Raw genomic sequence first — 113,215 nt, 5'->3', positions numbered from 1 at the left:
CGCCCAGCGGAACATATGCAGCGAACAGGTCGCGGGCATGTCCGCTCATCTCTTTGTCGATCCGCTGGAGTCTCCGGACCAGTACCCGGATATTATAGTCCCGGTCCCGGTTGTCCCAGACATCCTTGATGACCTGCACGATCGATCGTGTCTCCTTCTCGGGAGGCTCAGCGGTGATCCCGGTTGCCTGCCGGAAATAATCAAGCAGCGTCCCGCCAAAACAATCGAAGACAACAAAGTGGGATTTATCCGGGCATCGCTCGCCCCTGCGTGTTCCCCGGCCAAGCATCTGCTCGAAGAGGATACGGGATTTCACCGGCCGCAGGAAAACAATGAACTCCAGGTCCGGGATATCGACACCGGTTGAGAGCATGTCCACCGTCACCACAACGGCAGGCATTGGCCGGTTCCTGAACTCGCGGATATGCTGGAGAGGCCGGTCAACCTTGCCTGTGATCTTCTGGACAAACGAATCACCTTTCCCGAACACGTCCCGGGCAATATCCACCAGCTGGTCTGCATGAGAGGTATGCGACAGGTCATTCACGGCAAAGATCAGGATTTTCGGGAACCTTCCGAACCGCTGCTCGTGCTCTTCTGCGTACTTCCGGATCTCGGAAAGGATCTTCCGGTTGGAATCCGGCGAGGTAATCGAACGCTCGACTTCAGTTGTATCAAACTGCCGCTCGTCCTCCATGTTGTCGAACGATTGGGCACCCGATGATGCATCGATCACCCCGACCTGCTCGCCGGCCTGCAGGAAGATCCCGTTCATCCGCACGTTCGAATCAAGCGCAACTGCATCGTAATCGACAAGGAATCCTTCCCGCACAGCCCGGGCATAATCATACTTGTACACAATCTCCCGGAAATATGCCATTGTATGAGCCGCCGGTGTTGCCGTCAGGCCGATCTTGATCGCATCGAAATGATCGAGCGTTTTACGCCACACCGATTGTTCCGCAGCGGTATATCCCCGGTGGCACTCGTCAGCAATAATGAGATCAAAGGCATGGATCGGGATATCCATCTGCTCGGCATCCTCATCGATCGGTTCATCGCTGGAACCAAAAACCGCATTACGCCCGAAGAGATTGATCGTCATCCGCTGGATCGTGCAGACATAAACAAATGCAAGACCGGGTTTTGGCTCAAGAAGATAATTCGAGGGAAGTACTTTGGGATCGAACTTCTCTTCCTCCTCAAAATCCTCCCGGAAAAACCTCTGGCTGTAGACCTCGTACGATTTGTCGAACTTCAGCCCCGGCCGTGCTTCAAAGGACGCAAACGCCTTGACTGCCTGAGCAGCAAGAGCCCGGCGATCCACAAGAAACAGGATCCTCTTGGCCACACCGGATTCCATCAGCCGGAACGTCTCGTTTACCATCGTGTAGGTCTTGCCAGTCCCGGTCGCCATCGCCACAAGCATCTGGCGCTTCCGGTCCCGGATGGCCTGCTCGATTGCCGCGTTCGCTTCGGCCTGGTAGGGGCGGATCATCGGGTGCACATTTTCCCATTCAAAAAGGTGCTGGCATGAAGACTCGAATTTATCCTTCAGCCGTTCAGCAAGTGCGTCAGGGGTATGAAAATGCGAAACCGTGCTGGACCGGTTCAAAGAGTTGCGGAGATCGTGGTACCAGATGATCTCGCCATTGGTTGAATAGATAAAAGGGACGCGGAACCCGGAATAATTGAACGGGCTGCCGGAGATCCCCTGAGCGTACCGCTCGGCCTGGGTGAGAACATTCTGCGGGCCGAGCGTGAGTTTCTTTGCCTCGATTACGGCAACGATCTTCCCGTCAAGGCAGAGTGCATAATCGGCCGGTCCATTAGTGGTTGGAAATTCCTCAAGGGCGTACCGGGAATACCGGGAGAGATCCATGCCTGCCTGATAGGGTGCAATGGTCCATCCCGCAGCTCTCAGCTGGGGATCGATCCTTTTTTTCCGCGTCACTACCTCAGGCTCTTCGCTCATGGCTGTTCAAGACCGGTGAATAATACAGGATTTTATAAATTCTGTAGCGTTATTTGTTGCGGTTCTGATTGGGAAAGTCATGAACACAGGCAACACACCCGCGGCAACTTATCTCCCGCGTAATTCAGTCCATTTCGGGGGATCGGATTGCAGGCAGATCAATCCTGCACCGATCAGGATGATGCCGAAAATAAAAAACAGGAAATTCAGCCAGGACAAGACGATCGCCACGATAAATCCGGTGATCGCGAGAAGGATTCCTGTTCTTCCGATCTTTTCCATCACGTATATTCTCCTGATGCATCAGGATAAGGATTATGGCAGAGTGACAGGACCGGCCAAGCCGCCACCAACCCCCACCGGTCCGTTTTACCCCCATTTCCCGGCCACCCCCCTAAATCCACGTCGGAGGATCTGCCAAAAACAACTTTCGCAATAGCCGCGTTCTGTTGGCCGATCCGGGCCCGGACGGGAAAAACTACATGGCAAAAAGATCCTCGATTTATGGGCCTTTGGCGGCCAATATCTGACATCGAAAGCGGGCGAATTTCGGCAAACGGGGCTCATTTCAGGCTTATTTTCCACGCGAACCCAATCCGGGCGTTTTACGGGCTTTTCCGGGAGGGGGCCGGGTCGGAAAGAGGAAATCCGGGCCTGATTTGGGCTTATTTTTTTGTAGGGGATCTTCCCTTTTGGGGCCAGGTATAGAGCTGTGGCTGGGAAGAGAAGGCCTGTTTTGGAAGAAGTTGGTTGTTCTTTTTATCGAATAATCATTCTATACATTGAATGATAATTTCGCAAACCTGACGATCCTTATCGACAAGTCGGCGGAATGCAACGTGCTCAGGAAAAAAGCACTGGGGAAGACCGCATCATTTGCATCACGCTAAAACCCGCCCGCAGGGACGCGGCAGCATGCGGATTTCAGGAGATCACGGAACAATAGGCCGGCAGGCATGCTGCCGATGTTTTTAATTCCGGCAGGGCAGTATCCAAATCCGATCCAAAAAACAACACAGGGCAGATCGGTTACTGCCGATGTCCTGCCTGTCGGCAGAGAAAGGGCATTACACAGGATAAAGAAGGTTATGCCACCTGGCACATCTTCCACGGGATGCGGATCTCAAACCGGGCGCCTTTCCCCTCTTCCCCGGTCTCTGCGATGGACATCCCGTACAGGGTCAGGCATTCCCTGACAAAGAACAGGTGGAACTTGCCGGGACCGCCTACAATCCGCTCGAAGATCTGCGGTTTATGTGCGGCTGCAATGCCGATCCCGTTATCCTCAAACCGGAGCACCGCACCGCCATCGGTTTCCTCCACGGATACGCTGATATGTTTCGTGGTTTTGCCGTGCTTGATGGCATTGCTCATGAGGTTGAAAAATACGCGCTCGATCACCGGATCGGTATAGATCCGTAACCCGTGCACGTCCGCAGACATGGTGACACCCGGCGGCGAATCCACATGGGCCCACTGGGTTTTCACGGTTTCCTGCACATCAACCCACGTCTCGCGCTCCACCCCCATCTGCTGGTAATCCTTGGTCTTGGCGATGAGATCGAGAACCTGTTTAAGCTGCTGGACCCCTTTCTGCCGGAATGCCTCGCGCTGCTCCGGGGTCTTGCTCCTGCTCATATCGGAGAATGCGATCACGCTGTTGATCTTATTCTGGATATCCTGGTACGCGATATCTGTCATCAGGTGAAGTTTGTGATTGGTAATCCGGCAGTCCTGCTCGCTTTGTTTCAGTGTTTCGTATGCGCGCCGGTTTACCGTCTGGATCTCATTGAGGTAATACCGGATAGCCACATACAGGAATACCGTGATAAAACAGATATATGCCAGATCGGCTGCGATGGATATCATGAAAAAATTCTGGTTGCCGCGGACGAAGTAATAGGTCAGGTAATCAGAAGCGGCAATCCAGCCGACACTGGCCAACAGGCAGACCCCAACGATACTGAGCGGGGCATACCGCAAAAACGATTCATAATGTTGTCTGAAAGGCTTGGCCATGTTCCCATACATTTTGAAAGAGCGGGGCAATAAGGATAGCTGCTCACTCGGACAGCTCTGTCCGCATCTTCCCATGGGGGCTGTCAACGAGAGGTTTGGGAAGGCCAAAACCCCATTCGGGCTACGCTTTTCCGGGCCCGAAATGAGCCCGGATTACCGTTCCGGTAACCTCTTTTTCCGGTTCCACAGGAAATGGTGTCCACGCCCTCGGAAAAAACGCCATTTTGCCATTATTTTTTAAATCCGGCCAAAAATATGGCCGTTTAAACCTGCAATACAGCGGGCTTTTTTTCGCCCTGATTTTCCGGATGGGCCGCAGGAGGGGGCAGGAGCAAAAAAGGGCGTTATTGCAAAGGGCGGCCGGTCTCAGGGAGGATACTCCCTAACTGCCCGGCTTTTGATTCTTCCCGGGGGCCGGCTGCGGGGAAGAAGGAAACGCATCCCCCTCCCCTCCTTTAATGAAACGCTTCCAGTTCATCTGGTTCATCATTTTGATCTGGAGAACCGCACCCTTGTTCCGCGTGTTGAGAACCGAGATGGTGTTGGTAATAAACGGCGGGACTAAGAGCATTTCTTCATTGTCAACGATCAGTTCAAGGATGTTTTCAACCGTCATGAGCTTCTGCATCTCTTTAAACTCCGGGGGGGCAAAGGGAGGAGGGGTTGAAAATGCTGCCGGGGAGATGACACGGATGGAGGCTTTCTTTCCCGGGAACTGCTCTTTTAGTTTTTGTTCGAGACCGGGTTTTTCGGATATAACGAGCAGCTGCAGCGGGATATCCTTTATGTGGATATCCTCGAGGCATGGGAGATACCGTTCCCCGATCATGCACCCGATCTCCTTTTTTGCTTTCCTGAAAAGATCGCGGATCTTATACTCCGTGCTCTTGTCCCCGTAAATGGTCCAGAGCGCTTCCTCTTTTTCGGTCCCGACCTTTAAGTGCTCCAGTTTTTCAAGCTCGGCAAGTGCCCGGTCTGCGGCTTTCCGGTGACTGCCCAAAATCAGATCGATGGCAAGATGCGGGGATACCGGGCTGTACCGCGCCGGCTTTGAGACCCTTTTTACGGCAAGTCCGATATCTGACAAGCGGTCAAGTGCCTCGTACACGCTTGGCTTGGACAGCGAGAGATATTCGATGAGATCTTTTGCTTCCGCGTTGTCATACAGGACCAGCGCAGCGTAGACAACAGCCTCTGTGGTCGAGAGCCCGAGCTCGTTGAGTGCTTTTACCAGATCCGGGGAGACGCTCTCCATATGACTCCTTGTTAGCATTGAGTTGTTAAAAATTTAACTACTGTGATGAATACATTTTTTAAGTCCTGACTCATATACGGGATCCTGAAAGTAGTAAAGAAAATTACTACAACACTTGAGGAACAATATATGATCCAGACCATACACCCACGGGCCACTCCCGATAACGGGAAACTTTCCCCAACGGAAAGACCGGCCGGCCAGATGCAGGAAAGAGTGAGACAAAAAAAATTCCCCGGCTCCGTGAGCGGGATATTTTTGCTCCTTGCCGTTACGCTGGGGATCTTTGCGATTCCGGTGTCTGCCTACCCTACGCCTTATTCTCTCTCGGCAGATTCCAGCGTATATGTCTCTAATGTTACGTATTACCCGGGCGCTTTTTTTTCCGGTGACAGCGGTACGGTCACGTACCAGGTGATCAACGGCAATACCAACACGAGCATGGTGGTAAATCATGCATCGTTCAGCGATACCGATATCCGGCTGACAAGCGGTACCTATGATTCCTCGCAAAACATCGGTCCTCTCCAGACAGAGCCGTTTACGTTTTCGATTACCACCAATGCGAGTGACGGCAACTACTACCCCACCTTCTCCCTTTCGTTCCAGGATGGCGAGTCCATGCACTACCAAGGACTGGTCAAGGTGGATAACCGCCCGCTGGTCATGACCATCCAGGACCAGCCGGATGCCTATACCCAGGGAAAGAAGAACACGATCAGCGTGCAGATCGCAAACCCCCGGTCCGACGATGTACACAATGTGATCTTCACGGTTTCCGGTGATGGCGCTACACTTACGCCATCGCAGACCTATATTGGGGACCTCCCGTCAGGAGCCATGACGCTGGTCAATTTCACGGTTACACCAAATGCACCCACCACCCTGAACCTGGTGGTCGGTTACGACAATGGCGATAACGCACACAGCATCGATTCGACCCTTCCAATCCAGTTCACCACAGACAAGCAGCAGGCCGACCCGGTGATGAGCAACATCGTTATTACCGCCAATGGCACGGTCTACACGGTCAACGGTGATTCAACCAATGCCGGACTTTTAAATGCAAATGGTGTAACGATCACCGCTCTTTCCCCGGCAGTTCCGGAAGATCCCTACCAGAATTACGTGATCGGGACACTCAAACCTGACGATTTCGGCAGTTTCGAACTTACCTTCTCCGTCCCTGAGGGAACAAAGAGCATTCCCCTCAAGCAGTCCTTCAAGGATAGTGACGGCAACGTGATCACTTCAACCCAGGATATTGACCTGACAACTGCCCAGCAGGCTTCGCAAAGCAATGCCGGTCCGGGAATGCTCCCGGTGCTTGTCGTTGTTGCCATTGTCGTGATCGGTGCGGGCGGCTACCTGTATATGAAAAAGAATCGGAAACAGTGAGGCCAGGTCATGGCACCGGTCATCCAGTTTAAGGATGTCGTCAAGATTTACCCACTCAAATCGGGAGATGTGACTGCGATAAACCATATCTCCTTTTCCGTGGAACACGGGGAGTTCATCTCGATCATGGGGCCATCCGGTTCCGGCAAGTCAACACTTCTTACCATGATGGGCTGCCTTGATACGCCCACATACGGGGATATCTTTATCTCCGGGATCGGGGTCCGCGATATGAACGACACCGAACTCACCAACCTGCGGAGGGACCGGATCGGATTTATCTTCCAGTACTTCAACCTCTTCCCCCTGTTAAACGTTATCGAGAACGTCAATTTTCCCCAGATGCTCAAGTCGCAGCGGCAGGTAGATGAGAACAAGGCAATTGAAAAACTCCGCGCCGTCCAGCTCGATGAACGGTTGTACACCCACACCCCGCTCGAACTCTCCGGCGGCCAGCAGCAGCGGGTCGCAATAGCCCGGGCACTTATCAATGATCCCGATATCCTCCTGTGCGATGAACCGACAGGTAACCTCGATTCAAAGACCGGGGCAAGCATCATGGAACTCATGAGCGAGCTGCACCGGAAAGGTGCTACGATCATTGTAGTGACCCATGACCCCAATGTTGCAGAGTACACGGACCGGACGGTCCGGATCGTTGACGGGAGAATCGCATCATGAGCGGGATTTTCTGGGAGATCTCAAAACGCAATATCCGGATTCATATGCTTCGTTCGTCCCTTGCGATGCTTGGGATCATTATCGGGGTAGTTGCCATCGGCGCCATGGGAATTCTTGGGAACAGCATGACCCAGGATATCAGTTCCAGCCTCTCGTCCGTGGGAGACAGCGTGATCGTCACCCCATACTCCGGCAGCGGCGGAATGGGACCGGGTGGCGGAGGCAGTGGGGGAAGTTCACAGAACATGTACCTTTCCGACCAGAATTACCAGCAGATCGAACGGGCCGTTGCCCCGAACGTTGCGATCCCGGTCCACTCCACATCCGAACACATGTCGGTCGGCGTGGGCAGCACCGACATCGTGGCAACTATCTACGGCCTCCCGACCGACAAGGTAAAAGACCTGCTTCCCACTCTTCAATCCGGGGACTACAGTAACGGGAATTCCGGCTGCCTTGTCGGGGCGACGTTCGCATCGGACCATAATGTCCAGGTCGGATCCCGGATCACGATCGGGCAGGATGGCGAGTACGGGACACTCCGGGTGACCGGCATCATCCCGGAGCGGGGGATGAGTTTTGATATCAGCACGGACAGTGCGATCGTTGTTACCCAGGACTGGTTTGAGAACACGTACAATGATCAATATGAGTACAATGAGGTTGTCGTAAAGGTAACAAGCGGCACTACCGCCGGGGTCACAACAACCATTGAAAAGCAGCTCAACCGGAATACCCGGGAGAAGACCGTAACGGTCACCGACAGCCAGGCAACGCTTGCAACGATCTATTCGACATTTAGTACAGTAACGCTCTTTGTCACCGCAATCGGCGGCATCTCCATGGTAGTAGCCGGCGTCTCCATCTTCAACATCATGATGATGTCGGTATCTGAGCGGATCAAGGAGATCGGGATCATGCGCAGCATCGGCACCCAGAAACGGGAGGTGATGAGCATGTTCATCTACGAAGCCGGGATTATCGGTGTCGTTGGGAGCCTTGTCGGAGGAGTTCTCTGCCTCCTTGCGGGTTATGCGGTGAGTGCGCTGATGCTTGGTACTACCAAGTACCTGTTTACGGTTTCCAGTATGAGCTCGGTAGTGGAAGGTGTGGTGTTTGGGATTATCATCTGCATTGCCTGTGCAGTATACCCGGCGTGGCAGGCGGCTAATCTTAACCCGATCGATGCACTGAGGCACGAGTGAGATATCCCCATGATCCATCTCCTGTATGTCGATAACAATCCGGATACCTGCACGATTGTTGCAGCACTCTGCGAAAGGATAGGGTCGTTTACGGTAAAGATCCTCAATTCCGGAGAATCTGCCCTTGAATGGTTGCAAACGTCATCGGCAGATGCGATTGTTTCTGAGTACGACATGCAAGGATGCATGAACGGGATTATGTTGCTTCGCGAATTGCGCTCCCGGGGTACCTCAACCCCGTTTATTCTTTTCACTGCCAATGATTCTCGCACCGTAAGAAAAAAAGCATACCGGTATGGGGTATTTAGCGTCATCAGCAAAGCCTCACTGGGCAAAAAGCCGCTTCACCGCCTTATCAGGACAATATACTGGGCGGTACTGTATACGGGAAGTTGAAACACTGGCAAACCTGAAAATGGAAAAACCGGTCTTAATGAAGAAAACCAGATCCATGAAACGCCAGACCCGCAAATACGATCAGATGGGCAAATGACGATGATGGGTACTTCACCCTCTCACCTCGTCATCTTACACGGATTGCGGGGACGAAATTTTGTGGTATATGGCAGGGCCGGATAAGAGGGGAGTCAACGAGTACTCTTTTACCCCGGTAGGATATGCAAATCAACTGCCTAAATATCAGAACCATATACCGATCCCCCCATTTTTTTCCTTCTCTCCGTCGGAAAAAAAGATTGCAATAGCCGCGTTCTGTTGGCCGATCCGGGCCCGGATGGGTAAAACTACGTGGCAAAAAGATCCTCGATTTATGGGCCTTTGGTAGCCAATATCTGACATCGAAAGCGGGCGTATTTCGGCAAACAGGGCTCATTTCAGGCTTCTTTTCCACGCGAACTCAATCCGGGCGTTTTACGGGCTTTTCCGGGAAGGAGCCGGATCGGAAATGGGAAATCCGGGCTCGATCTGGGCGTATTTTTCCACAGGGGAGCGTATCTTTCCCGGAGACGGTATTTGTGAGACAGCCCAGGAAGTCCCATGACGGATCCACCCCTGTACCCTCCCCTTAAATCCCGGCCTCTCCAACACTCGTACACGGATGGAATCACCCGGGCCGGTAACAGGAGAGGAGAGCCATCAACCATTTCGAGATAAAAATCCCGGCAAAAACAGAAGAGATCTTCCGTGTCACCGATGAGATCGAAGAGATCATGGGCGCACAGGAGTTCCCGCCGGGCGCGATCCGGGAGATAAGCGCCGCGGTAAAGGAAGTCCTGACAAACATCGTCCGGCACGGCTATAAGGGCAGGCCCGGTGAGATCGGGATCCGGTGCACGGCAACACCCGCAAAAGTAACCGTGGAGATTGCCGATTCCGCACCGGCGTACAACCCCCTTCAGGCGCCGGGCCCGGATACAACCGGGGGAATCGGGATCGCATTTATCCGGCAGGCCGCAGATATCGTGACCTACCAGCATAAGAACCACCGGAATATCCTGACGCTTGTCCGGGTAAAGAGAAACGGAGAACCCGATCCCGCATCAGGCTTAAAAAAAGAGTGAACTGCCTGACGTCATCCGAGCCGGACCGGGCTTGCCGCTCCCGTCTCCGGCTCAACAACGACCGCGGTGCCATACGCAAGCACCTCGGTCATGACCCCGCCGGTCTCGGACGAGTCAAACGAGACCCCGATCACTGCGTTTGCGCCCATTGTTGCGGCGTGCTCTTTGAGCCGGTCGAGTGCCTCCTGCCGTGACTGGTTCAAAAGCTGCGTGTATTCATGGATCTCTCCTCCCGCAAGCGAACGCAGTCCGGCAGTGATGTTCCGCCCCAGGCCCCGGCTCCGGACTATCAGGCCCCAGGTAAAGCCAAGGGTCTTTGTGATCTTATGGCCCGGCAGGTACGGCGTGCTGACAACAATAATCTCATCGCTCAATTGAGGTTCACCTGTCAGAGGAATTGAACGGAGGAACAAAAAAAGTATCGGTAGGAGTGCAAAAAAGGGTTGCCCGGAATTACACCGAGACTTTCCGGAAGAGGTACGCTCCCACGAGCGTCATCGCAACCGCAAACCCGCCGATCACCGCGGCGCTCACCAGCGGGTTTATCTGCGAGGCCCCGGTCAGGCCGTACCGGATCCCTTCAACGCCGTACGTGAGCGGGTCGAGCAGGGTGACCGGCTTAAGCCATGCAGGCAGGGAGCTGATCGGAAAGAGCGCTCCTGAAAGCCCAAAGAGCGGGAAGACGACAAAGTTCATGATCAGCTGGAAGCCGGTCATGTCCTCCATCCTTGAAGCGACCGCGATCCCAAAGGCGGTAAACGCGATCCCGACAAGGATCATGAAGGCGAGCGCAATGAAGAACCCGGCCGGGTTCTGGATCCGCAACCCGAGGAGCACGGCGAGCACCATAATGATGATTCCCTGGATCACCGCAGTTGTCGCCCCGCCGGCAGTCTGGCCAAACATGATCTCAAGCCGTGTTACCGGGGCAACAAGCGTCTCTTTCAAAAACCCAAACTGCTTGTCCCAGATGATCTGGATGCCGGAAAAAACCGAGGTAAAGAGCACGGTCATCGCAACCATGCCCGGTATCAGGAACAGGATGTACTGCTGTCCGAGCGATGCGGCGCTCACCACCGAGTTGAGGCCAAAACCCAAAAAGACCAGAAGGAAGAGCGGCATGGCGATGCTGCCCACGATACGGCTCCGTGAGCGGACATACCGCTTCATGCTCCGGAGCCAGATGGTGTATACGATATCCATGGTTAGTGCCTCATCATACGGAAATGCATCCGCATCGAATCCTTGCGGCTGATATCCTCTTCACGGATGGTCTTTCCCGTGTAGGAGAGGAAAACGTCTTCGAGCGTTGGCTTGTGCACCGAGATCGAGGTAATCTCGATCTGCTCAGCGTTCAGGCGGGTCACGATCTCGCTTAAATGCTGCTCGGCATTTTCAAGCGTCAGGATGATCTCGCCCTCGCGGGTCTCCTGCCGTTTTACCCAGGGTACAGGGAGCGCGGCTGGGATCTTTGCCGTGTCCGGCGAGTGGATGGTCACCACGTCGCCACCGATAGCATCCTTGAGCCGGGCCGGCGTGTCCATGGCAATGATCTTCCCGTGGTCGATGATCGCGATCCGGTTGCAGAGCCGGTCTGCCTCCTCCATGTAGTGGGTGGTGAGAATAATCGTGATGTTCTTCTCCTTTGCTAAGGTCTCGATGTACTTCCAGAGCAGGTTTCGTGTCTGTGGGTCAAGGCCGATGGTGGGCTCATCCAAAAAGAGGACCTGAGGGTGGTGCAGGAGTCCCCGTGCGATCTCCAGGCGCCGCCGCATCCCGCCGGAGAACGTCTTGACGATATCGTTTCGCCGGTCATAGAGCTCCACGAGTTTGAGGAGCTCATCGGTGCGCTGCTCGCGGACCTCTTTTGGGATCCGGTAGAGCCGGCCGTGGAAGTCCATGTTCTCCCACGCGGTCAGTTCCTCGTCAAGGCTCTGGTCCTGGAATACGATCCCGATTGCCTTTCGCACGCCATCCTGATCTTTCTGGATATCAATCCCCATGATCGTGGCAGATCCCGAGGTTGGTTCAAGGATGGTGGAGAGCATCGAGAGCGTGGTTGTCTTTCCTGCGCCGTTTGGGCCAAGCAACCCGAAGATCTCGCCCTGCTCGATGGCAAAGCTGACCCGGTCCGCGGCAACAAGGGAGCCAAACGATTTGGTCAGTTCGTGTACTGCAACTGCTGTAGTCATGTCCGGTTCACACTCTTTTTAAGTTCGTCGCGGCAGCGCCGGAGGATCTTCATTGCCTCCGGCTCATTTTCTTTCTGCACCTCATCAAGGAGCGTCTTTATCTCGAAGAGCAGGTTCAGCTCAGGGTGGATGGTATCGCCAAATATCGCGGTAATCACCTGGCGGTAGTGTGCCATTTTTTTGTGGTGCTCCCCGCTGTGGGCCCGGATCCGTTTGAGCGTCTCCTTCCCGAGGGGGGTAAGACAAAAGACTGCCCGGGCCCGGGCGCCGGTGGTCTTTGGGACCGAAACAATCTGTCCCTCCTCTTCAAGCTGGTGGAGCAGGGGATAGAGCGTGCCCTTGCTTGGGACCCAGTTTCCCTCCGTGAGCTCCCCGAGTTCCTTGAGGATATCATAGCCGGATTTTTCTCCCTTTGAGAGCGAATGGATCACATAGAGGGCAAGCAGGCTCCTTGCCCGCTCGCTTTTTTTTGCTGCAAACTGTAACAGGCTGGTCATGGGTATGATCGTTCGGTTCCGAAATAGTTCTATTTCGAACTATCATGGTTTGGCAGGAACAAAAGATAAACATTCCGGATCGGGCAGCGGGTCTTCCCGGAAATCTGATCCCCCGCAGGGACATTCCCGGCCGGACCAATGGGTTTTATAGGGGCACTTATAAAAAATCAGGCAGATGAGCCTGCAGGAAAAGGGCAGTGAGATTTACACTTACTGGAAGGATATCATTTTGTTTTTTGGGGGGCTCGCTTTGGCATCCATCCCCATTGTCGTCACCCTGTTTCCTGACACCGGGGCAAAGGACCTCCCGTTTTCCCTGATGGCCCTTGTTTTGCTGGTCCTGGTAACCGTATTCTGGCCGCTGGCATTTCTCATCTGGGGCTTTATGTCCGGTTTTCCCTTTTACGGGAGGGCGGTACCGGCAGGATGGTACCCCGGTGAACCATTGCAATGGGCAGAAATCCAGATGTATTACCAGCGCTATCGAAAATATATTCTTGGAGTCATCGCAGTCAATATGGTTTTTTTCTTCTGGCTTGCGGGTTACATCCTCCTTAATGAAGGAGGTAATATTCACAATATGGCTGAAGACACAAGCGGACTTATCCTTTGTTCATGGTTGATAATGATGGGGATGCTGGCGCTATTTTTTTGTCTCATCGAGGGTACTCATTCCTAAAAAAATGCGGTTTTTTCCGTCAAAAAGTCATATTCAACCATTGCATTTCATCCCACATACTCATCGCATCTGATGAAAAATTGCCGGCTACAAGGCACTTAAAGGATCCGGGCATACCACCTGATCTGGGAAAAAAACTGCCGGGCCCGTACCTTATGAACCGGGAAAAGCAAATGATAAATCAGCATTACCATCAGGCGCGAAAAGGAATCTTCCCATGACCCAGATCTACTGCTTTGGCCATCGCCAGCCCGACACGGACAGCATTGCAAGTGTGCTCGGGTACGCGGATTTCAAAAACCGTTCCGAGCCGGGCCGGTACGTGCCGGCGCGGTGCGGGGAACTTAACGGCGAGTCAAAGTTCATGCTCGAACGCTACGGTGTGGCCGCCCCGGCGTTTATTCCCACGGTCGAACCCACCCTTGCCGATATCACGTATAAGCCGGTCTTTGCCCTTTCCGAGGATGTCCCGGCCGTGGACGTTGCCGCCCTCATGGCAAAGGAGGAATTACGAAACGTGATCATCACGGACGCAGAGGGAAAACCCGCCGGGATGATCGGGGAGCACGCCCTTGCCAATGCCTACATCGATACCCTGCACCTCGCCACCCTTGCAGTGACACCGGTGCCTATCGGGACGCTTGCACGGATCCTTTCTGCAGAAGTCCTGGTCAGTGCTCATGCAACGCTTGAAGGCCGGGTGTATATCGCGATCGATGCCCTGCATGTCACTCTTGCAAAGATGACCGAGAAGGATATTGCGGTTGTCGGGGACAACGAGCCGGCCCAGCTCGCACTTGTCTCGGCAGGGATCGCGGCGCTTATCATTGCGGAAGGCGCGCCGGTGGGAAGCCGGGTCATTTCAGCCGCACAGCAGCACCGGGTCTCGGTCCTTTCCACAAAACTCGACGCGTTCGGGGTGGGCAAGATGATCAACCTCGCGCTTCCCGCCCGGGCCATGATGGAGACCAGGGTCCCGGTCCTTGCCTGCACCGAAACGATCGCAAAGGCCCGCCAGGTTGTTGCTGGTTCCACGTTCCGGGCAGCGTGCGTTGTATCGCCGGACGGAAAACTCCGCGGCATCCTGACCAGGACCACGCTGCTCGATGACGTGCGCCGCCCGGTGGTTTTGCTCGACCACAACGAGGCCTCGCAGGCAGTCCCCGGGATCGAGGAAGCTGACGTAGTGGAGATCATCGACCACCACCGTCTCGGGGCGATCACCACGCTCCGGCCCATCCGCTTCTTCAACGACCCGGTCGGGGCCACCTCCACGATTATTACCATGAAGTTCCGCGAGGCCGGCCTTAGCCCGTCACGGGAGATCGCAGGGATCCTGTTGTGCGGCATCCTTTCAGATACGCTGGGCCTGCGCATGTCCACAACAACCCACCAGGATCAAACTGCGGTAAAGTACCTGGCGGGGATTGCGGGGGAAGACGCGGAAAAACTCGCAGTCGAACTCCTCGAAGCCGGCATGGACCTCTCGGGCGTACCGCTTGATGCCCTCCTGGCCCGGGATACCAAGCTCTTCACGCTTGCAGACCGGAGCGTGGAGATCGCGCAGGTTATGGTACCGGCCTTTGCATGGAACCGGGCCCGGGACAGCGAGATTGCCGCGGCGCTTGAAAAAGCCCGGGACAAATCGGGAGCCGCCCTCTCGCTTGCCCTCTTTACCAATATCCCCGAAAACGCAAGCGACCTTTACGGGGCCGGCGATGCCGGGCTGCTTACGAAAGTCTTTGGCACGCCTCTTCCCGCCCGGCTTCCCGGGGTAATGTCCCGAAAAAAGGATTTTGTCCCATGGCTGGGTGAAAAACTCAGGAAGTGCTGAAAACACCCCCGGCATTTTCCGCAAAGGCCGGGGAGATTTTTCTTTTTTGGTCCTTTCATAAAACAGGTGCTTTTTATCTGTGATTATACAAAACGTGTAATCTGTTGAAGTTCTCGTTACCCTCCCTCCGCCCGCTTACGGATCCCGGCAACATCCCAGCCCAGCACCTTATTGTAGCCACGGCTTCGCTTGCCTCGCTGATGGGCGCGCTCGACATGAGCGTGGTCAACATCACCGTCCCTTCAATTATTAAGGCGTGGCAGATCCCGGTGGGCGTTGGCACACTCATCATCATCTCGTATATGCTCACGATCACCGGCCTGATCCTCTTTATGGGAAAACTGGGCGACCGGTACGGGTTCCGGCACATGTTCCTGCTGGGCCTTGTGCTCTTTGGCCTTGGATCCTTCCTGTGCGGGATCGCGCCGGACATAACAAGCCTGATCGTGTTCAGGATCCTCCAGGGGGCCGGGGCAGCGATGTTCTCTGCGATCGGGCCGGCGATCATTACCACGTACCTGCCGGTCTCGGTCCGCGGTAAATCGCTGGGGCTTTTAATCGCCATGTCTGCGGCCGGCTATGCTCTTGGCCCGGGTATCGGAGGCTTTGTCTCGCAGTACGCCGGCTGGCGGTGGATCTTCTTCCTCAACCTCCCCATCGTCCTTGCCACCCTTGTATTGAGCTGGTACTGCCTCCCGTCCGCGTCCGGGACCACCGAACAAAAACCCCTCAATTTCACCGGCCCGTCGCTTTTTGTCGCGGCCCTGGTGCTCATGCTTGCGGCATTTACGTTCTTCCAGGTACCGGGCACACCGGACGCGGTGCTCCTGCTCCTCTTTATTGTCGGCGCGATCATCGGCGGGATCTTTATTATGCGCGAGCGGCATAACCCCGATCCCCTCATCAACCCGGCGCTTGTACACAACCGCGATTTCTGCCTGGGCATCCTTGCCTGCCTGATCGTCACCACCCTCTTTTCCGGGGTCACGTACCTCATGCCGCTGTACCTGATCAACTCCCGGCACCTTGACCCGTCGCTTGCCGGCCTGATCATGACTGCCCCGGCGCTCCTTTCGATCCTTGTTGCCCCGGCAGCCGGGAGCCTTGCCGACCGGCACGGAAGCATTCTTATCTCCATGGCCGCAGTCGGGCTTGCCGCCGGTGGATTTCTCATCTTCTTTACCTTTAACCCCCTCACCTTTGTGATTGTAATCGTGGCCGGCATGCTCATCACCCGGGTCTCCACCGCCGCGTTCTTTGGCCCCAATGCCCGGCTGGTCATGGGCCACTGCCCTCCCGATTCGGTGGGAGACGGGTCAGGCGTGCTCATGACCGTCCGGCACGTGGGCATGGTTGCCGGGATCGCCTTTTTCCAGAGCGTCTTTGCCATCCGCATGTACATGGCCGGCATCCCCCGGGACGGTACGCCGCTTGTCGCAAAGCTGACCCCGGCCCTCTCCGTGCTCGGGTACCAGGCCGTGTACCTGGTCGCGTTTGTCCTCTGCATTGCCGTGGTTGTCATTATCCGCGTGACCCGTGATGTGCCGGACAAGGAGTACGCCGCGGAGTCCGGGGTAATTCCCCCGGATGGCATGATGTAGCCGGCAGGGAAGGGCGCCGGACTGCCCAAAGAACGCCCCGGAGAACGGGCCTGCAGTCACCACAGTGCATAAATAACAGCCCGCACCCTACCTTCCCGTGATCACTATGCCGGAACTCAGTCTTCCCAAAAAAACAACCGCACTTGTCGTTATCGATCTCCAGAAAGGAATTGCCGCCCGGCCTACAGAGCCTCATTCTGCAGCAGATGTCATAAGAAACGCCGCCCGGCTGGTTCAGGCATTCCGGAAAAATGCCATGCCGGTCTTCCTGGTGCACGTGGTCTCGACACCGGAGACCATGCTTGCGGTAACAAGCGATACAACCTTTTCCCGGCCCGGGACCATGCCCCCGGACTGGTCGGAATTTGTCCCGGAGATCGCGCCTGTTCCCACTGATGTGATAATAGGAAAGAAACAGTGGGGTGCATTCTACGGCACGGATCTCGAACTCCAGCTCAGGCGGAGAGGAATGGATACGATCGTGCTGTGCGGGATCGCCACCGATTACGGTGTGGAAAGCACGGCACGCTTTGCCTACGAGTACGGCTTTGAGCAGGTATTTTCTGAGGATGCGATGGCCTCGATGACCGCAGAGCAGCACCATGCCGCAGTAAACTTTGTCCTAAAACGGATGGGCAGGGTCCGGACCACGGATGAGATCCTTGCCGCGATCGGATAATTGTTTCCTGCCGCACCTTACCTTGAGATCACCTCTTTTTCATCGGAGAAATACGCGAACCCTTCGAGGTACGCAAACAGGAAGTACCCGGCAAGGATGCCTATAACAATGCCTGCAAGATGGAGCGGGATGCCTGCAGTCACGCTCAGGTTGGCCAGCCGCTCGGGGAAGAGATTCCAGACAAAAAACGCAAAGATGGCAATGATCGCCACAGTGATAATGCGCGAAGACCAGGAAAATTCCCCAAGAACGCGGTACAGGTCGAAAAACTGATCACGGTAGTAAAAGACACACAGTGCACCAAGAACGACAAAGAAGACAAGAAGGGAAAGGAGCAGGGCGTTTCTGCCCGCATGGTACAGGAGGATGTAGCGTGCCACGATGCCGGCGGAGAGTGCCAGGATAAAAAAGAGGATAAGCCCGTAATAATGGCGCATCCTCTGCTTGGCGGTATGCTCTAAGTACAAAAGCCAGAAAAGCAGGAGGAGCCCGGCAAGGGCCGAATCTATCCCTGAAAGGCCGGCATAGTAGGTTGTTGTGGCATTGAAAATGGCAAATGCCGCCCCAAAGAGCACAAAGATGACGACAATGATCTTGCTTGCCACAAGATAGAGCCGCTTGCGGTTGACCAGTGTTGCAAGCACCAGTCCGTACACGGCGATCAGCAGGTAGGCAGTTACGTTTGCAAGGAAATGATCAAAGTTCAGGTGGACAAACGATGAAGTGAACACCTGGTAGAGATGGAAATTCTGCATGTCGATCCGGAGATCGGCCCGAAGCCCGGGATTAACGGTCACCAGGTACTCGATCAGGGTGGTGATCGCCGGGATGATAAGGACAATCGCGAGGTAAAAGGTAAAGAGCCGGAGATTGACCCTTGACCGGGCATCCCGGATTCTTGTATATACGCTCATGGCTGCTTCCCGTGAGTTCCTGTTGCCCGGTATATCGGTCATACGGGTATATGAAGAAAGGGTGTGAGGGGGACTGAACCTTAAAAAAAGGGAACGGTTTTGCATACGGTGCCGCGGGCTGCAGGTGCCGGCGCACACACAAGGACAATCCGAAAAACAAAACCGGTGCGGCGTGTCCTGCTACACCGGGAAAAAGGGAAGATTGTTGTATTGTCCAAAGACACTGATTTCAGGCCCGGTTTTTCCCATATTCGAGCACTTCAGTACCGGCAAACACAAGCAGGGTTACGATCCCGGCAAGGACGAGGGCCGGGACAAGGGGCGAGGGATATGCGGCAGGCAGTGTCGTACCCTGCCAGATCGAGCCGGATATGCTGCCAGGCGATCCGGGCGAGAATGTGACAAACGGCTGGACCACAAAGAGCCCAAACGCCACAATAAAGATCCCGCAGAGGGACGCGTATTTCAACAGCACCGCCCGGAGTGCCGGGCCGGATACCATACCGGGGGCTACAATGAAGACCTGGTTTTTAAGCCGGTACACCTTCATCTTCTTGCCCTTGACGCTGTACCGGGTATTTGCGATCTCGATAAGCCCGGCGTTTTTGAGGTTCTCCACATGGTACTTTGCCGCATTGGTGGAGAGATCCATCCGGGTGGCAATATCCGAGAGCTTCATGGGCCCTTCGGTCGAGAGAAGGGACATGATATCGCCGGCGTTCTGGTGCGAGATGGCTTTTGCGATATTCTGCGCTTTTTCCTGTCCTGGTTCAAGAAAGACGATCTCTTCTTCTACTGCAGCAGGGGCCGCCGGCCCCATGCCTGGTTCACTGGGTATCCCGTTCATATATCCCCCGTGGCCCGCAACTGTTTTTTTTTAAAGGAAAATCCCCGGACGGGAATCTTCCCGGTGTCTTATTGCGTTCCACTGATATGATTTTAGGTAGTCCACTGCCGCAATAAACTCATGCATAACTGAAAAAAAATCTTCACTTATCAGGAATTGAGGTGGACAGGGACAAATAGGAAAGTCCCAAAAAATCACAGGCACCTGCTTTTTTTAGTACCCTTACGGTTGAGAGGGAATGAAGGGGGCACCCGGCTGCCGTGGCGCATCCGTCGGGCCGGCAATTTTTTTTTATCCGGGGGGATAATAGAGGATCCGGTAAACCCGGCTGGCCCGGGCTTTACCGGAGAATCCGGTATCATGACACCAAGGTGAACCGGCTTTAGTATGCATTACCTGATTTTTTGCCGGCGTCCGTATAGTGCCCCATTCAAGCAAATTTTCCCTTGTGCAGAGGTTTTCTCTCAAGCGCGCCAGAATCTGGCAGATGAATATGGAACAATAAGGCTGTTAAATGCCCGGTTAACGAAAAAAATTCTTTCACTCTAAAAGGTTTAATAAAAAAACTGCCCTGTTTCCTGCATCATAATCCGAATCAAAGAACTAAACATCCGGTACGCAGACATGAATGGTACTGCCGGCGCCAGGGTGCCCGGCCGGACGCGGTGATGCACGTTGGACCTGGTACTTGCGGCAGCCTACCTCCTCCCGTTTATTTTTCTCGCCGCATTTATCGGGAGGATCGACACGCGCTTTGTCCTCTTTGTGCTCTGGGGCTGTGTTGCTGCAATCCCGGCCCTTCTTCTTGAACCGGTCCTTGCTTCCGCATTCCAGTCCGATATCCCCACTGCGATCGCCTCCATTACCATCTCGCCGCTTGTAGAGGAATTTTTTAAAGCCCTGCCCCTGCTCATCCTGGCACTTGCCGGGATATACCAGAAAGACCGGGAGATCTTTTTTTGCGCCATGGCCTCGGGAGTCGGGTTTGCCGTAGTAGAGACGGGCCTGCTTGCCTCAACAGACCTCTTTGAGATCCTTATCCACTCGTTCTCTACTACCCTCATGCACGGCTGCACGTGCGGGATTATCGGGTACGGGATTGTGATTGCCGATCATTTCGACCGGCGGGCGTTTGCCGCTCTCGTGTTTGGATTTTTCACACTCGCAGTCACCGTGCACGCGATCTACAATACTCTTGGGACCACATTTTTTGGCGTACCTGGGATCTGCACAGACCTCATCTTCCCGGTCCTCCTGTTCTTTATGCTCCTTGCCTGCTACCACATCGATCTCGTGGCGCTCCTTACCCACCGGGCGGCAGAGAACTAAAAAAAACATGGGGGTTACGCTGCGGGATCCGGGGAGCCGGCCCGGTCCTGCTCCCGCACCGCAACGTAATCGAGGAGGCCAAGCGTGATCAGGGTAAAGGAGGCAGCGATCAGGGGGCCGACAATGCTGAGGAGATCGTAAAGGGATACCATTCCCGTCGAGCCGGTTACACCGGGCAACAGGGACAGGGACGGGTAGTATACAAGGATGGTCTCGCGCAGGCCGTACAGCATTGCCGCAAAACACCGGATGCAGATCCCGGCCCAGAGCAGGGGGTAGCGGAAGAACCCGTAGGCAATTGTCACCGCGATCAGCTGCTCCACGATGAGGAAGCGCACAAGAAGCATGACAGTCCTTGTCGTGATGCCATATTCATCGATCACCATGAACGGGACAATCAGGAAGAGCAGGAGCAAAAGCCACGGGAACCATGGATTTTCCTGCTCCTTTTTTCCTTCGATCTGGAAGGCCGCGATAAAAAAGATCATAAATCCCAGGAACGAGAGCTCGGCAACGCTCGTATAGACAAAGGGGCGGGCCAGGTCACCGTCCCCGGTGAGCGGCAGAATTGAGAAGAGGTACCAGAATATTGTGGCAAGCGCGTACTCCCCAAAGGCAAAGGCAGCAAGGAGCAGCAGGATCCGGCCCGACCAGTACCGGTACGCGTACAGGCACAGGCACATGCAGGTAAGGGCAATGCCCGCTTCAAGGCAGTGGCCGGCCAGACGATACAGCGGGAGCGGGAGCACAAAAAAAAGCGCCCCAAAGACTGCACAGAGCACAAAAAGACAAAAGAGAAGGTAACGCGCCGGGCGGTGTCCCGCAGGTGTCCCGGCGGCCGCCATGGTTCCAGGTCTGATATCCTCATCGCCCTGCATTGGTGTACCGTTCCGGTGTACGCGCTAGAGAACCTTGCGGTCAGGCCGGCACATTACGGTCCCTGCTGCTGCCCGGGGCCTGCCGGTGCTGTATCGGACACCAGAAATTCCGTGCCGGCGGGGGCCGGGTCGGAGAGCGTACAGGTCTTTTTTACAGATGTGGCAACACTTTTGCGCATGCCATAGAGGAAGTAGATCGCAAGACCAAGCACAAGCCAGGCCACAAACATGAGATGGGCATGGGAGCTGAGGTTGAAGATCAGAAATACACAGGTGCCCACACAGAAGAGGGGTACAAGGGGTACGGCGGGGCAGCGGAACGGGCGGGAAAGACCGGGCTGCTCTACCCGGAGCAGGAGGATACCGATGGCAACGATCGCAAATGCCACAAGCGTGCCCATGTTCACAAGCTCCGCTACGATCTCAATGGGGAAGAAACCGGCAACGCAGGAAGTGACGATCCCAATAACAAGGATCACTTTTACCGGCGCCTTTGTCTTCTCGTGGAGATCGGAAAAGAACGCCGGCAGGAGACCGTCCCGGGACATGGCAAAGAAGATCCGGCTCTGCCCGAACAGCATGACAAGGATAACAGAGGTCATGCCGCAGAGCGCGCCGACCGAAACAATAAACGCCCCCCATGAGAACCCGATCCGGCCCAGTGCGTAAGCGATCGGCGCATTGATTGCATCGGGCCCGGCAAGTTCTGCAAACGGTACAATGCCGGTCAGGATCACGCCAATTACGATATAGATGACAATGCAGATGAGAAGGGAGCCTATCAGCCCGAGCGGCAGGCTCTTCTGCGGGTTTTTTGTCTCTTCGGCTGCCGTGACCACTGCGTCAAACCCGATAAAGGCAAAAAAGAACAGGGCAGCACCCGAGAATACCCCGAGCCATCCGTTCGGCGGCATAAAGGGTGTCCAGTTCGCCGGGTTAAGGGAAAACAAGCCCAGCACAATAAAAAATGCGATAACGGCAAGTTTGATGGCAACAATGATCGCGTTTGTCCGTGCACTTTTTTTGGCCCCCCGTACCAGAAGCAGGGTGAGGAAAAGGACAATAAGTACGGCAGGGAGGTTGATCAGCCCCCCGCCCGCGCCCGGCGGGCTGGTAAGAGCCGGGGGCAGCACAATCCCGACAGCCTTAAGGAGGGCAGCAAAGTACCCGGACCAGCCAATCGCTACCGCAGAGACCGCAAGACCGTACTCAAGAATGAGATCCCAGCCGATGATCCATGCCCAGATCTCGCCAAGGGTCATGTAGCAGTAAGTATAAGCGCTCCCGGCAAGCGGGATCATGGCGGAAAATTCCGCATAACAGAGAGCAGCAAAAAGGCAGGAGATACCGGCAATGACAAGCGAGAGCGGGAGAGCGTTTCCCGCATGGAGCCCGGCAACAAGGCCCGAAAGGACGAAGATTCCCATGCCGATGATGCCCCCGATCCCAAGCATGACAAGGTCAAACGTGCTCAGGGTCCTTGACAGGGATTTGTTCCCTTCGGGATCCGGTGCGGATCGTTCTATGGGCTTTTTTTTGAATATGGCATGACTGAAGAATGAATTTTTATCCATCGGGCACCCCGATTTTTTGGCACTTTTCCGGGTAAAACCGGATGCGAGACCGGAGAACCCTCGAATAAAAGTAATCTCTGCCTTCATTTTTAAAAAGAAACGGATGAGTGAAAAAATAATTTCACCCATACAGGGCCGGATTGCAAAAATATGCAAGAATTCCGGCAAAAAACCTTTCCCTGCCGGATCAAAAAAGATTCCGGACGGGATACCTGCCGGCTATCCATGAAAATCGTGCGTTAACATGGGGATCCGGTCGTAAAAACTGCAGGAATTTTTTCACTCATCGCCGTATTTATGCAATGGGGAGGCAACAAAGGGAGTAGAAAAAAGCCCCCTTTTTGGCCAACGGGACGGGGGCCGTGGTTTACGACATGATCCTTATTTCCGATCCTGACATCCCGGTGGCAGTCAACCTGCTCATGTGCATAGGCATCGTTATCGTGAGCGTGTGGGGCTACCTTCGGATCAAAAGGTTTACCCCGCTGTATTTCGGGTGCGCCTATACCCTTTTTGCAGTGTCCCACGTCCTCCTTCTTGCAGAAAGCGGGCAGGTCCCGGGACTTGAGTTTTTTATTTTGAGAACTGCCGGGTACGCGTTTGTGGTATTCGGGCTCTTTGCGATTCTGACCGACATCATCCACCGTACAAAAACCGAGGAGGAACTGGCCCGGCTCACTGCGCAGCTCGAGGACCGGGTCCTGGAGCGGACAGCGGAGCTCGCACGCTCAAACGACGCGCTCATCTCCGAGGTCTGCCAGCGCACGATTGCAGAAGAGCGCTTAAAACTCATCCTGCACGAAAAAGACGTGCTCATCAAAGAGATCCACCACCGGGTAAAAAACAATCTCCAGGTGATCGTAAGCCTGCTCTACCTCCAGGCAAAGGCCACCGGGGATCCCACCTGCGCTGCCGCGCTCCTCGACAGCCAGACCCGGATCAAGTCCATGGCGCTGATCCACGAGAACCTGTACCAGTCCGGGGACTTTTCTTCCGTTGACCTTGACCGGTATCTCCGTAATCTTGCCGGCAACCTCATGGTTGCCTATGGTACCGACCCGGGCGGGATCCGGGTGATCACCGAGGCAGAGGATGTCCGGGTCACGGTCACAACTGCCATTCCTCTGGGGCTTATTGCAAACGAACTGATCGCAAACGCCCTCAAGTACGCGTTTGCCGGGCGGGACTGCGGAGAGATCACGCTTACCGCAAAAAAAGAGAGAGCGCAGATCACGCTTGCGATCACGGACAACGGGCGGGGGATACCACCTAATCTCGACTGGGAGCATACGCCCTCCCTGGGCTTTAACCTGGTACGGATGCTTGTCCGGCAGCTCAAGGGCGCAATTACGCTTGACCGGACACAAGGTACGGCGTTTGTCATCACTGTCCCGTGCGAGGGGTAAAACCATGGAGAGAAAAACACAGATACTGATCGTAGAAGACGAACTTATCGTTGCCGAGAACCTGCGCCTGGCACTTGCCGGGATGGGGTACGAGGTTCCCGAGCCCGCAGGGGACAGCAGCACGGCAATAGAACGGGCTGCCAGCCTCTGCCCCGACCTGATCCTCATGGACATCGTGCTCGAAGGATCGGGCCTTGACGGGATCGAAACTGCAGAGAGAATAGCAAAGATCATGGATGTCCCGGTCATCTTTGTCACCGCCCATTCCGACAAAAAGACGTTATCACGGGTAAAAGCCACCGGGCCGTACGCCTACATCCTCAAGCCGTTCAACGAGCGGGAACTTGCCTTTGCAATCGAACTTGCCCTGGAGAGGTACCGCCTTGATTGCGAGATAAAAAAACGCGATTCCCTGCTTTTGGCCACCAGTTTTGCCATAGAATGGTTCCTGCGCCGCCAGCCCCCGGTGGCACAGGCCGATCCCGCGTACGAGAAAAACCTCTCCGCAGGCATCATGGATATTCTCGAACATATCGGGTTTGCCGTACATGCGGCAAGCGTGTGCATCTTCCGGTTGAACCCGGGAAACGGGGGGCGGGACGGGGCGGCCGTGCAGTACCTCTGGGTGGATCCCGGCGTGACAGCAAGCGGGAAGGTCTCGTTCTCCCGCTCCGACAACCTCACGTTCACAACCCTCCTGTGGCGATCGCTTCTCGGGAGCGGCAATGCCATTGCCTGCGATGTGGAGAGCCTGCCCGGGCACGAGCGGCAATTTTTTTCAGACCGGGGGATTGCTTCTGTTGCAGTGCTGCCCCTGTTCCGGAACGATTCGCTCTGGGGCTTTGTGGGATTCTCCGATATCACCAGCCGCGAGTGGTCGGACAGCGAGATGGAGGCACTCCAGATCGCCGGGAACCTTATCGGTGCAGTCCTCGGATAAGGAAAAATCCCGCAAGCCCGCCCTGGTTTTCTTCCCCAAACAATTTACTGCAAATATCTTTTCACTGTACACAAGCCCTTTTTTTGTGCAGCAATAACGATGTGGGATAACCATGTCATCCGGGGTCTGGCCGGTATCCGGTAAAAAATTCCGCGATCGCCCGGTCGATCTCCTCCGCGGGATTGCTATCGTACTGATGGTGGGGGCAAACACCATCCCGTACCTTCTGGCACCACCGGTCCCGTTTGGCATCCGGGTCCTTTCCTCGCTTGCCGCCCCGCTCTTTATCCTGCTCTCGGGAATGATGGTTGCCCTGTCCTGTACGCAAAAAAGGCGCCCCTTCCCTTATTTCCTCATCCGGGGCGGGATGGTGATCCTTGTTGCCGCCCTGCTTGAAGCGCTCGTCTGGGACGTTGTCCCGGGAGTCAGCATGGACGTCCTGTTTTTGATCGGGATCTCGCTCCCGGTGGCGTACCTCTTCCTCTGCCTCCCCCGCCCGGCCCGGTGGGGGATCGTAGCTGCCATCTTCTGCCTGACCCCGTTTGTGGAGTTTATCGTTGGCTACCCGGCACTCCCGCTGCAGGTACCGCTTGCCGGCTTCTGGGATGCCATCGCAGGAGGGCTTCTCCCTGCCGCAGCCGGGGACTGGATCGCGGGCGGCTGGTTCCCGCTCTTTCCCTGGCTGGGTGTTGCGCTCCTCGGGGCCGAGCTTGGAACAGTCCGCTGGACCCGCGACGGTATACAATCCTTTGCAACCGGCAGGGCTGCAGCCATCGCGCTCCTGGTACTGTGCTCCGGCATCCTGCTCTGGGCAGCATATCCCGGTACACAGCTGGCCAGGTACGGCTATGCCGAGCTCTTCTACCCGCCGGTGCCGGGCTTTTTTGTCTTTGCCGCCGGGGCGATCCTGTGTCTTTTTGTGATCGCTGACTGCATCCCGCCGGCCCGGATCCCGGCCCCGCTCACGCTCATGGGCGGGTGCTCTCTTGCCATCTACGTGCTCCACTCGGCAGTGATCGCGTGGATCATTGAACCACCCGGCATCCTGCTCCCGCTCCCGGCCTTTCTCTTGTGCACCGGTGTCTTTCTTTTCGGGATGTACGCTTTTGCCTGCCTCATGAACCGGATCCGGGGCATGGCCGGCGGGTCGTTTGTGGCAAGGTTCCTGTGCGGAGGATAAAAAAAGGGAGATCCTGACCTATCCGCTGACAATGAGCACGACAAAGAGCAGGATATAGAACGAGATTGAGATCGCCGGGATGATGCGCAGCGACCAGTAGTTAACCTGTTCGATCCGCCGGGAGTTTTTGTCCTCGGTAAACTTGAGGAGCAGGATACCGGAGACGCAGACCATAACAAGCGTTGCGTACGTGATGATCATAAAGAGATCAAGGAAGGTCGCATAGGCCACAAGGGGAATGGCATCGGCAATGCGCCAGTGGATCAAAACGGCAGCCAAAAACATCGAGCCGTTGAGCCCGAGGCGCGAGGAGGTCTTCATCAAAAGCGACGCAAGGGAGACGATAATGATGAGCGTAATAGGCAAAAAGAACTTCAGCAATGTTGAGGCGGTATCCCGCTCTATCCCGTTAGAAAAGGTTACCCGGGAATAGGGGACTTCGCCTTCTACATAGGTCCGGTTGGTGACTTCTGCGGACATGCCGGTGAGCGACCAGCCCGGGAGATTTGCCTCGTCATCAAGGCCGGTATTGTTCCCATCGATAACAAAGACCAGGTCTTTTTCCGTCAGGATCGTCGGCTCGATGATGATCGGGAGGGTATGATTGTCAAAGGGGTACCGCCGCAGGTCGGGGTTTGCGGTCATCTCCGCGTACACGCGGTAGTCCTTTTCCCCCGGAGTATCCGTGATAGTGGAGACCGATGTTGCATGCCCGTTCATGAACTCCAGGTCGTTGATCGAGATATTTGCATCTGACCGGAGGCTGAGATAGAAATTGGTCGAGTATGTCCCATCCCCGACGGAAAACTGCCTGACATCAACCACATATACGCCGATGTACACCACATGGGGGCCGGTTGTAACGACCGGTGCCGCCGCAGAAGAGCCACTGTCGGCTGCAACCGGGAGGATCAGGAGCAAAAGAGAAAGGACCAGAAGGAGCAGGAGGACGGATCCTCTTTTGCGCAGCCGCACTCCGGTAAAGAACCGCATAGGAAATGATGTGAAGGCCATGAATGATAAAACCAGCACAGTTGTTCCTCCCGTGTATCCCCGCATGCACAGGAGTTAAAAAAAACCGGTGATTAAATGCAGGTTTTTTTGCAGTCAACGCGAGCCTTATCCGCCGGGCAGGAGATGGTGAATCAGGGAGTGGCACGGCATGATGCCGGTGAGATTGTACGGACGGATCCTGGCGGCTGCGGCGCTTCTCAGCCTTTTTGTAATGGGGATCGAACTTATCGCGTACAGCCCGGAAACCGTTCTCCCGCGTGAGGAGATCTGCATCCAGCCTGAAACCGGGGGAGGGATGCTCGCCGGTCACCTGGATGCACTCCTTACGCACACGGGGACTGCTGCCGCCCGTCTTGCCCGGCTCCGGGCCACGATCGGACCGGACGGGGTTCCGGTCTCGGTAGACCTCGATTTCTATACCGGCCCAAAGGGAGAGAACCGGCTCTACCAGATTACCTACCGGCAGGATACGGGAACCTGTGGCTGGACCGACGGGCTCTCCTATCAGGCAGGAACCGGTGAGATGCCCGCAACGCTCCCGGCAGATGCCGGGCAGGCACTTGCAGCTCTCGGGAATCTCCGGCTCCCGGAACTTGCCGGGTATTCTGCGCAGATCGAAACCCGGCAGCCTGCTGCGGGGGCAGGGGAGACCGCGGTACTTCCGGAACGCAGGGTCCGGGAAAATGGCACTCCCGCCGGACCGGGAGAGTGGCAGGTGCTCCCGTTCTCGCTTCTGGTCTCAGAGAAGATCTGTACGCAGGCAGGCAGCGGCCGGGACGTACAGTGCTCTGTCGTACCGGTTGAGCGGATCCGGTTTGTGGATGCCGGCTGATACATAAGAGACCAGCCGGGAACCTGCTCTTTTTTTTGCTTCTGTCGGGACCGGTTATCAGGTTGGTGGTGGGATGCCGGAACGGAACGTGACCCCTTTTTTCGTATCCCAGTTATCATAACCAAAAAGCGCGAACATGAGTGGTGCGTACATATATCCGGGGCTTCTGCATGGCACGACACGGAAAAAACGGAGGGGTGCGACCCTTCCTGAAATGGGCCGGGGGCAAGTCGCAGTTACTTGGCGATATTGCCCGGTGCCTGCCGCCCGGTGCAGGAAATGGCGGGAAAATCACGCGCTATATCGAGCCTTTTGTCGGGGGCGGGGCGGTTTTTTTCTCCCTTGTCCCGCGCTGCTCTTTTAACGAGTCCGTGATCTGCGATATTAACGAGGAACTTGTTCTCACCTACCGCGTAATCCGGACCTCCCTGCCCCGGCTTGCCGGCGAACTTGCAGGAATCGCGTCTGCGTACCGCGCCCTTTCCGGACCGGGGCAGGAAGCGTATTATTACGAGATCAGGGACGCGTTCAACCGCGAGCGGAAATCGATTGATTTTACACGCTACAATGAACGGTGGATCCGGCGGGCGGCCCAGATCATCTTCCTCAACCATACCTGTTACAACGGCCTGTTCCGGGTAAACCAGAGCGGCGGGTTCAATGTCCCGTTTGGACGGTACCGGAACCCGGAGATCTCCGGTTACAAAAACCTGGAAGGTGCAGCAGCACTCCTTTCCCGGACACGGATCCTCTGCGGGGATTTTACCCGGTGCAGGAGCATGGCAGATGACCAGACATTCGTGTACCTCGACCCGCCCTACCGTCCGCTGAATGCCACCTCCTCGTTTACCTCATACTCCCGGGGCGGCTTTTCCGAGAACGACCAGGAGCGCCTGGCAGCTTTTTTCCGGGACCTGGACCGGAAGGGTGCACAGGTCATGCTGAGCAACTCCGATCCGGCCAGTGAAAACCCCGACGATGCCTTCTTTGACGAACTCTACAACGGATTTACCATACGGCGCGTTCCGGCCCGGCGGTTGATCAACTGCAACGGCGCCCGGCGTGGTACGGTAAGCGAACTCCTGATCACCAACTATTAACGTACGAGTTCCCCCGCTAAAACCGGCGAATCTCCAAACCCTTATCCGCCCTCCCGCGAGAATTAAAACCGGAGAGAGAATGGACAACCCAGCTGTTGAAGACGAACCCTGCGAGCAGTGCGGGCTCTGCTGCCGGATCTTTGGCCCCGGGATAGCGCCGACCGCGGCAAATGTCTTTACCTGGATGGAAAACAACAGGTCCGATATCCTGTGCTGGTTTGTCGCGTTTGTGGAAAACGGGAGCGGCCCGGTCCCGTGCACTACGCTATCCCCGGAAGATCTCGGGAGCGTGGTGGTCTTTGAGATGCGCAATCCTGATACCGGGGGATATGTAACCGTCTGCCCGTTCCTGCGCCGGGCAGGAAAGGAGCGGTACCTCTGCGGGATCCACACGGTAAAACCCGATATGTGCTGCACGTACCAGCCCTGGGTCTGGGGCGAGACGTACTTCAACCGCTGCAGGAGCCTCAGGAACCGGCGGCGTGAACCCGGGGAATAAAACAGGATAGTTCCCGGTTTTTCTCTTTAATCCATTACCGTATCACCTGCTTTTGACGTTTCTCTCAACCGGGGTAAGAACCGTCGGGATAAATCCCATGCATTGATATTTCTGTATGGCTAATTACGAGGCAGGAACCTACCATGCCCATGGAAGAAATAGTCGGGCAGGCGCTCAAAAACGTGCCGCCCAATGTCCAGGACTCAATCAAAGCCGCATACACATCGCTTGGCACGGACAGCAAAAATTCCACCGGGCTCTTTACCAAAGGACTCTTGCTCTGCCTGATCTTAAGCAGCATCAAAAATACGGACGACCGGGTGAAAGTTGCGGACATTGCAGAGGCGGCATTAAACGAGGCCCTGAAGTACGATGCCGCAAAAGAAGAAGATGTCAGGAGACTTCGCAGGGTAATAGAAAAAGCCCGCGCCCCGCAGTAGTGCGGAGGCTCCGGCCGGTTGCCGGCCCGGATTCTTTTTACCGGAAGCGTTTTACGATAATCCCCGGGTAAACCGCCGGTTCAGGGTTCAGGCAGGGACAGCTCCCGGGACTGGTGCCGGCTGCGAAATCCGGGCAATTGTCGCCGCACGAGGATACCGCATGGGCCGGCGCTTCCGTGGATTTTTGTTTTCTGCGGTATGATTTTTTTTGTTCTTCCGGAATCCGGCCACAACCGGCCATTTTTTATTCCCGGATCATTTCAGGAGGTTTTATTTTCCCCGGCTCCACGATACCAAACTGATCTTTTTTTATCACTGCCGTGGCGGTGGGCCCCGGGGAAAAGAGCCCGGGTGTACCGGGATCATCCTGACTGAAGTATATAGTGAGTTTATAAAATATAGTCAGAATTAAAAAAGTATATTAGTTCGGCGTAAGACTATATGATAATAGCACGTGGGCTCACTGTGCCATGGCGATTGGCACAAGATCTCTATGGGACTCATCGATTCAATCCTGAAAAGCAGCGGAGTAAATGCAGAGACCGAGTTTTGCAAGGCCGAGACCCTCTGCCGGCAGGGATACTACACCGATGCGGTAAATATCCTCGATAAAGTACTTGCCGCGGAGCCCAATCATCTCAGGGCCTCGCAGCTCAAGGGCTTTGCCCTTTACCAGATGGGAACTTTTGAAGAAGCACTCCAGTATTTCGACAAGGCGCTGGGCATTGATGCAAACCTTCCCGATGCGCTGGTATACAAGGGACTCATCTACTCCGGTTTTGGGAAACATGCCCACGCACTTGATCTCTATGACCGGGCACTTGCGATCCATCCCGGCTTTATCCAGGCCTGGTATGCAAAAGGACTCACCCTTGCCATCCTTGAACGGTACGACGAGGCGATCCAGTCGTACGACCGGGTGCTCGTCCTCCAGCCAAAGCACGTGGATGCCCTGATCGGGATAAGCGTTGCCCGTAAGAAAAAAGGAGCCGGGCCAAAAGAGAACACAATCCTCCAGCATCCCAAAACCAACCTCCCGGAAAAATCCCGTCCTGCCCCTGCTGCCCCGATCGCAGCATCACCCGCACAAACCCAGAAACCCCTTGCTCCAAAACCTGCGCCGGTACTGGTTCAAAAGCCTCCTGAACCGGTCGCGATCCCGGCACACCCCAAACTATCTTCCCGGCAGGATCCTGCACCGGCGCTGGTACCGGCGGAATCACGAATAGTTCCAAACTCCTCACCGGCCGCGGTGCTGAATGTGCGACAGCCCGCTGCGGTACCAGCCCATAATGCATCCCGGGCCATGCCAAAAATGCCGCCGGTACCTGCCACGGTTCCGGCACAGCCACGCACCGCACCGGAAGCACCGGCCACACACCGTGGATTCCCGGAAGAAAACCTTCTTGAACCGGAACCATCATCACCGGCATCTCCCCGATGCAGCACCTACGAGGAGATGATCCGGGAGATCGCTGCAAACCCGGAGAAGGTACCGGGCCCGGACCGCTGGCTTCTTCTGGGTAACCTCTCCATGAAACTCGGGAAGTTCCGGGACGCAGCCGGTATGTTTGAGCATTACCTTGGACTTGTCCAGAATGATGCCGATGCATGGCGGGCATTAGGGGATGCACATAAAAAATGCGGCCTCTATGACGAGGCCCGTGAGGCCTATGACCACGCACTTGCACTGAACCCGGAGACAGCGGCCGTCTGGATCAGCCACGCAAAAGTGCTGGTGATGCTGCGGGATCATGAGGGTGCTCTTGTCTCCTGCGATCAGGCCATCTCGCAGGACGGGGAATATATCGAAGCATGGCTGTATAAGGGTTTCATCCTCAAAAAAATACACCGGAACGACGATGCAATGGCTGCGTACGATCGCGTACTCATGCTTAACCCGGGCCATGATCACGCAGTCCGGGAACTGCGGCGCATGAAGGGCGGGGCGTAACGAACTTTTTTTTTGCCCGGGAACTCCGCGGGGCTTTTCTTATAAACCCATTATAGATAAAAATCGCAATATCTTTAGGGATCGCTGGCCCATCATCTCTTACGCTGCAGTTCAGGAACTGCCGGAAAACGGGTGTACCTTGGAACCAGATATCCCGGGAAAAAATTCCCCCCACCAGAAAAATTCCACCCTGGGCCGGCTCTTTGGCATGCCGCCGGTGAAGATTGCGGCAGCCTATTTTATTTTCGGGTTCTGCTGGATCATCTTTTCCGACGACCTCTTCCTCTCGCTTCCGGTTCCCCAAAAAGAGCTTCTCTTCATATCCTCGGCAAAGGGCATTTTTTTTATCGTAATCACCACGATCCTTCTCTTCCTCCTTGTCCGTCACTATAACAGGCAGTGGCAGGCAAAAAACAGGGAACTTCTGGAGGCAAACCAGGAACTCCAGGTCAGGGATGAGGAGCTCGAAGCCCAAAACGGGATGCTAGCCCGCAACCAGGCCGAATGGGAGACCACATTCAATTCGATATCCGACTGGATCTGCCTGATTGACCCGGACGGTCGGATCCTCCGTACAAACCGGGGTACAGAATCCCTGCTCGGGATCCCCCCTGAACATGCAATCGGGAAGCACTGTTATGATCTTGTCCACGGGTCGCAGTGCCCGGTCAGCTCCTGCCCACGCCAGAGGATGCTGGCAAGCAAAAAGAGGGAGAGCCTTGAGCTCGGGATGCAGCAGCGCGCCGGCTGGATCCAGATTACGGTGGACCCGGTCTTTGATTCCGGGGGAAACATTGTCTCGGTTGTGCATATCGTCCGCGAGATCACTGCCCGGGTGCAGGAGCAGAAGGCACATGATCAGGCAAAGAAGAAACTGCACCTGTTAAACTACGTTACCTTCAACGAGATCCAGAACGCGGTCTTCACCCTCTGGGGATTCCAGCAGTTTGTCCGGGGGAAAGTAAAGGACAGCTCCGCGCAGCCCGCGTTTGCAAAAGGAGAGGAACTTCTTACCAGGATCACAAATTCCTTAAAATTTGCCCAGGCCTACCAGAATCTCGGGATTGCGCTCCCGGTCTGGCAGGACGCAAACCGGGTCTTTCTTTTGGCCATCTCCCACCTGGACTTCCTGTCCCTGAAACATTCGGTCCGGCTCGACGGCCTTGAGATCTATGCCGATCCACTGCTGGAGCAGGTGCTCCAGATCCTTGCCGAGAACACGCTCCTCCACGGGCAGAAGGCAACGCAGGTGACCCTGTACTGTACCGAAGGGCCCACGGGGGTCACCCTCTTTTTCGAAGATGACGGCGTAGGGATCCCAGAAGAGATAAAAAAAGAGATCTTTTCGCCGGATTTCCATAAGACAAAAGCGATTGGTCTCTTTCTGGCAAAAGAGATCCTCGAGATCACCGGCATCACCATTCGTGAGACCGGCACCCCGGGCCATGGCGTCCGTTTCGAGATCCTGGTACCTGCAGGGGCGTACCGGTTCCCTGGCCGGAAGTGACCCTCTGTTTAGTCATCAGCCTGGCGTGTTTACCCTCTTTTCCTTTGTGAGCATAACTGCACAGAGAAAAAGCGCAATGCCCAGCAAGAAAAAGAGCAGGACAGAGAGAGGCCCGGACAACGTGCCCCCGGCAAGGCCGAAGATAACAGGCCCGAAAAACGATCCCGCAGAGGCTATGGTATTGACAAGCGCAGTTCCCGATGCCCGCAGCGCCGGTGGGAAGTGATCGAGCGTCAGGGCAAAGAACGGGGCATAGGCTGCATAACCGGCAGCAATCGCACCGGAGAGGATCACAAAGGCAGGGCCGGCACTTCCGTGCAAAAAGGCAAAGGCAACCAGGAACACCGCCGCAAAGACAAAGGGGATTGCGACATGGATATGCCTCTCCCCGGTTGTATCCGAATGCCGTGACCAGGCATACATGACAACGACCGAGAGCCCGTAGGGGATCATCACCAGAAAGCCGGTCTGTTCGATCGAACCTGACAACCCTGACGACCGGACGATCTGCGGGAGCCAGAAGAGAAGGCCGGTTAAAAACATCCCGACCAGGGCTGAAGCCGTGCAGAGGAGGAACATACCGGAAACGGCTGCCAGCCCCCGGAACGGGATCTTCTTTGGGGTCTGATCATGCACCCGCTTTCCTTCAAGGTGTGCGGCAAGCCACGACCGTTCCCGGGCAGAGAGCCATGCGGCAGTCTCCGGCAGCTCCGGGAGACAGACAAGGATCGCACAGCCAAAAACAAGTGCCGGGAGCCCCTCAAGGACAAAAAGCCAGCGCCAGCCGGCCATCCCCAGCCATGCGACATGCGAGAGGATGAACGCCGATACCGGGGATGCGATCAGCATCGCAAGCGGGATCCCCATAAAAAAGACACAAAGCGCCTTTGCCAGGGTCTCTTTGCGGAACCAGAAAGACAGGTACAGGATGAGACCCGGGGCAAAACCGGCTTCGGCAGCGCCAAGTAAAAACCGGAGGATGCAGAGCTCCAGTGGGGTCCTGACAAACGCCATGAGGATGGCGATGATCCCCCAGCTGACCATGATGCGGAAGAGCCAGATCCGGGCACCGGTCCGTGCGAGGATCTGGTTGCTTGGCACTTCAAAAAGCACGTAACTGACGAAAAATATCCCGGAGACAAGGCCAAAAAGGAACGGGTCGATCCCGAGATCCGCGTTCATGGAAAGGGCGGCATAGCCGATATTGACCCGGTCAAGGATACTGATCACGTACAGGACCAGGGCAAACGGGATGATCCGCCACCAGAGTTTCCGGTCAAGGGCCGGAATATCGATATCCGGCACCATACACGTAGTACCGGGAGATCCTGGTTGTGTGCATCCGGTCATCCTTCCTGTTCACGCCCCATGTACCCGACCCATACCGGTGGCCCTATGTACAGCCACCTGATTGAGGATTATTCCTTTTTGAATAATTAAGTGCACCAGATCCGGATCCCTGACCGGATAACCGGTGGGAAATGGCAGGAATAATGAACCTGCAGGGATGAAGGGTACATGAAGAAAATATGCAGGACCCCTTGCCGGGCCCGGCACAAAAAAAGAGGGAAATTGAACCATGCTCCTTGTCGATGCTGCCTGTAATATCCTGCCCGAACGACGGGAGGATTTCCTGTCGGAAACAGACAAGATTATCCCGGTCGTGCGAAAAGAGGCCGGGTGCACACGCTACGAACTCCTTTGCGATCCGGCAAACCCCGGCCAATGCCATTTCATTGAGGAATGGGAGAGCCGGCGCCATCTTGACGAACACCTGGCCCGGCCCCACATGAAGGAGTATTTGGCAAAGACCGCGGCACACCATTCAGCCCCCACCCGGCTGACCGTGTACGAAATCAGTGGCGTGCAGTCCGCCATTCTGGGGCCGTAAATAAACGGGACCAGTTCCGGGGATCCTGTACGGGTGAAGAGCGCGGCGCGCAGCCTTATTGCTCTTTTTGGTCCCGGTCCTTTGCCCGGCATTTTGCCGGTACCGGGGATCGCAGTAGCCGTTCTTCCCGGAAATATTCGCGTGAAGGACAGGTGACCCGCGGCCTCCGGCGCCGGGAGATCATGCCTTACCCGTAATGAGTGGTGCCGGAAAAGTACGGACGTGGCATCTGTAAAAATCCCTTACCGCGTACATACCGCAGTCTCCCCACGGTTCACCTGCCGCCAGTCCACGGGATGCTGGTCTACCGGGCAGAATTTCATCTCGCTGCAGTCAAGTGTGGTGAGCATGCAGGGTTTCCTGCAGTGCTCGCACCGGAATATCCGTAAGGGAGAATTTCCCTGTACCGATGGTGATGTCATGGTAAGATACCCTGTTTTGTGCATTAGCCCGGGACCCTTTATGTATTGGGCCGATAGGTAAAGTTCCACAAAGCAACCCGGACGGATAAAGGAGATAACCGGCGGGTTATACTCGCAAGGTACCAGAAACAATAATCCCGGGATGATGCAATTAGCCTGGGCAAAAATGCCGGCTTTTTTTGTTTTCCCTAAATGGCCTTCTGCATCAGGAGGATATCAAAGGGTTCGCCAAACTTTTTCCCTACCTTCTTGAGCCGGCCGGCATCATAGAACCCGTGCTTCCGGTGGAACCGGATGCCCTCCTCGTTCCAGGATGCCATGTGTGCAACCACCATGGAAATCCCTTTGGTGCGGGAGTCGCGGATGAGCCGGTAGAGAAGGAGCGAGCCAAAACCCTGGTTTACATACTCCGGCATGATAAAATAGGAGAGTTCCCCGGTGGTGGCAAAGGCTGAAAACGGCAGGAACGGTTTGACAAAACCAAAGCCGAGCACCCCTTCCGGAGAATCGACCACGTAAAACGCGTAGGCGTTTTTGAGCAGGCCGGTAAAATACCGCTCCCGGACCGGCTTGTCCGCGTAGGCTGCAAAACCGTGCACCGCATAATGGTTGAAGATCGACAGAACCGCACCGCAGTCTTTCTCATGGGCCTGGCGGATCGTCCCTTGTTCATGTGCAGCAGTAACACCCTTGCCTTCATGGGCATGCCGGACATCAGCTTCTGTCACTCAAGTCACCGCCCGATCCGGGATCGGGATTGGTAAGCAGATAATGAATAAATCTCGCATTTATTAATTTCCATTTTATCTTTGTTTGCCCGGCTCACCGGGTAATTCCGCTGTTTTCATGGCCGGGATACGGAGTGGCGGCATGAAAGGGACCCACGGGTTATTTCACTTATCCAGTCCTACCTCCCCGGCAACCCATGGACGGCAAGGAACGCAATTTTGATGCAGCAGCGGCAACCTGGGATGAGAACCCGGGCCGGGTGAAGATGGCGCAGGATGTGGCGCGGGCGATCCGGGAGACCACAAAGCCGGGGCCGGAGACCGAAGTGCTGGACTTCGGGTGCGGGACCGGCCTGCTCTCCCTCGCACTCCTCCCCGGTGTCCGCTCTGTCACAGCGGTCGACAGCTCGAGAGGTATGCTGGATGTGCTGGACAAAAAAATTGCAGCACAGGGCCTCGCGATGCGGACAGCTCTTGTGGATCTGGAGAAAGGCGATAAACTCCCCGGGCCGGTGGATCTGGTGACCAGTTCCATGACCTTCCACCACCTGCGGGATCCGGTGCCGGTCCTTGTCGAGATGGCACGGATCCTCAGGCCCGGCGGCCGGATCGCGATCGCGGATCTCGATTCCGATGAGGGAAAGTTCCATGATTCCTCCGAGGGGGTGTTCCATAACGGCTTTGACCGGTGCACAATGCAGAAATATTTCGAGGCTGCCGGTTTTACTGCTGTACAGAACCGGACCGCGGCGGTCATGCACAAGACCGGGGCCGATGGGAAGACCCGGACATTTACTATCTTTCTTATGACCGCACAAAAAAAGGCATGAGATCCGCCCCGGGGATTATCCGGTCCCGGCCAAAACGATCTTTTTTTTGCAGGCTGGAACCTGCATCACTTTCCCGGAATACTTTTCCCATCCCGGGGTAAACAAGGGCAGATTCGCCGGCATATACCCTATGGGACAAACCCAAGCCATAAATACGCCGGTGTGGTACTGACTACCCATGAGCGAAGAGAAGGCCCGGGTGCGGGACATCCTGCGTGCGAGAAAAGAGGCGATGACCCAACAGGAGCGCCTCGAAAAGAGCGAGCTTGTCGCCCGGCATCTCATGCTGCTTATCGCCACCGGCCAGACCGTGATGGTCTTTACATCAAAAGAAAAAGAGGTCAACACACAACCCCTCATCGAGGCCCTGTTTGCAGAAAAAAACCCCGTGGTTGTGCCGATCATCCAGAAAGCGGATGTGAGCCTCCGGCTCTCGTACCTCCGCACCATGGCAGCGCTTGTGCCCAGCACTTTTGGCGTGCCCGAGCCGATCGGGAGCGAGATCCCGGCTAACCCCAAAGATGTTGATGTAATCGTCCTCCCGATGCTCGGTTTTGACCGGACCGGCGGCCGGATCGGGTACGGGGCAGGATATTACGACCGGTTCCTTGCGCAGAACCCGGATCTCGTAAAGATCGGGGTCGCGTTCGGATGCCAGGAGATGGAGCACCTGCCGGTCGATGAGAACGATATAAAGATGGACCTGATCGTTACTGAAGACGGGATTGTGTACGATGGGAGGTGAGCGGACCATGGAGATCGGCGGGGCCGTTATCCTTGACACCTTTGCCGAGGCATTCCCGGTCTGGATTTCAAGGGTCCTTGTGACCGCGGACACTCCCGGGTGGGCGCTTGCTGCCGCCGCCGAGGCAACGGGGTTTGCAACATCGAAGATCGCCTGCCCCTGTGAGGCCGGAATCGAGCGGCCCCTTGCCCGGGGCGAGACCCCGGACAAGCGGCCCGGATACTCAATCCTGATCTGTACCGAGAAGAAGGAGATGAAGGCGCAGGTTGCCGCACGGGTCAGCCAGTGCATCCTTCCGGCCCCGACCGCGTCCGCATTCGACGGGCTTCCCGCTGCAAAGGACCGGTTCTACACCCGGATGCATTACTTTGGCGACACCTACGAAGAGCGATGTGTGGTCGGCGGCCGGCAGTGCTGGAAGATCCCGGTGATGGAAGGCTGGTACACCGGCGAGGAGCGCTTCGGGCTTATGAAAGGGATTGCCGGCGGGAACTTCCTTGTCATGGCAGAGGACCGGGCTGCGGCACTTTCCGGGGCAGAGGCGGCGATGGCAAAGGTCGCCGGCACGCCCGGGATAATCGCAAGTTTTCCCGGAGGGATTGTCGGGAGTGGATCGAAAGTCGGGTGTAAGAATTACCGGTTCCCGATGCCGGCAAGCACGAACCACCGCTGGTGCCCGGCGCTTAAAAATAAAATTCCGGACTCGCTTGTCCCTGACGGCGTGGGCGCGGTATACGAGATCGTGATCAACGGCTTTGATGAGGCCGCAATTGCCGGGGCAATGCGTGAGGGAATCCGGGCTGCCGCGGCAACCGGAAAGGTCAGCTGCATTGGTGCCTCGAACTTTGAGGGAAAACTCGGGCAGACCCGGATAAACCTTCACGCACTTTTCTCCTGAACCACGATTTTTTTAGAGTGAGATTCATCTGGCAGGACTGCCGAGTACAACTGGAATGAAGCTTGGTGTGCTCTGCTCGGGGGGGAAAGACTCGTGGTTTGCCTGCCATCTTGCCATGCAGAAGGAGACCGTTTCCTGCCTCATCTCGGTTCGTTCCAGAAACGAAGCGAGCTACATGTTCCACACCCCTGCCATTCACCTTGTCCCGCTCCAGGCTGAAGCTGCCGGGCTCCCGCTGGTCAGTGTGGAGACCGAGGGAATCGAGGAGGCCGAGCTTTCCGATCTTTCCCGTGCGATCGCTCTTGCGGCAGAACAGTACGGTATCGAAGGTGTGGTGACCGGCGCTCTCATGTCGGTGTACCAGGCTTCCCGGGTCCAGCGGATCTGCCGGGACCTCGGACTCTGGTGTTTTAACCCGCTCTGGTACGTGGACCCGGAACTGTACATGAAGGAACTTATCAGTTCCGGCTTTACTGCCATTATTACCGGGGTCTTTGCTGCCCCGTTCCCGGAAAACTGGCTGGGAAGGGAGATTGATGCCCGGGCCCTGTTTGACCTGCAGCAGTACGCCCGATCCCACCGGATCACCCTGACCGGCGAGGGCGGAGAGTACGAGACGCTTGTGCTCGACTGCCCGTTGTTCAAAAAACGGATCGCAATCATTGAATCTGAAAAAGAGTACGCAAACCACCGGGGATTTTTCCGGGTAAAAAAGGCCGTGCTGGAGGAAAAATGATCCTCCTTATTGATCTTTCGTGGAAACCCAACTCCCTCTCGCGCGATGAGTTCGTAGGCCCGGTGGCACGGATCGTCTCCCGCACCGGGGAAGTGTGGAATGAACTCCATTTTTCCGCTGCAGACACGGCAGGCATCCGCGATGCCCGGGGGATCATCCTCTGCGGGACCGCACTTCGGGACAACTGCTTTGCAGAACAGCCGGGGGATTTTGCGTGGCTCAAAGACGCCGGCGTTCCCGTCCTTGGGATCTGCGCCGGGATGCAGGCACTCTGCATCGCGTACGGGGGCACGCTCCGCGAGGAATGTGAGATCGGGATGACCACGGTCCGGGTCTGCGAGCCCGATCCGCTCCTTGGCGAATCCAGCTCATTTGACGCGTACGAACTGCACTCTTTTGCCTGCGACCTTCCGCCCGGCTGGACCGTGACCGCGATCTCGGACCGGTGCGTGCAGGCCATCCGGCACCCGGACCGGCCGGTTTTCGGCGTCATGTTCCATCCTGAGGTAAGAAACGACTGCGTGGTGGAACGGTTCTGCGATCTCTGCCGGAAATAATCTTTTTTGTTCGCAAAAGGAAAGTTACCTCTTCCTGCACTCCCCCGTAAGATCTATTAATCATCACGCCCTACCCTTTTTTCGCATGTTTGAATCAGGCAAGCCTCCCGCGGTTGAGATAACAGATGAGAACAAGGAAATCTGCAGGAAGTACTGCACCATCTGCCAGAACTACAAAAAGCACGATCTTGGCAGGAACGAGCCAAAAGAACTCTTCTGCGGCTGCGGCGCTTCGTCAGCACAGAACATGAAAGAGATCGGCTGCTTTTGTCCCGCCTGCCCGCTCTTTACCAAGTACCACCTCCGCGGCGGGTACTACTGCGTGAGAAGGTAAACGTTTTTTTTTTAATTTTCCCGGAGATCTCCCCGGTACTCATTCGGCCCGGAAGCTCTCATTCCTCCTGGTCTCCTGGCAGGAAATACCCGTATCCGGGGGTATCGGGGACGGGGAGAAAATACGTCCATATTGAGCCCGGATTTCCCTTTTTTGATCCATGCCCCTGCCGGAAAAGCCCGTAAAACCGTCCGTTTGGGTTCGCATGGAAAAGAGGCCCCAATTGCACCCCGTTTGCCGAAAATCGCCCGCTTTCGATGTCAGAGAATGGCCACCAATGGCCCGGGAATCGAGGTTAATTCTGGCCTGTGCATTTACCCATCCGGCACCCGAAAAGGCCGAAATAACACGAATATGAGGATCTTTTTTCCGGGAGACTCTTCGCAATAGCGGTCTTTTTTGCCCCGGCCCCCTCCAATGGCCCATCTGGAAAACCGGGGCGAAAGAAAGCCCGCTGTATTGCAGGTTTGAAGAGTCTTCTTTTTGGCCGGTTTTAAAAAATAATGGCAAATTGTCGTTTTTTCCGTGGGCGTGGACACCATTTCCTGTGGAACCGGAAAACGGGGTGTCCGGAAAGGCAATCCGGGCTCAATATGGGCCCGGAAAAGTGTAGCCCTGATTGCGGAGATGGGGGGACGGTTCCTGGCACCGTGTACCTCCTTGTAACCGGATAAAGATAACCGGATCCCGGATAAGATCCGGGAAGAAAAAAAGATCCGGTTTGGCCCGGGAATTTTTTTTTGTTTGCTGTTCAAAACTGTGCACTGCCGAAAATTTCAGCAGTGATTGACAACATATTTTTTGCTGGCTGATTTGCCCTTTCACTTCTTTTACGTGGAGACAATCTTCCGATCAAAATAGTACAATCGCGGGGTTTGTGGTACTGCATACGCTCATTCTCTCATGTTCCCCGGCAGATCGCTGCTTCTGCTTGCAACAGGTACGCCACGCTCTTCTCGTACGCCCTTGGGTCCATGCACTCGATGATCCGGGATGCCGACGCAGGAAGAAGGGGCAGGAGCCGGGCGAAATCGATTGTCCCGCTCCCGCATGCAGCATGGTCATCATTGGTCCCGCCATTATCGTGGAGATGGATGTGGCAGGGCCGGCTTTTTCCCGCAAACATGCAGAGGGCATGGTTGAGCCGGGCGTGGCCGATGTCCAGCACAAACCCGATGTCCCGGCGTTCGAGTTCAGGAAGAAGATCCGGCTGCCGGAAGTGAAGGCACTCCCATGATCCCATGTTCTCGATCCCGATCCGGACCTCGTGCTTCTTCTGGAGTACGGCAATATCATCCAGCGAGTGCATGAGTGCCGCATACGAAATCCCAAACATGTTCTCCCACGGAAAATACCCGGGGTGAACCACGAGGGTCTCTGCCCGGATGGCATCACAAATGCTGCAAAGATCGTCGATTACGGCAAGCCCGGCCGTACGGATACGGTCGTTGGTGCTTGCCAGGTTGATATCCGAGAGCGGCGCATGGACCGAGTACCGGGCATCCACAGACGCACAGGCTTCGTGGTACCGGAAGAGATCGTGGAGTCCCTCTGAAATGATCTCGATCCTATCGGTCTTGGTGCGCACAAATGCCAGCGCTTCGGAAAGGGGCATGTCCATGCAGCAGAATGTTGAGCAGCCGTAGGAAAGAATGGGTTTCATGGATCTTCACCGGTTTTATACATCCCTTTGGGGAGCGGAACGATTACCGGCTTGTGGGTGACCGGGTGGATGCTGACCGATGCATCGAGATCAAAGATGCTCTGCAGCATCGCCGGGGTCAGGATCTCCTCCGGTGGACCGGCCGCAACGATCTTTCCCGATTGTATCACCATGATCTCGTCGCAGAAGTACGCAGCGAGGTTGAGGTCGTGGAAGACGCCGATCACCGCGATCTCTTTGGAGAGTTTTTTGATGGTGGTAAGGATATCTACCTGGTGGCTGATGTCCAGGTGTGAGGTCGCCTCGTCGAGCAGGAGGTGGCGGGGCTGCTGGGCGAGTGCACGGGCGATGATGGTTCGCTGGAGTTCGCCGCCGCTGATCTCAGTGATCGGGCGGTCTGCAAGGTGCGCGATCCCGGTCAGTTCCATGGCCCTGCAGCAGATGCGGTCGTCTTCAGCGGTCTCTTTTGAGAACCGGCCGATATAGGGATACCGGCCCATCAGCACTACGTCCCTGACAGAAAAGTCAAAGCCGGTCCCGGTCTCCTGCGGCACAACCGCAAGCGAGCGGGCAAGATCCCGGCTTTTCATCCGGTCAAGCGGGATTGTATCGAGGGTTATTATCCCGGCTGAAGGTTCAAGTACCCGGCTTATTGTTTTCAACAGCGTTGTCTTCCCGGAACCGTTTGGCCCGATGATCCCAACAAACCGGCCCTTGTCCGCAGCTAACGTGATCGCATCGAGCACTTTCTTTGCCCCGTACTTTACGTCAAGGCCGGCAATGTCGATCATGCAGAGTACCTCTTCCTGAGGAGCCAGATGAAAAACGGCGCTCCGATAAATGCAGTGACAACACCTACGGGAACCTCGTTACCCACCGTCCGGGCCACGGTGTCTGCAAGGACAAGGAGGATCCCGCCGGCAAGCATCGAGGCCGGGAGGAGGAAGCGGTGGTCCGGGCCGACAGCGATCCGGACAATATGGGGTGTAATGAGGCCCACAAACCCGATGCAGCCGGCAATGGCAACACAGATCCCGGTGACAAGCGAGCTGAGGGCAAGGAGAATGATCTTGAGCCGATTAACGTTCACCCCAAGGTGGATCGCGTCGTCTTCTCCCATGGAGAAGATATTGAGCTCGCGGGAGTAGAGAAGCAGGACAAGGGAGACGGGAATGACGGCAAGACCCAGCAGCGCATCGCTCCACGAGATATTCCAGAACCCTCCCATGAGCCAGAAGAGGATCTGGTGGAGGTTCTGGCCCGAGGAATACATGACTGCGGAGAGGATTGCAGAGAAAAACATCGAGATCGCGATCCCGGTAAGGAGCAGCTGTTCGGTTTTTACCCGTCCTCCTTTCTGCGCAATGCCGTACACGAGGAAGGATGCAATCAGGCAGCCGGCAAAGGCAAAGACGCTGTGGAATGCCCCGCCGAGAAGGACAATGGCAAGGCTTGCCCCGAGCGCCCCGCCGGATGATGTGCCAAGGAGGTACGGGTCAGCCATGGAGTTCCGGAACATTGCCTGCATGACCACACCGGCCGCGGCAAGTCCGGCGCCCACAAGCATTGCGGCAATTACCCGCGGGAGCCGGATGTCAAAGAGGATGAGCGATGCCGTGTCGCCGCCCGGCATGCCAAGGAACGGGATGCCCGCCGGCCCAAAACCGGTGCTCACCACAAGCACCGCAGCAGCAAGCAGTGCCAGCCCTAGGATCACCGCGTACCCCTTATGCATAAATTATGTTTTAGTTGATTTAAGTAAAATATTCTTGTATTTTTGGGATACCCTAAAGGACCGGACTGTCTCCCGGGAGACCCTTAAAAAAACGTCAGTACGATATAACGGAAAGGTTAGGGATCTTTTCAAAATGATGATCCCTTGTTATGATCTCTTTGTCATTACAGAGCGCGAGTGCCGCGATCACTTCATCGAAATCGCCGATAGGATTTCCTGTTATGCACAATCCTGCAGAAATCCTGCCAAAAGCCTCGTACACCGATTCATCCACCGGGAGCACGATGAACAATTCCAGGATAGTCTGTACTCTGGTCCGGTTATGGTCGTCTTTTGAGACAAACGCTCCCTTGTAGAGTTCGAGAGCGGTTATACCGGTTGTAAAAAGGATTATCCCCTGCTCTTCATATGCCCGGTAACAGGCGAGCGCACCGGGATCTTTTCTCATCAGGTCAACAATGAACGAGGTATCCGCTATCGGCATTGTTACAACCTGACGTTTCGTATTTTTGTTTTCCGCATCTCCTTTGATACCCTGCCTATGGTATCTGCAAAGGCGGTGCAGTCCCCCAGCTCTTCAAGGACATCGGACAGTTTCCTGCGGATCGGATAGTACTTTACGATAACCTCGGAGAAACTGGTGGCCTCGTCATTTTTGAGGCTCTTTAACCGCTCGTATGCTTCTTCCGTGATGCTGATGGTTTTCGTAGACATACGGAGTTCTGTGTATGTATGTGTATTTAATTTTGTGTGAGGGTGGTAGGGTATCCTTCCCCGTTTGAACAGCCGGTCCCCGGACCTATTGCATTCGCCGCAGGGCAACAACCATCCCGGCTGCAAGAGCGGCAACTGCCGGCATGTCATCAAAGCCCGGTGATTTCTGCGTCGGCGTTGCTGCGGCCCCCGCCCCGGTTCCTTCTGCATCGTGGATGTCTGAGGCAACGATCTCAAGGGCGTCAACGATCCGTGGCCCGCCCCGATCAACCATATCCGAATCGATCACGTACACGTGGTGGTTTTTGATAGCCGCAACATTGACAAACCGGGTATCGTTTTCCAGGGCAAGCGCAATTGCATCCTCGCTGCCACCCATCCCCGTGCCGGAGTTGACAATCAGGATATCCGGGTCTGCTGCGACAAACTCCTCGGCGCTTACGGTTGCCCAGTACGGCTTGTCGGCAAATGCATTGGTACCCCCGGCCATGGTGATGAGCTCGTCCTGAAATGTCCCGTTCCCGCTCACGTACAGCGGATCATTCCAGACAATATGGGCAACTTTCGGGTGCGTGGCCATAGCCGAAGCGTTCTGTTCGACCGCATCGATCCGCGCCTGCAGCGAAGTTACAAGAGAGGTGGCATTATCTTCTGTCCCCGTTGCGTAACCCACCAGGGTAATGTCATTAAGGACCCCGGTGATATTTGCCGGGTTTAACGTGATCACGGTCTGGTTGAGCGTATCAAGCCGGTGGACCGCATCGGCACCGTTCCCGTACGATGCCACAATCAGGTCGGGCTTTAGTGCTATTATCTTTTCAACACTGACCGTGCTGTATCCCCCGATCGATGGCTTGGTTTTTGCCGCCGGGGGATAGTTACAGTAATCGGTCACCCCGACAATGCGATCTCCAAGACCGAGCGCAAAGAGGATCTCGGTGTTTGCCGGGGCAAGCGATACGATCCGCTGCGGCTCGCCATGGATGGTGACCGCGGCGCCGGAATCGTCGGTTATGGTACGTTCAAATGTGGAGTTCTGGTTTGCGGGGATGGCAGCAAGTGCCGGTACCGCTGCAAGACAGAGAAGAGCGAGAAAAAGGATGGCGAATACATAAGGATGTTTCATTTCTATCAGATCCATTATCGCGGGCCATAAAGAATTCTTAAAATCTCCGCATGCCGGTTCTGTTTCGCAGCGCCGCACGTTTTTTTCATTCGGACAGAAGCGTCATCCCCCCGGATGAGAACCGGCTCCCCGAAACAATCTCCCCGGTGAATACCAGCATTACCGGTAAAAAGGGACAACACGCCTTTTTTCCTCCTCTTTTCAGCCGGCATGGGTGACAATTCCCCGTTCATGGTCGAGGGCATAGATCGCAAATTTATCCGGATCGGCAAACTGTCCGGCATCGAGTGCCATAACTGCGTGCGGGTCGGAACGGAACATCTGCGCCGTGTTCCCGGTCCCGGGTGCGTACGAGTACCTCACCTCAAGAGCGTTCTCGTGGCCGTGAAGTCCCGGGGCACGGGAGTGGTTGTAGGCAATGGCAACTGCCCAGGTATTGTCCTGCATATCGAGATACACCGATCCGACCAGCCGCTGGCTGTTGTGCCGGATCGTGATCTCGTTCTCGAACTTCTCAACTGCCTGCCGGGTCGGGCCGGCCGGTTTGTATCCGAAGAATTTTGGCATGGATTATTGACCTTTTTCCAGATTTGATAAAAAAAGGGAGTGTGTACGAATATTCTCCCCATTTTCCATACTACTGTGTCAGGAACAGCTCCCCGCTTGAGATAACCCGGCTGCTGGCTTTGTCAATGACTTTGTACTGAAGTTTGGTGCCGAGATATACACCAAAACCATGTACCGCACCAGCCGGCTCCCAGGTAATTTCCGGAGAATAAGAAGACGATCCACCACTCCAGGTGTAGGTGACAGCCTGTGCATTGCCATCGGCATAAAGCATGAAAGCGTCGCCCGGTGCGATGGTTGTATCCGATAGGGAGGTGTTTCCAATCTTCTGGAAGTACCCTCCGTTCGTGATTCCCGGTGTCAGGATGCTCCCGGGATACGTCGCGGTTGCAGTGGTATTTGGTGCATCTGTAGGCTGGATCGTATACGTGGTATCTTCGCTCTGCAACTGGATCGCGATGTCATTGAGGGAGAAGGTATCTCCTCCGTTGTTTTCAAACTTCAGCCCGTTAGCTGCATAATAGCCCGATGGGTAAGTAAGAGCATAGGTAGCTGGATCGATTGTTCCCTCGATACTCTGTATAACACTGGTCACTGCAAGGTTCACCTGAGGTGTCTTGTGCTGGTCTCCTGCCAGTCCACCGGCAAATGCGGAAACAACCGCTGCAATGATAATGGTAACGACGAGCATGAGCATGACGCCCACAACCGGTGATACTGCTGCATCCTTTTGCTGGATCATTGGACGATCACCTCTTTGTTGAAGATTACCTGACCGCTGGGGATATGGATGATCTTTACCTGGACTTCGCTACCGGCTCCGAAATCAGGATCCCGGATTCCATGTCCATAAGATGCCGTGTCATTGATTGCGAGTAAATCCGCAGTACCTGCAGTATCTACCGTGCTCATGATCTCCCCGGTACTCCACGTATAATTTCCGAAATCTACAGCGGGATTGCCCCCGGCGTAACCTAATTTCATATCATTGAGGACAGGAACCCGGGCCAGGTGGGACAGATCCCCATAACCATTAATATCAGAGCCGGGGCTTGTCAGAGTCTGTTTGTTCTGGTACACCGTTCCGCTCTTGTTCACGTAGTACGTAACAATTGCGAGATCTTTTGTCGGGATGGGATCCCCGCTCAGTTCGGTAAAGGTCATCTTGTCAGTCGTTCCACCCATACCGTTGTCGGCTCCAGTCAGGATCTGTACATCAATTGACGCCTGAGGCGTCGCCTGCTTTGTACCGGCAAGTCCCCCCGCAAACGCGGAGACAACAGCTGCAATAATAATCGTCACCACGAGCATGAGCATCACACCCACAACCGGTGATACTGCGGATTCGTTCTGCTCTGTTTTTTTCATCATCAAAACCTCTGCATCGTTACCCGGTGCACTGAAGCCCTGACAGTACCTGGTGAGAAGTCCACGGAGAGGCACCGGTTCGTCCGGATAGCGATTGACAAATTTACTTGTTTTAGTACTATTTTAATTGATCATTTTTGTTTGCGTTAAAACAAATAATCTTTTTTAATAGGAGCGGGATAGTATGTTTAGGTTAAAACGGGTTCTGTCAAGTTGTCGGCAATTCTAAAGATTACCACTCCGAAGAGGATTGACAACCTGCCGAAGACTTTACAGAGCCTGAGGGAGGACTGCTCAAGATGCTGGCCGAACAACTGATGGCCCAGAAAGGAGTCGAGTCGGTAAAACTGACAACGATTACTGTTGAAAAGTGACAATACTTCTCTCAAATCATGGGACATATCACGAGCGGTTCTGATAAGTTGAAGGGACTTTGTAGGGAAAATCCTGAAAAATGTGAGTTTTCACGACATAACGATTTACGGGAATTACCCCAAGTCCCGAGAATCTATCAGGACCGGGATGTGCATACATTGATTCTCAGAACTCTTCCGCGATCCCGTACCCCCATGCATACAGGTTTGCCACAGGATCGTTCTTCGGGAAGAGATTACAGATAAGTCCTTTGGTTTTCAGGAACCGGTCTGCCATAGAAGGCGACAGCGGCAGAATCTTTTCTTTGACTGTGCGGCTGGTTGACCAGAGATGGAGATAGTACGTGACACTCTTGTTCTGGGAGGTTGCTATATGCATGTAGAGATCTTTTCCGGTTATCTTAACATCCGGCTGGTCAGAAACCGGCCGTGGTGCGAGATAGAGGCATTCGTCATATCTCGTATTCACCGTCATCTTCCGGCTGCCATCATATAGTGTCTGTTTCATGGTAATCACCCGTCTGCTGTTTTTCCGGGATCATTCCCCAATGATCCCGGTTTTGGGGCTGACAAACAGCACAGCCCTTGGCGATATCTTGTCGAAGAATGAGGAGATTTCCCTGATGTCAGGACATCTCCACAGGGAACATGGAACCGCCAGGTTAATAATAATTTTTATTTTTGTAGCAACAGATATGTAAATTTTTTAAAAATGTAATATTATGGAGTTACCCGTCGTGCCGGTGTCCTTCCCCCGGTTCATCGTGCAGCTCCCGGAGCACCCTGCAGTCGCTGCATTCGCGGCACTCAAACTCCAGCGTTGAATGCCCGATCCGGAAATGTTCCAGCCGGTGCTTGATCTCTTCTTTGATCTGCTCCCGTGTTTCGGGATCGTTCTCGCAGCAGTACACATGGGCGTCGAGCACATTGATGTTTGAGCAGAGCGTCCAGAGATGGACGTTGTGGACACCGGATACGCCCGGCACGGACTCCATCGCTGCTATCACGTCTTCAATGGGAACGTCCCGGGGGGCGAACTGGAGCAGGATCCGGAAGGATTCGGCAAGGATCGAGAACGAAGAGAACAGGATCAACACAGAGATCGCAAGGCCAAGCAGGGGATCGACCACGGTCTGGCCGGTGAGCGCGATCCACAGCGCTGCCACGATAACGGCGAGCGAAGACAGGAGGTCCCCGATCACGTGCAGGAATGCACTCCTTGTGTTGAGATCGTGGCTGCCGTGTAGCACGAATGCGGAGATGGCATTTGCCACAAGCCCGACCAGTGCAACCGCAAGCATAAGCGTGCTGTTCACCGGTGAAGGATGGGAGAATCGTGCCAGTGCTTCCAGGATAATGAGGGCAGAGACACCGATCAGGAGCAGGCCGTTTATCACCGCAGCTGCAATCTCAAGCCGGTGGTACCCGAAAGTACGGGTCGGCGTTGGCAGGCGTTCAGCCATGGTCATGGCGCCAAGCGACAGCCCAAGCGCAACAACATCCTGGAGCATATGGGCGCCATCGCCCAAAAGGGAGAGGGATCCGGAGAGATATCCCCCGATAATTTCCGCAACGAAGATCAGTGCGGTCAGGGCGATGGCAAGTTTCAGCGGCTTTTTTCTGGAGTTGTGGGTGTGGGAATGATCCTGTGAATGATCGTGGGTATGATCGGGGCAGTCCATGAGATCCTCCACCGGCATATCCTTTGGATATGGCCGGGATATAGCAGGTATCCTTTTTACAGGTAGTATTTATTTAATAGGAAATAAGCCGGAACGTAGCGGCAGGAACAGGTAGTATCCATGAATAAACCTGCGGCAACAGGGGGCAATATCTGCCTCTGCCCCCTCTTTGGCCTGCTTGACGTGGTGGCAAAGAAATGGGCGTTTTTAATCATTGCGATACTGGGAAACGAAGGGGCAAAGGGATTCAACGAATTAAAAAACGAGCCCGGCCGGATCAGCCCCAAGACGCTCTCGGAGACGCTCAAAAACCTGGAGCGGATCGGGCTTGTAGACCGGAAGATCCTTACCACCTCGCCGCCGACAACACAGTACTCGCTGACCGGTGACGGACAGGAGTTACGGGAACACCTGATCCCGCTGCTTCTCCGGGTGTCCGAGCGGGGTGCGCAGGACCTCCCCGGCTGCCCGGTCCGGATGCGAAAAGAACAGTGACCGGCAGGAATATACCCCGTTCCATTTGCTCCGGGCGTTCTTACCGGGGATGATTTCTTTCCTGGTCTGTTCCAAAAGACATACACTGACCGTGCGGGCAGAATTCAGAATGTCCAGGACCTTGTCGTGTCGCTGGTCATTCTACAATGATTTTTGATCATCGGGGAGGATCAAATCATGAATCTTATACTCGAGCGGGGTGTTCTCCAGGCGCTTGACAAAATTTGCTGACTCGTCGTCTACAATAACGATCGCACACCTAATTCCGTGGTATGCGGCATCGATGACGCCTTCTGATGCCCCAAAGAAGAGATCCGGGTTTCTGCCAATGGATTTCAGCGCGATCGACGACTCTACCCCCACAGCCGCGACTAATCCGACCGTTGCAACGATCTTTTTGAGTTTGTCAATCCTGACGTTGAGAGAACCCCCGCGCTGGATCCGGGGCACTATACAGACATGGATGATCTCTTCGTGGTGTTCGATAATCCCGTTTACATCGAAAATTCCCACGTCATTGTTCTTCCTTGCGTCCGCATAGACCGTTGCTGTCGCCGACGTCGGGTTCTTCCCCGCATAGAGATACCCGTCTTTCATGTAAAGACCGGCGATCTCTCCTTTTTTCAGGTCATCGGCAGCAATTGCCGTCCAGACCGAGACATGCTTGATGATGTCGCGCCGGATATGCCGGAGATATAATTCCAGGGTAGCGGCATTCTCCATGACCCATGCCATCCCGGTCTTGGTCACCGCATAATTGCTCCTGCCGCTCACGGCCACCATGCCGTCGTCAACCAGGTCGCGGATGTATTCGGAGACGGCCTGAGGGGTCATGCCAATCTTTTCGGCAATCTCCTGCTGGCGAACCGCCGGCTGGCGTTCGGCAATCTCTACAAGGATCTGGAAGCGCGAGACATCGCCCTTGCTCCGCATAAGAAAAGGTAAGGCTCCCTTTGTATCCTGGGTCAGGCTGCATCAGCTCCGGCGTCTTGTTGTATCAGGAAAAAGAGTGACGGCCGGGAGCTGATTATTCTTTCGAAAGGATGCTCATACCGGGATATGCGCGAGGCTTTCCCGGAGTGTGTTTGTCTGTCCGGATACATTTTTTGATTTTCTCCACGCTTCTTCATTCCTTTGTCTTCCCGGTGTTACCCCGGAGCAGGATGTCAGCCCTGACACAGTTTCTGAAAAGTTTACTTATCAATCTGTTCGGGAATTTTCGACAGGAAGAATGATTTACAGTACAAAAAAAGCAAGTTATATTTACCATTATCAAGTAATCATGATCCTGCGATATCATGACTGATCAGAATCAGGGGTACATGAAAGCGATCATCAGCCTCTCAGGGAAAGAGAAGCTCACCATCATTTCCATTTATGTCATTCTCGCGGTGGCAAGCATTATCGCGTTTCTCCTTACTGCATGGATAGGGCAGATGTACCTTGTCCTTGGCGGACTTGGGGTTATGGCCTTTGTGCTGGGCCTCCGCCATGGGGTAGACGCCGATCATATTGCCGCAATAGACAACACCACCCGGAAGCTGCTCCAGGAAGGAAAGAAACCGATCACGGTCGGCATGTGGTTCTCCATCGGTCACGCGGTGGTCGTGGGCGTCATGGTACTCTCGCTTGTCTTTGCAGCCAAGTCCATCCTTGGCACGTATCTTGAGAGCGGTACCGATAATCTCAGTACCCTGATTTCCGGCGCTTTCCTCTTTATCATCGGTATCATCAACGTGATCATTGTTCTTGACACCTACCGGATCTTCAAAGGCCTCAAGAACGGTACGATCAAACAGGCCGAGCTGGACTGCGAGCTCAGCAAGAACGGGTTCATGAACACTCACTTCGGCTGGCTCTTTAAGATCGTGCAAAAGCCCTACCAGATGTTTGTGGTCGGGTTTCTCTTCGGCCTTGGTTTTGATACCGCAACCGAAATGATGCTTATTGGTGTCAGCGTGGGCGCCGGGGTTTCATCCAACGTCCCTCTGTGGGCAATACTGACGCTGCCGTTTGCCTTTGCCTGCGGTATGATCATAACCGATACCACGGACGGGATCTCCATGCGCCTTGCCTACGGCTGGGCTTTCCAGCACCCGATCCGCAAGGTGTACTACAACCTGACAATCACCATCATGTCGGTCCTTGTGGCTTTCGTTATCGGGGGGATCGAACTTCTCCAGGTGATCTCTACGGAGATGAACTGGGGCGGACCGCTCTGGGCTGGCCTTAATGCCCTCGACTTTGAGACGCTCGGATTTGGGATCATTGCCATTTTCCTTATCTCCTGGCTCACGTCCATAGCTTATTACCGGTACAAGGGATACGAAAAAGAGTTTGACAAGACCCTTGGGGGAGACTGTATCCCCTCACAGGGATTCTGGGAATAACTCTTCCCCGATAAGAAATTTTTAGCTGTTTCCTGTTTCATTTTTTGATGGTATCCTGATCGTTCCGGGATCCCGGATAATGACGGGCAGTGCCTGTTTTTTTCTTACCTCCACAAAAACCGGATTTTTCCATCGGAGTCCCGCGACGCATACGGCATGTTGGAGTTTTCGTCACTGTGGGAGGCGTGCAACAATCTGTCATTATATAAATACCTGCACAGCCATTAGCCTTTTACTGGTATGGTGAGGTGCAGGAGTCATGGTCTGTAAGAGCCAGGTTGCACTCGTTGCAGGCCTGGTTTTGATCTGTATTGGATGGGCGGCAGTACACCTCTGTGCATCTTATCTGGCGGGTTTTGTTTTTTTCGCAGCAGGTGGGGTCTTTCTGATTATCGGTATACTTACATTTTTTATTCCGGATATCGGGAAAATTCTCGGGCGGAGCAGCTGAAACGGATTTCAGTGTTTTTTCCATGGTGTACCACCGTGTCATAGGGTTTACTTTTCACGTTGCATGACCTCATGCTGTACAGATACATTCCTGAAGGACCGCGATTATAATAAGAGGATGCTGATCCACTCAGGAAACAATAAGGTAACGTTTTTTTATGGATTCGATATGGTGACGGGCCTGGGAGCCCCAGCACCAGAATAGTCTCAATTATTCTGCGTAAAGATCGGTAACCCGGGTCCGGACCGTTATCAGCGCCCGCCAAGGAATTCTTCAAAATCATTCAGGATCAAAGCAGCCTTCGGCGACTCTTTGAGAAACGCACTGAAAAGGCGGATCTGAGCAAGGGTTTCAGGACTCAGTTCATGTTCCATCTTACAGGCATCCTTTGTTGCAATGGCTTCTGGTACCCGGAATAATTCGAGAAATGATCGCAATGTCTCATGCCGGTCTTTTACCACCTCAGCAATCTTCCTGCCGTTATCTGTCAGGGTAACCCCTTCGTATTTCCGGTACGTAACAAAACCCGTCTGGCTGAGTTTCTGGATCATCTCGACGACAGAGGGCGGCTGGATATTAAGTTCTTCGGCGATATCCTTTGTCCGGGCATATCCTTTCACCAGGGATATATTTAAGATCGCCTCAAGGTAGTCTTCCGTTTTCCGGCTGATCTCTGGCATGATCCATTCTTTTGGAGGCCTGGAAATGTAAAGGTTCGGTTAACCAAAATCCCGATCAAAAAATTAGGATTCCAAAATAAAACCTCACTTTTTTAGGGATGCAAAACTGAATCGAATTTTTTTTGGATTTCAGTTATCCTAACCTAATTTCCAATAGAGTACCAGATGGAAAAATCAAGGGACAACCAGAACGAACCAGTTGATGGAGACGTTACCACGCTCGACCGGATCCTCCCACCGGGAAATTGTCGGGTTGTTTCGGTAACTGCAACCGGTTCATTCAGGAGGCGCCTGCTTGCCCTTGGGTTTGTTCCCGGAACTCTCATCGAATCAGTACGGGTGGCACCTCTGGGTGATCCGATAGAATACAGGATCAAAGGTTACTACCTCTCTCTCCGGAAAGAAGATGCGCGTTTCATCTCGGTTAAACGGGAGGCAGACCAGGCATGACCACAGTTCCTCTCTCCTTTATTCCTCCCGGGTCCGAAGCTGCGGTTACCGCAATCCAGGCGACAGATGGCCTTGTGCGGCGGCTCGCTGCCATGGGCCTGCGCCCTGAAAGCAGGGTTACGGTGATCTGTGCTGACCGTGGTTCACTTATCGTATCCGTAGCCGGCAGCCGTTATGCGCTCTCAAAAGGTATGGCCATGAAAATAATGGTCAACCCGGATACAGGAGGCACACGATGAAAAACAGGATACGTATCGCCCTTGCCGGGAACCCGAATGTAGGCAAAAGCACGATTTTCAATACCCTGACCGGATCCCGGCAGCACGTTGGCAACTGGCCGGGTGTCACCGTAGAGAAAAAGAGCGGCTTTGCCACGGTTGGAAATACTGAAATCGAGATCGTTGATCTCCCCGGGACCTACAGCCTGACGGCATATAGTGTTGACGAAGTTGTTGCCCGTGATTATATTATCGAAGAGAGGCCTGATGTAGTCATCCATATCGTTGACGCCACCAACTTCGAACGAAACCTGTACCTCACTACCCAGCTCATGGAACTTGGCGTACCGCTGGTTATGGCTTTGAACATGTCTGATGAGGCAGAGAAAAAGGGCGTAACTATCAACCCCTCCCGGGTCAAGGAATATTTCGAAATACCTGCAGTAAAAACTGTGGGAAGCCGGGGAGAAGGTCTTAATGAACTTCTCCGGACGGCTATTGCCGAAGCCGGGACTTCTCCTCACCATGAGCATTCCATCGGGTACGGGAACGAGATCGAGCAGCATATTGCAAATCTCATCATCGCGCTCAAGACTGATCCCGTTCTTACTGCCCATTATCCCCCGAGATGGATGGCTATTCGTCTTCTTGAAGGCGATGAGAAGATCTCTGATGAGATTCGATCCAGCCCGGCCTTTGATGCAATAACCAGAGAGCTTGCCAAAATTGATCTTACGCTTACCGAAGCCGCTATGGCTGACCGGCGGTATGAACTGATCGCTGCATTCATGCCACAGGTCTGCCCGACCTGCGTCCGGGGAATGTCTGCATCTGACCTCATCGATCATGTTGCAACGAATCGTTACCTGGGTATCCCGATTTTCCTTGCACTTATGTGGGGCGCCTTCCAGCTTACCTTTGCGTTCGCTGCGCCTTTTACATCTGCCATCAATTTCGCGATGAATGCTCTTGGTTCTGCAGTTACCGCAGGGATCAGGCCGGAGTGGCTTGCATCGTTTATCAACAATGGCATTATTGGCGGCGTCGGGACGGTTCTTGGGTTTGTTCCCAATATTTTTATCCTGTTTTTGATCCTTGCAATTCTTGAAGACAGCGGTTATCTGGCCCGTGCCGCTTTTGTCATGGACCGGCTGATGTATTCCATCGGTTTGCCCGGCAAATCATTTATTCCGATGCTCATCGGATTTGGCTGCAACGTGCCGGCCATTATGGCTACCCGGACCATCGAAGACAGGAAAGACAGGCTCATTACGATCTTGATTAACCCGTTCATGTCCTGCGGAGCGCGTCTCCCGGTTTACGTGCTCTTTGCCGGGGTCTTTTTCCCGCACAGTGCCGGAACGGTAATATTTTTCCTGTATGTACTTGGCATCGTGATTGCAATCCTGTCGGCAAAACTCTTCAGGTTAACGATCCTTCCTGGTAAGCCGGCACCATTCCTGATGGAAATGCCGCCTTACCGTTTCCCGACAGGCAGGACATCGCTTGTCCATATGTGGGACCGGGGTTCAATGTACCTCCAGAAAGCCGGACTTGTCATCTTTGGTATCGCCATCATTGTCTGGGGCCTGGCATCCCTTCCCTTGGGCGTTGCATATGGTAGTGAGGGAAGTTATGTGGGAATTCTCGGGCACGTCATCCAGCCCGTTGTTGCCCCACTCGGGTTTAACTGGAAGATCACTGTTGCCCTCATTTTCGGCTTTATGGCAAAAGAAGTGGTGATAGGATCGCTTGGCGTCCTCTACGGTGTTGGCGAAAACCACGTGGCCCTGGGAAGTGCGCTTCACGCCGATCCTACGCTGAGTGCGGTCACGGCTTTGGCCTTGCTTGTCTTTGTATTGATCTATGTTCCGTGCATGTCCTCGGTTGCAGTTATTAAAAAAGAGACCGGCTCATGGAAATGGACGGTCTTTTCCGTATTGTACGGGCTTGTTATCGCTTACCTCGCAGCGCTGGCTGTGGTACATATCGCACCGTTTTTTATCGGGGGTGCCTGATATGTCAACCCGAAAGCTGGTCTTTTCCCTGGGAATGGGGATTGTCTATCCTATTTTGGGTATCGTTCAGATCCTTGGCGGGATCGTTCCGGGTTTAGCCGTATCCCTGAATGTACTTTTTATTCCGGCGGATATCATCCAGGGTTTTGTTTTATGCCTGATCGGCGCGGTATTCCTGTACGGGGCTGCAGAGATTCATCAGAACCGGCCCGGCGCAGAGGCCTTTCTCTATGTCGGAATGCTACTCTCCCTCATCTTTTGTGTGATTACGCTGATCGATCTGGGGGCGCAGGGAGCCAATGCCGTTCTTTTCGGGGGAGATGGAGGATCCTCATGGCCCCTGACACAGGTTATCATACCCATAATCTATATGGCCGTCCCGTCAGTCATCGGATCCTATGCATGGGGCCGAAAATTTTTCAGCGATCTGACTGAGGCCTGATATGACAGGGATATTTGTGATGATAGCCCGGATGATCCGTGACGGAAATCTGACCACCGCAGAATGTGCAGAGCGGTTGGGAATCACAAAAAATCAGCTGGAAGGCCGGCTGCTCCAGATGGAACACCAGGGTTACCTTGCCAGGGTAAAGGACGTAACTCCCCCGGAGTCCGGCAGTCTTTGCGGACATTCCTGTGCATTGTGCAATAATCAGACGGAATCCTGTTTTCCCGTCCGGTTTGTCCTGACCAGAAAAGGGGAGTACCTTATACAAAATACGGATGGCTCATAGGCTCTTTGTCCGGCTGTTCCATTTCCTGATGGTGTAACGTGCAGCGATTCGGATACGGTGGCGGTACCCGGAAGCAATAAAGCCTTAAAATCACCAAAGCCTGCCGAGGGAATGGCGGGGGCCAATTAACCCGGTTTCTGACAGGTTATCCGCAACCGCACTTCCCCGATTCAAGGAAGGGACCTTATCTACGAGTCCCCGTCAGATGCAACGGCAGGGACGGTCGGTCTCAAGTACGTGAAGATCTTTGAGTATGTCAAGGGAGCCCGTATCAAAGGTGCCGGTATCATCGATCTCCCGCTGGTCACAAACCAGGGCAGGAACTTCACGTACCGCCAGGAGAGCGTCAACGGCGAATTTGTCGTGCCCTATGCAACGAGCGGCAACACGTACCCGGTACAGGCAACCGGTCCGTACCGCATTGAGAATACTTCCACCACATTCGAAGTGCAGGAATCGGCAGTCCTTAACGGGACAACCATCAATTAGCAGGAGAAGCCCGGGATAATGTACCGGGCACAACATTTTTGTGTCACCGAATGGGGAAACCTCTTATCCCAAAGGGACCTATCACCTTTCCATGAAAAACGCTGCGGTTGCTGTTGAAGATACCGATGAGAACCGGCAGATCTGCATGAAGTACTGCGGTATCTGCCCGAGCTACCGGAAGAACAACATGGGAAAGTACCAGCCCGATTCCCTGTTCTGTTCCCGCGGGATGTCCTGTTTTGAGGAGAAAAAAGAGGACCGCTGCTTCTGCCTTGCCTGCGAACTCTTCACAAAGCACCACATGGCCCTCGGGCATTTCTGTACACAACAGTAAGGGGAACAATCGCCGGCAGCTTTTGCCTCCTCATGAAAAGGAGTAATGGCACCCCCTTCCGATCTTTGACTGTGCCGGCCCTGCGGGATCCTCCGGGCAAAATATTTTTTTATTCTCATACGCCCCCGGGTTTTTATGGGGCCACGCCACAAGCGAAACTGCGAATACCCCTCAGTACCGTATCATCGTCCCGATCCCGGGCGCTGCCCTGTACAGACACTTCGGCATCAACAGGTGAAGGCCTCTTTTGTCCATCCCTGTTGTTCATGCAGGGAAGAACGGTGAAAGTACCGGTTCAAGTTTCCTTTGCAACTGGCGGAGTGTCTCCTGGTCCGACTGAAGCTCCCGGTTTACCGCAGCAATATCCTTAAAGGATGCATCCCGACCCGATTCGGCTCCCGGAGAAGCTGTACTGATTATCCCAAGGAGCTTTTTGTCCACCTCAACTCTCCTGCGGAGGCGGGCATACGCACATACGGTCTCTTTTTCATAGCCTGCCCTCATAGCGGCACGTACAGCCTCCCGGATGAGCCTGCGGCGTTCCAGCACATTCCCTATAGCATCATACAGGCCCTGTGCATTGACCGGTTTTAAGATATAATCGTCGATACATAACCCGTACCGGTGTGCCTGATCAGGAGTGGGGGTAAATCCGGTCAGCATCAGCACCGGGATCATCTTTGACCGGGGATCGCTCTTGATCTTCTCCAGAGTTTCCCACCCGTCCATGGGGGACATCATGATATCGAGCAGAATAATGTCGGGACGTTTCCACCAGGCTTTCAGGAGCAGGAGACATTCCTTCCCGCTGTTTGCCTTCATCGTGACGTACCCTTTCTTTTCCAGCAGGAGGGAAAAGACTTCTGCGATCTCTTTTTCATCATCGACAATAAGAATCCGTTCTGCCCGGGGGTAAAGGAATACGATATAATAGGCAATCCCGGAGACTGCCATGGCCATGATTCCTGCCACCAGCAGGATTTCATCGATCATCAGGGACTGATTCGGTACTGCCGTATTCTGTGCAGACTGCATATCGGGATCCTGGGGATAGAGCTGCTGAAAGGCTGCTATCGCGGGAGAAAGATCGACTGTGGCAAGAGTGGCCCCGGTGGCAGTATCCTCAAGGGTAACGTACCGTAGATCCGGGATAAACGGAACAATTATGCCAAATTCCCCGTTATGGGAATACTGGGCATCTCCGGTCAGGCCTCCCCCGCTACCGTCACCCTCCCCGATTTGTATGCGGGGGTCCCTGATAGAAAATTCATCGATTGTCCTGTGCTGACTGTCAAGGAGAAGGCCGTTTATGGTGCCGGTCTGGATATCCAGGTTTGGCGCAGTCCCGTACCGGACTTCAGATGAGATCTCGTTTACGCCGGTATCGGCAAAGGAAAAACTGATGACCGCAATTTTCTGATAGGGGTTATCCACTGCGGCAGCTGCCGGGTACACGAGGAGGAGCAGAAGCACGAATCCGGCATACTTTTTTATCTCCATGGGCCCGCCACCGGATAACAATCAGGGAGATACCCTCATGAGCGTGGATACTATCCTTTTGGTCGATGCATTACCGAACGTGCCCGCGTACCCGTAATACATGATATCCGGGTCCGGGTCCCAGCGCCAGAACTCTTTTGTGCAACCGCCCGGGACACCGGAGGAGACCTGCCTGCAGGCATCCGGATCCCAGCCATTCCCACCGGCATATTCCCTGCAGCCATCCTTGGAGCTCCAGAGATTCGGATCAGGATCATTCTGGGCATAATAGGTGTCCCCGCAGTAGGTGTCCATGAGGCCATAAAGACCGTGGCCGATCTCGTGCATCGCAAGGGAAGGCATATCCGCAGAGATCTTGAGGTATACCCTGCCAAGCCCGTTGGGATTGGTACACCCCACCGGCTGACCGGGAGGTCCTGAGTACACGCCCTGGTACGAGGGGTACAGTATAATCGTCAGGTCACTGAATGTGACATTGTCCCAGTAGTCCTGCGGGATTGTTCCTGCACAGCTGTCGAAAGCATCTGCATAGGTCGTACCGTCCCAGAAATAATAAAAATCAAAGCGTTGTCTGTAATCCCGGGGGAGGGGGTACGAGGGCGAGGTGATTGCCGGGTATGCCAGAAACGTCTGGTTGATAAACGTACGGACATCAGATGCAAACTGCGTTTCTCCCCCGGGATATCCATCCAATTCAGTTTTGGTGTTGTCCGTGGCGTTAAACGAGGTATGGGAGGGAACAAATACGATATTTATTTCTGATTCGCGAGGGCCGTTAATTTCCACCGGAATTATATCACCGGGGGTAAGGTTTAGCAGCACCTCACCCGGCCTGATGAGATCAGACCGTATGGTTATATCCTGGTAGCCATCTTTTACCGCACGGATAGTACTGCTGTTTGGGCCGGGACCGGTGATCAGGAGGTCAAAGGACCCGTTTTCCGCGGTCATGCCTGCGTAAAGACCATTGATAAAGAGCAAGACTGCGGGAAGAGGGGTATTGGTTTTCTCATCGATCGTCAGGATCCGGACATACTGGCCCGGCGGTTGGTCGGGACCTTTCTGGACGGGAGATGTACCCAGGGTCTGTGCCGGAACGGGAACCGGGCCTCCCTGCGACAGGAGGACGGGAGGAGCAGCAGAGGCGCGCGAGCCCGCCGCGGTGATGCCCAAGAAAAAGAAAATACCGGAGAGAGTCAGGACCAGCCCCAGACAAAAAAACGCAAAAATCCCTCCCCAGTACAATATTTTCCTGTTCATTGATCCCGTCCCTGATTTCTGTAACTTCAAAAAAAATGAACTGGTATTCCCTGCACGTACATGGAGGTTTTTATGGTTGTTTCCGGGGAAATTTCCCCAAAAATAAATTCTTTTCTTCCTAAAAAAGAGTTAGATTATTGCTGAGCGTTTTCCCTTATTTTATATGCCGGGTTTTTTTCTGATATGAGAGAACCGGCCATTGCTGAGCATTTTCTTTACCTTTATCGTTATAGTGAAGTCACCCGCCAGTAACGATCCTTGTGATCGAACCGGAGAAAAATGATGAATCTGAAATTGCTCGTTATTGCTGGCCTCCTGGCCATTGCATGCATGATGATTGCACCGGTTATGGCTGATGAAACCACGCCGGTATCTATTCAGGGAAATCCGGCATCGTATGTTGCGATTTCTCTAAACCAGACCTCCCTTTATTTGCCTCTTGATCCGCAAGCCTCACCGGCATCAAATACATCGCTTGGGATAACTGCCACGGTAAATACGGGATATCAGATTACTGTTGCAGATACCACGTCTGGAACATATAACACCGGTCACCTGGTAAATGCCACAACGTCGGGAACGCTTTCGCCGGTTCATGCAGCCCTTACCTCGCCCCTGCAGTTCACCGGGAACAGTAATTCGACCTATGGCGCGACGGGATCCAGTATCCAGGACTTAACCGCTAGTCGAACCGTTTACACGGGATCGGCAAACACCAATCCGGTACTGCTCACAAATACGATCACCCAGCCGGTTGCCTATACGGATCTTGAGCTGCCGACAGGGTACAATTACTGGATCCAGCTGACCTATACGATAGCGGCAACAGGGGGATAATTTTCTTTTTGGTTATCCGCATGAACCAGAAATGCCGGTCATGTATCCTTTGTATTTCCGTGAGTAATTGCCGGAGAGAGCATGCAGGATCCTGACAGAATCTGCATCAAGATATTGACAGCAGCGGTACTCTTCATGCTGCTGTACTCCCTGCCAGTACCCGCACAATCGATCGGGCTTAGCGTATCTGGTACTATTGCGGATATGCAGCTTACACCAGGGACCACAAACCAGGATTCATCCATATCCCTTACGGTAACAACCGATGCCGGCAATTGGAGCGTAACTGCTTCGGATCCCCTTGTGGGAAAACCCACCGGAACTGGTGGATATATGACGGAGTACAACGATACGGATGCACGCTATATCGCTGCACCCGCATTTAAGGTGCTTTCCGATCCCTTCGGTATGAACACGTCACCTGACCCGGATCCTGGCATAACCGGCTATAACGGGACGCCGGGCGCAGGTACTCTTCTGGTGTATTCCGGATCAAAAAGTCCAGGCACGGTAACACTCCCGATCATATTCAGTCAGGCCGTTACGCTCACTGATCCTCGCCTGACCAATGGGAACAAGTACAGGATCGATATCCTGTTTACAGGAACGGTACTGGAATAGCCGTGAAAAGACGGCATCACTTTCGTGGTAAAAAATATTGAGAGGTACCCTATGAGAGATTTTCTTTTACAGTCATGGAGACATGCCGGTTTGGCAGTGCTGCTCCTGCTCGTCGTATCCTGCATCGCACCGGTGACCGCAATCGGTGTATCTGGTGCAATTTACAAAGGCAGTATCCCCCCGGGGGGGACGGACAGCTTTAAAATGACCGTAGTAAACGGGGCTGGGGAAAATCCCGTGGATATCCAGGCAGGCGTGATGGGGTTTGGCCAGGGTGCAGATCAGGGCTATTTTGCCCTTGATCCGGCAAAAGACACAAGCCCGTACTCGGCGCGGAATTTCATTTCCCTTGACAATACCTCCTTTCATCTGGGGCCTGGAACAAAACAGGATATTATTGCAACCATTACCCTGCCCCAGAACGTGGGTACTGGAGGACGGTACGCAATTATCTACATCCATGCCGTTCCCGAAAACGGGGCGCCAATTTCTACTGCGGTAAATGTGCCGGTTCTTGTTACCATAGCAGGAAGCACACAGACCCTGACCGGCAGCATTACAACTATCGATGCCTCAGGAGGGACAGGTGGTGAGCCGCTCGTTGTCACAACAGGATTCCAGAATACCGGTAATGTTCACTACTACTCCACGGTCAACAAGGTAACCATTACCAACATAGCGGGAAATCTCATCGCCAACGTATCCCTGGCACCATCCGTATTTGCCATCATCCCGGGAAGTACCATCAATTATACCGCCAAAGCAGATGTGACAAACCTGCCATATGGCAATTATACCATAAAATCGGACGTGCTCCTTCCCGGTGGACAGGTCCTTGATGAGAAAACTACTCAGTTCGTATTTCAGCAACCGTCATCACCGGTAATCACATCCACAAACGCCCCGCCGTCAGCAGGAGTGAGTACGCAGTCACCGGGAAGTACGGTTTCTCCCACCGGTACGCCCACAAAAGCATCCCTTCCTGTGGCACTCAGCACCATATCTTTTGCTGCCGCAACAATCATCTTTGGCGCCACGGTCGGGCGGAGGAAATGATTGGCAAAAAAAACACTCCTGTTTTTTTCCTTGTCTTATGTTGTATTCTTACCGTACTGGTTGTCTTTGCCGATCCCGCAGGTGCGACAAATTCTGCAACGGTTGCCATATCTGGCAGTATCCCTCGGGTTATCTATAATATATCAGTCTCCGGTATCGACACCGGCAACGCCACGATCACCTGGAACACCAATTTTTTTGGTAACAGCACGGTTCTCTATGGCACGACCACGGGCTACGGGTCCGTCAGCACAGACGGGGTCATGACCGAAGACCACGTGCTGTCCCTGCACAGCCTCTCCCCGGCCACCACGTACCATTACCAGGTTGTCTCGATTGATCTTGCCGGCAACCGTGCAGCCGGCACCGATGCGACTTTTAACACAACGGCACTTTCACAGGGGACTGTGGCAAATACAACCACGGTTTCAACCACCTTTGCCGGGACAACGGTCCAAACTGTTAACGGCGTCCAGCAGGTCAGCCTCAATCTTACCTCACTTGCAGGGACACCCCAGGTTTCCGGAAACACCGTAACCCTGCAGAACCCCGCAACCGGCTGGTCCCAGGTACAGTATGTCAGCTCGGGGATTACCACACAGGACGGCAACATCACGCTCGGGCAGATCCAGAGCGTAAGCATGCAGAGCGCTCCCGTAACGGCATCCCTCGGAGGTAGTATAGGAACGGTCAGCACGCAGGTCCAGATTGGCCTGACGCAGCTCGTCCCAGATGTGACACTCCAGCAGAGCATTATCCAGGGGGCAACTGCGTCGGCAACCAACGCCTTCCAGGTAGCAGCAGCAAACAATAATCTCAATGTCCAGGCTGTTGCCTATACCGTGGAGTTCCAGAACGCTGCTTCTCTTGATGCCAGCCTGAACTCTGCAGGTGTCAAAATGAACCTGAGCCTTGACGATGCATGGGTGGCCGCGAATGCGAATGGCGATGTAAACAATATCCGGGTCATCCGGTTTGGCGACGACGGGACAAAAGAAGTTCTGAGCACAACGTTTGTGGGCCGCCAGGGAACTACCGATACGTTCGAGGTCGTATCCCCCCACGGGATTTCCCTGTTCGGAATCGCTGCGGTGACTGCCGTTACCTCTTCCGGGGGAGGTACCAGCTCATCCGGGGGTGGCCAAAGTCCCTCCGGAGGCGGTGGTGGTGCCGGGGGTCTCTTTGTGGCAGCCGTTCCCGCAGCCCCCCCGGCAGTCCCACAGGGCCAGCCGCAACAGATGGGACCTTCGGAAAACGCCGCGACAACAACGCAGTCACTTACCTTTGCCGGGCTCAGTGCCTCCACGGGACCTTCCGGGATCCAGACCTTTACGTTTAATACCACCCTTGCGGCGCAGTCCGGCGTTTCCGCAACGCTCGGGAATACCTCCCTTTCGCTTAACCAGCCCGGTCTTGCCATGGTCATTGTCACGAACGGCAGCCCATCTGTTGAAAACAGCGTGATTTCAGGTACGGTACAATCGGTCAGCATAACCACGGCGCCATCCCCCGCGTCCTTAAGTTTTGGCAATGTCTCGGCAGCGGTCAATGCATCGCTGGCCTCGATCCCCCAAAATGCCGCGATCACGACCACCATATCAGAGGTGGTGACTTCTGATGTTGCCAGTGCGCTCCGGCAGGCAGCTGAAAATGACGGCCGGCAGCTCAATTCAATTGCCTGTGTTGTAACCATTACAAAAACCAACTTTGCAGCAACCGGGCCGGCTACGGTAAGCCTGGCGATCAGCCCCGGCTGGGTGGGGAATCATGGGGGAATCGAATCCATATCTATCGGCCGGATCGGTGATGACCAGTCCGCTGATATGCTCGATACCTCGTACCAGGGGACAGATGCACAGGGTCTTCTTGTCTTTGCGGGAAATTCCCCCCACGGGCTATCCCAATTTGGTCTTGTCTCGGTTGGATCGCCGGGAACCGCCGGCCAAGAACCCGAGACCGGTTTACCCCATCCCCCGGAATCTGTATCCGGGATCATTGGAGAAATTCTCCTGAAGAACCGGATTATCCTCGCAATCGCAGCAGTCTGCCTCATTGCAGGGGGTGCGCTGATCACGCTCGTCTGGCGTTACCGGCAGCAGAAGTGGTAACCCTCCCCCGGCCCCACACGCGACAGGAAAAAACAAGCCACAGTTTTTTTTGCCATTCAGTCTCTTCCTGCTCCGCACTGCGGCAGTCCGATTGCAGAACAGTGCAGGAATATCCGGTAAAAAGGCCGCCTTTACACAGGTAACCGTAACAAGGAAAAAAGGATGAGCAAAAGAAAATAATTGTCACGGTGTGTTGATGTGCCCAGTGCAGGCCTCGCCATAGATCAAGAATCCTTTCCGGGGTACTTCTCAAAACGACCTCCCGTAGATTCCATCCTTATTCTCCAAGTACAACGGGAGCATGTACGGGTTTGTCGTAATACGTACGTTGATATTTCCCAAGCCTGATGTACCGGCTTGTGAACAGGATCCCGGCCCGGGGCACCATAACCCCGGCAGATGTATGTAAGGCGATCGCCATCTAAGCAGGCAAAGGCATATCCTAAAGTCACTACAGGGAATAACTCCATACAACCGATGGGAGCAAAAACAATGACTGATGACAGCACGTGCCCGGTAACGGGCGGGGCAGACAAACAGGTGACCGGACGCGGCCAGTCCTACCGGGACTGGTGGCCAAACCAGCCAAACCTGAGGGTTCTTTCGCAGCACTCACCCCGGTCAAACCCGATGGGCGGAGAGTTCAACTATGCAGAGGAGTTCAAAAAACTCGACTTTGCGGCAGTAAAGGCAGACCTGCGGGCGCTTATGACCTCATCGCAGGAATGGTGGCCGGCGGATTTTGGCCATTACGGCCCCCTCTTTATCCGCATGGCATGGCACAGCGCCGGTACGTACCGCACCCTTGACGGCCGCGGCGGCGCCGGTTCCGGCCAGCAGCGTTTCCCCCCCTTGAACAGCTGGCCCGACAACGTTAACCTGGACAAGGCGCGCCGGCTGCTCTGGCCCATAAAAAAGAAGTACGGCAGGAAAATCTCCTGGGCCGACCTCATGATCCTTGCCGGTAATGTCGCGCTCGAATCCATGGGCTTTGAGACGTTCGGCTTTGCCGGTGGCCGCGTGGATACGTGGGAGCCCGACGAGGATGTGTACTGGGGTTCAGAGAACACGTGGCTCGGTGACAAACGCTACTCCGGCGACCGGAAGCTCGAAAATCCGCTCGCTGCCGTACAGATGGGGCTCATCTACGTAAACCCCGAGGGTCCCAATGGCAAGCCGGACCCGGTTGCGGCAGCAAAAGATATCCGCGAGACATTTGCCCGCATGGCCATGAACGATGAGGAGACGGTTGCGCTCATTGCCGGCGGCCACTCCTTTGGAAAGACCCACGGCGCCGGCCCGGCATCCCACGTGGGGCCCGAGCCTGAAGCCGCCCCGATCGAGCAGCAGGGCCTTGGCTGGAAGAGCAGTTTTGGCACCGGTAAAGGCGGCGATGCGATAGGGAGCGGCCTCGAGGTCACCTGGACTTCCACGCCAACAAAATGGAGTAACAACTTCTTCAGGATCCTGTTCAGCTACGAATGGGAACTCACGAAAAGCCCGGCCGGTGCATACCAGTGGCAGCCAAAAGACGGTGCCGGAGCCGGCACGATCCCGGATGCCCACGACAAAAACAAGCGTCGCGCCCCGACCATGCTCACCACGGATCTTTCCCTCCGGTTCGATCCCGTGTACGAGAAGATCTCACGGCACTTTTACGAAAACCCGGACCAGCTTGCCGATGCATTTGCCCGGGCCTGGTTCAAGCTGACGCACCGCGACATGGGTCCGCGCACCCGGTATCTCGGCCCCGAGGTCCCAAAAGAAGCGCTCATCTGGCAGGACCCCATCCCGGCGGTCAATCACACGCTGATCGGACCAAGGGAGATCACCTTCCTCAAGAGAAAGATCCTTGCATCGGGGCTTTCCATCCCGGAGCTTGTCCTGACTGCATGGGCATCGGCCTCCACCTTCCGCGGTTCGGACAAGCGTGGCGGTGCAAACGGCGCCCGCATCAGGCTCGCGCCGCAGAAAGACTGGGAGGTAAACGAGCCGGCCCGGCTTCGTAAAGTGCTTGCGGTTCTCGAAGGTATCCAGCAGGAGTTCAACAAGACCGCCACCGGAGGAAAGAAGGTCTCGCTTGCTGACCTCATTGTCCTTGCCGGGTGTGCGGGTGTCTGGAAGGCAGCAAAGAACGGCGGCCATAAGGTAACTGTCCCCTTCACGCCGGGGCGCATGGACGCCACGCAGGAGCAGACCGATGTGAACTCCTTTGCCGTGCTCGAGCCAAAGGCCGACGGTTTCCGCAACTACCTCAAAGGCCCGTATGCGGTATCGGCCGAAGAACTGCTCGTGGACAAGGCGCAGCTGCTCACCCTTTCCGCACCGGAGATGACGGTGCTTATCGGGGGCCTGCGGGTCATTGGCGCCACCTACGGGCAGGCAACGCACGGAGTCTTTACCACCCTTCCCGGGGCGCTCACCAATGACTTCTTTACTCATCTCCTTGACATGGGCACGGAATGGAAGCCGGTAGCGGGCAACCCTGACGTGTTCGAGGGCAGCGACCGGAAAACGGGGGAGCCGAAATGGACCGGCACGCGTGTCGATCTCATTTTCGGTGCGAACGCCCAGCTCCGGGCCATTGCCGAGGTGTACGCAAGCGCTGACGGTGAGGAAAAATTTGCACAGGACTTTGTGGCGGCATGGGCCAAAGTGATGAACCTTGACCGCTTCGATCTCGCCCAAAAGTGAGCAGACAAAAAAGGGCAGATAAATAACCGGGCTGGATATTAGTAAAAGGGCTGAAACCGGTGAACGATACGTCAGGCGCACCTCGCATAATTTCATGGAACCTTACCCTCAGGTGCCCCCTGAAATGTTCCCATTGTTACGTGGATGCAGGCACAAGAGAGGCTCCAGGCGTGCTCTCCACGGATGAGGCACTCGGGGTCCTTGACCGGATCCGGGCCACCGGGACGCCGGTGGTTGTACTCTCGGGCGGCGAGCCCCTCATGCGTGACGATCTCTGCACGATCGCCCGGTACGGGACCGACCGGGGCCTGCGGATGGTGATGGGGACAAGCGGGTACTTCCTCGACCGTCCCATGGCTGCCCGGCTCAAAGAGGCCGGGATCCGGGCTGCGGCCATCAGCCTTGATTCGGCAGATCCGGCAGTGCACGATTCGTTCCGCGGGGTGAGCGGCGCATGGGAGCGGGCCGTTGCTGCAATCAAGAACTGCACAGAGGAAGGGATCGGGGTGCAGATCAACATGACCGCGGTGCGGCCGGCTGCAGGAGACATAGAATCCGTGGTGGCGCTCGGCAAAAATCTCGGGGTCCGGGACTACCAGGTTTTCTTTCCCGTCCCGACCGGGAGGGCCGGGGGGACCGGGCCGGAAAATCCCCGCGAGTATGAGGATGTGATCCGGCGGGTACTCCTGAAGTACTGTGACAGCAACGTAAACCTCCGTCCTACCTGCGCTCCGCAGTTCCGGAGGATTGCCGCAGACCTCGGAGTTACAAAACCCGACTGGGGCCGGGGCTGCATTGCCGGGATAAGCTACTGCCGCATCTATGCAAACGGCGATGTAACCCCCTGCCCGTACCTGCCGGTGAGTGCCGGCAATGTCCGGGATATTCCCTTTGACCGGATCTGGAACGAATCGCACCTGTTTCACGCACTGCGCGACCCGAACCGGCTCACCGGGAAATGCGGGCGATGTGAATACAAGACCACCTGCGGCGGATGCCGGGCCCGGGCCTACCGGGGGGCAGAGGCATTCTCGTCCCGCTGGTGCGACGGCCTTCTAAAACCCTCAGCGATCGCGGGAGAACTCTGTGCAGAAGACCCGTGGTGCCCGTACGAACCGGGAGGCAGCTAGATGAACGACAACACAGCAACAGACACACTCGACCTCAACATCCTTGACGAACTCCAGCAGGACATTCCGCTCGTGGCCCGGCCCTTTGCGGCTATTGCATCCCGGCTGAATATCCCGGAACCGCTCCTGCTCGAACGGCTCAAATACCTGTATGAGAAGGGTGTGATCCGCGGGATCTCGCCCATCATCGAATCCCGGGCGCTCGGCATTACGGCTGCAACGCTTGTTGCCCTCCCGGTCCCGGCGGAAAGGATCCATGGGGTGGCAGAACTGATCAACCAGTACCCGGAAGTATCGCACAATTTCCAGCGGGACCACCAGTACTCGCTCTGGTTTACGCTCTCGGCAGAAAATGAGGGGGCGCTTGAAAAGATCCTTACGGGGATCCTTACCCGGACCGGGTTCTCCCGGGACGACTGCCTCGACCTGCCCACCGTAAAAAAGATCAAGATCGATGTCCGGTTCCCACTGGCGCCGGGCAAAAAGGAGGACTCATGATGGACCCCATCGATATACAGATCCTTGCAGCCCTCGAAGACGGGCTCCCGCTCGTTCCCGAGCCGTTTGCAGAGATCGGGAAACGTCTCGGGCTTTCGGCTGAGGAAGTGCTCGCACGAACACAAAAACTTCATGCGGCCGGTGTGATCCGGCGGTTCCGGGCCCGGATCAACCAGCGAAAGCTCGGTATCTCTGCAAATGCCCTTGTGGCCTGGCGCTGTGACAAAAAACCTGCCGAAAAGACCGGCGCTATCCTTGCCTCCTTTCCGTCGGTCACCCACTGCTATGAGCGCCGGCCCGTGCCGGGGCGGTGGGAGTACTCCCTCTATACCGTTCACCACGGGCGCTCCCGTGAAGCTGTCGAAGACGAGATCCGGAAACTGGCCGGTGCAGCCGGCCTTTCGGATTATCTTGTCCTCTTTAGCACCGAGGAGTTCAAGCGTGTCCCCCATGTACGGATCAACGGGAACGGGAGGGGATCATGAACCGGATCACCCAGTGCCTGCACGGGAAGGGAACGGTGAGTGCCGTGATGAAACACCGGCATGGCGATGTCCCGGCCCGGTACCTCGCATTTTCCGGGATGAGAAGACCTGTTGTTTTCTGGAACCTCACCGACCGCTGCAATCTTTCCTGCACGCACTGCTACAGCCGCTCGGCCCCGGACAGCCCGACACAGGGAGAACTGTCGACAAATGAAGCGCTCGCGTTCATCGACGATCTCGCTGCGGCCGGCATCCCGCTTGTCATCTTTACCGGCGGGGAGCCGCTGGTCCGTCCCGATATCTGGCAGCTGGCAGGGCACTGCCGGGATAAGGGGATCAAGACCGCGCTCAGCACGAACGGTACGCTCATCACCGATGAAGTGGCAGCAAAGATCAAGGCAAGCGGGATCGAGTACGCGGGGATCTCGCTTGACGGTGCAACTGCCGCGACCCATGACCGGTTCAGGAACACGCCGGGAGCGTTTGCCCGGGCCACCGCCGCCTTTGCCCGGTGCAAAAAGGCCGGGGTCCGGTGCGGCGTGCGGGTAACGCTGACAAAAGAGAACCTTGCCGAACTCGGATCCCTTGTGCAGCTCTCGCAGGATCTAGGGGCATCGCGGTTCTGCCTGTACTGGCTGGTGCCCTGCGGGCGGGGGAGCGATGCTTATTATCGGCTCCAGCTGGGCGCAGAGGAGGTCACGCAGGCGCTTACGCTCCTGTACCACACGGCGCAGGAAATCCCACCGGACCAGATGGAATTTCTCACGGTCGATGCCCCGCAGGACTGCATCCACCTGATCCACTCCATGGAGCGCGACAACTCACCGGACCTTGCCGAGGCCAAGGAACTCCTGTCTTCGCTCAACGGGGGATGCAGCGCCGGCGACCGGGTGGCAAACGTGGATCCACGCGGGAACGTGTACCCCTGCCAGTTTGCCCGGTCGCCGGAGTTTCTTGTGGGAAATATCCGGGACCGGCCGTTTTCTCTTCTCTGGAACGATGAGAAAAATCCGGTGCTTGCCCGGTTCCGCACCCGGCCTGCCGTAGTTGGCGGGAAGTGCGGCTCGTGCACGTACCTTTCCCTCTGCGGTGGCGGATGCCGGGTCCGGGCCCGGGCTCTTATGGGAGACGTTACGGCCGAGGACCCGTTCTGCTCTGTGAACGGTCCTTAAAAACCATCAGCCCCGGTAACGGCATTGCAGGAAAGATTTTATTTTCCCTTACGTCACCTCTTCCCGTATGAAAGTTTTAGGAATTGCAACAAGCCCCAGAAAAGGCGCAAACAGCCAGACCCTGGTGGAACACATCCTTGCAGGGGCAAAAAAGGCCGGGGCAGCAACCGAACTTGTCCGGCTCACGGAAAAAGAGATCTCGCCCTGCACCGGATGCGAGAGCTGCAAGAGCGGGGATGGCTGCATCATCGATGACGATATGGAAGAGCTCTGGAATACGATGGCAAACGCGGATGCCATAGTCTTTGGCTCGCCCGTATACTGGGGCCGGCTCAATGCACAGGCATACCCGTTCATCGACCGGTTCTATGCGCACTTAAAGCCGGATTTCACCATTGATTTTCCCCGGGGCAAAAAGATCGTTCTTGCGCTCACCTGCGGAGGCATGCCGCCCGAGGGTCTTCTTCCCATTAATGCGTACGTGAAAAATGTCTTTGGGTACCTGGGATGTGTCGATGGCGGATTTATCTGGCAGAACGAATGCATCAAGCCCAAGGATATTAAAAAATTCCCGGAAAAACTCAAAGAAGCTGAGGCACTGGGAAAATCTCTCGTGAAATAATTTTTTTTGGTTCGTCCGGGCCCCGGGAAAAGTCCGGCAAAAACGGGGCCACAGAAGATCTACAGTGTAAAGGAGAAAAATTCCTCCTTTGCGGGATGTATCCGGAACTTTTTTCGTACCAAAAAGAATTCAGGGGTCCACAAACCGGCCATTATGGAAATAACTGTGGATAAGGATGCCGATCCCCAAAAGGATCAGGAATGCGGCGAGGAGATACGGCCACAGGAGCCCGGGGATCCAGACAAAACAGATCCCAAACAGGATAAAAAATACACCGATAAGCGCACACCAGGAGCGCCTTTCGCAGGAATGTACCGCCGGGGTGCCGTTTTCCCCTGTGCATCCGGCCTGGCGCACAAATGCCGTTGCTACAAACCCAAGCCCAAGCCCGATGAACAGGGCAGATACGGGATGGCCGAGAAGAAGGCCGATACCAAGGCCAATAAGGAGCCCGGCCGGGATCAGGCCCATGTGCCTGCCGCGATGCCGGCGCCGGCTGTCCCGATCTGATCCCGCATCTCCTCTCCCCCCGGAGGGAGCACTCTGCATGGGGACAGGTGCTGCAACCGGAGGCACCGGCATATTCTGGGATAACTGTACATTCGGGCACCAGCCCAACCGTTCGTGGATATAATCAGAAATCCGTGTGATCATCCGTTCACCTTAGAGTTTTGCAAAGAGTTCCTCTGCCATCTTTGTCGGATCGGCAGTCTTTTCGATCCTGATACCGAGTTCCGTGGCATAATCCCAGATGAGTTCGATGCACCGGGTGTATCTCGGGCAGGTCCCGCAGTTGCCGTCATGCTCGTACCAGACCTGGACACCATGCCGTGCGGAGATAAAGACAACCGCAGCAGTCCGGAAGGGAATTGATTTCCCGATAAGGACTCCCCGTTCCAGATCAATTTTTTCGATCTCGATCTGGTTTGCGAGCGCCATCTCCCGCAGGGTTGATTCGATCTTACCGTCCATAAGCTGGAGTGCCCGGGAGACCGCCTGGCGTGAGATCCCAAAGAGATCGGCGATCCGGATATTGGCCACGCCGTTGCGCCGCATCTTCCAGAACTCAAACTGCTTCTCATTGGTCTGCAGAAGCATGAGTCAATATCTGCATGTTGACAATATAAATATTCGCGCTGCGGGTCGCGGTACCTTTGGAGGATTCCGGGAAAGGTTGTCAGGCCGGATCATGCATTCAGCCTGTCTTCCCACTTCTCCGCCACCATTCGTACCATGCCGCCTACCGCGTTTCCGGAAAATTTTCCCGGTCCTGGCCCGATGCAGCGTGCCGGTTCAGGTACCACAATCCGGTCTGCCTCTTGTGATCAGGATATCGATTGCACCCGGGGTAAAGAAGAGTTATAGTGGTTTAGAGCCATCTGCGATCTTTTGCAAGAAGAAAAAAGGAGCATGACATCTGGGCGCGGGTGGCAGTTCAGAGCGTTTTTGCCACTTCGTCCAGTGCTGTATAGGTACATCCTTTCTTGTGGGGGCTCCCGTTAACGAGGATTACTTTCATTCTTTTACCTCCTGTTGACCTGCCTGTTTGAACATCTGCCGTGCCATGGCCACCCGTTCCTCAAACCCAGGCCCTTCGAGCTCTTTTACCACGGATTCAAGAAGCGTTGGGATCTCAAGGTGCTGGGGACATTTTTCAGCGCACTCTCCGCACTGCACGCACAACGATGCATACGCGGGCGTCCCAAGCCCGACCGCACCGCCCAGCCGTGCGGCGTACATGAATTTTTCCCCATCGGTATTGCCGGTCAGGTACAGATTGTTGTACTGCTCAAAACAGAGCGGGATATTGACGCCCTGCGGGCAGGGCATGCAGTACTGGCAGCCGGTACAGCCCACTTTCAAGAGCTCGCGGTACTTTTTTTCCACCCGTTGGACAAGACTGAGTTCTGCCGCGGTGAGCGAACCGGGAGTTGCCGTATCTGCGATTGCAAGGTTCTCTTTGATGTGTGACTCATCGTTCATCCCGGAAAGGACAACCGTAACCGCAGGATGATTCCAGATCCAGCGCAGGGCCCATTCCGCCGGCGATCGTTTCACCGGGGCTTCGTTCCAGATCTCCTGAACTGCCGCAGGAACGGTCCTTGTCAGGTTGCCGCCCCGCAGAGGTTCCATGATGACAACGCCAAGGCCTTTTGAGGCAGCATATTCAAGACCTTTGGTACCTGCCTGGTTCTTCTCGTCAAGGAAATTGTACTGGATCTGGCAGAAATCCCAGGGGTACGCGTCAACGATCCGGGAGAAATCTTCGCCGGCCCCGTGGAAGGAGAAGCCGGCATTTTTGATCCGGCCGTCGGCTTTTGCCTTGTCTAAGAAATCCGCCACACCCAGCTTTTCGACATTGTCCCACAGCTCGCCGACAAGGGCGTGAACCAGGTAATAGTCGATGTGATCGGTCTGGAGTTTTGCCAGCTGGGCATTCAGGAATTTGTCCATGTCCTCGCGCTTTTCGATAAGCCACGAGGGGAGTTTTGTTGCGATTTTGACCTTCCTGCGGTATCCGCCCGTAAGGGCACGGCCTACAAATGGCTCGCTCTCTCCCATGTGATAAGGCCAGGCCGTATCAACATAATTTACTCCGTGATCAATGGCATATTGCAGCTGCTTTGTTGCCCTCTCTTCATCGATCGAACCATCTGCTTTCGCGGCGAGGCGCATGCATCCGAACCCGAGGATGGAAAGGTTGTCCCCGTTTTTGGGCATTTTTCTGTATAACATCGTTCATTCACCGGTTTTGTGTAGATTTTTTTAACGATCAACATTCTTTTCGAGACAACGGTCTTACTTTTTTGCAGTCATCCCGATCTCACGCAGCCACCCGGCCACGTTGTCGTGGGCGTTTTTCACCGTGCCACCCCGGATGGCAAGACCATCGAGGACCGTTGACTGCGGGCACGTTTTTTTGATATCCGCAATACTGTGCCCGAGACCGCTTCCCTCGTGCGTGCAGAACGGGGCAATGGTCTTTCCGGCGGGATCGCATTCCTCTAAAAAGGAAAACACCGGCATCGGCATTGTTCCCCACCAGTTGGGGTAGCCGAGAAAAACAACATCATACGCTGCCACGGTCTCCACATGGCCGGCAAGCTTTGGCCGGGCACTGGTGCGGAGCTCCTCTTTTGCTACATCAGTGGTCTCTGTATAATCCGCAGGATACTTTTTCACCGGTTCTATGTGAAACAGGTCGCCTCCGTTCAGTTCCCGGATCATTTTTGCAACAACTTCAGTGTTACCCACCGGCAGGTTAACGATCTGCCCGCCGACATAGTTGTATCCTGCACGCGAGAAATACGCGATCAGGCATTTTGACCCCTCAACGTTCATGATCTATCTCTCCCCAGACATCTGGTTTGATCTATCAGTCAAGTTTCTGATATTCCTCATCAGTTACGGGCTCCAGCCACCGGGCATCTCCGAGCCCGGGGTTTGCCGTGATCCCGATATGGACAAAGCCGCTGTCCGGCGCAGCGCCATGCCAGTGTTTTACCTGAGGGGGGATGGTTACCACATCCCCGGCATGCAGTTCTCGTGCAGGTTTTCCCTCTTCCTGGTAGTACCCCCTGCCTCCAGTGACCAGCAGGATCTGTCCGCCGGGATGTTTGTGCCAGTTGTTCCGTGCACCCGGCTCAAACGTCACATTGTAGATGGGACAGTGATAGGTCCCGTCATCGGGAACAAGCATGGAAAGCCATGCCGTCCCGGTGAAATGGTCATTTACGATGCCTCCCCCGGAGATCTTCTCCCCTTTCGGGAAGATTGCCGGTACGGGCATCTCTTTTGATGAATCCATGTTCTTTCCTCCTTATCTCTCTGCTTTCATGAGTTCACTGCTCTTCAGCGGATTTTTCTGAGATTGCGTCAGTATCTCCCCCAGTCCCGCGTCAGTCTTCTGAATTTAATCCCGGATAAAATTCGTGAAGACTCTCTCTTCACGCACCGGGAGCTGTACACCGGCCTTAAGACCAGCTTCCTTGCATTTGAGGAAAAACGCCATGTTCCGTGCAAGCACCCGCATGGTCTGCAGGCCTTCTTCATCCTTTTCCACATCAGCCGGTTGTGCCCCGTGGACCATGTTCCAGTACCGGGACGAGATCACGGGCATCTCCGAGATAGTGAAATACTTGTTGATCTGGTCAAAGGTGGCCGTTGTCCCCGCTCTACGGGCAGAGACAACTGCCGCTGCCGGCTTTAAGTAAAATATCTGTCTGCCGGCCAGCATGTCAGTATAGAACACACGATCCATAAATGACGTCAATGCACCGGATGCAGCAGCATAATGTACCGGCGATCCGAAGATGTAGCCGTCCGCATCTTTTGCGATATCGAGGAACTCGTTTACCGTGTCGTCAAACATGCAGCGCCCGGTTTTGACACATGTCCTGCACGCGGTACAACCCGCGAGCGGTTTTATGCCAATCCAGAAAATTTCAGATTCGATACCCTCTTTCTTCAGGGTTTTTGCAACTTCAGAAAGAGCAGTCCATGTGCAGCCCTTCTTGTGCGGGCTGCCGTTTACCAGTAATACCTTCATTTTTGTACCTCCGGATAGTTCATTTTCTCCGGTACGTTCTGATTCCCGGGTACGGTACCGGGCCATACGATCAAGAGCATGACGATGACAAAGGCGATCCCGAGCATCATCGTCCCGCCCGACAGCGATGCCGCCACGCGGACCGCGAGGAGCTGGGGTCCGGCAAGCGCAGCGGAACCGGCAGCGGCAAACACCGTCACAAGGATACCAAGCCCGAGCGAACCGCCCAGCTGGTGGGCAACGTTGACGAGCCCTGATGCCGCGCCTGCATCTTCTTTTGTGACCCCGGCAATACCGGATGCCGTGAGCGGGGCAAGGGATGCACCCTGGCCGATGCCGATCAGGATCATTGGCAGCGCTATGCCGGTACCGTAGGCGCTGTCGGCAGAGAGCCGGCTCAGCCAGAACATTCCCACAAGAGTGATGGCAAGACCCCCGGCAAGCAGGCGCCCGTTGCCAAACCGCCGTGTCATCTGCGGGACATAGACCGCCACGACAAAGTTTGCAACGGTCATCGGGAAAAAGGCAAGGCCGGCCTCAATTGGGGAAAAGCCGTCCACGACCTGGAGGAACTGGGTGATAAAAAACCAGAAGCCAAGCATTGCCCCAAGAAAGAGGATACGGGCTGCGTACGCCCCCGTGCGCTCGCGGCTTGCAAACAGGCGCAGCGGCATGATCGGCTGATCTGCCCGCCATTCATTAAAGATAAAGAACGCGAGCAGGAGGACGCTTGCAGCAAGGGCCATGATTGTTGTGGGATCGCCCCAGCCGGCGGTCGCGGAATTGACAATGCCGTACACGAGCGCCGTCATCCCCAGGGTCGAGGTGATGGCGCCGGCAAGATCGAACCGGCCCGGGCGCTGCTCCGTTTCGGTGAGGTAATACGGTGCAGCAAGCATCATGGCGATCCCGATGGGCACGTTCACGAAGAACGCAACACGCCAGGAGATCCACGTAGTGAGGATACCGCCGAGCACAAGACCAAGACTTGCCCCGACCCCGGCAACGGCGCCATAGTATGCCACTGCACGCGTGCGTTCGCGTCCCTCGGGAAAGTTTGCCATGAGAAGCGCGAGGGTTGACGGGGCAAGGATAGCTGCACCCACTCCCTGAAGAGCACGGGCCCCAACAAGAACTACAGCAGATGGTGCCAGACCAACCGCAAGCGAGGCTGCCGTAAAGATACCAATCCCCAGAACAAACATGCGGCGCCGGCCGAGAATATCGCCGGACCGTGCCCCGAGCAGGAGCAGCCCCCCGAACGTGAGCATATAGGCATTCTGTACCCAGGAGAGCCCGGTGTCCGAGAAGCCAAGAGAAGTATGGATCTGCGGCAGCGCAGTGATGGCGATCGCGATGTCGAGGACGATCATCAGGTAGCCGGCAAGGATGAGCACGAGCACGGCATTGGGGCGAGAACGGTTCCCGGCCCTTGCTGCAGCGGGCATGGCTACGCACTCTCCCTCATGAATTTACCAGTCACGAACCGTGCGGAAATAATTTCCATAGAGATGATCCTTCAACTGCTCCGGGCAGTATCCCCAGTGTTCCTGTGGTATATATCAAGTGAGTATGACATAAATAGTGCGTACAAACAAACATGTTACCTACTGACAGGTTTGATACTATGAAAATCCCACCGAAAAAATACAAATACAGCTGGCCGATCGAGGCTACCCTTGACGTGATCGGGGGCAAGTGGAAGCCGCTGGTCATCTACACGCTTAAGGAGGGGACGCTCCGGTTCAGCCAGATCGTGGACAAGGTCGAGCCCCGGATCACCCAGAGGATGCTCACCAAAGAACTCCGTGAACTGGAAAAAGACGGGCTCGTTAAAAGAAAAGTGTACGCACAGGTCCCGCCAAAGGTTGAATATTCGCTTACAAAAAAGGGAGAATCCCTGATCCCGATCCTCGATGAGCTCTGCGACTGGGGCTCCGAGCATATGGGGGATGACATCGAGTTCACATGCGAAGAATAGCGGGTACTGCCCTTGTATACCGCTTCCGGCCGTCCGGGAAAACCTTTTTTTTTTAATTTTTAAAAATTGTACCTGGTATGGTTCCCCACAAAACGATATTTTGCAGGGGGATACCCTTACACAACGCTGCGACAAAAGACACGGCGGAAAATTAAAACCCAGGAAGCGCAGAGTTCAACCTATGGACCAGTTCCTGGAACAGAACCTGCAGGAAGCAATTCTCGAAGCACGCAAAGGGCTTGCCGAAGGGGGTATCCCTATTGGATCGGTTCTTGTGATTGACGGGAAGATTGTCGGGAGAGGACATAATCGCCGGGTGCAGAACAACAGCGCGATCCTGCATGCCGAGATGGATTGTCTTGAAAATGCAGGCCGGCGTACGCCCAAAGAATATAAGCGTGCGACATTATTTTCCACGCTCTCTCCCTGTGATATGTGCAGCGGGGTTGTTCTTCTCTATAAAATTCCCAGAGTGGTCATTGGTGAAAACGCGACTTTCAAGGGACCTGAGGAGTACCTGCGTTCCCGGGGCGTGAAAATTTTGAACCTGGATAATCCCGAATGCAAACAACTCATGAAGGATTTCATAGGATCAAAGCCGGAACTGTGGAACGAAGATATCGGGGAAGAATAACTCATACGTGCTGAATGATTGATCAGTCCCGGGAAAATCCTGCAAATTCGTATATTCCAATCCCGTTGGATTCGATGAGTTTTGAGGATATTTTCGGGGGACTGACCTGGACTTTTTGGAATTTGGTGACCCGGGATTGCAGCGGCATATGCCGGATCCGAAATCCTAATGGAGGCACAGGAACAACAACACTGTATCATGACTGCGCAGGCCGCATCCCGGGTGGCAAAAGGTCATCCTCCCACAAAAAAGATGGTGAAATCTCCCAAAAAAGAGGGAGACGCAAAGGACGCCCTGTATGCAGTAGAGGAACATTCGCTCTCGGGATTTCTTGAGAACGAACCTGATCTCTATACGGTTGCCGACGTCAAAGTGTGATACCAATGAAAGGCGCAATAGTCCTGATCCATTTTCCTTTCACGGACATGAGCGCGTTAAAACTGCGGCCTGCTCTTATCATCCATGAAAGCGACCAGGATGTTGTCGTGGCGTTTATTTCATTAAGGATCCCAAAACACCCGGCAGACTTTAGATCTTCTCATTCCCGCCGATAATCCTTCCTTTGCCGGCACCGGGCTCAAGAGAGCATCGGTGATAAAATTCGATAAGGTGGCAACCGTTTCGCGGGATCTTATCGAAGGCGGGATTGGGGAGATCAATGAAGAGCTTGCCCGCGAATGCAATGCCGTGCTGAGCCGGATCTTTACGATCTGAACGGGTTAGGGATCGGCAGTCAGGACCATTCCATGCCACGGACTCGTGTGGCATACCATACCCCGAGTCCGCTTACCGCGGCAAAAAGAATAACGATAACGATGGTGAGGGTGGGCTGGCTGTCAGGATGTGCCACCATATTGAGGTAGATCGCCAGTCCCTCTATAAGGGCAAGGAGGACTACCATCAGAGGTAAGTTACGCTTCTTTTGCGTCATGCTGTTTTTAATTACACAATTATTCGCTCATAAATGGTATGTGTGCGGTTGTGAAAAACGGGTATTGGAGGTGAGGGGCGGCAGGCATTTCCCCCCTCCCACCCACCCTTTTTCCAGGAAGATACGGGGTTTGATCTCTTGGTTTTCCATTCTGTAAAGGATACATTACCGACGGAGGAGTGGGAAAAAGACACATCCTGCACGGGAAAAACACGCCCAAATTAAGCCCGGATTCCCTTTTCCCGATCCGGGCCCCTCCAGGGAAAGCCCGTAAAACGCTCCGATTGGGTTCGCGTGGAAAATACTCTCAATTTGAGCCCTGTTTGCAGAAATACGCCTAAATTGAGCCCCATATAATGCCCATTAACGGCCCATAGAGGCCTTTTTTTGGCACCTTTTTCCAGGAATGAACAAATGCCCGATTGAAGAGAGATCAGGGCAGGAAAGGGCCTTTATGCGATCCTTTAAAATCGTCCGATTGCAAAAATACGGCTTATTTGGGCTTATTTTGGAAAGTGGGGAAACGGAGCCCGATACGGGCTCCGATGGGATCCTAAAAAGGTCATCCGGGCTCAATTTGGGCCCGGATGGGATAAGGTCTGTAAGTGAGACCCAAATGGGGGAAAACGGATGGATCCGGAGATGCCCAAAGCAGAGGCAAGCGCTGGAGAAGAGGTGAGGTTACAACGAAATGGCCGGGATTTTTCGGAGGAAGAACCCGGGCATAATTGCCCGTCCGTGCATACCCTTATGAGATCCCGGACGAAAAACAGCGTAGGAAAAAAACACCGGATGCAGATAATGACCACCCAGAAGGAGATCCTGGAGACACTGTCACTCCTGGACCGCGAACGTGTGAAGGATTACAAGGTGCAGCGAATCGGGCTCTTTGGATCCTATGCACGGTCCGAGCAGCGGCCAGGGAGCGATATCGATCTTCTCGTGGCATTTGCTGATGGGGCAGACCTCTTCGATCTTGCCCGGCTCAAATATTTTCTTGAAGAGCGCCTTGGCCACTGGGTCGATATTGTGCCTGAGCGTGCACTCCGGAACGAACTCAAAAAATCCGTTCTTGCTGATGTGAAATACGCATGAGGGATTCCGGCATTTATCTCACAGATATTCTCGATGCGATGGAAAAGATCGGCCTCTTTTTACAGGATATGTCCTATGAACAATTCTCTTCCGATGAAAAAACCATCAGCGCCGTACGGGACAAAATGATCATCATCGGTGAGGTAGGAAAATGAAAATCTACATGGATGTCTGTTGTTTGTGCAGGCCGTTTGATGATTTCCAGAACCGGAAAATACAACTGGAGGGCGAGGCCATTCTCGCAATTCTTGACCGGTGCAGCCATGACTGGGAGCTTGTCGGCAGCGTTGTCATAGATGATGAAATATCACGTATGGCAGACGTTGAAAAACGGTTGAAGGTAGAACAGAAACTTGCGATCATCAGTGAGTATATAGAACTGGATGACTCGGTCTTTGGCCGGGTGCCCGGGTATCAGAAAGCAGGCCTTAAACTGTTCGACGCACTCCATCTCGCATGTGCACAGAGCGGAAAAGTTATTTTCCTCACAACAGACAATAAGATTATCACGCTGGCAAGGAAAATCCCTGCAATAACTATCCGGGTGGAGAACCCGGTGCACTGGCTCATGGAGGTGTCAACTGATGAAAACAATCAGTGAAATACGAAAAGAAGGGATTCACGCACTGACAAAGACACTCGGACCAGTTGACATGGCCCGGTTTATCCAGAGCTATGAAACCGGCACCGGAGATTATACCAAAGAGCGACATGAGTGGCTGCCAGACAATCTCAATGACGTGAAAGATAGTCTGATTGAACGGCAGAAAAAACGCAAAGACTAATACGCAGATCTGATGGGGATTGCCCTCCACCTGTTATCCTTCCTCCCCGGGATGCACCAGTGCGGCTGATCGCCGGGAAAAAGATACGGACTGATAAACCATTTTTAGTTTCACCGCCCGCTCCCTCCTCCTTATATCCCACCACCGCCCACATAAAAATCAGACACAATGAAGCTCGTCCATATCGCAGATACACACCTCGGCCTCGCCGCATTTTCCCGGCTCGACCCCGACTCAGGCATGAACCTGCGCGAGAAGCAGATCTACGATAATTTCCTTGCTGCGATTGATGAGATCATCTGCCAAAAGCCCGACGTGCTCGTCCACGCGGGCGACCTTTTTGATACGGTAAAACCCAAGACCCGGGCCTACACGACCGTGCTCGAAGCACTTGAACGGCTCCATGCGGCCGGTATCCCGCTCGTGATAATTGCCGGGAACCACAGCATGACCAAGACCCGGTACACCACCTCGCCCTTTGAAGTAATCTCCTACCACCCCTCGCAGATCACCGCGGCCTACAAGTTCCGGTACGAGAAGGTGGAGCTCGGCGACACGGTCTTTCACCTGATCCCAAACATGCTCCGGCCCGAAGATTACCGCACGGCCTTTGAGCAGGTTGTCCTCTCCCGGGACCACACTAACGTGCTCGTGACCCACGGGCTTGCAACCGCAATAAAAGACAAGCGCCTCGCAACCGTTGCCGAGCACGAGCTGGACAGCACGATCCTCTCCGCGGATTTCGATTACATTGCGCTTGGTCATTACCACAACCAGGCGCAGATCACGGACAATGCCTGGTATTCGGGATCCACCGAGTACCTGACCTACGGTGAGATCCGGGACAAAAAGGGCGGCCTTCTCGTGGACCCGGGCCGGCACGAGGTTGTGCCGCTCCAGCTCCCCAAAACCCCGATGGCCGACTGCGGCACGATCGCATGCCATGGTGTGCACCCCGGGGATATCACCGAAGAGATCATAGCCCGAGTCACAAAGAAAAACCTCCCGCAGTTTGCCATGGCGCAGGTAACGCTTGACGGCATGTCGCGGGAGCACGGTAAAGGGATCGACACAAAAGACCTTGCCGGAATCCGCGAAAACCTCCTTGACCTTAAGATCCGGGTAAAGTCCGAAGCGGAGGACACGCCGGTCCCGCTCCAGCAGGATATCCGGATGATCGATTACCTGCAGGAGTTCGAGGGCTTTGTAACAAAACAGCAGCTCTCCGCCAGACAGAAGGAGTACGCCCTTTCCCGGGGAAAAGAAGTCCTCGCATCCGTGATGGATGAGCACCGGGGGACTGCGGAATGATCCTTGACCGGCTCGAACTCACCAATTTCAAAAGGTTCCGGCACGTGGAGATCAAGTTCCAGGACGGCATTACCGGCATTCTCGGGAATAACGGCACGGGAAAGTCAAGCCTTGTCACCGCGATCTTCTTTGCGCTCTATGGCGTAAAAGCGACCGGGATCTCCGCAGATTACATTGTTTCAGGTTTTGCATCCCCAAAAGAGAAGTGCGAGGTTATCCTCGAATTCCGGATCGGGGGCGACACCTGCAAGATCATCCGGACTTTTAAGAAGGGAAAGACCGTCACCCATGAGGCAGAGTTCTACCGGAACCGGCAGCTGGTTGCAAAAGAAGTGAGCCCGGTCGAGGCCGAAGTGAAACGGACGCTCGGGATGGGCCCGGTAGATTTCAAAAATACGATCTACGCAGCCCAGAAAGACCTCCTCACCCTGCTCGACAACACGCCGACAAAGAGGAAAGAGTGGTTCCAGAAAGCGCTCGGGATCGATTATCTCAAAACCGAGAGCGACGCGGTCTTAAAAAAACAGGCCGATGAAAAGGCTGCCGGACTCCAGCATAAGGAGGGCGAGCTTGCGGCTCTTGCCGGCCGGCAGAGCGAAGAGGAACTTGCACGCCTTAAGGCCTCCCTTCTCACATTCACTGCCGCAATTGCAGGGCACGAAAAACAGAAAGCCATTCTCACCAAACAGCGGGATGAGATCGAGGCCGGGCTCAAAATCCTTGCCGAGAAGAAGGCCGCACACGACCGGCTCGTGCAGCAGCAGCTGACAGTAACAGGAGAACTTGCCCGGGAGACCGCCCAGCAGAAGTCCGTTGAATCGGCGCTTGCCCTGCTCAAAAACGACGAGGCGGAGTACCACGGCCTCGAAAAGGCAGCCGGGTCGTACGCGGAGGTCCGGGCCCGGCTCGATATGCTCGCGCAAAAAAAAGCCGAACACCAGCGGCTCACCGGCGAAGCTGGTTTTGCAAAAAAGCAGGCCGCAGAAATTTCCGCCCGGATCGAAACGGAAAAAGCCCGGCTTGCCGCACTTGCAAAGGACGCTGATGAGTACGCCCGGCTTGCCGCCACGGTCAGGAAAGACCTTGGCGCCGGCCCGGAGCTAACCGACGACCGGCTCGAAACCGCGGTGAACTTCCGGCTCGCAGAACTCATGAAGCGGACCGGCACCCTTGCGGCACGGCAGCAACAGTACAAAGAAGAAAGGGAGAAGATTGCAGCCGACCGGGCAACAATCGCCGGGGCCGGGCCGGACGGCACCTGCCCGCTCTGCCGGCAGAAACTCGGGGAGCACTATGGCGATCTCGAAAAGGAGTTTACCGCACGACTCCGCGAACTGGAGGACCGGGCCGTTGCTGACCTCGCAAAGCAGGAGACCCTTGAAAAAGAGAAGGCCGCAATCGAAGCGCTGCGGCCGGTCCTTGAAAAGCTCCGGACCCTTGCGGCAAACCTGAAGCGCCGGGCCGAGTCCGAGAGCACGATTGCCGACCTTGCCGCCCGGCTCAGTGCAAAGCAGCGGGAGGAGCAGGCCCATGCGGATGCTCTTGCAACACTTGCGTTCGATGCACCGGCATACAGCGCAGCAGAGCAGGCAGAGGCAGCGGCACGAAAGGCGCAGGCCCGGTTTACCGAGCTCGGGAAGAAGATCGGGCAGGCCGTCTCCCTAAAGCAGCAGCTTGCCGGGCTCACCGAGCGGATTGCACAGCGCAATGCCGAGGTAAAAACGCTGGAGCAGGCAATCACAGGGGCACCGTATAACCCACAAGAGACCGCTGCGGCCGAGGACCGGAAGAATGCAGCCGACACCGCTCTCCGGGACAACGATGTCGCCATTGCAAATGCAAAAAGAGACCGGAAATTTGCCGAAGAGAAGATCGCCGACTACCAGCGCACGGCAGAGCAGATCGTCCTCCTGCAGAAGCAGGTCACGGAGCTCAAAGACGAGATCGAACTGTTAAAGCTGACCCGTGCCCTCATTGCCGAATACGTGGTGTACCTCATGCAGGTCGTGCGGAGCCGGCTCGAAGGAGAGGTAAGCCGGATCATCGCGGAGATTACGGGCGGCAGGTACGAGCAGGTGCTGCTTGACGAGGACTTCAACCTCCTCGTGCGTGACGTGGACAACGATTACCCGATTGACCGCTTCTCGGGTGGCGAGCAGGACGATATTGCAGTCGCATTGCGGATCGCCCTCTCGCGGTACTTAGCGGAGCTCCACCAGGTGCATGAATCCACCTTCCTCATCTTCGATGAAATATTCGGGAGCCAGGACGAGGAAAGGAGAAACAACCTGCTCACGGCGCTGCGGACGCAGGAATCGCGCTTCCCGCAGATCCTCCTCATCTCCCACATCCCGGAGATCCAGGGAGAGTTCGCAAACACGCTGGTCGTGGAGATGGGCCCGGACAATGCAAGCCGGATCCGGGAGGTTGAGTGATGGCACCAAATCAGTCCTACGAGGAATCGCTCACGCTCATCCTCGAACGCATCAGCCACCAGATGCCCTATGATCTGGCAGAGCAGTTTGCCACCCATACCCGGCTCACCCGTGCTGACTTCCATCCCATCCGCAAAAAAACTCCGGGCATTGTCTGCGCAGTTGACGGGAGCAATGCCATCATCGCCGAGTCGGGCAGTTTTGCCCTTGCGGCCATCCGTGCGGCCCAGACAACATTCTCCCGGGGGGAACGACTGGCCCGGGCCATCACCCCGCTTACCGTGGTCTCGGTCGGCCCCGAAGAGGAGAACGAAGATTTTGCGCTTCTCATGGACAACTGCTTTGGGATCTTTCCCGGCACCGGCTTAAAGAACAATGATGCGGACCGGGTCGCGGCGATCCTCCGCGACACGCTGGAGTACGGGATTGCGCTCAAACAGGCACAGGAGCTCCCGGAAGGATCGCTCCTCCTCCTTGACGGGGCACTGCGGATTACCGATCCGAACCATGATCCCATCCTTGACGACATTGTCCGGATTGCACAGAAACGGGGCGTGCTCCTTGCAGCAGTTTCCAAGCGGACCCGGGCAACCTGGGGCGGGGGCCACCCCCTTCTCCCGGCAGTAACCGGATTTGCCCGGAACACCGGCGTACCTTCGCCCTGGTGGGTACGAATCGATGAAAAATACCTGGACAGCGAGGTGTACAAACGGGGAAGGAAAGGCGATCTCTATGTTGTATCGCTCCACAAAAAAACGCATTTCCCCCTCAAAATGGAGCTGCCCAAAGGAACAGAAGATCGCATGGTTGAAAGGATCATGAGTGCAACAGCTGCCTGCTCAGATGACGGGAGGATTCCCGGGTACCCGTACCCGCTGCTCGATGCCCACCGGACCGTGGTAATCGACGGGAATTGTGCAGAGCTGGTCAGGCAGGACCTCAAAAAGGGCTTTGCAGCAAAAGGAATGGACCGGGAGATATTCGATCTGCTGTTTGGTGATATCCATGATGACTTTGAACGATATTGAGAATACCGATAAGACAAAATTCCGGCTGATAGGAAAGAGCGTCCTGTCGTACCGCTTTATTGTGCCCCACGATGCAGAGCTCTTCGTTGGGGATATCGTAAAAATTTCCGATGAGAAAAAGGAATACACTTTCTTTGCAAAGGTCATCGATCTCTTCCATGAGAGCAATTTTGCCGATAAAAACTGGGATACCCGCCCGTTCTCCGAACTGTTCTACGGCCTGGGGGAGGATGTGTTCATCGGGGTGGAAGCAGTCCCGCTCGGGTTTACCGACAGGACCGGCACGTTCCGGAAACCCCGGACCATCCCGGTGAAATTTTCCGACGTCACTCTGCCCGAGGCCGGCGATTTTGCCTTCCTTTCAAAAGTAATGGGCGATATCGAGGTCGGGGTCATGCGGACCGGCCAGGGCGTGTTAAAGGAAGTCCCGGTCAAGATCCATAGCAAAGTTCTTCCCCAGCACATGGGCGTCTTTGCCACCACCGGCATGGGCAAGTCCAATTTCATGAAAACCTTCTGCGCCTCGTGCATGAAAATGCAGCAGTTCGGTCTCCTCGTGGTCGATCCCCATGGCGAATACGTGCGGGGCGGCCTTTCGAGCACCGGGAAAAAAACGCTCGGCCTCCTCCATTACACCAATGGCAGGGACGGCCTGGTGGTCTTTACTATCAGCGAGGGCGACCGGAAAAAATACTCGCTCTCCAGCCTCTGGCTGGACTACGACGATTTCCGGCTCTCGGACTTAAACCTGCTGTACGATTCCTCGCAGGCCCAGCGCGACGTGATCGAGACCCTTGACGAGATTTCGGGAAGCGAACTTGTCCCCTTCTTCCTTACCGCAAACGTGGACACCCTGCCGGATGAGGTAAAGGAAAACCGGTACACCGGGCCGCACCCGGAGATTGCAGAGAAACTGGGCTCATTCCACCCGGGAACACTCGGGGTCATCCAGCGCCGGCTCCGTGCCATTGTCCAGGGCAACCGCAAATTCTTCCGCGAATCCGGCTCAGCCATACCGGAGATCCTCAAACACCTCCATAACAACAAGGTCGTCTTGATCGACATCCCCCGGATGGGCGAGAGGAGCGAGCTCTTTGTCCTTTCCATGATAACCCGCCGGCTCATGCAGGCCCATCGCAAGTCCTCCGAGGAGTTCGGCGTTGAGAGCGAGCCTGCCGAACAGAAAAAAGTGCTCATCACCATCGAAGAGGCGCAGAGGGTACTCGGTGCCGGCGGCTCGTCCACCCAGATCTTCCGGGAATGTGCCATGGAAGGCCGCAAGTTCGGCGTGGGCCTCTGCGTGATCACCCAGCAGCCAAAGAACGTGGACCCCAAGGTGCTTGCCCAGATCAACACATTTGTCGTCATGGGCCTTGGCGACCGGGGCGACCGCGAGATCATCATGGGCAGTGCCAAGCAGGATCTTTCCAAAATGGAGATCGAGATCCAGACCCTTGACCAGGGCGAGGCGATCCTCTCCACCATCGGCATCCCGTTCCCGGTCAGCATGAGGATCCACGAGTACGAGGCGTATATCACGGAACTCAACAGGGAAAAGAAAAAAGATATCCGGGAAGGGCTCTCGACCGGGTTCTCCTGATTATTATACCGGGAACGGTACTCCCTTCTGGTACGGTAACCCGGCTTTACTGCCCGTTTTTCCCACTCTCACATCCCGGTGCTGTCCGTTCCCTTTGCCTTGGTGAGCCGGAGAGAAAATGCCGTACCCTTTTCTGCCGGCAGCAGTTCGGCCGTCCCGTTGAGCTGCTCGGTAAGGATCCATACCAGGCGCAGGCCGAGCGTCTGGCTCTCTTTCCAGTCAAACCCCGCAGGCATCCCTATCCCGGTGTCCCTGACCTGGAGGACAAAGGCGTTTCCTTCCTCGCGTGCAGTAATCGAGACTTCCCCGACCAGGTTGTCCGGGAATGCGTGCTTAAGCGCATTGCTGACCAGCTCGTTGAGGATAAGCCCTGTCGGGATCGCGGTGTTGATATCCAGCATGATCCGGTCCACATCAAGGGTGAGTTTTACCTGCCGGGCACTGGTCCCGTAGAATCCAAAGATCTGGGTAGCCAGGAACCGGGTATAATCGGCGAGGTTGATCCGGGCAATGTCATCTGACTGGTACAGCCGCTCGTGCACAAGCGACATTGCCCGGACACGGTTCTGCGTCTCTTTCATCATCTGGATCAGTTGCGGGTTACTGCTCTCCCGCATCTGGAGATTGGTCAGGCTGATTATCAGCTGGAGGTTATTTTTCACCCGGTGGTGGATCTCGCGAAGGAGAAGAACCTTCTCATTTAACGAGGCATTGATCTTTTCGGTCTGGGCTTTTACCTGCTCTTCGAGTTCACAGTTGAAATCGCGAAGGAGGGCCTCAGCCTTTTTACGATCCGTGATGTCCCGGACAACCTCAAGCATTACCGGCCGGCCCTGGAGAATCATGCGGTGGGTGATGATCTCGACCGGGATGATCCCCCCGTTCCTGGTACGGTACTCTGTCTCGAACCGCGCCGCACCTTTTGTCCGCTGGTCTTCAAGGATCTTCTCCACCGGGGGATCGTGGTAGGATGTTGCAATATCCTGTGGGCCCAGTGCCAGAATCTCCTCCCGGGTGTACCCGAGCATACGGCAGGTGACCTCGTTGACATCAGAGAACCGCCCCGGCAAGCCGTCCTCGCCGATCTCGTTGATGTGGATCGCATCTGTCGAATTGTTGAAGATATCGTGGAACTTCTGTTCACTTGCAAGGAGTGCCTCTTCCGCCTTTTTGCGCTCGGTAATATCCCGGGCGTTTGCCAGCGCAAGCAGAATCTTTCCCTGGGTGAAACGGTGGGTACTCACTTCGACCGGAACAATGCTGCCATCCTTGCGGCGATGTTCGGTTTCAAAGATGGCCTGGCCGGCATGATCAATCACTCCTGAAGTCTCCTGAATCCGCCGCAGACCTGCCTCACTGAGGATATCCGGTATCGACAGCGAAAGGAGTTCCTCCCGCGTGTACCCGAGATTATGGCACAGGATATCGTTGACTTCTACCAGCCTGCCGGGCTTCCCGTCGGGATCAATCTGATGGACATAGACTGCATCGTTGACGTTGTTAAAGAAGAGCCGGAATTTCTCTTCACTCTCGCGCAGCGCTTCGTCCGCTCTCCGCTGCTGGAGATGCCCCCATACGCCCTGCATCAGGAGGGCTAAACGGGTCGCATCGGCGTCATCATAAGGCTCGGGCTTGTTTGCCACCGCTGCGACCATCACAACTTTCCCGTTGTCAAGGATGGGCAGCGAAAGGAACCGGGTGATGTTCACATGCCCTGATGGCAACCCTTTCCCGCCGGGGGAGGGGGCATAATCGTTGACGATCTTTGGTTGGCGGGTCCGTACCGCATCCGCCCAGAGGCCGGCTTTTTGTACAGGGAGATGAAAGAACGATGAAGGGACACTGCATTCTTTCATGACCGATGACGACCAGAACTCAATCTCCATCACGGATTCATCCGGTGTCATTCTCCCGATAAACGCAAGCGTGCTTCCGGTCATGTGGCGTGCGGCCTGCAGGATATATTCGGATATCTCCTGTTCGTCCGCATCCTCTATCCGGGCGATCTTTACCAGCGTCTCGAACCGTTCGCGGGTGAGCTGTTCTTCCTTCTCGGCTTTCTTCCTGGCAGTTATGTCCCGGACAACAGAGAGCACCAGCTTCCTCCCGCCAAGGGAAATGACATGGGCATTGATCTCCACCGGGATAACTGTCCCCTGGCGGTTGCGGTGGCCGGTCTCGAACCGGGACCGCCCCTGCGTAAGGAACTGCCGGGCGATCTCGGTGATGGGGGGGTTTTGGTAATCAATGGCAACATCAAACGGGCCCATCTTCAGCAGTTCCTCCCGCGTATACCCAAGCATCCGGCAGGAGACCTCGTTTGCCTCCACATACTTCCCGGGAAGACCATCGGATTGCAGCTCGTGGATTTCAACCCCGTCGTTAATATTGCTGAAAATCTCGCGGAATTTCTGCTCGCTCTCGCGCAACGCCTCTTCGGCTATTTTCCTGCCGGTGAAATCGGTCATCACGTAATTGAAACCGACAACATTCCCGTCCCGTTCGATCGGGCGTGGCGCAACGCTGATCCAGTGGATCGAGTGGTCCTGTGCAAGGACCCTGAACTCATCAGCCAGGTATATCCCGGACAGTTCTTTCCTGAACACATCCGTGACGCGGTCGCGGTCATCCGGGTGGACAAACTGCAGGAAATTCTTCCCGATCAGCTCCTGGGGAGCATAGCCATACAGCCGTTGTGCAACAGGGCTGACATAGGTAAATTTCCCCTCATGGTCCAGAGAGACAATAACCTCGCTTACGTTCTCGACCAGGTCGCGGTACTGCGTTTCGCTCTCTTTGAGTGCTTCCTCTCCCCGTGTGCGGTCTGTCACATCCTGGATAATGGAATGCAGGAGCTTACGGCCCCCAAAGTACACCGTGCCGCTGAAGACTTCGACATCCCGGATCTCGCCGTTCTTTTTTTTGTGCCGGAACTGGAACACGGACCCGGGGCTTGCGGCCGCAACACCCATGTCCTTTGTGGTTTTTTGCGGGTCCTGGATATTGATCTGCGTGATAAGGAGATGCTGCATCTCGTCCCGTGAGTAGCCGTAAAACCGGCAGGCAGCGGCGTTTGCATCCACAATCTGCCTGCTCTCCGGATCCACAATGAACATTACTGCATTGTTGATCTCGAACATGTCGCGGTACCGCTTCTCGCTTTCCAGAAGGGCGATCTCCGCTTCCCTGCGGGCATGGATGTCGTAACAGGAGCCAAGGTACCCGGCAAATGTGCCATCGGGATTGTGGTACGGTTTCCCGCAGTCAAGGAGCCAGCGGTAGGTGCCGTCATGGTACCGGAGCCGGTACTCTGTCTCGAAAGGCGCACGGCGGTCAAAGGCATCACGCAGGGTTTTCAGGCACCGGTCACGATCCTCAGGGTGCACCCCCTCTGTCCACCCGAAGCCCAGTTCCTGCTCCAGGGTCCGGCCGGTAAATGCGAGCCATTCCCGGTTAAAATAATTGCACTTCGCATCCTGCCCCGAACGCCAGATGGGATTTGGAAAATCATCAAAAAGCCTTAATGAATAATCGCCGGCATCCCGCACCGGGCCTTCCCCGGGCTTTCCCTGCGACCCCGTACGGCTATTTTCATCGTTCATGATACAGAGAAAGTTCCGGCACTGCCGGGATCCGGCAAGCCCGCTCCACGGAACACAATATCCTATCCATGATTATCCCAAGCCGGGTTAAATACATTTAGTCTGTATAAAAAAAGATCTTTTCCTCCCGGATTTTACCGGAAGCGGTACTGCCCTTTTGGGACCGTAACCCGGAACCGGGCCCCGGATCCCGGGCTGCCCTCTTCAGCGATCGTGATCCCGGTAAGAGAGAGGACCTCCCGGGAGAGAAAGAGGCCAAAACCCGTGTTCTTCCCAAATCCCCGGGTAAAGAGTTGCTCTTTGTCTTCTTCTGCAACGCCGGCACCATTGTCCTGCACAATGACACAAAGACCATCCGGGCCTTCTTCTGCCGTGATCCGGATCTCTGTCATGGCCGGCCCGCCGTACCGCAGGGCATTGTCCAGCAGGTTGTAAAAGACCTTTGCAATGAGGAGATCGGCAAAGATCTCCGCACCACCCGGTGCGGCATCAAACCTGACATTCCCGAATGCAAGGCCCGTATATGCCTCTGCAAGAATTGCGGCAAGATCGTTCCACACCGGCTCTTTTATCCCGATATCCTCGTAATCCCGGGCAAACTGGATCTGGCCGTTAATTATTTTTAAGATCTCTGCCTCGGAATTAAGGTAGCCTTCGAGCACTTCCGGCTGGTGGACATTCTCGTGCATCAGGTCGATATAGGCCCCCAGGGCCAGGAGCTTGTTGGAGATATCGTGCCGGGTCACGCTCGAAAGCAGGCCCAGTTTCCGGTTGGTGAGCGCAAGCATCCGTTGCAGCTGCTGGTACTCGGCAATCTCCCGGGACAAAGCCTCGTTTGTATCCCGGAGCTCCTGTTCGCGACGGCTCCTTTCCGCTGCCTCGCGGGCAAGCTGTGCGGTCATGGAGTTAAACGAGGCCGAGAACTCGCCCATGAACCGGACACGCTGGGAGTAATCGCCGCCCGCGATCTGCCCGGCCTGCCAGGTCAGGTGCCGGAGGCTGGACTGGAGCGCCTTGAGGCTGCCGGCAAGGTATCCTGTTGCGGCAAGATCCGGCGAGAGATTTCCCTCTGCCATAGAAAGGGCAAACTGCTCGGAAGAGAGAATCCCGGAAACGACCGTCTCCAGCCGCTGCCGGGTCGCTGCGTCTGCGATACCGGTGTAGTCTTCGGGCGCGGTTCCCTCGTGGAGGGCCTGCTCGATTGCCGCAAGCACTGCGGCTCCCGGGTCGGCCGCAGATCCTTTTTCCGGCATCCTGGCCTTGTTTGGTCCCATAAACGTGCCCACACCCTTCTGTTACGGGGCTGCCACCCGTGTTATGGAGAACCGGCAGGTCCGGTCCCCGGTGCACCAGCAGTCGATCTCTTTTACCGTATGCGGGACACCGGTGAAGGCCTCCATGAGGCCGGCGATGAAACCCTCGTCATAGACACAGACGCCAAAGCCGGTCTCGGGCAGGCCCGAGCAGTCAAGGTCTTCGGATACCGTCATCACAAAGGAACCTTGTTTGATGTCCGCCCGCTCGATCCGGAGCACGCCGATCTTCATCTCTGCAAGCTGGTCCTGGAGTTTTTTTATGAAGCTGGCAAGATCTGAGGGGGATCCCAGGGCATTTTTGTAAAATTCGGTCCCTGACAGGAAACCTGCCCGGTAAAAGATCGCATCCGCCTTCTCTGTCCCGAGCTCCTGCTCCAGCACATCGCGGAAGGTAAACTGCATCAGGCGGTACGCTTCAAGGCGTGTTGTGGGCCCAAGATTAGGCCTCCCGGCATTCATATCTCCAAGAAGTTTCCATGAAAACCGGTATTTCCTGTCGGGTTCCGTCACCGTACCACCAGTATGGGCATTACTTAAAATTCCTTTTGTCCGTTCAACATAATCGCGTGAATTATAAATAAAATCGTTTCGGAACGCACAGCAGAGATGGTGTGCCGGAAGTACCGGCATGCACCGCTCTCTCCAACTCTCCTAAAATCACGCAAAAATCCCCTGTACTACGATGAAGTCCGCTATGAACTGTCCTTGCCCCGGCTTTGTGACTTCTCGCCTGGGGCAAAGGGCGAGGAGGGAAGTGGATCGGCAGACTATCAGATATCCGGGAACAGCGGGTATGTGCGTTCGATCTTCAGGAGTGCGGCAACACTTTAAAAACACATACCTGGCGCCGGATATGATCCTTCGGATGAGGCCTGCAAAGACAAAACAGGAGCCTTCCGAAACCCTGCGCTGCTTGCGTTCTTTACGCATTTTCCCCAAGATCCCTGAGATCCTTCTCAATAGCGTTCACCTCATCCGCCGTCAGCTCCCGGCCCCCGGGAGATTGTACTGCCTGTGCCCGGTATCGTTCGGCATAGGTCTCGAATTTCCGGCCCATCTGGTACGTCACCTGGCTTGACCATTCCTTGAGGAGCCTGAAATAACCGGCAATGACCAGTCCGAACGATTCGTCGAACAGCCGGTGGAGCTTCCCGGATACCAGTTTTTCTCCCAGGTGCGTCCCGAGCATTGCGGTGAGTGCGTAGGGGGGCACCGTGACCTTGATTGTTTCCGGATCAAAAGACGGCATATCCCGGATAAGCGAGAGGAATTCCTTATCGCCGGGCACATCGGCAATGGAGAGGTCCAAGGCGCTTTTTACCAGTTCGTCCTGCAGGCTTGTGGCAAGGGTTTCGATCCGGCTCTGGATATCATTTACCCCTGCCTGCACGGTCTGGAGAACAGCGGTGCGGACCGCATCTTTGTCGGAAATTTTTCCGTCAGCGCCCTCATGCCCTTCGCTGGTGGCGACTGCAGCACCTGCGATCCAGGTTCCAAAAACCTTCCCGTTCATCGCTTCCGCCTTTTCCCGGCAGGCTTTACCGGTCTCGACAATAAGACCGGTTGCCCTTCGCAACCGGATCTCGACATCCCGGGTAGATTCTGCATTTCCCGCAGGTGCGTGCCGGCTCCTCCGGATCTGGTTTTTCAGGGAATACGCAAGCGATTCCCGCAGCGCACCAATCTTCCTCTGTAACGATGCAGCACGGAGATCCTGCGCATGGTTCATAACCGGGACGATCTCCTTTTCAAACCACCGGTCGAGCAGCTTTTGGTGCGAGGGATAGACACTGACCGGGTAAACCGGCAGGTCAAGGCCGGTCTCTGAGGCTATGTGCTGCCTGATGTACCCGAGGGTCTTTTCGCAATCCGGCCGGTCGAGGAGATCTGCTTTACTGAGCAGGATATGTGCGGGAATGGCAGCTTCCTGCAATGTCCGGATGGTCCGCACGTCTTCTTCGGTCAGCGTGGACCCTGCATCGATCAGGACCACCCCGAGATCGCACCGGGGCAGGTAGGCCCGGGTCTCGGCAGCACCTCCTGTTGCAAGGGAACCAAGACCCGGCGTATCCACAAACGAAACCCCTTCAAAAAGGCGCGATACCGGGATGGTTACCGTGACACGTGTCACATGCTTTATGTTATTGGGGTTGTGCTGTTCGGTAGCAAACTCTGCAAGCTGCCGGGTTTCAAACGTTCTTGCCGGTGCATCGGCAAACGATACCGTGAGGGATGGATCTTTCCCGTGGATAATGCGGGTGGGGACGGCGGTAACCGGGGTCACGCCCACGGGGAGCACGTCAGTTCCGATGATGGCGTTAAGGAGCGACGACTTGCCGGAGCTGACACGCCCGAAGACCGCGATCTCAAAACTCCGGTCCTCGGCCCGGTCGAGGATCGAATCGATCGTTCCCCGAAATTCCACCAGTCCCCTTTTTGCGACTACCATTTCGATCCGTGAGAGAAGGGCAAGATCATTACCGGCCGCTTCCAGCCGCTGCAACCGATCCTGGAAATCCTGCCCGGATCCTCTCTCAAGGTACTGGCCGAGACGCGAGACAAGCGCCTGCAACTCGCCTGCAATGCCATTGAGTTCTGTTGCAGTAGTGTCGGGGATATCGCCAAACCCCATCATGTATTGCGGTTTGAGTTCTTCGGCAGCAACATCGATGGTAAACAGCCTGCTGTGGACAGCCCGCGAGACCGGGATGCCCGGCGGGTTGCTGATCATACCCTGCCCTTCCATGACCTGGACAAGACGGGTACGGATGCGTGCGATATAATCCTCGATCATCTTCTGCTGCACCGGGGTAATGTCCATGACGTACTCCGGAAATGCGGTTCGTGATGAGGATTCGTAGAGGACACCTTCGATCTCGCCAAGAAGCCGGTCAATGTACTGGCAGGTGACCCGGAGGTGCTTTGCGAGATAGTCGTTTGACGGGGCGGCACCGGGCGTCATGATAAGCGGTCCCGGAACCCGACTGCCTGGTTTTTCCCGGTCGATGCCCCGGACGGATCCACTGCCCGCACAGTATCACGGATCATAATTTCTCCTTCAATGGCAGGGTTGCTTCGGGAGTCGGGAAACTCCCGGGCAGGGATCGATTGTAGCGATGAGTCCATCCTGTTTTCCTCCGGTGTTTTTTTTCCAGATGCACTATTTAACGGCCTGTCGGTCACATCACGAAAGAAAACCACAAGCCGGGCCCGGGTTTGTGGGATCAGACGTGAATCCCCGCATAAAACAGAAGTCATCAGCCTTTAGGGTAAGGCGGTTACGGCGGACTTCATCGCCCCTGACAGATCAGAGATGACGGTTGGTGTCACAAATAGTTTTCTTTCTGACACGTGCCCTGCCCGTGAGCACGTGGTCCCTTCTCCTTACCTGGCGTTACCTTCAACTACCATGAGCACACACTTTTTTTAACGGCGATGAAGTCCGCCTCCAACCGCCACGTATCGTGACTGATGACTTCTACCGGGGATCAATGTTTGGGGGAAGTGGCCGTTGTCGCTGTACAGCCTGAAGAAGGCGCTCTTATCCTGCACCGTTGCCGGCACCGGTACGTACCGTTCTGGCGGCCGGACCGGTAAATACCTCCCAGCGCTGATCCGGGAGGGCCCGGCATGGTAGACACCGCGGAATGGATGCCATTTGCCGCAGTGGCTATTGGCGGGTTTATCGGCGCCGTGCTCCGGTACCTGACCGATACCGTGCTCGTCTTCCCGCTTGCCGGCACGCTTGCGGTGAACACAATCGGCTGCTTCTTTTTGGGCATCTTCATGTACGAGTCCATGTACCTGGGACGGTTCTCACGGACAACGCGACAGTTCTGTGCGGTCGGAATCATCGGGTCGTTTACTACGTTCTCGGCCCTTACGGTCCAGTCTTTTTCTGCCGGGCCGGTCATGGGCGTGGCAAACCTTGCGGCAACCCTTATCCTTGGTTTTGCTGCGGTCTGGTGCGGGCGTCTTGTGATCCTGCACGGGAGGTTTGGCTGATATGGAGCCGATCATCCTTGTCGGGATCGGTGGCGCCACCGGGTCGGTGCTCCGGTTTGTTCTCTCCCGGATCCAGCCTTTACGGGGCATCCCTGCGGGAACGCTGCTTGTGAATATTACCGGGAGTTTTGCGCTCTCGCTCCTCACCTTTTCGCAGGTGAGCGGGGACCTGTACTATCTCATCTGCACCGGTGGCCTTGGCGGGTTTACCACATTTTCGACCTTTTCGTACGAGACCTTCAGGATGATGGAGGATCATGATTATCGCACCCTTCTCACATATACTGCGGTAAGTATCGGGGGGGGCCTCCTCGCTGTGACCGCAGGATACCTGGCCTGCGGCGGGTGGGCAGCCCTGTGACGGGGGTGGAACGGAGTATGCTTATGGATGGAATTTTACTCAAGATCTACATCGCAGAATCAACAACAATCGAAGGACGGCCGGCGTACAAGTACCTGGTGGATTATTTCAAGGCGAAAGGATTTCACGGCTGCACGGTCCTGCGGGGCATGGCGGGTTTCGGCCACGAGAACGTTATCCACACGGTAGACGTGCTCAGGCTCTCGCTTGACCTTCCCGTAACCCTTGAGGTTGTGGACACCCAGGAGAAGATCATGGCCATTCTCCCGGATATCGAAAGATTTGTGGAGCACGGGCAGGTCACGCTCCAGAATGTCCGGATGATTAGAAAGACTCCGGAATAAATTTTTTTTATTTTGCTCTAATTCCCGAAAAGAAAAATACCGGTCTCTCCCTTGCGTGGCCGGGCGGAAAACCGGCACGGCTCAGGGAGTTTTGGCGGGCAACACACATTCCTCCTTTTTGCATTCTGCCAGATAGTCTGCCTGAACGTAGGTTCTCAGGACATCGGACCGGGTAAGAAAGCCCACAAGCATATCCGGGGTTTCCTTTCGGACAACCGGAAGGTGATCAAAGTCATGGCCGACAATGATCGCAAGGGCATCTTCAAGGGTATCGTCCGGATGGATGACAAATGGCTTGAATGTCATGATCTCGCGTATGGTCGGGCACGTTTTTTCTGCAGCACGGATGGCGCTCACATCCCGGTTGGTGATGATCCCGACAAGGTGGCCGTCTTCGACAATGGGAAAACCGGTATGACCGGTCTTTGCCATGAGATCGATAACCTTTTCCGGCTCATCTGAGGGGGAGAGCGTGATAACCGCTTCACGCGGGGTCATCGCGTCCCGGACAAAGATCCCTTCAAGGGTTTCCCGGTCATATTCCCCCCGGTGGGCGCCGGACTGTGCTTTCGTTGGCACCTGGTCGTGGAAGATGGTCTTCTCTCCGGTCAGCAGGTGCGAAACTGCAACTGCGGCCATGGCCGGTATCAGGATCGTGATACTCCCGACCATCTCGACAACCATGATCAGCACCGCAATGGGCGCATTTGCCACCGCCCCAAAGAGGGAGATCATGCCGACAACAATAAACACGGGGATCGTTTCCAGAGGTACATACACCGGGAAAAACAGGTGCAGGATAATACCAAGCGCTGCCCCGACTGACGCACCGATAGTCAGCCCCGGGCCAAAAACCCCCCCGCTTCCTCCTGAGCCAAGGGTAAGGGACGTCGCGAGGATCTTGACAAACGGCATCAGCAGGAGGACGGCAAGCGGGAGCAGGGAATACAACATGAGCTGGTCAAAACCATAACCGGAACCAAGAGCGGAAAGACCAAGCGTTTCTGCCTCGGGGGAGATGAGCGCAAGTGCCGTGACCAGAATGCCAAGGATAAGCGCTCCCGAAACCGGCTTTAAGTACGGGGGAAGATTATATCGTTTGAACTGGGCGGCAAACCAATCGCGGCTCGAGTAAAAAACAAAAATGTAAAGGAGTCCAAAAGCCGCACACAGAATCCCGAGCAGGAGGAAGAAGGGAATCTGTACGACCGTCCACGAGATCGGACCGAGCGAAAAGATGGGCGCGTATCCTTCGAAGAACCCGAAGATCGCATAACCGATCACCGATGCAAGAAATGCCGGAATAATCGCGTCGGATTCGAAGTCCCGGGTGTAGAGGACTTCTGCTGCAAGCACTGCACCGCCAAGCGGTGCCTTGAATATAGTCCCGATCCCGGCTCCTATGCCGGTCGTAAGCGCAATTCTTCTCTCTTTTGGGGAGAGTCCCAGCATATCTGCAACAACGGATCCAAAACCTGCCGAAATCTGGGCTGACGGCCCTTCCCTTCCTGCACTTCCTCCGGTTGAGATGGTGAGAATTGCCGTGACAGCTTTGAGGATCGGGACCCTTTTACGTATCCTGCCGGTTCCATGGAATGCCTTGATCGCTGCATCGGTGCCATGTCCTTCAGTCTCGGGAGCAAACCGGGTGATGAGGATGCCGGTCAGGAGACTCCCGAACAGGAGGATGGGAATCAGGAGGAAGAGCGAATGCGGATCGGACCACTGGCTGATCACAGCAGCGCTCTGGCCTTCCTGCGGGTAAACATACTGCAGGATATACCCCATGAAGAATGCGATTCCCCATTTGAGCCCCTCATAAAAGATAAGGGAGCCAAAACCGGCAATAACACCGACCACTATGGCGATGATGATAGTCCGTTTTGTCGGTGTGAGGCCGGAGGGGAGAGAATATTTCATGGATTCTGCGGTTTTTTTACTTTTTCTCCCGATTCTATTTCAGGATTCTTATTAAGGGCCGGGGAATTTTCCCGGATGATTCTTTGCCCGGCATTTTTCGAGACCGGCGTATTTGCGGCACACCGGGACCCGGGTAAACCGGCCATTAAAACCGGATTATGAATAGGGATGGATTTTCCTGAACAACAGTACCTTAACCTGGTCGTTGATCACAAACCATACCAGTGCGTAGCCCCAGACGATGAGGGCTAGCGACCACCCGATGGGCGTCATGACGAAAACACCATAGATCGCAATAAGTGTTGCACCCACCTGCGTAAGTTCTGCAGTACTAAAAAGAGCGAACGCCGGCAACGGCCGTTCCCAGAAATGCTGCTGGCCGGTACGGGCAAGGTAAATCGTCATATGGCCCGCGACTGCCAGCTTGAGGAAAATGAGCGTCTGGATGACACCGGCATCAAGATGGAAATATTCCCGTGCTACCCAGAGAAGGATAAAACTTGAGACAACACCGAGGATCCCAAGGATTGATGCGAGGGTCAGGATGCGGTTCATCTGCCATCGCACGGGCTTCGCTGCGACCGGCGCATTATCAAAGGCTATCATCATAATGGGGAGGTCATTGAGGATTGCAAGCACGACCAGCATGAGTGCGGTAACCGGGTAAAAATTAAGGAGCACAATACAAAGAGTCAGGAATATCAGGACCCTGACGGTCTCTGCGATACGGTAGACTGCATAATTTTCCATCCGCCGGAATATCTCACGGCTCCGCTCAATCGCATCGATGATGACCGAGAGCCCGGGTTTGGTAAGTACGATATCAGCAGCAGATTTTGCAGCATCCGTTGCACCGGCGACCGCAATACCGGCATCAGCCTCCCGGAGTGCCGGCGCGTCATTCACGCCGTCCCCGGTCATCCCGACAATATGATCGCCTGCCTGGAGGATTTTCACAATCCGGAACTTATCTTCAGGGAGGACCTGGGCAAACCCGTCGGCAGCCTCCATCTGTTTCCGGGACTCGTCCCCGTCACCTGCAGTTAGCGCAGTCCGGGGAAGGATGTTCCGGCCAAGGCCCACCTTCCCGGCGATCTCCTTTGCAATGGCGACATGATCCCCGGTCACCATTTTCACGTTCACGCCATGTTTTTGTGCCTCGGCGATCGTGGCCGCCGCATCCTCGCGGGGCGGATCGAACAGCCCGATCAGGCCAAGATACTGCCATGTACCGTCAGGTGTTGTCCGTCCAACACCAAGCGCCCGGTACCCTTTTTCGGCAAACGCCGTAATCCAGCCGTCCAGCGTTTGAGCAAGTACCGCTTCTGTCCCGGCAAGAGAGGCAATTGCCTGGGGAGCGCCCTTTGCCACTTCCATTACGGTTCCACCGGCGTTCCTGATCTTCGCCTTTGCATACTTTGAGTCCGGGTCGAACGGCACAAAATCGATAACCTCGTACCCCTGGGTACCAGGCTCTCCGGAAGTGGTGGCAGATCCGGCTTTTTCGATGATCGCCCTATCGATAGGATCATTGCTCTCTTTTTTTGAGGCCAGTGCCGCAGCGATAATGACATCCTGTTCCGAAACCCCGGGAAACGTCCTGATCTCTCCGATACTGATGGAATTCTGCGTGATTGTCCCGGTCTTATCCGAGCAGAGGATATCCATTCCAGCCATCTCTTCTATGGCAGAAAGCCTGCTGACAATCGCCTCTTTTTTTGCCAGCGCCACTGCCCCGACGGCAAGGGTGACCGTCATTACAGCAGGTAGTGCTGCAGGAATTGCTGCTACGACAAGGATGAGGGCGAACTGGAGTGTGTCTACTAATGATTCAGACCGTAAAAGCGCGATGATAAAAATGATGCTGACCAGCACGACTGCAAGGATAATGAGGTAGTTCCCGATCCGTTCTATGGCGGCCTTGAAATGGCTTCGTGGGGATTTTACCTGGACAAGCCGGGCGGTCTTGCCAAAAAAGGTGTTTCCTCCTATGGTGGTGACCGTTGCATCCATCTCGCCCTGGCGGACGATGGACCCGGAATAAACCGTGTCCCCCGGTTTCTTTTCTACCGGAAGGGATTCACCTGTCAGTGCCGATTCATCAAGCAGGAGGTATTTCCCGTTTCCCAGCAGGGCATCTGCCGGTACAATGTCCCCGAGCCGGATATGGACACTATCTCCGGGCACGAGTTCGCGGGCCGGGATCTCCTGCCAGGTCCCATCCCGGATCACGCGGGCATTGGGTGCAAGCTGCTTTTTTAAGAGTTCGATTGCGTTCTCTGCTTTTCTCTCCTGGAGAAATCCCACAACCGCATTGGTCATCAGGAGGAGCAGAATGACCGCAAAATCTTCCCAGTTCGCAATTGCTGCCGACAGGATGGCGGCTGCCTCGATCATCCACGGGATCGGGCCCCAGAAATAGGACAGGAATTTGAGCAGCGGGTGTTTCTTTTCTTCAGGAAGATCATTGAAGCCGTACCGGCCCCGAAGGTCAGTTACCTCTGCACCGGTCAATCCTGTCATGGGGGCCTGACCAGGTCCGGACAAATCCGCTGCCGTACCCGGAGATATCGGACTACCTGTCACAGACTCCTATCCTCCGTTTACCCTGCAATAGAAATCTCCCGGGTCAATATGCAGTTCGATGGCAAATTTCGTTACAATTCCAGAATTTTCTTTTTTCTTGCCATCTTTTTTATTTTTTCATTAAGATTGGGACTGTTTTCCATACTGTGCCATTCGTCGTGACTCATCCCCATAAAAAAACCGCATGACGAACATTTGATCCAGGCTTCATAGTGATCCGGGAATTCTGCATGAAGTGTTGATTTTCCGCACTGGGGACAGGTAAGCTGCACAAGGTAGAGCGAAGAAGTAACCTCGCCATCCCGCTCCATCGGGTAGGCCCTTGAATCCCGGGATACATTCCCGGGAGTACCGGTATTTGCATTCTCTGGCATAATCGATCACACAGTCTAAAGCCGCTGAACAGATAAATCCCACCCGGTGTTTCAAAATCTGAATCACCCCGGGATTTACGGCATATAAATCCTGGAAACATATCATCTGCGACTTTGCCGGCCGGTTGCTGTGCCCTTCCTGCGGGCAGGCGTACTGAAGAACATATCCCATAAAAATCGCGGGTCAGGCGCGTTATCTTCTGAGTAAAAGAGCAGGGACCCGCCACTTTGGCGATGACCACGATCCGTTTTGTTGGTGTAAAAAAGGAGAGGAAGGTAAATTTCAGAACGTATCCGGTCCCGGGCTTATTGCATCTTTTGCCCAAGGGAACTGCCCGCTCCAGAAGGGATTCCGGATCAGGAACTTACGATGATCGTCCCTTTTATGTTGGGATTATCCGTGCAGTGGTAGCCGTACGTTCCCGGCAGGGTAAATGTCCACTGGAACTCATCGTTCGTTGACAGCGGATAGGACACAAAAGAGTCGGGATCCCCCTCATCGGAAGCAACCGTGTGCAACCCCATATCGATATTGAGCCATGTAACGGTTACGCCCTTTTCCACAGTAAGGACCTGCGGATTAACGCTGGTACTCCCTATAAGGATCGTTGTCTGTGGGGTGTATGCCCGTATCTGGGGGGCCGGTGGCGGGGATGACCCGGTGCAGCCCGCAACAAAAATAAGCAGGGCTGCAAGGAAAAGGGCAATCCCGATCCGTGCCATGGAACCGGCTCCGGAAAGCATGAATTACTGTGGGGGTAACCGGGTATTAAATTTTCAGGGATTTTTCTCACAGGAAGGAAACGCAAGGATTATCTTTTCTTTTGCAGAAACCGGGCAGCATATCAGGGAATATGTTTTTTGCAGGAGTGGCGTTTTTTGTCGGGTGCCACCCTGATTTAAAAAAAAATTCAGACAGGTATGCTAAAAAAGGAAAAGATTATTTCTTCGGGACCGGGTTGAACACGTTCTCGTAGATCATGTCGCTGCCGGTGTTTGAAAGACGGGCACGCTCTGACCTCTCCTCGACAAACGCGTGGAGCGGCAGTTCCATGGAAACCCCGGGCACATGACCGAACATCTTCTCAAGCTCGACCTGCTGGGCGTGCATGAAGAGCGCGTTGGGGATCTCTGACGGACAGAGTTCCTGGCACTGGCCGCAGTTCACGCAGGAGTCTGCAATGTGGGCAAAGCGGATGAGGTGGAACATGAAGTCCGGCGGGACTGTGCCCGACTTGACATAGACCGGGTTCTTTGTCGTGCAGTCAACGCAGTAGCAGATCGGGCAGGCAGAGATGCACGAGTAGCACTTGATGCAGCGCGAGGTCTCGGTCATGATCTTCTTTAACCGGTCCTTGCCTTCGCCAAGACCGGTAAAGTCCTTGCCTCGCCACTTCTCGCCGAGCTTGATCATGGCACCCTCGACTTTACCGCGGATCTCAAGCCCCTTGGGGTTGGGTGCCTCGGTAGCAAGGATGCCCTTTTTCACTGCGCTGTCCACGAGGTTTGCGCCTTTCTCGGAGCAGACCTCGACAAAGGTTGCCTTTCCGGCACGGGGGCCGATAACACCCCAGTTACCGCAGGCAAGGTCTGCCTGGCGGGGGACCTTCATCTTGCAGCGGCGGCAGTTGGACCGGCGGCCGTAGCCGTGCTCTTCGAGCTCGTCGACCGTGATACCCTTGTGTCCACCCTCGTACTCGATGATGAACTGGCCCTTGTCGATCTCTTCCTTGTGGACGGTGTCCGGGTCCACTTCGTACTTGTCGGCAATCATCTTCCGTGCAAGGACCGGGCTTACCGACCCACCACAGTTGACGCCGATCATAAAGATATTGTCCAGGTTGATCTGCTTGCGCTTGGCCAGTTCGTAGAATGCCATCGCATCGCAACCCTTGACGGTGACCCCGATCTTCATGGTCTCTGCACCGCCGAAGTACTTCTTGATGAGTTTTGGCAGGAGGAGCGTACCGCAGTGGAGTGAACCTGCTGTGTTTGCCAGCTGCGCCGGATCGGTAACAAGGGTCGGCTTTGCATCGTACAGGTCCTTACCCTTGGAGATGACCAGCACCGCATCAACGGTCTTGGACTCAAGCGCGTGCTTCCACAGCGAGGTGACTGCGCCACCCAGTTCGGCTTTCTTCTGGATCTCTGCGTCGTTGGTCCACGCGTAGAGCATATCGCCTTTCTTTGTCATGGTTAGTTCCCTCCTGCGGTTTTCTCGATCTTTACAGTCATGATGCCCGCGGGGACGGTCATCGCAACAACACCCTTCTTGATATTCTTGGTGACGGCTGCGGTAATCTCGACGACACCTGCCTTGCAGGTGACCTTCACGCGGGAACCGTCAAGGACACCAAGAGCCTTTGCATCATCATGATTGATCTGCACCGTCGGTTCAGGCCACTCGCGGGTGATGGACGCGGAGTTGAGAGAGAGTGTGCCCATGGGCCAGACCGTTGCTACAGCAAGCGGGTACTCGGCGCCGGCTGCTTCGGGGGCCTTGTACTCGACTGCGGCAAATGCAGCCTTGCCATCCTTGGTGGCAAACTTGTCGGCATAGAGAACTGCGGTTCCGAACTTGCCGCCGGCTGCCGGCCACTGGATTGCCTCGGGCTTCTCGAGTGCCGCATAGGTGATACCTGCGTAAGAGGGAACAGCCTTTGCGATCTCGTTAAAGACTGCCTCGGCATCCTTGAACGCGAAGTCCTTCTCATGGCCCATGGCCTTTGCGATCCCACTGGTGATCTCCCAGTCTGCCTTTGCGCTGCCAACCGGTTCGATTGCCTTGCGGACCCGCTGGACGCGGCGCTCGGCGTTGGTGACGGTTCCGTCGCGCTCTGCAAAGGAGGCAGAGGGAAGAACTACGTTTGCCCTGGCGGCGGTTTCGGTCAGGAACATGTCCTGGACAACGAGGATATCAAGCTTGCCGAGGGCCTCGGCAACATTCGCGCCTGCGGAAGCGATGGCGATGTTCTCGCCTACAACGTAGAGTGCCTTGATCTTGCCGGCTGCTGCCGCCTCGATCATGGCGGGGACGGTAAGGCCACCCTCACCGGGGACTGCACCAACATCGGCTGCACCCTGGGCATTGGACTTGCCGCGGAGGAGGTTGACACCTGCGCCGGCTTTGCCCACGTTTCCGGTTACGAGCTGGAGGTTTGCAACCGCCCGGATCAGATCGCCTGAGCCTGCACCTGCAGAGGTAACGACCGCTGCGGGCTGTGCTGCAGCAAAGATCTCGGCAGCTTTCGTGACATCCGCAGCACTGATGCCGGCAGCTTTTGCGACCGCGTCGGGGGTGCAGGATGCTGCTGCCGCCTTTGCCTTTTCAAAGTCTTTTGTGTGCTTTGCGATGTAGTCCTTGTTCTCCTTTCCTGCCTTCACAATCTCGGTGATGATACCGTTGACGATTGCTACACCGGTGCCCGGGTTGCAGGCAATGTGGAGGTCGGCAAGCCGTGCAGTTGCCGTTTTGCGTGCATCGGCAACAATGATCTTGGCACCGTTCTGCTTGGCAAGGATGATCTGGCGGCCGGCAAGCGGGTTCTCCTCGAGAGGGTTGCTTCCCACAACAAGGATTGCCTTTGCCTGGGAAAGGTCAGCAAGAGAGTTTGTGGTTGCACCGTTACCAAAGGCATCGGCAAGGCCCTTGACCGCATCGGCATTGCAGCGGCGGCCGCAGTAATCGATGTTTGCAGTCTTGAGCACGTTTGCTGCGAAGTTCTTTAAGACAAAGGAGTCCTCGTTGCTGTTCCGTGCAGATGCGACTACACCGATTGCGTCGCCCTTGACGGATTTGAACGCGTTTGCGATCTCCTTGTACGCGTCTTCCCAGCTTGCTTCCTCAAGCTTGTCGCCCTTCTTGATGAGGGGCGTGGTGAGCCGGGCGGGGCTGTTGACGAACTCGTAGGACTTGTTCCCGCGGATACAGACCTTTCCCTCGTTGACCGGGTTCCGGTGCCACGGGGAGATCCCCACGAACCTGCCGTCAGCAACGACAAGGTTGACACCGCACCCGTTGCCACAGTAGGGGCAGGTGCTTGGTACGTACTTGAAATCCATGTTCTAACCTCGAACACACAGGGTCTGTGTCCAATATATTTAAGCGTGATCAAATCTGATGAAAAAATGATGATTATTAGTGGGTTAACGGCAGAAGATCCGGGCCAGAACCATTATGCTCATCGTGGAGCAGTCCCATGAAGGCACCCCGTATCCCGCCTATGCTCTCCACCATTGTCCAGGCCTCTCTCATTGTGGTTGACGGGGCGATCTTTACGGACCGGGCTTCCTGTCCCTCCTGCGGGGGGCCGGTCTCAGGCTATGATACAAAAAAAAAGATCTTTGCAGTTATCCGGGAGAATGACCGGGAGCGCACGCTGCACGTGACGGTGAAACGGTTTATCTGCACACGCTGTGGTGCCATCGTAAATGCGGATGAGCCGTTCTACCCGGGCACCCGGATCGGTTCGCCGGTCGTGGATCTTTGCGTAACCCTTGCTACCATGATGCCGGCCAACAGGGCTGCCGCATGGCTGGACGCGATGGACGTGATCGTGGACCGGACCAGCTGCCGGAAGTACGTAAAGAGGTTTGCCGGCCCGGTCCCCGCAACAGCGCTCTTCGGGGTAAATCTCCCCTTGTCAGTGACCACCCTCTCCGCCCTTGCCACAGGGGCAGGGAGTGAGCTGGGTGCCGTCAGCGGGGCAGAAGTTCTCACTGCCTGCGGTTTTCCATCCGCATACCGGGCAGCGCTTCACCGGCCGCTGCGAAAAGAAGGGGAGGATCGGGATCCAGAGGAAGAAAAAGAAGACCGGCAGGTGCAGGCTCCATAAGAGTGCGGTCAGACCGAGCGAGCACGCGAGCAGGAGCACACTCATTTTCCATGCTTTCGTAACGCCACCTCGCGGACCGCGTACGCCGGCAGCGCATCCGCCACCGGCCCGAGCGCCCGGTTGAGATCGGTGCCGCATAGTTCCCGGGCGAAAAGGGAGGCCCCGAGGCCCGCCACAATCACGGATGATACCCCGTTCTCTTCCTGTACCCGGCGTACTGCGCCGCAGACGATCTCCTTCTGCCGCTCCCAGAACGCACCCGCGATCTCCCGGGCGCCCTCCTCCCCGATCTCTTCGAGATCGGCGCAGACTACCCGGGCAAGACGGCGTAAAGATGCTTCAGGAGTCTTCTCTTTGTGGTCCGGAGTATCGCAGGTATATTCCACCGGGGCAATATGGCCGAGCACCAGGTGTGCATCGGCGCTTGCGGCAAAATATTCCGTGCTGACCGGGGTTGTGATCCTGCCAAGATTCACAGAGGAAAGAAGCGTTGCCACCGGGGTCCGGAGCATACCGGTGTACACGAGGTACCCCTTCTGGAGCCGCGCAAGATCTGTCAGGCCGAGCAGATCGGAAAAACGCGAAAGGGGAATAATGTCTGCGGTCGTACTCCCGATGTCGAGCAGCACCGCATCCGGGTACTTTTCCCGCAGGAAATCGGCAGAGACGAGCCAGTTTGCCGCAGCAAGCACCGGAACTGCGCCATCGTGGAAGGTGGCATCGGTGCCGTAGAATCGGGCTTTTGGGAAGACTTTCCGCACCGCATCGGCAATAAACCCAATCCCCTGCAGTTTGTTCTCAAAACAGTCCGCAAGCTCGCCGCTCATCACGACTGCGGCAGGTTCGTTATGGTCGGCCGCTGCTGCGTACTGCCGGAGGAGATCAGAAATTGGGGCGCCGGTCCAGAGCGGGCAGTAGTGGATATGTACTCCCTGCCCATCGGCAACCTTGAGGTTTGCGCCGCCCACATCGATACCAATCATAACCGGGTGACCTTTCCCGACCGGTCGAACCGCACGCGGCCGGACAGGTGCACTTCGCGGGGTGCATTTCCCTGTGAGGCGGCAACCAGCAGTTCGGCAATCTCCTCTTTCATACAGGCAGCAATCCCGACAAGGCTTGTGGTGATTCTCGGGTTTACGTCGACCACGTACACCTTGTCGCCCACGATAACATCGACGCCGCAGTACCCCTGGCACCCAAGCACCGTTGCAGCCTTTACGGCAGCATCAAGGATCTCTGCTTCACGCGGGGGATGAACCGGGGTCTCACCGCCGGCATAGGCAAACTCGCCATCCGGGTTGAGCGTCACATCCTGCCGGTTCACGGAAAGGACAAGCGGGGGATTGCCGGAGAAGTACAGGCATGCCTCGCCTACCACCCGGCTCAGCACAAGGCTTACCGAGTACTGTTCGCCTTCGAGGTATTCCTCCGCAAATTCTCCTTTTCCGGGAAGTTCGGCGGTAAGCCGGACACCCTGTGAATCGCAACCGGACACCGGCTTTACCACGTGCCGGCCGGAGGGTGCATCGGCCGGCACCGCAACCCCGTGACCCCGCAGGACCCGGCCGGTGGTCACCTTGTTTGCAGCCACCGCGGCATTCATGCTCCCGCAGCCAAGGTTATGCGAATACTGTTCGATCGGGAGGGTGAACTTTGCAAGCAGATGATCAGGTGCAATTACAAGACCCATATCGCAGAGAGGGGCGAGGCGCACGATCTCTTCGTAAAAATCGCCGGGACCGGGAAGCACAACCTCGTACCCGCACCGGGTAAAACTCTGTACAAGGACATCGAGCATCGCCGCCCCTTCGGGAGCAAGTGCAGGATCGCGGGCGGTGGTATACTCGGCAAGCAGGACCTTCATCACGGTACTATTGCATCTGCGGGCAATTACTATTGTGCTGCGGGCCTGTCTGATGCGGATCGGTGAAGTTAATTGAGAGGGCAGTGCAAGAAGTACCCGTTGTTTATGAGACCCGCGATCCTGCTCACTAACGATGACGGTGTGAACTCCCTTGGGATCTGGGCGGCATACGAGGCACTTTCCCCCATTGCGGACGTGACGGTCGTAGCGCCGGCAACCCAGCAGAGCGCTGTGGGCCGCTCGATCTCGATCTTTGAGCCTATCCGGGCAAACCGGATAAAGATCAACGGGAACCCTGCTTGGGCAGTGGGAGGCAAGCCCACCGACGCGGCGATCATCGGGCTGTACGCATTGAAACTCGCCCCGGCGCTTGTGGTAAGCGGGATCAATATCGGCGAGAACCTCTCTTATGAATCGATCATGACTTCAGGCACGGTGGGTGCGGCGCTCGAGGCCGCAAACCAGGGCACAAAAGGGATCGCATTCTCGCTCCAGGTGGAAGACCAGGGGGACAAGTTCGATGACCCCGGCCAGTCAGCGCAGAGTTTTGATGCGGCAAAGAAGGTAGTGCGGGACGTGGTAGAACGGGTGCTTGCGTCGGGATTTCCCCCGGCTGCCGATGTGATCAACGTGAATATTCCCTCGACAATCAAAGGCGGGTACGAGGTCACGCATCTTGCCCGCAAGCTCTTCCACACCGGCGTGGAAAAACGGCTCGACCCCCGGGGCCGGCCCTACTTCTGGATCAACGGCCCGCTTCTTGAAGACGCCGAGGAAGGAACCGACGTGCATGCGGTAAGAAAAGGCAATGTCTCAATCACGCCGATAACGCTTGACTGCACGGCGCGTACGGCGGACGAGGACACAAAGAAGATTTTCTTAAAATAACATTATCGTTGTTTTTGGATCCCTGGTACGAAACGAGGGCTCCGCGCCCCAATCTCTCCCACTCAGGGAGGGGAGATTTTTCCTTACGGGATTCATTGTTTTTAGTTTAATGGAAATTGTTCCGGTTCGGAGATTTTTAGTCATTTGCCCACCGCGGGGGCGCCCCTTCGGGGGCGGAGGGGGCCATCGTAATTATACCTGAAGAATAAAAAGGTCGATCGAAGAATCCGGCTTTTCCGCATTTTGCAGGACAAGAGTTTCCCTCAACATTCCCTCCCCTTCACCAGTTTTAATTATCACCACACCCCATCCTATCATCACTATGGCAGGCACAGCAGATGCAGTTGCCGCGGCAAAACGGGCAGCAGGATACCAGGCAGCAGAGATGGTAGAAGACGGCATGGTGATAGGTCTTGGGACCGGTTCCACGGTTTTTTATGCAATAGAATGTCTCTCGGGCCGGATCCGCGACGGGCTCTCGGTGGTGGGCGTCCCGACCTCGTACCAGACCGCGATGAAGGCACGGGAGTACGGGATCCCGTTAACAACACTTGACGATAACCCGGTACTTGATCTTGCCATTGACGGTGCAGATCAGGCAGACCCGCAGTTCCGGCTGATCAAGGGCAGGGGGGCAGCAATTACCCGGGAGAAGTGCGTGGCGTCGGCAGCTTTCCGGTTTATCGTAGTTGTTGATGAGGCAAAAATGGTAAAAAAACTTGCCGGTGTTGTCCCGGTCGAAACTCTCCCGTTTGCCACCAAGACCGCGTTGGCCCAGCTGCGGGGCCTTGGGTGCCGGCCGTTTATCCGCGAAGCGGTCAAAAAGGACGGCCCGGTTATCACGGACAACGGGAACTTTATTGTGGACTGCCAGTTCGAGGAGATCCCTGACCCGGCTCTGCTCGAAGCGGGAATCGCTGCCATTCCCGGCGTGATCGAGAGCGGCCTTTTTACCCGGCTTACAGGAAATACAACAATAATTGTGGGGAATGAAAAAAAGTGCTCGGTCCTTACATCACCGGATGTAGTCCCGTAACTTCTGGATCATTGCAAGCTGGTTTGTAGCTTCTTTCTTCTTTTCTTTCTCAATGCTGTCCATAATATCGACAATGGGCTTGGCCAGTTCGTAAATCTTGACCGGGCGTCCCTTGCTCTCGGCCTTGCTCTCGCGGCTGGTGATCCAGCCCTGGTCCATAAGATACCGCATGGCAATGCTCACTTCGGGCTGGCGGAGATCCGTCCCGCGCTCGATAGCACGTGAAGTGGCTTCGGGGATATTGGCTAAAAAGACCAGCACCTTTGCCACATTCTTCTTTGTCCCTATCTCGATGAGGAGGTTTGCAAACTCCTCCTCTTTTTCGGTGAAATACATCACGTTTTCTGTTCTCATGCACATTCCTCCGGGTTTTTCCCTCGGTCTTCCACTTCCATTTATCTTTCACAAGATATATATCATATGTTATCGATGAACAATAAACACAGTATTTATATATCCGTGTTATTTTTATTCTCTGATTCTCTATTGTAACGCTATAAATATTCCTACGCAATAAGGCTGCAATATTTAAAAAGGGTTACGATATGCTGCCCATTTGCTGTAATGCTGCGCACAACGGGACCTGGGATTCACATCAGTCCCAGGCTGCGCAGATCCGATAAGATCTTGACTACGGCTTTCTTTGCATCCTCGGGTTCCTTGCCACCGGTAATGATCAGTTTTCCCGAGCCAAAAAGGAGAACCACGACCTTGGGATTCTCAAGCCTGTAAACGAGGCCCGGGAACTGTTCGGGTTCGTACTCGATCCGGTCAAGGTTAAAGCCGACTGCGATCTTGTTGAGGTTGATCGCGGTTGCGAGATCGGCCGAGGTCACGATATTCTGGATCTTGTAGGTAAGCTTTTTGGGGATGTCGATATCCAGGCTGCGGAGCTGATTACCAAGGATGGTCAGTCCTTTTGACAGGCTGTCCACGCTCTTTGCCCCCGTCAGTACAACCTTGCCTGAGCCAAAGACAAGCGCTGCGATCTTGGGGTCCTGCATCCGCAGGACAACACCAGGGAAGCGTTTCTTGTTGTACTCGGCGTCCTTGATCTTGGAGGCGAGCGCCGGCAGGTCGAGGTAATCGGTCACCTTTGCTGATGCAACGATATTTTCTATTTTAAGGGAGTCCTCTGGGTTTGCCTTCATGGTATCATCACCTGTTGTCT

117 protein-coding genes and 2 riboswitches (1 of these 119 only partly in view) are annotated in these 113,215 nt (G+C 55.3%); of the genes, 65 read left to right on the top strand and 52 right to left on the bottom strand.

Annotated elements, in window-relative coordinates; genetic code table 11:
- The 4 genes from MBOO_RS05380 to MBOO_RS13015 all read right to left on the bottom strand — a co-directional run.
- A protein-coding gene (locus tag MBOO_RS05380) for a type I restriction endonuclease subunit R (RefSeq protein WP_012106575.1) crosses the window boundary here: on the bottom strand, positions 1–1,975 show its 5' portion. Its footprint begins 707 nt before the window's first position; 1,975 of the gene's 2,682 nt are visible here — the first part of the coding sequence; its start codon is at positions 1,973–1,975; the stop codon falls past the left edge of the window.
- Positions 1,976–2,083: 108 nt separating this feature from the next.
- Positions 2,084–2,257: a hypothetical protein gene (locus MBOO_RS13855; RefSeq protein ID WP_157677609.1), complete on the bottom strand. Its 174-nt coding sequence runs from the start codon at positions 2,255–2,257 to the stop codon at positions 2,084–2,086.
- 804 nt (positions 2,258–3,061) lie between these two features.
- Positions 3,062–3,994, bottom strand: coding sequence for a sensor histidine kinase (locus tag MBOO_RS05370; RefSeq protein WP_157677608.1), 933 nt, complete (start codon positions 3,992–3,994; stop codon positions 3,062–3,064).
- 382 nt (positions 3,995–4,376) lie between these two features.
- Positions 4,377–5,249, bottom strand: a complete 873-nt coding sequence (locus MBOO_RS13015) for a TrmB family transcriptional regulator (RefSeq protein WP_012106572.1) — start codon at positions 5,247–5,249, stop codon at positions 4,377–4,379.
- Positions 5,250–5,378: 129 nt separating this feature from the next.
- Here MBOO_RS13015 and MBOO_RS05360 point away from each other — a divergent pair, with 129 nt between their 5' ends.
- From MBOO_RS05360 to MBOO_RS05340, 5 genes are all read left to right on the top strand, one after another.
- Positions 5,379–6,647, top strand: a complete 1,269-nt coding sequence (locus MBOO_RS05360; protein WP_012106571.1) for a CARDB domain-containing protein — start codon at positions 5,379–5,381, stop codon at positions 6,645–6,647.
- Positions 6,648–6,656: 9 nt separating this feature from the next.
- Positions 6,657–7,328, top strand: a complete 672-nt coding sequence (locus tag MBOO_RS05355; protein ID WP_012106570.1) for an ABC transporter ATP-binding protein — start codon at positions 6,657–6,659, stop codon at positions 7,326–7,328.
- Positions 7,325–8,533 (top strand): ABC transporter permease, encoded by a 1,209-nt coding sequence (locus MBOO_RS05350; protein ID WP_012106569.1) that lies wholly within the window; start codon positions 7,325–7,327, stop codon positions 8,531–8,533. Before MBOO_RS05355 ends, MBOO_RS05350 begins: the two co-directional genes overlap by 4 nt.
- Positions 8,534–8,542: 9 nt before the next feature.
- A complete protein-coding gene (locus MBOO_RS05345) occupies positions 8,543–8,929 on the top strand; it encodes a response regulator (protein ID WP_012106568.1) in 387 nt (128 codons plus the stop codon).
- A gap of 698 nt (positions 8,930–9,627) precedes the next feature.
- Entirely contained in the window at positions 9,628–10,053 is a 426-nt protein-coding gene (locus tag MBOO_RS05340) for an ATP-binding protein (protein ID WP_083756181.1), read from the top strand.
- A gap of 11 nt (positions 10,054–10,064) precedes the next feature.
- Here the strand turns inward: MBOO_RS05340 and MBOO_RS05335 are convergent, their stop codons facing one another.
- The 4 genes from MBOO_RS05335 to MBOO_RS13010 form a co-directional block, all read right to left on the bottom strand.
- Positions 10,065–10,427 (bottom strand): heavy metal-binding domain-containing protein, encoded by a 363-nt coding sequence (locus MBOO_RS05335; RefSeq protein WP_012106566.1) that lies wholly within the window; start codon positions 10,425–10,427, stop codon positions 10,065–10,067.
- A 79-nt stretch (positions 10,428–10,506) separates the two neighbouring features.
- On the bottom strand, positions 10,507–11,256 hold the full coding sequence (locus tag MBOO_RS05330; protein WP_012106565.1) for an ABC transporter permease: 750 nt from the start codon (positions 11,254–11,256) through the stop codon (positions 10,507–10,509).
- A 2-nt stretch (positions 11,257–11,258) separates the two neighbouring features.
- Positions 11,259–12,245 (bottom strand): daunorubicin resistance protein DrrA family ABC transporter ATP-binding protein, encoded by a 987-nt coding sequence (locus MBOO_RS05325; RefSeq protein WP_012106564.1) that lies wholly within the window; start codon positions 12,243–12,245, stop codon positions 11,259–11,261.
- Positions 12,242–12,742, bottom strand: a complete 501-nt coding sequence (locus tag MBOO_RS13010) for a PadR family transcriptional regulator (protein ID WP_012106563.1) — start codon at positions 12,740–12,742, stop codon at positions 12,242–12,244. The genes MBOO_RS05325 and MBOO_RS13010 overlap by 4 nt, the downstream gene beginning before the upstream one ends.
- 175 nt (positions 12,743–12,917) lie before the next feature.
- Between MBOO_RS13010 and MBOO_RS05315 the strand changes: the two genes are divergently transcribed.
- The 4 genes from MBOO_RS05315 (at position 12,918) to MBOO_RS05300 (ending at position 17,535) form a co-directional block, all read left to right on the top strand.
- Positions 12,918–13,421 (top strand): hypothetical protein, encoded by a 504-nt coding sequence (locus tag MBOO_RS05315; RefSeq protein WP_012106562.1) that lies wholly within the window; start codon positions 12,918–12,920, stop codon positions 13,419–13,421.
- Between the two features lie 217 nt (positions 13,422–13,638).
- Positions 13,639–15,255, top strand: coding sequence for a putative manganese-dependent inorganic diphosphatase (locus MBOO_RS05310; RefSeq protein WP_012106561.1), 1,617 nt, complete (start codon positions 13,639–13,641; stop codon positions 15,253–15,255).
- Positions 15,256–15,359: 104 nt separating this feature from the next.
- Positions 15,360–16,856: an MFS transporter gene (locus tag MBOO_RS05305; RefSeq protein WP_012106560.1), complete on the top strand. Its 1,497-nt coding sequence runs from the start codon at positions 15,360–15,362 to the stop codon at positions 16,854–16,856.
- 106 nt (positions 16,857–16,962) lie between these two features.
- Positions 16,963–17,535 (top strand): hydrolase, encoded by a 573-nt coding sequence (locus MBOO_RS05300; RefSeq protein WP_012106559.1) that lies wholly within the window; start codon positions 16,963–16,965, stop codon positions 17,533–17,535.
- A gap of 17 nt (positions 17,536–17,552) precedes the next feature.
- Here the strand turns inward: MBOO_RS05300 and MBOO_RS05295 are convergent, their stop codons facing one another.
- A complete protein-coding gene (locus tag MBOO_RS05295) occupies positions 17,553–18,449 on the bottom strand; it encodes a rhomboid family protein (protein ID WP_012106558.1) in 897 nt (298 codons plus the stop codon).
- Between the two features lie 229 nt (positions 18,450–18,678).
- Entirely contained in the window at positions 18,679–19,296 is a 618-nt protein-coding gene (locus MBOO_RS05290; RefSeq protein ID WP_012106557.1) for an ArsR/SmtB family transcription factor, read from the bottom strand.
- A gap of 675 nt (positions 19,297–19,971) precedes the next feature.
- Between MBOO_RS05290 and MBOO_RS05285 the strand changes: the two genes are divergently transcribed.
- A complete protein-coding gene (locus MBOO_RS05285) occupies positions 19,972–20,625 on the top strand; it encodes a PrsW family glutamic-type intramembrane protease (RefSeq protein WP_012106556.1) in 654 nt (217 codons plus the stop codon).
- A gap of 14 nt (positions 20,626–20,639) precedes the next feature.
- On the opposite strand, the gene MBOO_RS05280 is transcribed toward MBOO_RS05285, so the two are convergent.
- Both MBOO_RS05280 and MBOO_RS05275 read right to left on the bottom strand, forming a co-directional pair.
- Entirely contained in the window at positions 20,640–21,503 is an 864-nt protein-coding gene (locus MBOO_RS05280) for a hypothetical protein (protein ID WP_012106555.1), read from the bottom strand.
- A 53-nt stretch (positions 21,504–21,556) separates the two neighbouring features.
- Positions 21,557–23,077: an amino acid permease gene (locus MBOO_RS05275; RefSeq protein WP_012106554.1), complete on the bottom strand. Its 1,521-nt coding sequence runs from the start codon at positions 23,075–23,077 to the stop codon at positions 21,557–21,559.
- Between the two features lie 362 nt (positions 23,078–23,439).
- Between MBOO_RS05275 and MBOO_RS05270 the strand changes: the two genes are divergently transcribed.
- From MBOO_RS05270 to MBOO_RS05260, 3 genes are all read left to right on the top strand, one after another.
- Positions 23,440–24,483: a sensor histidine kinase gene (locus tag MBOO_RS05270; RefSeq protein ID WP_012106553.1), complete on the top strand. Its 1,044-nt coding sequence runs from the start codon at positions 23,440–23,442 to the stop codon at positions 24,481–24,483.
- Positions 24,484–24,487: 4 nt separating this feature from the next.
- The gene (locus tag MBOO_RS13395; protein WP_012106552.1) at positions 24,488–25,423 is read left to right on the top strand and encodes a response regulator; all 936 of its coding nucleotides are present in this window, start codon (positions 24,488–24,490) and stop codon (positions 25,421–25,423) included.
- Positions 25,424–25,535: 112 nt separating this feature from the next.
- Positions 25,536–26,603, top strand: a complete 1,068-nt coding sequence (locus tag MBOO_RS05260) for a heparan-alpha-glucosaminide N-acetyltransferase domain-containing protein (protein ID WP_012106551.1) — start codon at positions 25,536–25,538, stop codon at positions 26,601–26,603.
- Positions 26,604–26,621: 18 nt separating this feature from the next.
- On the opposite strand, the gene MBOO_RS05255 is transcribed toward MBOO_RS05260, so the two are convergent.
- Positions 26,622–27,596: a ligand-gated ion channel gene (locus MBOO_RS05255; RefSeq protein WP_157677606.1), complete on the bottom strand. Its 975-nt coding sequence runs from the start codon at positions 27,594–27,596 to the stop codon at positions 26,622–26,624.
- A gap of 169 nt (positions 27,597–27,765) precedes the next feature.
- Between MBOO_RS05255 and MBOO_RS05250 the strand changes: the two genes are divergently transcribed.
- From MBOO_RS05250 to MBOO_RS13005, 6 genes are all read left to right on the top strand, one after another.
- A complete protein-coding gene (locus MBOO_RS05250; protein ID WP_012106549.1) occupies positions 27,766–28,449 on the top strand; it encodes a hypothetical protein in 684 nt (227 codons plus the stop codon).
- 170 nt (positions 28,450–28,619) lie between these two features.
- Complete coding sequence (locus MBOO_RS05245; protein WP_012106548.1) at positions 28,620–29,549, top strand: DNA adenine methylase; 930 nt, start codon at positions 28,620–28,622, stop codon at positions 29,547–29,549.
- A gap of 79 nt (positions 29,550–29,628) precedes the next feature.
- Positions 29,629–30,048, top strand: a complete 420-nt coding sequence (locus MBOO_RS05240) for a hypothetical protein (protein WP_012106547.1) — start codon at positions 29,629–29,631, stop codon at positions 30,046–30,048.
- 143 nt (positions 30,049–30,191) lie between these two features.
- On the top strand, positions 30,192–30,488 hold the full coding sequence (locus MBOO_RS05235) for a hypothetical protein (RefSeq protein ID WP_012106546.1): 297 nt from the start codon (positions 30,192–30,194) through the stop codon (positions 30,486–30,488).
- A 493-nt stretch (positions 30,489–30,981) separates the two neighbouring features.
- Positions 30,982–32,442 carry a tetratricopeptide repeat protein gene (locus MBOO_RS05225; RefSeq protein ID WP_012106545.1) on the top strand — a complete coding sequence of 487 codons (1,461 nt, stop codon included), beginning with the start codon at positions 30,982–30,984 and terminating at the stop codon, positions 32,440–32,442.
- A gap of 139 nt (positions 32,443–32,581) precedes the next feature.
- A complete protein-coding gene (locus tag MBOO_RS13005) occupies positions 32,582–33,949 on the top strand; it encodes a PAS domain-containing protein (RefSeq protein WP_012106544.1) in 1,368 nt (455 codons plus the stop codon).
- 15 nt (positions 33,950–33,964) lie between these two features.
- Here MBOO_RS13005 and MBOO_RS05215 read toward each other — a convergent pair whose 3' ends face one another.
- Positions 33,965–35,257, bottom strand: a complete 1,293-nt coding sequence (locus MBOO_RS05215) for an MFS transporter (protein ID WP_048068306.1) — start codon at positions 35,255–35,257, stop codon at positions 33,965–33,967.
- Positions 35,258–35,528: 271 nt separating this feature from the next.
- On the opposite strand from MBOO_RS05215, the gene MBOO_RS05210 reads away from it, so the two are divergent.
- A complete protein-coding gene (locus MBOO_RS05210) occupies positions 35,529–35,840 on the top strand; it encodes a putative quinol monooxygenase (RefSeq protein WP_012106542.1) in 312 nt (103 codons plus the stop codon).
- A gap of 242 nt (positions 35,841–36,082) precedes the next feature.
- Here the strand turns inward: MBOO_RS05210 and MBOO_RS13850 are convergent, their stop codons facing one another.
- Positions 36,083–36,262 carry a hypothetical protein gene (locus tag MBOO_RS13850; protein WP_157677605.1) on the bottom strand — a complete coding sequence of 60 codons (180 nt, stop codon included), beginning with the start codon at positions 36,260–36,262 and terminating at the stop codon, positions 36,083–36,085.
- 188 nt (positions 36,263–36,450) lie between these two features.
- Positions 36,451–36,990, bottom strand: a complete 540-nt coding sequence (locus tag MBOO_RS05205; RefSeq protein ID WP_012106541.1) for a GNAT family N-acetyltransferase — start codon at positions 36,988–36,990, stop codon at positions 36,451–36,453.
- Between the two features lie 197 nt (positions 36,991–37,187).
- On the opposite strand from MBOO_RS05205, the gene MBOO_RS05200 reads away from it, so the two are divergent.
- The 6 genes from MBOO_RS05200 to MBOO_RS05175 all read left to right on the top strand — a co-directional run bounded on the left by MBOO_RS05200 (position 37,188) and on the right by MBOO_RS05175 (position 41,090).
- Positions 37,188–37,820 (top strand): class I SAM-dependent methyltransferase, encoded by a 633-nt coding sequence (locus MBOO_RS05200; RefSeq protein WP_012106540.1) that lies wholly within the window; start codon positions 37,188–37,190, stop codon positions 37,818–37,820.
- A 178-nt stretch (positions 37,821–37,998) separates the two neighbouring features.
- Complete coding sequence (locus MBOO_RS05195) at positions 37,999–38,565, top strand: 5-formyltetrahydrofolate cyclo-ligase (protein ID WP_012106539.1); 567 nt, start codon at positions 37,999–38,001, stop codon at positions 38,563–38,565.
- Complete coding sequence (fhcD, locus tag MBOO_RS05190; protein WP_012106538.1) at positions 38,555–39,463, top strand: formylmethanofuran--tetrahydromethanopterin N-formyltransferase; 909 nt, start codon at positions 38,555–38,557, stop codon at positions 39,461–39,463. The genes MBOO_RS05195 and fhcD overlap by 11 nt, the downstream gene beginning before the upstream one ends.
- Before the next feature lie 55 nt (positions 39,464–39,518).
- Complete coding sequence (locus MBOO_RS05185; protein WP_012106537.1) at positions 39,519–40,199, top strand: diphthine--ammonia ligase; 681 nt, start codon at positions 39,519–39,521, stop codon at positions 40,197–40,199.
- Positions 40,196–40,756: a type 1 glutamine amidotransferase gene (locus tag MBOO_RS05180; RefSeq protein ID WP_012106536.1), complete on the top strand. Its 561-nt coding sequence runs from the start codon at positions 40,196–40,198 to the stop codon at positions 40,754–40,756. The genes MBOO_RS05185 and MBOO_RS05180 overlap by 4 nt, the downstream gene beginning before the upstream one ends.
- A gap of 85 nt (positions 40,757–40,841) precedes the next feature.
- Positions 40,842–41,090, top strand: coding sequence for a DUF2769 domain-containing protein (locus MBOO_RS05175; protein WP_012106535.1), 249 nt, complete (start codon positions 40,842–40,844; stop codon positions 41,088–41,090).
- 901 nt (positions 41,091–41,991) lie between these two features.
- Here MBOO_RS05175 and MBOO_RS05170 read toward each other — a convergent pair.
- The 10 genes from MBOO_RS05170 to MBOO_RS05120 form a co-directional block, all read right to left on the bottom strand.
- On the bottom strand, positions 41,992–42,753 hold the full coding sequence (locus MBOO_RS05170; RefSeq protein WP_012106533.1) for a sugar phosphate isomerase/epimerase family protein: 762 nt from the start codon (positions 42,751–42,753) through the stop codon (positions 41,992–41,994).
- Entirely contained in the window at positions 42,750–43,544 is a 795-nt protein-coding gene (locus MBOO_RS05165; protein WP_012106532.1) for an ABC transporter ATP-binding protein, read from the bottom strand. The genes MBOO_RS05170 and MBOO_RS05165 overlap by 4 nt, the downstream gene beginning before the upstream one ends.
- Positions 43,541–44,488 carry a FecCD family ABC transporter permease gene (locus MBOO_RS05160; protein WP_012106531.1) on the bottom strand — a complete coding sequence of 316 codons (948 nt, stop codon included), beginning with the start codon at positions 44,486–44,488 and terminating at the stop codon, positions 43,541–43,543. Before MBOO_RS05160 ends, MBOO_RS05165 begins: the two co-directional genes overlap by 4 nt.
- A gap of 94 nt (positions 44,489–44,582) precedes the next feature.
- Positions 44,583–44,972 (bottom strand): type II toxin-antitoxin system VapC family toxin, encoded by a 390-nt coding sequence (locus tag MBOO_RS05155; protein WP_012106530.1) that lies wholly within the window; start codon positions 44,970–44,972, stop codon positions 44,583–44,585.
- A 2-nt stretch (positions 44,973–44,974) separates the two neighbouring features.
- The gene (locus MBOO_RS05150; RefSeq protein ID WP_012106529.1) at positions 44,975–45,202 is read right to left on the bottom strand and encodes an antitoxin VapB family protein; all 228 of its coding nucleotides are present in this window, start codon (positions 45,200–45,202) and stop codon (positions 44,975–44,977) included.
- 85 nt (positions 45,203–45,287) lie between these two features.
- Positions 45,288–46,328 carry an ABC transporter substrate-binding protein gene (locus MBOO_RS05145; RefSeq protein WP_157677604.1) on the bottom strand — a complete coding sequence of 347 codons (1,041 nt, stop codon included), beginning with the start codon at positions 46,326–46,328 and terminating at the stop codon, positions 45,288–45,290.
- 201 nt (positions 46,329–46,529) lie between these two features.
- The gene (locus tag MBOO_RS05135) at positions 46,530–46,895 is read right to left on the bottom strand and encodes a hypothetical protein (RefSeq protein ID WP_012106527.1); all 366 of its coding nucleotides are present in this window, start codon (positions 46,893–46,895) and stop codon (positions 46,530–46,532) included.
- A gap of 70 nt (positions 46,896–46,965) precedes the next feature.
- Positions 46,966–47,637, bottom strand: a complete 672-nt coding sequence (locus tag MBOO_RS05130; protein ID WP_012106526.1) for a type IV pilin N-terminal domain-containing protein — start codon at positions 47,635–47,637, stop codon at positions 46,966–46,968.
- The gene (locus tag MBOO_RS05125; protein WP_012106525.1) at positions 47,634–48,266 is read right to left on the bottom strand and encodes a type IV pilin N-terminal domain-containing protein; all 633 of its coding nucleotides are present in this window, start codon (positions 48,264–48,266) and stop codon (positions 47,634–47,636) included. Before MBOO_RS05125 ends, MBOO_RS05130 begins: the two co-directional genes overlap by 4 nt.
- 537 nt (positions 48,267–48,803) lie before the next feature.
- Complete coding sequence (locus MBOO_RS05120) at positions 48,804–49,145, bottom strand: hypothetical protein (RefSeq protein WP_048068304.1); 342 nt, start codon at positions 49,143–49,145, stop codon at positions 48,804–48,806.
- On the opposite strand from MBOO_RS05120, the gene MBOO_RS13845 reads away from it, so the two are divergent.
- A complete protein-coding gene (locus MBOO_RS13845) occupies positions 49,144–49,338 on the top strand; it encodes a hypothetical protein (RefSeq protein ID WP_048068303.1) in 195 nt (64 codons plus the stop codon). The two genes, MBOO_RS05120 and MBOO_RS13845, sit on opposite strands and share 2 nt — an antisense overlap.
- Positions 49,339–49,365: 27 nt before the next feature.
- Here MBOO_RS13845 and MBOO_RS05110 read toward each other — a convergent pair whose 3' ends face one another.
- Positions 49,366–50,319, bottom strand: coding sequence for a cation diffusion facilitator family transporter (locus MBOO_RS05110; RefSeq protein WP_012106521.1), 954 nt, complete (start codon positions 50,317–50,319; stop codon positions 49,366–49,368).
- 120 nt (positions 50,320–50,439) lie between these two features.
- On the opposite strand from MBOO_RS05110, the gene MBOO_RS05105 reads away from it, so the two are divergent.
- Positions 50,440–50,814: a winged helix-turn-helix transcriptional regulator gene (locus MBOO_RS05105; RefSeq protein ID WP_012106520.1), complete on the top strand. Its 375-nt coding sequence runs from the start codon at positions 50,440–50,442 to the stop codon at positions 50,812–50,814.
- A 141-nt stretch (positions 50,815–50,955) separates the two neighbouring features.
- On the opposite strand, the gene MBOO_RS05100 is transcribed toward MBOO_RS05105, so the two are convergent.
- Positions 50,956–51,747: a DUF7839 domain-containing protein gene (locus MBOO_RS05100; protein WP_012106519.1), complete on the bottom strand. Its 792-nt coding sequence runs from the start codon at positions 51,745–51,747 to the stop codon at positions 50,956–50,958.
- Positions 51,748–52,112: 365 nt separating this feature from the next.
- Between MBOO_RS05100 and MBOO_RS05095 the strand changes: the two genes are divergently transcribed.
- Positions 52,113–53,204, top strand: coding sequence for a HoxN/HupN/NixA family nickel/cobalt transporter (locus tag MBOO_RS05095; protein ID WP_012106518.1), 1,092 nt, complete (start codon positions 52,113–52,115; stop codon positions 53,202–53,204).
- Between the two features lie 702 nt (positions 53,205–53,906).
- On the opposite strand, the gene MBOO_RS05085 is transcribed toward MBOO_RS05095, so the two are convergent.
- Positions 53,907–54,335: a metal-dependent transcriptional regulator gene (locus MBOO_RS05085; protein ID WP_012106516.1), complete on the bottom strand. Its 429-nt coding sequence runs from the start codon at positions 54,333–54,335 to the stop codon at positions 53,907–53,909.
- Positions 54,336–54,500: 165 nt separating this feature from the next.
- Between MBOO_RS05085 and MBOO_RS05080 the strand changes: the two genes are divergently transcribed.
- From MBOO_RS05080 to MBOO_RS05050, 7 genes are all read left to right on the top strand, one after another.
- Positions 54,501–54,785, top strand: a complete 285-nt coding sequence (locus MBOO_RS05080; protein WP_012106515.1) for a FeoA family protein — start codon at positions 54,501–54,503, stop codon at positions 54,783–54,785.
- Positions 54,782–55,024, top strand: coding sequence for a FeoA family protein (locus MBOO_RS05075; RefSeq protein ID WP_012106514.1), 243 nt, complete (start codon positions 54,782–54,784; stop codon positions 55,022–55,024). Before MBOO_RS05080 ends, MBOO_RS05075 begins: the two co-directional genes overlap by 4 nt.
- Positions 55,021–57,021, top strand: a complete 2,001-nt coding sequence (feoB, locus tag MBOO_RS05070; RefSeq protein ID WP_012106513.1) for a ferrous iron transport protein B — start codon at positions 55,021–55,023, stop codon at positions 57,019–57,021. Before MBOO_RS05075 ends, feoB begins: the two co-directional genes overlap by 4 nt.
- 1 nt (position 57,022) lies before the next feature.
- A complete protein-coding gene (locus MBOO_RS05065; RefSeq protein WP_012106512.1) occupies positions 57,023–57,463 on the top strand; it encodes a hypothetical protein in 441 nt (146 codons plus the stop codon).
- 1 nt (position 57,464) lies between these two features.
- Complete coding sequence (locus MBOO_RS05060; RefSeq protein WP_012106511.1) at positions 57,465–57,755, top strand: hypothetical protein; 291 nt, start codon at positions 57,465–57,467, stop codon at positions 57,753–57,755.
- Positions 57,756–57,992: 237 nt separating this feature from the next.
- Entirely contained in the window at positions 57,993–58,244 is a 252-nt protein-coding gene (locus tag MBOO_RS05055; RefSeq protein ID WP_012106510.1) for a hypothetical protein, read from the top strand.
- Positions 58,245–58,335: 91 nt separating this feature from the next.
- The gene (locus MBOO_RS05050) at positions 58,336–58,578 is read left to right on the top strand and encodes a DUF2769 domain-containing protein (protein WP_012106509.1); all 243 of its coding nucleotides are present in this window, start codon (positions 58,336–58,338) and stop codon (positions 58,576–58,578) included.
- A gap of 264 nt (positions 58,579–58,842) precedes the next feature.
- Here the strand turns inward: MBOO_RS05050 and MBOO_RS13000 are convergent, their stop codons facing one another.
- Both MBOO_RS13000 and MBOO_RS05040 read right to left on the bottom strand, forming a co-directional pair.
- The gene (locus tag MBOO_RS13000) at positions 58,843–60,078 is read right to left on the bottom strand and encodes a response regulator (protein ID WP_012106508.1); all 1,236 of its coding nucleotides are present in this window, start codon (positions 60,076–60,078) and stop codon (positions 58,843–58,845) included.
- 21 nt (positions 60,079–60,099) lie between these two features.
- Positions 60,100–61,251 (bottom strand): peptidase associated/transthyretin-like domain-containing protein, encoded by a 1,152-nt coding sequence (locus MBOO_RS05040; RefSeq protein ID WP_157677603.1) that lies wholly within the window; start codon positions 61,249–61,251, stop codon positions 60,100–60,102.
- A 366-nt stretch (positions 61,252–61,617) separates the two neighbouring features.
- Between MBOO_RS05040 and MBOO_RS05035 the strand changes: the two genes are divergently transcribed.
- The 10 genes from MBOO_RS05035 to MBOO_RS04990 all read left to right on the top strand — a co-directional run bounded on the left by MBOO_RS05035 (position 61,618) and on the right by MBOO_RS04990 (position 72,561).
- Positions 61,618–62,175 (top strand): hypothetical protein, encoded by a 558-nt coding sequence (locus tag MBOO_RS05035; RefSeq protein WP_012106506.1) that lies wholly within the window; start codon positions 61,618–61,620, stop codon positions 62,173–62,175.
- A gap of 81 nt (positions 62,176–62,256) precedes the next feature.
- Complete coding sequence (locus MBOO_RS05030; protein WP_048068301.1) at positions 62,257–62,796, top strand: hypothetical protein; 540 nt, start codon at positions 62,257–62,259, stop codon at positions 62,794–62,796.
- A 204-nt stretch (positions 62,797–63,000) separates the two neighbouring features.
- Complete coding sequence (locus tag MBOO_RS05025) at positions 63,001–63,852, top strand: hypothetical protein (protein WP_157677602.1); 852 nt, start codon at positions 63,001–63,003, stop codon at positions 63,850–63,852.
- Complete coding sequence (locus MBOO_RS05020; protein ID WP_012106503.1) at positions 63,849–65,960, top strand: fibronectin type III domain-containing protein; 2,112 nt, start codon at positions 63,849–63,851, stop codon at positions 65,958–65,960. Before MBOO_RS05025 ends, MBOO_RS05020 begins: the two co-directional genes overlap by 4 nt.
- A 492-nt stretch (positions 65,961–66,452) precedes the next feature.
- Positions 66,453–68,654, top strand: coding sequence for a catalase/peroxidase HPI (katG, locus tag MBOO_RS05015; protein ID WP_012106502.1), 2,202 nt, complete (start codon positions 66,453–66,455; stop codon positions 68,652–68,654).
- A gap of 59 nt (positions 68,655–68,713) precedes the next feature.
- Positions 68,714–69,784, top strand: coding sequence for a radical SAM/SPASM domain-containing protein (locus tag MBOO_RS05010; RefSeq protein ID WP_012106501.1), 1,071 nt, complete (start codon positions 68,714–68,716; stop codon positions 69,782–69,784).
- Positions 69,785–70,282: an Lrp/AsnC family transcriptional regulator gene (locus tag MBOO_RS05005; RefSeq protein WP_012106500.1), complete on the top strand. Its 498-nt coding sequence runs from the start codon at positions 69,785–69,787 to the stop codon at positions 70,280–70,282.
- A complete protein-coding gene (gene ahbB / locus MBOO_RS05000; protein WP_012106499.1) occupies positions 70,279–70,767 on the top strand; it encodes a siroheme decarboxylase subunit beta in 489 nt (162 codons plus the stop codon). Before MBOO_RS05005 ends, ahbB begins: the two co-directional genes overlap by 4 nt.
- A complete protein-coding gene (locus MBOO_RS04995) occupies positions 70,764–71,939 on the top strand; it encodes a radical SAM/SPASM domain-containing protein (protein ID WP_012106498.1) in 1,176 nt (391 codons plus the stop codon). The genes ahbB and MBOO_RS04995 overlap by 4 nt, the downstream gene beginning before the upstream one ends.
- A 67-nt stretch (positions 71,940–72,006) precedes the next feature.
- A complete protein-coding gene (locus MBOO_RS04990) occupies positions 72,007–72,561 on the top strand; it encodes a flavodoxin family protein (RefSeq protein WP_012106497.1) in 555 nt (184 codons plus the stop codon).
- A gap of 129 nt (positions 72,562–72,690) precedes the next feature.
- On the opposite strand, the gene MBOO_RS04985 is transcribed toward MBOO_RS04990, so the two are convergent.
- From MBOO_RS04985 to MBOO_RS04955, 7 genes are all read right to left on the bottom strand, one after another.
- Positions 72,691–73,215, bottom strand: a complete 525-nt coding sequence (locus MBOO_RS04985; protein WP_012106496.1) for a hypothetical protein — start codon at positions 73,213–73,215, stop codon at positions 72,691–72,693.
- Positions 73,216–73,224: 9 nt separating this feature from the next.
- A complete protein-coding gene (locus tag MBOO_RS04980; protein ID WP_012106495.1) occupies positions 73,225–73,659 on the bottom strand; it encodes a hypothetical protein in 435 nt (144 codons plus the stop codon).
- A 417-nt stretch (positions 73,660–74,076) separates the two neighbouring features.
- The gene (locus MBOO_RS04975; protein WP_012106494.1) at positions 74,077–75,297 is read right to left on the bottom strand and encodes an aldo/keto reductase; all 1,221 of its coding nucleotides are present in this window, start codon (positions 75,295–75,297) and stop codon (positions 74,077–74,079) included.
- Positions 75,298–75,360: 63 nt separating this feature from the next.
- On the bottom strand, positions 75,361–75,903 hold the full coding sequence (locus tag MBOO_RS04970) for a flavodoxin (RefSeq protein WP_012106493.1): 543 nt from the start codon (positions 75,901–75,903) through the stop codon (positions 75,361–75,363).
- Between the two features lie 34 nt (positions 75,904–75,937).
- Positions 75,938–76,369 (bottom strand): cupin domain-containing protein, encoded by a 432-nt coding sequence (locus MBOO_RS04965; RefSeq protein ID WP_012106492.1) that lies wholly within the window; start codon positions 76,367–76,369, stop codon positions 75,938–75,940.
- A gap of 105 nt (positions 76,370–76,474) precedes the next feature.
- The gene (locus MBOO_RS04960; protein WP_012106491.1) at positions 76,475–77,110 is read right to left on the bottom strand and encodes a flavodoxin family protein; all 636 of its coding nucleotides are present in this window, start codon (positions 77,108–77,110) and stop codon (positions 76,475–76,477) included.
- The gene (locus MBOO_RS04955) at positions 77,107–78,558 is read right to left on the bottom strand and encodes an MFS transporter (RefSeq protein ID WP_012106490.1); all 1,452 of its coding nucleotides are present in this window, start codon (positions 78,556–78,558) and stop codon (positions 77,107–77,109) included. Before MBOO_RS04955 ends, MBOO_RS04960 begins: the two co-directional genes overlap by 4 nt.
- A gap of 179 nt (positions 78,559–78,737) precedes the next feature.
- On the opposite strand from MBOO_RS04955, the gene MBOO_RS04950 reads away from it, so the two are divergent.
- From MBOO_RS04950 to MBOO_RS14145, 4 genes are all read left to right on the top strand, one after another.
- Positions 78,738–79,091, top strand: a complete 354-nt coding sequence (locus tag MBOO_RS04950; protein WP_012106489.1) for a winged helix-turn-helix transcriptional regulator — start codon at positions 78,738–78,740, stop codon at positions 79,089–79,091.
- Positions 79,092–79,272: 181 nt separating this feature from the next.
- Positions 79,273–79,725, top strand: a complete 453-nt coding sequence (locus tag MBOO_RS04945; protein WP_048068298.1) for a nucleoside deaminase — start codon at positions 79,273–79,275, stop codon at positions 79,723–79,725.
- 198 nt (positions 79,726–79,923) lie between these two features.
- The gene (locus tag MBOO_RS04940) at positions 79,924–80,103 is read left to right on the top strand and encodes a hypothetical protein (protein ID WP_048068297.1); all 180 of its coding nucleotides are present in this window, start codon (positions 79,924–79,926) and stop codon (positions 80,101–80,103) included.
- Positions 80,104–80,316: 213 nt separating this feature from the next.
- Positions 80,317–80,439, top strand: coding sequence for a hypothetical protein (locus MBOO_RS14145; RefSeq protein ID WP_232385632.1), 123 nt, complete (start codon positions 80,317–80,319; stop codon positions 80,437–80,439).
- A 19-nt stretch (positions 80,440–80,458) separates the two neighbouring features.
- On the opposite strand, the gene MBOO_RS13835 is transcribed toward MBOO_RS14145, so the two are convergent.
- The gene (locus tag MBOO_RS13835; RefSeq protein ID WP_157677601.1) at positions 80,459–80,656 is read right to left on the bottom strand and encodes a hypothetical protein; all 198 of its coding nucleotides are present in this window, start codon (positions 80,654–80,656) and stop codon (positions 80,459–80,461) included.
- Positions 80,657–81,457: 801 nt separating this feature from the next.
- On the opposite strand from MBOO_RS13835, the gene MBOO_RS04930 reads away from it, so the two are divergent.
- The 8 genes from MBOO_RS04930 to MBOO_RS04900 all read left to right on the top strand — a co-directional run bounded on the left by MBOO_RS04930 (position 81,458) and on the right by MBOO_RS04900 (position 88,910).
- A complete protein-coding gene (locus MBOO_RS04930) occupies positions 81,458–81,751 on the top strand; it encodes a nucleotidyltransferase family protein (RefSeq protein WP_012106486.1) in 294 nt (97 codons plus the stop codon).
- Positions 81,748–81,906 (top strand): HepT-like ribonuclease domain-containing protein, encoded by a 159-nt coding sequence (locus MBOO_RS13830; protein WP_157677600.1) that lies wholly within the window; start codon positions 81,748–81,750, stop codon positions 81,904–81,906. Before MBOO_RS04930 ends, MBOO_RS13830 begins: the two co-directional genes overlap by 4 nt.
- Positions 81,903–82,352, top strand: coding sequence for a PIN domain-containing protein (locus tag MBOO_RS04925; protein ID WP_012106485.1), 450 nt, complete (start codon positions 81,903–81,905; stop codon positions 82,350–82,352). The genes MBOO_RS13830 and MBOO_RS04925 overlap by 4 nt, the downstream gene beginning before the upstream one ends.
- Positions 82,336–82,536: a hypothetical protein gene (locus MBOO_RS04920; protein WP_012106484.1), complete on the top strand. Its 201-nt coding sequence runs from the start codon at positions 82,336–82,338 to the stop codon at positions 82,534–82,536. The genes MBOO_RS04925 and MBOO_RS04920 overlap by 17 nt, the downstream gene beginning before the upstream one ends.
- Before the next feature lie 168 nt (positions 82,537–82,704).
- Positions 82,705–83,847 (top strand): metallophosphoesterase family protein, encoded by a 1,143-nt coding sequence (locus MBOO_RS04915; RefSeq protein ID WP_012106483.1) that lies wholly within the window; start codon positions 82,705–82,707, stop codon positions 83,845–83,847.
- Positions 83,844–86,282 (top strand): AAA family ATPase, encoded by a 2,439-nt coding sequence (locus MBOO_RS04910; protein ID WP_012106482.1) that lies wholly within the window; start codon positions 83,844–83,846, stop codon positions 86,280–86,282. Before MBOO_RS04915 ends, MBOO_RS04910 begins: the two co-directional genes overlap by 4 nt.
- On the top strand, positions 86,282–87,310 hold the full coding sequence (locus MBOO_RS04905) for a DNA double-strand break repair nuclease NurA (RefSeq protein ID WP_012106481.1): 1,029 nt from the start codon (positions 86,282–86,284) through the stop codon (positions 87,308–87,310). The genes MBOO_RS04910 and MBOO_RS04905 overlap by 1 nt, the downstream gene beginning before the upstream one ends.
- The gene (locus tag MBOO_RS04900) at positions 87,288–88,910 is read left to right on the top strand and encodes an ATP-binding protein (protein ID WP_012106480.1); all 1,623 of its coding nucleotides are present in this window, start codon (positions 87,288–87,290) and stop codon (positions 88,908–88,910) included. The genes MBOO_RS04905 and MBOO_RS04900 overlap by 23 nt, the downstream gene beginning before the upstream one ends.
- Before the next feature lie 68 nt (positions 88,911–88,978).
- On the opposite strand, the gene MBOO_RS12995 is transcribed toward MBOO_RS04900, so the two are convergent.
- From MBOO_RS12995 to MBOO_RS04885, 3 genes are all read right to left on the bottom strand, one after another.
- Entirely contained in the window at positions 88,979–92,512 is a 3,534-nt protein-coding gene (locus MBOO_RS12995) for a PAS domain S-box protein (protein WP_012106479.1), read from the bottom strand.
- Positions 92,513–92,646: 134 nt separating this feature from the next.
- Entirely contained in the window at positions 92,647–93,786 is a 1,140-nt protein-coding gene (locus tag MBOO_RS12990) for a sensor histidine kinase (protein ID WP_012106478.1), read from the bottom strand.
- A 21-nt stretch (positions 93,787–93,807) separates the two neighbouring features.
- Positions 93,808–94,338, bottom strand: coding sequence for a V4R domain-containing protein (locus MBOO_RS04885; RefSeq protein WP_012106477.1), 531 nt, complete (start codon positions 94,336–94,338; stop codon positions 93,808–93,810).
- 96 nt (positions 94,339–94,434) lie between these two features.
- Between MBOO_RS04885 and MBOO_RS13825 the strand changes: the two genes are divergently transcribed.
- Positions 94,435–94,659 (top strand): hypothetical protein, encoded by a 225-nt coding sequence (locus MBOO_RS13825; RefSeq protein ID WP_157677599.1) that lies wholly within the window; start codon positions 94,435–94,437, stop codon positions 94,657–94,659.
- Between the two features lie 91 nt (positions 94,660–94,750).
- Here MBOO_RS13825 and MBOO_RS04880 read toward each other — a convergent pair whose 3' ends face one another.
- Entirely contained in the window at positions 94,751–96,790 is a 2,040-nt protein-coding gene (locus MBOO_RS04880) for a dynamin family protein (RefSeq protein WP_012106476.1), read from the bottom strand.
- Positions 96,791–97,069: 279 nt separating this feature from the next.
- Positions 97,070–97,135: riboswitch (Fluoride riboswitch) on the bottom strand.
- 115 nt (positions 97,136–97,250) lie between these two features.
- Positions 97,251–97,316: riboswitch (Fluoride riboswitch) on the top strand.
- Positions 97,317–97,458: 142 nt separating this feature from the next.
- Here MBOO_RS04880 and MBOO_RS04875 point away from each other — a divergent pair.
- Genes MBOO_RS04875 through MBOO_RS04865 form a run of 3 tightly spaced genes read left to right on the top strand, consistent with a single transcriptional unit; the run spans position 97,459 to position 98,538 of the window.
- Entirely contained in the window at positions 97,459–97,833 is a 375-nt protein-coding gene (locus MBOO_RS04875; protein ID WP_012106474.1) for a CrcB family protein, read from the top strand.
- A gap of 1 nt (position 97,834) precedes the next feature.
- Positions 97,835–98,194 carry a fluoride efflux transporter FluC gene (locus MBOO_RS04870; protein WP_012106473.1) on the top strand — a complete coding sequence of 120 codons (360 nt, stop codon included), beginning with the start codon at positions 97,835–97,837 and terminating at the stop codon, positions 98,192–98,194.
- A gap of 23 nt (positions 98,195–98,217) precedes the next feature.
- Positions 98,218–98,538, top strand: coding sequence for a DUF190 domain-containing protein (locus MBOO_RS04865; RefSeq protein ID WP_232385631.1), 321 nt, complete (start codon positions 98,218–98,220; stop codon positions 98,536–98,538).
- An 81-nt stretch (positions 98,539–98,619) separates the two neighbouring features.
- Here MBOO_RS04865 and MBOO_RS04860 read toward each other — a convergent pair whose 3' ends face one another.
- From MBOO_RS04860 to MBOO_RS04835, 5 genes are all read right to left on the bottom strand, one after another.
- The gene (locus MBOO_RS04860; RefSeq protein ID WP_012106471.1) at positions 98,620–100,458 is read right to left on the bottom strand and encodes a chloride channel protein; all 1,839 of its coding nucleotides are present in this window, start codon (positions 100,456–100,458) and stop codon (positions 98,620–98,622) included.
- A 156-nt stretch (positions 100,459–100,614) separates the two neighbouring features.
- Positions 100,615–102,981, bottom strand: a complete 2,367-nt coding sequence (locus tag MBOO_RS04855; RefSeq protein WP_157677598.1) for a plasma-membrane proton-efflux P-type ATPase — start codon at positions 102,979–102,981, stop codon at positions 100,615–100,617.
- Between the two features lie 794 nt (positions 102,982–103,775).
- On the bottom strand, positions 103,776–104,162 hold the full coding sequence (locus MBOO_RS04845; protein WP_052291894.1) for a cupredoxin domain-containing protein: 387 nt from the start codon (positions 104,160–104,162) through the stop codon (positions 103,776–103,778).
- 196 nt (positions 104,163–104,358) lie between these two features.
- Complete coding sequence (locus MBOO_RS04840; RefSeq protein WP_012106467.1) at positions 104,359–105,612, bottom strand: Coenzyme F420 hydrogenase/dehydrogenase, beta subunit C-terminal domain; 1,254 nt, start codon at positions 105,610–105,612, stop codon at positions 104,359–104,361.
- 2 nt (positions 105,613–105,614) lie between these two features.
- Complete coding sequence (locus MBOO_RS04835) at positions 105,615–107,480, bottom strand: molybdopterin oxidoreductase family protein (protein WP_012106466.1); 1,866 nt, start codon at positions 107,478–107,480, stop codon at positions 105,615–105,617.
- Positions 107,481–107,617: 137 nt separating this feature from the next.
- Between MBOO_RS04835 and MBOO_RS13815 the strand changes: the two genes are divergently transcribed.
- Positions 107,618–108,253, top strand: coding sequence for a hypothetical protein (locus tag MBOO_RS13815; RefSeq protein WP_012106465.1), 636 nt, complete (start codon positions 107,618–107,620; stop codon positions 108,251–108,253).
- Between the two features lie 41 nt (positions 108,254–108,294).
- Here the strand turns inward: MBOO_RS13815 and MBOO_RS04825 are convergent, their stop codons facing one another.
- The gene (locus MBOO_RS04825; protein ID WP_012106464.1) at positions 108,295–109,236 is read right to left on the bottom strand and encodes a hydantoinase/oxoprolinase family protein; all 942 of its coding nucleotides are present in this window, start codon (positions 109,234–109,236) and stop codon (positions 108,295–108,297) included.
- Positions 109,233–110,120 carry an ATP-grasp domain-containing protein gene (locus MBOO_RS04820; protein ID WP_012106463.1) on the bottom strand — a complete coding sequence of 296 codons (888 nt, stop codon included), beginning with the start codon at positions 110,118–110,120 and terminating at the stop codon, positions 109,233–109,235. Before MBOO_RS04820 ends, MBOO_RS04825 begins: the two co-directional genes overlap by 4 nt.
- A gap of 105 nt (positions 110,121–110,225) precedes the next feature.
- Here MBOO_RS04820 and surE point away from each other — a divergent pair, with 105 nt between their 5' ends.
- Together surE and rpiA are read left to right on the top strand one after the other, a co-directional pair.
- A complete protein-coding gene (gene surE, locus MBOO_RS04815) occupies positions 110,226–111,008 on the top strand; it encodes a 5'/3'-nucleotidase SurE (RefSeq protein ID WP_012106462.1) in 783 nt (260 codons plus the stop codon).
- Between the two features lie 322 nt (positions 111,009–111,330).
- Entirely contained in the window at positions 111,331–112,044 is a 714-nt protein-coding gene (gene rpiA / locus MBOO_RS04810; protein WP_012106461.1) for a ribose-5-phosphate isomerase RpiA, read from the top strand.
- Here rpiA and MBOO_RS04805 read toward each other — a convergent pair.
- Positions 112,024–112,398, bottom strand: a complete 375-nt coding sequence (locus MBOO_RS04805; protein WP_012106460.1) for a TrmB family transcriptional regulator — start codon at positions 112,396–112,398, stop codon at positions 112,024–112,026. The genes rpiA and MBOO_RS04805 overlap by 21 nt on opposite strands.
- A 236-nt stretch (positions 112,399–112,634) precedes the next feature.
- Positions 112,635–113,195 (bottom strand): TATA-box-binding protein, encoded by a 561-nt coding sequence (locus tag MBOO_RS04800; protein WP_012106459.1) that lies wholly within the window; start codon positions 113,193–113,195, stop codon positions 112,635–112,637.
- Positions 113,196–113,215 lie beyond the last annotated feature (20 nt).

Origin of the sequence: Methanoregula boonei 6A8 (genome assembly GCF_000017625.1) — an archaeon.
GTDB classification, from domain to species: Archaea; Halobacteriota; Methanomicrobia; order Methanomicrobiales; family Methanospirillaceae; genus Methanoregula; species Methanoregula boonei.
Note: the sequence above shows the minus strand (reverse complement) of the source record. Positions and strands in the feature narration are given on the sequence as shown.

Excerpts from the sequence above, each read along its gene's own strand:
- MBOO_RS13855 (WP_157677609.1), bottom strand. The coding sequence starts at position 2,257 with ATGGAAAAGATCGGAAGAACAGGAATCCTTCTCGCGATCACCGGATTT.
- MBOO_RS05370 (WP_157677608.1), bottom strand. The coding sequence starts at position 3,994 with ATGGCCAAGCCTTTCAGACAACATTATGAATCGTTTTTGCGGTATGCC.
- MBOO_RS13015 (WP_012106572.1), bottom strand. The coding sequence starts at position 5,249 with ATGGAGAGCGTCTCCCCGGATCTGGTAAAAGCACTCAACGAGCTCGGG.
- MBOO_RS05360 (WP_012106571.1), top strand. The coding sequence starts at position 5,379 with ATGATCCAGACCATACACCCACGGGCCACTCCCGATAACGGGAAACTT.
- MBOO_RS05355 (WP_012106570.1), top strand. The coding sequence starts at position 6,657 with ATGGCACCGGTCATCCAGTTTAAGGATGTCGTCAAGATTTACCCACTC.
- MBOO_RS05350 (WP_012106569.1), top strand. The coding sequence starts at position 7,325 with ATGAGCGGGATTTTCTGGGAGATCTCAAAACGCAATATCCGGATTCAT.
- MBOO_RS05345 (WP_012106568.1), top strand. The coding sequence starts at position 8,543 with ATGATCCATCTCCTGTATGTCGATAACAATCCGGATACCTGCACGATT.
- MBOO_RS05330 (WP_012106565.1), bottom strand. The coding sequence starts at position 11,256 with ATGGATATCGTATACACCATCTGGCTCCGGAGCATGAAGCGGTATGTC.
- MBOO_RS05325 (WP_012106564.1), bottom strand. The coding sequence starts at position 12,245 with ATGACTACAGCAGTTGCAGTACACGAACTGACCAAATCGTTTGGCTCC.
- MBOO_RS13010 (WP_012106563.1), bottom strand. The coding sequence starts at position 12,742 with ATGACCAGCCTGTTACAGTTTGCAGCAAAAAAAAGCGAGCGGGCAAGG.
- MBOO_RS05315 (WP_012106562.1), top strand. The coding sequence starts at position 12,918 with ATGAGCCTGCAGGAAAAGGGCAGTGAGATTTACACTTACTGGAAGGAT.
- MBOO_RS05310 (WP_012106561.1), top strand. The coding sequence starts at position 13,639 with ATGACCCAGATCTACTGCTTTGGCCATCGCCAGCCCGACACGGACAGC.
- MBOO_RS05300 (WP_012106559.1), top strand. The coding sequence starts at position 16,963 with ATGCCGGAACTCAGTCTTCCCAAAAAAACAACCGCACTTGTCGTTATC.
- MBOO_RS05295 (WP_012106558.1), bottom strand. The coding sequence starts at position 18,449 with ATGAGCGTATATACAAGAATCCGGGATGCCCGGTCAAGGGTCAATCTC.
- MBOO_RS05290 (WP_012106557.1), bottom strand. The coding sequence starts at position 19,296 with ATGAACGGGATACCCAGTGAACCAGGCATGGGGCCGGCGGCCCCTGCT.
- MBOO_RS05280 (WP_012106555.1), bottom strand. The coding sequence starts at position 21,503 with ATGCAGGGCGATGAGGATATCAGACCTGGAACCATGGCGGCCGCCGGG.
- MBOO_RS05275 (WP_012106554.1), bottom strand. The coding sequence starts at position 23,077 with ATGGATAAAAATTCATTCTTCAGTCATGCCATATTCAAAAAAAAGCCC.
- MBOO_RS13395 (WP_012106552.1), top strand. The coding sequence starts at position 24,488 with ATGGAGAGAAAAACACAGATACTGATCGTAGAAGACGAACTTATCGTT.
- MBOO_RS05260 (WP_012106551.1), top strand. The coding sequence starts at position 25,536 with ATGTCATCCGGGGTCTGGCCGGTATCCGGTAAAAAATTCCGCGATCGC.
- MBOO_RS05255 (WP_157677606.1), bottom strand. The coding sequence starts at position 27,596 with ATGCGGTTCTTTACCGGAGTGCGGCTGCGCAAAAGAGGATCCGTCCTC.
- MBOO_RS05250 (WP_012106549.1), top strand. The coding sequence starts at position 27,766 with ATGATGCCGGTGAGATTGTACGGACGGATCCTGGCGGCTGCGGCGCTT.
- MBOO_RS05245 (WP_012106548.1), top strand. The coding sequence starts at position 28,620 with ATGGCACGACACGGAAAAAACGGAGGGGTGCGACCCTTCCTGAAATGG.
- MBOO_RS05240 (WP_012106547.1), top strand. The coding sequence starts at position 29,629 with ATGGACAACCCAGCTGTTGAAGACGAACCCTGCGAGCAGTGCGGGCTC.
- MBOO_RS05235 (WP_012106546.1), top strand. The coding sequence starts at position 30,192 with ATGCCCATGGAAGAAATAGTCGGGCAGGCGCTCAAAAACGTGCCGCCC.
- MBOO_RS05225 (WP_012106545.1), top strand. The coding sequence starts at position 30,982 with ATGGGACTCATCGATTCAATCCTGAAAAGCAGCGGAGTAAATGCAGAG.
- MBOO_RS05215 (WP_048068306.1), bottom strand. The coding sequence starts at position 35,257 with ATGGTGCCGGATATCGATATTCCGGCCCTTGACCGGAAACTCTGGTGG.
- MBOO_RS05210 (WP_012106542.1), top strand. The coding sequence starts at position 35,529 with ATGCTCCTTGTCGATGCTGCCTGTAATATCCTGCCCGAACGACGGGAG.
- MBOO_RS13850 (WP_157677605.1), bottom strand. The coding sequence starts at position 36,262 with ATGACATCACCATCGGTACAGGGAAATTCTCCCTTACGGATATTCCGG.
- MBOO_RS05200 (WP_012106540.1), top strand. The coding sequence starts at position 37,188 with ATGGACGGCAAGGAACGCAATTTTGATGCAGCAGCGGCAACCTGGGAT.
- MBOO_RS05195 (WP_012106539.1), top strand. The coding sequence starts at position 37,999 with ATGAGCGAAGAGAAGGCCCGGGTGCGGGACATCCTGCGTGCGAGAAAA.
- fhcD (WP_012106538.1), top strand. The coding sequence starts at position 38,555 with ATGGGAGGTGAGCGGACCATGGAGATCGGCGGGGCCGTTATCCTTGAC.
- MBOO_RS05185 (WP_012106537.1), top strand. The coding sequence starts at position 39,519 with ATGAAGCTTGGTGTGCTCTGCTCGGGGGGGAAAGACTCGTGGTTTGCC.
- MBOO_RS05180 (WP_012106536.1), top strand. The coding sequence starts at position 40,196 with ATGATCCTCCTTATTGATCTTTCGTGGAAACCCAACTCCCTCTCGCGC.
- MBOO_RS05175 (WP_012106535.1), top strand. The coding sequence starts at position 40,842 with ATGTTTGAATCAGGCAAGCCTCCCGCGGTTGAGATAACAGATGAGAAC.
- MBOO_RS05170 (WP_012106533.1), bottom strand. The coding sequence starts at position 42,753 with ATGAAACCCATTCTTTCCTACGGCTGCTCAACATTCTGCTGCATGGAC.
- MBOO_RS05165 (WP_012106532.1), bottom strand. The coding sequence starts at position 43,544 with ATGATCGACATTGCCGGCCTTGACGTAAAGTACGGGGCAAAGAAAGTG.
- MBOO_RS05160 (WP_012106531.1), bottom strand. The coding sequence starts at position 44,488 with ATGCATAAGGGGTACGCGGTGATCCTAGGGCTGGCACTGCTTGCTGCT.
- MBOO_RS05155 (WP_012106530.1), bottom strand. The coding sequence starts at position 44,972 with ATGCCGATAGCGGATACCTCGTTCATTGTTGACCTGATGAGAAAAGAT.
- MBOO_RS05150 (WP_012106529.1), bottom strand. The coding sequence starts at position 45,202 with ATGTCTACGAAAACCATCAGCATCACGGAAGAAGCATACGAGCGGTTA.
- MBOO_RS05145 (WP_157677604.1), bottom strand. The coding sequence starts at position 46,328 with ATGAAACATCCTTATGTATTCGCCATCCTTTTTCTCGCTCTTCTCTGT.
- MBOO_RS05135 (WP_012106527.1), bottom strand. The coding sequence starts at position 46,895 with ATGCCAAAATTCTTCGGATACAAACCGGCCGGCCCGACCCGGCAGGCA.
- MBOO_RS05130 (WP_012106526.1), bottom strand. The coding sequence starts at position 47,637 with ATGATCCAGCAAAAGGATGCAGCAGTATCACCGGTTGTGGGCGTCATG.
- MBOO_RS05125 (WP_012106525.1), bottom strand. The coding sequence starts at position 48,266 with ATGATGAAAAAAACAGAGCAGAACGAATCCGCAGTATCACCGGTTGTG.
- MBOO_RS13845 (WP_048068303.1), top strand. The coding sequence starts at position 49,144 with ATGGTAATCACCCGTCTGCTGTTTTTCCGGGATCATTCCCCAATGATC.
- MBOO_RS05120 (WP_048068304.1), bottom strand. The coding sequence starts at position 49,145 with ATGAAACAGACACTATATGATGGCAGCCGGAAGATGACGGTGAATACG.
- MBOO_RS05110 (WP_012106521.1), bottom strand. The coding sequence starts at position 50,319 with ATGGACTGCCCCGATCATACCCACGATCATTCACAGGATCATTCCCAC.
- MBOO_RS05105 (WP_012106520.1), top strand. The coding sequence starts at position 50,440 with ATGAATAAACCTGCGGCAACAGGGGGCAATATCTGCCTCTGCCCCCTC.
- MBOO_RS05100 (WP_012106519.1), bottom strand. The coding sequence starts at position 51,747 with ATGCGGAGCAAGGGCGATGTCTCGCGCTTCCAGATCCTTGTAGAGATT.
- MBOO_RS05095 (WP_012106518.1), top strand. The coding sequence starts at position 52,113 with ATGACTGATCAGAATCAGGGGTACATGAAAGCGATCATCAGCCTCTCA.
- MBOO_RS05085 (WP_012106516.1), bottom strand. The coding sequence starts at position 54,335 with ATGCCAGAGATCAGCCGGAAAACGGAAGACTACCTTGAGGCGATCTTA.
- MBOO_RS05080 (WP_012106515.1), top strand. The coding sequence starts at position 54,501 with ATGGAAAAATCAAGGGACAACCAGAACGAACCAGTTGATGGAGACGTT.
- MBOO_RS05075 (WP_012106514.1), top strand. The coding sequence starts at position 54,782 with ATGACCACAGTTCCTCTCTCCTTTATTCCTCCCGGGTCCGAAGCTGCG.
- feoB (WP_012106513.1), top strand. The coding sequence starts at position 55,021 with ATGAAAAACAGGATACGTATCGCCCTTGCCGGGAACCCGAATGTAGGC.
- MBOO_RS05065 (WP_012106512.1), top strand. The coding sequence starts at position 57,023 with ATGTCAACCCGAAAGCTGGTCTTTTCCCTGGGAATGGGGATTGTCTAT.
- MBOO_RS05060 (WP_012106511.1), top strand. The coding sequence starts at position 57,465 with ATGACAGGGATATTTGTGATGATAGCCCGGATGATCCGTGACGGAAAT.
- MBOO_RS05050 (WP_012106509.1), top strand. The coding sequence starts at position 58,336 with ATGAAAAACGCTGCGGTTGCTGTTGAAGATACCGATGAGAACCGGCAG.
- MBOO_RS13000 (WP_012106508.1), bottom strand. The coding sequence starts at position 60,078 with ATGGAGATAAAAAAGTATGCCGGATTCGTGCTTCTGCTCCTCCTCGTG.
- MBOO_RS05035 (WP_012106506.1), top strand. The coding sequence starts at position 61,618 with ATGATGAATCTGAAATTGCTCGTTATTGCTGGCCTCCTGGCCATTGCA.
- MBOO_RS05030 (WP_048068301.1), top strand. The coding sequence starts at position 62,257 with ATGCAGGATCCTGACAGAATCTGCATCAAGATATTGACAGCAGCGGTA.
- MBOO_RS05025 (WP_157677602.1), top strand. The coding sequence starts at position 63,001 with ATGACCGTAGTAAACGGGGCTGGGGAAAATCCCGTGGATATCCAGGCA.
- MBOO_RS05020 (WP_012106503.1), top strand. The coding sequence starts at position 63,849 with ATGATTGGCAAAAAAAACACTCCTGTTTTTTTCCTTGTCTTATGTTGT.
- katG (WP_012106502.1), top strand. The coding sequence starts at position 66,453 with ATGACTGATGACAGCACGTGCCCGGTAACGGGCGGGGCAGACAAACAG.
- MBOO_RS05005 (WP_012106500.1), top strand. The coding sequence starts at position 69,785 with ATGAACGACAACACAGCAACAGACACACTCGACCTCAACATCCTTGAC.
- ahbB (WP_012106499.1), top strand. The coding sequence starts at position 70,279 with ATGATGGACCCCATCGATATACAGATCCTTGCAGCCCTCGAAGACGGG.
- MBOO_RS04995 (WP_012106498.1), top strand. The coding sequence starts at position 70,764 with ATGAACCGGATCACCCAGTGCCTGCACGGGAAGGGAACGGTGAGTGCC.
- MBOO_RS04990 (WP_012106497.1), top strand. The coding sequence starts at position 72,007 with ATGAAAGTTTTAGGAATTGCAACAAGCCCCAGAAAAGGCGCAAACAGC.
- MBOO_RS04985 (WP_012106496.1), bottom strand. The coding sequence starts at position 73,215 with ATGATCACACGGATTTCTGATTATATCCACGAACGGTTGGGCTGGTGC.
- MBOO_RS04980 (WP_012106495.1), bottom strand. The coding sequence starts at position 73,659 with ATGCTTCTGCAGACCAATGAGAAGCAGTTTGAGTTCTGGAAGATGCGG.
- MBOO_RS04975 (WP_012106494.1), bottom strand. The coding sequence starts at position 75,297 with ATGTTATACAGAAAAATGCCCAAAAACGGGGACAACCTTTCCATCCTC.
- MBOO_RS04970 (WP_012106493.1), bottom strand. The coding sequence starts at position 75,903 with ATGAACGTTGAGGGGTCAAAATGCCTGATCGCGTATTTCTCGCGTGCA.
- MBOO_RS04965 (WP_012106492.1), bottom strand. The coding sequence starts at position 76,369 with ATGGATTCATCAAAAGAGATGCCCGTACCGGCAATCTTCCCGAAAGGG.
- MBOO_RS04960 (WP_012106491.1), bottom strand. The coding sequence starts at position 77,110 with ATGAAGGTATTACTGGTAAACGGCAGCCCGCACAAGAAGGGCTGCACA.
- MBOO_RS04955 (WP_012106490.1), bottom strand. The coding sequence starts at position 78,558 with ATGCCCGCTGCAGCAAGGGCCGGGAACCGTTCTCGCCCCAATGCCGTG.
- MBOO_RS04950 (WP_012106489.1), top strand. The coding sequence starts at position 78,738 with ATGAAAATCCCACCGAAAAAATACAAATACAGCTGGCCGATCGAGGCT.
- MBOO_RS04945 (WP_048068298.1), top strand. The coding sequence starts at position 79,273 with ATGGACCAGTTCCTGGAACAGAACCTGCAGGAAGCAATTCTCGAAGCA.
- MBOO_RS04940 (WP_048068297.1), top strand. The coding sequence starts at position 79,924 with ATGACTGCGCAGGCCGCATCCCGGGTGGCAAAAGGTCATCCTCCCACA.
- MBOO_RS13835 (WP_157677601.1), bottom strand. The coding sequence starts at position 80,656 with ATGACGCAAAAGAAGCGTAACTTACCTCTGATGGTAGTCCTCCTTGCC.
- MBOO_RS04930 (WP_012106486.1), top strand. The coding sequence starts at position 81,458 with ATGACCACCCAGAAGGAGATCCTGGAGACACTGTCACTCCTGGACCGC.
- MBOO_RS13830 (WP_157677600.1), top strand. The coding sequence starts at position 81,748 with ATGAGGGATTCCGGCATTTATCTCACAGATATTCTCGATGCGATGGAA.
- MBOO_RS04925 (WP_012106485.1), top strand. The coding sequence starts at position 81,903 with ATGAAAATCTACATGGATGTCTGTTGTTTGTGCAGGCCGTTTGATGAT.
- MBOO_RS04920 (WP_012106484.1), top strand. The coding sequence starts at position 82,336 with ATGAAAACAATCAGTGAAATACGAAAAGAAGGGATTCACGCACTGACA.
- MBOO_RS04915 (WP_012106483.1), top strand. The coding sequence starts at position 82,705 with ATGAAGCTCGTCCATATCGCAGATACACACCTCGGCCTCGCCGCATTT.
- MBOO_RS04910 (WP_012106482.1), top strand. The coding sequence starts at position 83,844 with ATGATCCTTGACCGGCTCGAACTCACCAATTTCAAAAGGTTCCGGCAC.
- MBOO_RS04905 (WP_012106481.1), top strand. The coding sequence starts at position 86,282 with ATGGCACCAAATCAGTCCTACGAGGAATCGCTCACGCTCATCCTCGAA.
- MBOO_RS04900 (WP_012106480.1), top strand. The coding sequence starts at position 87,288 with ATGATGACTTTGAACGATATTGAGAATACCGATAAGACAAAATTCCGG.
- MBOO_RS12995 (WP_012106479.1), bottom strand. The coding sequence starts at position 92,512 with ATGAACGATGAAAATAGCCGTACGGGGTCGCAGGGAAAGCCCGGGGAA.
- MBOO_RS12990 (WP_012106478.1), bottom strand. The coding sequence starts at position 93,786 with ATGGGACCAAACAAGGCCAGGATGCCGGAAAAAGGATCTGCGGCCGAC.
- MBOO_RS13825 (WP_157677599.1), top strand. The coding sequence starts at position 94,435 with ATGGTGTGCCGGAAGTACCGGCATGCACCGCTCTCTCCAACTCTCCTA.
- MBOO_RS04880 (WP_012106476.1), bottom strand. The coding sequence starts at position 96,790 with ATGACGCCCGGTGCCGCCCCGTCAAACGACTATCTCGCAAAGCACCTC.
- MBOO_RS04875 (WP_012106474.1), top strand. The coding sequence starts at position 97,459 with ATGGTAGACACCGCGGAATGGATGCCATTTGCCGCAGTGGCTATTGGC.
- MBOO_RS04870 (WP_012106473.1), top strand. The coding sequence starts at position 97,835 with ATGGAGCCGATCATCCTTGTCGGGATCGGTGGCGCCACCGGGTCGGTG.
- MBOO_RS04865 (WP_232385631.1), top strand. The coding sequence starts at position 98,218 with ATGGATGGAATTTTACTCAAGATCTACATCGCAGAATCAACAACAATC.
- MBOO_RS04860 (WP_012106471.1), bottom strand. The coding sequence starts at position 100,458 with ATGAAATATTCTCTCCCCTCCGGCCTCACACCGACAAAACGGACTATC.
- MBOO_RS04855 (WP_157677598.1), bottom strand. The coding sequence starts at position 102,981 with ATGACAGGATTGACCGGTGCAGAGGTAACTGACCTTCGGGGCCGGTAC.
- MBOO_RS04845 (WP_052291894.1), bottom strand. The coding sequence starts at position 104,162 with ATGCTTTCCGGAGCCGGTTCCATGGCACGGATCGGGATTGCCCTTTTC.
- MBOO_RS04840 (WP_012106467.1), bottom strand. The coding sequence starts at position 105,612 with ATGACAAAGAAAGGCGATATGCTCTACGCGTGGACCAACGACGCAGAG.
- MBOO_RS04835 (WP_012106466.1), bottom strand. The coding sequence starts at position 107,480 with ATGGATTTCAAGTACGTACCAAGCACCTGCCCCTACTGTGGCAACGGG.
- MBOO_RS13815 (WP_012106465.1), top strand. The coding sequence starts at position 107,618 with ATGAAGGCACCCCGTATCCCGCCTATGCTCTCCACCATTGTCCAGGCC.
- MBOO_RS04825 (WP_012106464.1), bottom strand. The coding sequence starts at position 109,236 with ATGATTGGTATCGATGTGGGCGGCGCAAACCTCAAGGTTGCCGATGGG.
- MBOO_RS04820 (WP_012106463.1), bottom strand. The coding sequence starts at position 110,120 with ATGAAGGTCCTGCTTGCCGAGTATACCACCGCCCGCGATCCTGCACTT.
- surE (WP_012106462.1), top strand. The coding sequence starts at position 110,226 with ATGAGACCCGCGATCCTGCTCACTAACGATGACGGTGTGAACTCCCTT.
- rpiA (WP_012106461.1), top strand. The coding sequence starts at position 111,331 with ATGGCAGGCACAGCAGATGCAGTTGCCGCGGCAAAACGGGCAGCAGGA.
- MBOO_RS04805 (WP_012106460.1), bottom strand. The coding sequence starts at position 112,398 with ATGAGAACAGAAAACGTGATGTATTTCACCGAAAAAGAGGAGGAGTTT.
- MBOO_RS04800 (WP_012106459.1), bottom strand. The coding sequence starts at position 113,195 with ATGAAGGCAAACCCAGAGGACTCCCTTAAAATAGAAAATATCGTTGCA.